The organism is Rhodoferax sp. LS1R11, from assembly GCF_056521395.1.
Genome location: NZ_JBWMAW010000005.1, coordinates 1 through 115,343 on the forward strand (window position 1 = coordinate 1; position 115,343 = coordinate 115,343).

Here is a 115,343-nt window from a genome sequence, read left to right on the forward strand (position 1 = left end):
GGCTGTGCTCCTGTTGTGAACGAGGCCAATTGCCTCAATTCACAACATAGGCACGCACATCCCCCTGTGCAAAACACACACGCCGGCTCGGAGACTACCGCGACAGCGGTTTCGTCCAATGTCCCGAAGCTGCCGGTCTGGCTTGAATAATGCAGACCTTCGTAGACTTCGGTGTGCAGCCAGTTCCAGATAGTTGATCCGTTTTTTCGAAACCGGTCGTGCTTCTGAAAGGGCCGTGTGAATGGCGGTCAAGAAACGCTCTTTTCTGGCGGTGAGGTGGCGGTCGAGGGTAACTCCGGATGGCGAGCTATGAGGACGCACAGCGGCGTGGCAAGTCAGCGCGCGTGAGTGCAAGTCCGAGCGAGATTAGGTTGTATTTCCTCCTTGAAGACCTGTATTCATAACTTTCCGAGCGCGCTCCCACAGCCAGAAAAGTGTGGCTTTACACAGCCGCCAACAGGGTGGCCTATTCGAGCGCGTATGGGTGTCCGCCACGCTGGCATCTATTCCACGATTGCAGCAACCGTTCACGGTGTTCTGTGATCCATGCCTTCATTTCAGCATCCCAAACCGGCGGTCCCTTGGGCCGCTCAAACTGGTCTATTCGATACTTCGCTAACGTTCGATGGGACACTCGGCTTTCCAATAGATGTACATGAGGTGGGCCGTGTTCAAGGGGACCGGGGAACATCACGACAGGATGTCCGTTGATTACCGCTAGCTCGCATGAAGGCGCTATCGTGGCCCCCCAATCCAAGATTTCAGCTTGCCAATGCTGTACATGGTCCGAGCTGGAAAGATGGCCGACAACGCACTCAGTAGGACCGTTCAAGTTTCCCTGATCGTTGAGCACAAAGCGCTGCGCCGCAACTGTGTGCTGCAACCAGGGAGAATTGGGGAGCGACAAGCTCACCGCCCAACCGTGATTCCATTCGTCGGCGGCCATATCTGCCAGCATCAGCCCAACAGCCGCGCGCCCAGAAAAATGAACCTCACGTTCCAGCGCGTTTTTGTCATCGGATAAATGTCTGACCCGTGCCAGTAAACGTCGATAGTTATCCCTAGGCAGTTGCTGCTGGAATCGCACATGAAGCGGGAACCCTCCACAATCGGCATGAAAGCTGCTCGAGGGAAAAGCGACAGTGCCGTCAGACCTGATCGCCAAGAGACCATCAATCGCCTGAGCTAGGCCCGCCACACCTGAAGTCCATCGGTGATCCTGGTCAATTTCTGTGGGTTCGCTGTCAAGACACAATTCATTGAAGTAAAGAACTATTGCATCCATCGGGCTTACCTCAACAATTCTTCAAGGCTCTTTTCCCACTCGTCAAAAAATCCCTCGGGCCATGCGGTCAACTCACCATTCGCCAGCACGACGGGGGTTTCAATAAAGCTGTCTCCCGTCACAGGGTCACGCGTAAAGTTGCACAGCTGTACTTTCTCGGCTGCAATCTCGCCGTGTTTGACAGCCAAACGGATGCCGTTGAGCACATGGTCACTGTGCGTCTCGACGATGATCTGCACACCATCCGCAGCGCACTTCGCAAGCAACGTACCCAGCGCGGCCTGTCCTCGGGGATGCAGGTGAGCCTCTGGATTCTCAAGCAACAGAACTGCCCCTTGAGGCGCCGCCAAACAAGCGGTCACGATGGGCAGGCAATATGTAAGGCCAAACCCCACGTTGGATGGGCGCCGTCGCCCCGAACCCTGCGCAATCTCCGTTGACGCATACGAGAAACGCAGTGACACCAGATCCGTTTGCGATAAGCGACCCGCTTCCAATCGGACGCCGGGGCTCAGGTGCTGCATCCATCCACTAATCTGATCGTAGAGCTTCGGGGTCGCGACAATGCGGTCCATGAGGCCATTGGGCAAACCGCTGGCTGTTTTAGGACATCGTCTTGCAAGGCTGACCTCGAGCCTATCACCATGCTCGGCCAGATAGTCGGGCGTAAACTGGCCGTGAGCACCCAGGAATCCAATATCACGGCTGAAAGAATCACTTCGTTCGTAGTGAGTCTGGGGGGTCAATCGATCTGCTTGGAGAAACTGAAAATGGCAGTTGCGTAGATAGGACTCTCCCGGGTCAGGGAGAAGCGCATCGAGCTGGATCTGCAAAATATCGCTATCGACCGTCGCGTTCGATATCCAATGGGTTTGGAGGCCATCAACTCTGAGCCCGATTTGGATGGTGTTGTCGGCAGCACGATCGCTGATCACGTCGTCGGCAACACCCAATTGAACCAGAGGTCCCCTTAAATGGAGGCTGGGCAATCGAACACTTTGGGAAAGCAACAGGCTTTGCCGTACCAGACTGATCGCTTGCAACACACTGCTCTTGCCCGAGCCATTGAGACCGCTCAGCACCGTCAGGTTGCTGAGCGGCACCTCAAGGTCACGGGCTGACTTGAAGTTGTGCAGTGTGAGGCATTCAAGCATCGAGTACCTCACGAAACAACTTGGTTAACTCGTCGATGCGAGCATTTGATGATTCGGCGTGACCTGTGCCTGATCGAAGGCCTGTGCTAAATCTATTTGCCCCGGTGATCAGCGCGCCAAATTTTTCGGACACAACCCCTTTGCGCTGTGTGAGGGTTTCGATCTCCGATGCGGACAAGCAGGCCAAAGTCACTAATTGCGATTCGAACAACCCCTTATTGATCGGTGTTCGACCTTGCGTCCCATAACTCTTGCGAAAAGCATGCTTTCCAAAGATGGCCTTCGTGGCGTGCAACCCCTTAACGAACGCGCTATGAATGGAGTCCCATTTCATCGAATCCCAACCGGAGAGTCGACCTTCGACGGAATCGTTGAGAAACTTATCCAACACTTGGTTCGACTGTCGCTGGAAAGGTGCCCCCAAGGCCCAAAGAGCAACAAAGCGCAGCACCATCTCCATGTCCTGCTGACGGTCTGTGGGCACGCGTCTCTCGGTCGCCTTCAAGAACTCTTCACCTTGTGCCATGTCCCGAACATGCCCTCGCCACGCGCCTGGATAGATCGCATTGCGAATCTCTTGCGCTGCCAAAGGTAAGCCGCCTTGGTTCAATCGCGCAAACACGTTGAACATCACCGCCTTTGGTGTCGTAGCACGGATGACGTTGACGTTGATTTCCAGTTCATTAATCCGCCGCTGAAATGGACGTTCCAGCTCGGCAAAGCTCGTCCCTTCTTTCTCGGTCAGGTACTGAAGCCCCTCAAGGCGCAGCGGGTTGAGCTTGGCTCCCGTTGCCTTATTCAACACTGCATGGTCAACAAAATGAAAGATCGCGCATAGGCGTTGTAAGCCATCGACTACTTCAAAGTTACCCGCTGAATCTTCGCTGAAGTAAAACGACGGCAGCGGAATGCGAAGCAAAACCGATTCGATCAAGCGGCTCTTTCTGGGGATGTCCCACAGATTGGCTCGCCGTTGGAAATCGGGAGTTAACTTGAGCTCCCCATGCTTTAACCGTTCGAGCAGCGCGCTGATAGTGAACTTCTTGTCGTAGATATCGACGTTCGCGGGATCAAACGGCGTCTTAATCATGTCACCCTCGACATCACGCTCCTCTTCGAGGTCCAACTCCTCTTTGTCTGCAGTGGGATTCATTTGATAGTCCTTGGAAATTGAGAGCAGGTGAATTGCCAAGTCACAACACGCCCCCAACCATTTCCGGCAGAAGGTCGCATATGTTGACCCGATACAGAACGCAAAAGCGCGGTAATCGCGGTGCTCGTTGACCATTTGATTCTATTGCAAGGCGAAGTTGACGAACGTCCGCTCGGCTTGCGGTAGACCGTCAACAACGTGTCGATGGCGCCGTTGAGCGTGCGTTTTACGTAGTCATCGGACCGGCTGCTGATAGCCATTGAGCAACTCCCTGCGCCACCCAGGTTGGTCGTCAGTCAGTCCTTGCCCTGAGCATCCGGCGAGTCTGCACTGGCATGGACTTTGGCAAAGGCCAGAATCACCTCGCGGATGATCTTGCGCTGTGGCACCGGCAGTTTGAGAAACGCCTCAAAAATATCCCGGTCTTGGTAGCCAATGCCGCTGTCCCATCGGGCTCGGCGCTCCTGAACCTTGCGCTGTACTTCGTCGCCGTAGTTCAGTTGCTGCGGTGAAACCGTCAGCCACTCAGCAAGCACCAATAATTTTTCGTGGGTCGGCAAGGTCTCACCGCGTAACCAGCGACGCACGCCGTGCAGCGTCATCGGCTTTCCCCAGTAACGAGTGTTGAACTCGCGCTCCAACACAGCCGGCTTGGCCTCGTAGCCAGCAGCTGTCATCGCATCGCGTAACCGATCCGCAAACAATTTCTTTGCGTTTTCCATAAGGTTACGCTATCCGGCAACCAATGCACAAACGGAACAGACATGTATAGTCACGTTTTTTACGTAACTAATGATTACATTGACTGTTTCTGCTTGCTCAGAAGGCGGTCAACACACCCCTCATGCCCAAATCCCTGCTCGAACAACTGCCCGAGATCGTCAAACGTGGACGCGAAGAGGCAGAAAAAATCCTTGAAAACCTCGAAAGCCGCCACCGCGTGTCGCTGCAAACCCGTGAGGTCGTGCTGCCGGCCAAAGACAGCGCGGTGCAAGACTGGGTAACGGCACAAAAGCGCACGGTCCAGCGAGAAGTGTTCGCCCCCGGCCAAACCAGCCTGATGGAGAACCCGCAGCCGATGCTGGGGGATGCCACCGTCGACGGGCAACCTTGGGCCAACCGCTTGATCTACGGCGACAATCTGCTGGCCATGGCGGCGCTACTGGCAGGCGACGACACCACACCCAGCCTGCGCGGCAAGGTGGATTTGATCTACATTGACCCGCCGTTTGACAGCAAGGCCGACTACCGTACCAAGGTCACCCTCCCCGGTGTGGAGCTGGAACAAAAGCCCACCGTCATCGAGCAATTCGCCTACTCAGATACTTGGAGCGACGGCACCGCCTCCTATCTGGCCATGATCACACTCCGGCTGATCCTGATGCGCGAGCTGCTGGCAGATACCGGCTCAATCTATGTGCATCTGGACTGGCATGTGGGGCATTACGTGAAGCTGGTTTTGGATGAGGTTTTCGGGAAAGACCAGTTCATCAATCAATTGATCTGGAAGCGCGGCCATGCACACAGCGACTCAAAGCAAGGTTCTGCGCACTTTGGACGCCTTCACGACACGATATTTTTCTACTCCAAATCATCACAATATTTTTTCGCACAACAGTTCACTCCGTACACACAGGCATACAAAGACACCTACTACAAGAACATTGAGCCAGGGACAGGTCGACGGTACTGGCTCGACAACCTGCAAGGTCCTGGCGGTGCGACAAAAGGAAATCCCTATTACGAGGTAATGGGTGTAAGCCGTTACTGGCGCTACAGCAAAGAGAAAATGAGCCAGCTCATCAAAGATGGTCGAGTGATTCAGACTAAACCGGGGACTGTGCCAAAGTACAAGCGCTATTTGGATGAGATGCTTGGCAAGCCTACGCAAGACATTTGGGACGACCTGAAAAGCCTCGGCGGATTGGGAGCAATCGTCGCGGAGAGAATTGATTACGACACGCAAAAGCCCGAAAGCCTATTGGAACGCATCGTTCGTTCCTCGTGCCCGGAGAACGGCATCGTGGCAGATTTCTGTGGCGGCTCCGGCACCACAGCCGCCGTCGCCGAAAAACTCGGTCGCCGCTGGATCACCACCGACCTCGGCAAACCCGCCTGCATGATCATGCGCAAACGCTTGATCGACCAGGACGCGAAGCCCTTTCTGTACCAGGCCATCGGCGACTACCAGGTGGAGGCGGCCAAGGCCATGCTGGGGCGGGACTTTCGCATTGGTGACCTGTCGCAAATCGTGCTGTCACTCTACGGCGCACTGCCGCTGCCGCCGGACGTCAACCCGCAGCGCAACTTGGGCCACATCGCGGGCATGGCGTTTGGTGCAGGCAAAAGTAGCAAAACGCTGGTGCTGGCGGATTCGCCCAACAAGCTCACCGGCGCGGCCACGCTCAAGAAAGCAATTGCGCAGCGCGACAACCTGATGGGCGGCTGGGACCGGGTCGTGGTGCTGGGCTGGAACTTTGAGCCCTCGATAGGCGAAACCATCACCGCGCTGAACGACTCGCGGCTCGAAGTGCTGGTGATTCCGCCCGACCTGATGGACCGGCTGAAGAAGAAAGGCGGCATCGACAAGCTGCGCGGTCAGGTGCGATTCTCAAGCCTGCAATATCTGACGATTCACCCGATTGAACGCAAGACGGCTGGCGAACTCGACACGCTCACCGTCAAGCTCAAAAACTATGTGCTGCTGTCGCCCGAAGCCATCAACCTTGACGACGCCAACCGCATCAAGCTGCAGGCTGTCATCAACCAGGAGCCGCTGGCGCTGATCGAGTATTGGGCGGTAGACCCGGATTTTGATGGCAAGGTGTTCCGCTCGGTCTGGCAAGACTATCGGGGTAACACCGCCAACGATGAAGACGCACTGCGCGTGGTGACACAGGCTGTAGTGAGCGCCCCAGCCAAGCCTGGCCCGCGCAGGGTGTGCGTGCGGGTGGTGGATGTGTTTGGGTTTGAGGCGGAGGTGGTTGCTACGGTGGAGGCCGCGTGAACCATGCCGGGAAGAGTGAATTTTTAGAGATGACAGGTTTACGCTGCAGCCAGTTCACGCACCGCCAGCAAGCTGTCTTTCAGTTCAAGCTGCGCCAGCTTCAAGTCGTAAGTGGTCTGCAGGTTCAGCCAGTATTGCGGCGTTTGCCCCAGAGCGCGGCCCAAGCGCAACGCCAGTTCAGCAGTGACAGGACGATCGCCCCGGAGCAGGTGCGACACGCGCATGGGGGAAACGCCGATAGCGTCGGCAAAAGCAGACTGCGTCATCGCCATATCTTCCAGCGTTTCGCGCAAAAATTCGCCGGGGTGGATGGCGGGGAGCCCGTTCACGGGTGTTTTGGTCTTCATCTGTATCACTCCTCAGTGGTAGTCCACGATTTCAACGTCTTGTGCATTACCGCGCTCAAACCGGAAGCACACGCGCCAGCGGTCATTGATGCGGATGCTCCATTTGCCACTCATGTCGCCCGACAAAGCCTCCAGCCGGTTGGATGGCGGTTGCCGCAAGTCTTCAACCTCCGTCGCGGCATCAAGCTGGGTCAGCCGCATCACGGCACGTCGCAGGATGTCGGGCGGCAAGCGCCTCGACTTGCCAGTGGCAAATAAACGTTCGGTCTCGGTATTGGCAAAGTTTTCAATCACCACCGAATTATAAACAATCTGTTTACAGAACAGCAAACCCAGGGGTTACCACATGCTTGATAAAGAAAACCAACTCGCCCTATCCGTCGGCCTGACCGCCAAAACCAACCAGCTCTGTCTCGGCCTCGAATCGGGCGCCGCCGACATTCTGGAGCTGGTGACACCCACCACCGCAGAGCTGTTGATGTGGTGGTTTGGCGAAGACATGGTGTTGGCACGCAGTGGGCTGAACTTTCATGCCGGGCAGAAACAGGCGATTCTGAACGCCATCGTGGCGCATGAGGTACTGGGCCAGGGACATGCGCACTGGACCTTGCTGGACCTGTACAAGGCTTGCGCGCCCGACGCGCTGCTGACCGGCACACGGTTGAACGAGGTAGCGCAGGCCAAACACGCGCACCCCAAATACTGCTTCAAGATGGCCACCGGCACCGGCAAGACCTGGGTGCTGCAGGCGCTGATGATCTGGCAACTGCTCAACAAAACGGCGGCGCTGGCAGAAGGCATCGACGACGCCCGTTTTACGCGCCAGTTCATGGTTGTGGCGCCGGGGCTGATTGTTTACGAGCGGCTGCTGGACGCGTTTTGCGGCAAGCTGATCGAGGGCGGCAATGGTTCGCGCGACTTCGCCAAGTCGGATATCGCGCAATTTGCCGACCTGTTCATGCCCGATGCGCATCGTGATGCCGTGTTTACCTTTGTCCGCGGCAACGTGTGCAGCAAGACCGAGATTGGCCTGAAAGCCACCGGCAACGGGATGATCGCCATCACCAACTGGCATCTGTTGAATGAAGGCGATATCACCGAGGACGTAGAGGAAATCGAAGCCCTGGGCGCGCCGCTGGAGCCACAGCAGGTCATCAATGCCGTGCTACCTCTCACGCCCGGCCGTGCCACCGGCAACAGCCTGGACGTGCTGGACCGGCGCTACGCACGCGGCAATGTGCTGGAGTTTCTGGCCGGTTTGCCGGAGCTGATGGTGTTCAACGACGAGGCACACCACATTCACGAGTTCAAACGCGAGGGCGAAAGCACCGAGGTGGAGTGGCAAAAAAGCCTCTCCAAAATTGCCGAAACCAAGGGGCGGCGATTCGTGCAGGTGGACTTTTCTGCAACCCCTTACAACGATGTGGGCGCGGGCAAAAACAAGCGCAAGGTGTATTTTCCGCACATCATCACCGACTTTGACCTGAAAAGCGCCATGCGCACCGGGCTGGTCAAGTCGCTGGTGCTGGATCGGCGCAAGGAGATTGGCGCACTCCCTTTGGAGTTCAAGGCCGAGCGTGATGAACAGGGCAACCCGGCCTTGAGCGAAGGCCAGCGCGTGATGCTGCGCGCCGGGCTGAAGAAGCTGCGCAAGCTGGAAGCGGACTTTGCCCGGATCGACATGGAGCGCCACCCCAAGATGCTGGTGGTGTGCGAAGACACCAGCGTGTCACCCCTGGTGGCCGCCTTTTTGCAAGATCAGGAAGGGCTGGGCTTGGACGAGGTGATGACCATCGACTCGGGCAAGAAAGCCGAGCTGGGCGAGAAGGACTGGGCACCGGTGCGCCAGCGCCTGTTCAGTGTCGATCACCACGCCACGCCGCGCGTGATCGTCAGCGTGCTGATGCTGCGCGAGGGTTTTGACGTGAACAACATCTGCGTGATCGTGCCGCTGCGCTCATCACAAGCGCAGATTCTGCTGGAGCAAACCATTGGCCGGGGCCTGCGCCTGATGTGGCGTGACGACGAATACACCGACCTCAAACGCGAAAACCGCGAACGCATCAATGCGGGGCAAGAGCCCGGCAGCTTGCTGGATGTGCTGTCGATCGTGGAGCACCCAGCCTTTCAGTCGTTTTATGACGATCTGATCAAGGAAGGTCTGGCAGGCACCACCGGCGACGACATGGACGACACGTCGAGCACCGGCGACGTCATGGCGGCAGAACTGCGTGAGGGTTTTGAGGCATTTGATTTCGGTATTCCGTTCATCCTGCAAGAGGCAGACGAAGTGCGGGACCACCATGCGCTGGACCTCACTGCCCTACCCGCTTTCACCGCCATGACGGTGGCGCAACTCACCGGGTTGCTGGGCAAGGGCGACACCTTTATCTCACAAGACCTGCAAAGCGCCACGCTGTTCGGTGACTACCGGGTGGATGGCGCGGTGATGAACGTTGGCGGCTACAACGAATATTTGTCGCGCCTGACGCGGCGCATCAGCCAGGCGCTGAGTGAACCGGTGCCCAAAGGCAACAAGGTGGCGACGCATCTGGCCAAGCCTTATTTGCAGGTCAACACCGCCGAGTTGACCGGCTGGCTGGACGACTACATCTGGACCCAGTTGTTTGACGCTGCCTTCAACCCGCTCGATGGTGAAAACTGGCGTGTGCTATTGCTGCAACCGGTGGTCGATCACATCACCAAGGTGTTTGCCGTGGCGCTGCTGGAGTCGGAGCAAAAGCACATTACCGGCCAGACCGAGGTGCATTTGCGCCGTTTGAGCGAAGTGCCACGCCTGATGATGCGCGAGAGCCATTCGGTGGAAGTATCCAAGTGCATTTACACCCGGCTGGCCTGGCCTGCACGCAACGGCGGACTGGAGCGCGCTTTCATTCACTGGGCTCAAGCCGACTCACAAATTGAAGCGTTTTGCAAAATCAGTGAAAACCGCCACACTTTTGCCCGGCTGCGCTATGTCAAAGACGACGGTTTGCCCGCGTTTTATTCACCCGACTTTCTGGTGCGAACAGCGGGCGCCGTTTATCTGGTGGAAACCAAGGCCCAGCAGCAAACCATTCACCCCAACGTCCAGCGCAAGCTGAAAGCCGCGCTGGCCTGGTGCGAGCGCATCAATGGATTGAGTGCTGAGCAACGTGGGGGACCGCCCTGGCATTACGTCCTGCTGGCAGAAAATGTGGTTTATGAATGGCAGAGCAAAGGCGCTCGCCTGGCTGAACTTCTGGACTACGCCCGACTGCGGCCGCTGGCCGACGCATCATTGCAGTCCCAACTAGAGTTTAGATAAAACCAGGCTGTAGCCCAGGTAGTACCTGCGGTAGTAGCTATAAATTAGATAGCGACTAGCGCACCGCATCCCACACCAGCTTGATGCCGGTCAGCAGCATGCCCAGGTACAGCAGCCGGTAAAACAGCACCTGGCTGATGCGCCGGGCCAGCTTCACACCCACCCACACGCCAATCGGCGCAATCGGCAACAGCACCAGGGAGGTGGCCATGTTGCGCGTGTCCAGCAGGCCCAGCCAGGCATAGGGAATCCACTTGGCCAGGTTGATGACGAAGAAAAAGAAGGCCATGGTGGCGGTGAACTTCACGGGCGTCATGCGCAGCGGAATCACGTAGGCGTTGATCGGCGGGCCACCTGCATGGGCAATGAAGCTGGTGAACCCGGACGTGGCGGTCAGCAAGGCGCCCAGCCAACGGGGCGGCGGCGCACTGTCCGGCTTGGGCGGAAACAGCACGCGCTGCGCCAAGAACAACAGGGTAAACACGCCCACAATGCCGGCCACGGTGTGGGCGTCCAGCGCCCTGAATAGCAGCGCGCCAATCACAATGCCCACCAGGCCACAGGGAATCAAAAACTTCAGCAGTTTCAGGTCAAAGTCCTTGCGGAATGCCGCCATGCCCAGAATATCCATCACCAGCAACACCGGCATCAAAATGGCCGCCGCCTGCGGCACCGTGACCGCCAGCGCCATCATGGGCACGGCCAGCGAGCCAAAACCCGCACCAAAGCCGCTCTTGCTCACCCCCAGCAGCAGCACGGCGGGAATGGTGACGGCGTAGAAATAGGGGTCGGTAATCAGGGGAAAGATCATCAGATGGAATCGGTATTTGAGAGATGGAAGCTATTTTCGCCGTTGAAGGGCACGACAATACGGTCCATCATGTTTTCACCCTCCCAAGCCGACGTTCGCCGTTTCTTCTGCTCTGTTTACGCCAAGACCCTTGCCGGTCAACCGATGGAAGCTATTGAAACCATAGCAAGCCTGTGGATCGACGAACATCCTGAGTACCACGCCGAACTGGCCGACGTGGACACCGCCCTGGCCTCCATGCTGCAGGCCGAGGAAGGCAAGAGCAACCCCTTCCTGCACCTGTCCATGCACCTCTCTATCAGCGAGCAGTGCAGCATCGACCAGCCCCGCGGCATTCGCCAGGCGGTCGAGCTGCTGACGCACCGCCGCAATTCGCTGCACGCGGCGCACCATGAAGCCATGGACTGCCTGGGCCAGATGATCTGGGAAAGCCAGCGCGCCGGGCGCCCGCCCGATGGCGATGCCTACATCGGCTGCGTGCAGCAGCATGCAACGCGGGACTGAGACGCAAAGTTCATCCGGCGCTCTTCAGACGCAAAAAAGCCGCTCAATGAGCGGCTTTTTTTTGGAGACCGGGCTTGCTTACTTGAACTTGCTTTGGGGCACAGTCTTCAGTTCACCCGGCAAAGAGGCCAGGTAGCTCGACAGTTCTTTCAGTTCTGCGTTCGAGAACTGTTTGGCGACACCACCCATGATGCCGTTGGAGCGGCCCACCTGGGGGTTCTTCTCAGCCTTGTAAGACTTGAGGGCGACGAACAGGTAGTCGGCGTGCTGACCGGCAATCTTGGGGTAGCTGGGGTCGATGGGCTTGCTGAAGCTGTCGCCATGGCAGGAGATACAGGCGCCCTTGGCCAGCAATGCGGTAACTTTGGCATTGCCGTCCGCGGCCTTGGCCAACTCGGGCGCACCTTCAACCTTGCCGTGGGCTTCGTAATAAGCACCCAGATCGGCCATGTCCTGCTCGCTCAGGTTGTCAGCCACGCCACGCATGGTGGGGTGCTTGCGCTCGCCCTTTTTGTAGGCGGTGAGTGCTGACACGATGTACTTGGCGCCTTGACCCGAAATCATGGGGACCTTGTGGATTTCAGGAAAACTGGCCTGATAGCCCACAATGCCGTGGCAGCCAATGCACATGGCGATTTTTTTCTCGCCGGCTTTGACATCACCCTTGACCTCTTGGGCGTGAGCGGATAAGACCGTCGCACAAGCGACAAGCAGAGCGGACAGTGATGGCAAAAATTTGTTCATTTTGAGAGGACAATCAACCAGTGTTTGAGATAGATCAACCGTTCATTATATCGGCCCAAAATCCTACACCTTCGCTACGTGCTGTTTCCCACCAACAAGCCAGAACCATGAAATTCCAAGGTACCAAAAACTACGTCGCCACCCAGGATTTGATGCTGTCCGTGAACGCGGCCATCACCCTCAAGCGCCCTTTGCTGGTCAAGGGCGAGCCCGGCACTGGCAAAACCATGCTGGCCGAGGAGGTGGCCCAGGCGCTGGACATGCCGCTTCTGCAGTGGCACATCAAGTCCACCACCAAGGCGCAGCAGGGCCTGTATGAATACGACGCGGTGAGCCGCCTGCGCGATTCACAACTTTCTACCGTGGACGGGGGCGAACGCGTCAAGGACATCAACAACTACATCATCAAGGGCGTGTTGTGGCAGGCCTTCACGGCCGAGCAGCCGGTCGCGCTGCTGATTGACGAGATCGACAAGGCGGACATCGAGTTTCCCAACGACTTGCTGCGCGAAATCGACCGCATGGAGTTTTATTGCTACGAAACGCGCCAGTTGATCAAGGCCAAAAACCGCCCGTTGGTGTTCATCACCTCGAACAACGAAAAAGAACTGCCGGACGCCTTTTTGCGCCGCTGCTTCTTTCACTACATCAAGTTCCCCGACGCAGTCACCATGCAAAGCATCGTGGATGTGCACTTTCCGGGCCTCAAAAAAGAGCTGCTCACCGCGGCCATGAAAACGTTTTACGACGTGCGCAACCTGCCCGGCCTGAAAAAGAAGCCGTCCACCAGCGAACTGCTGGACTGGCTCAAGCTGCTGGTGGCCGAAGACATCCCGCTGGACGCCCTGCAGAGCAAGGACGATAAAGTGGCCGTGCCGCCGCTGGTCGGCGCCCTGCTCAAGAACGAGCAGGATGTCACCTTGTTTGAAAAGCTGGTGTTCATGCAAAAGCACAACCGCTGACCTGAGAGCTGCGTACCATGGATAAAAATTTGTTGATTGAAGGCCTGTCCGATGCCGTCGGCTTTGTCGGTGGCGCCCTGCTGGGTTTCTGGATCGGCCGCCTGCTGGGTCTGGACATCTTTGCGCAAGGCTACAGCAATGCCAGCGTGGGCGGCATTGTGATGGTGGGCATCGGCGGGGGTCTGGGCCTGCAGCTGGCCCGGCGCTGGCGCAAGGCCAGTAAAACCAAAAAGTAAAGAGAACTGAACATGGCTTTCGTCGATCCCGTAACGCTGACAGCCCGTGGCATTGAACTCGTGCCCCTGGCGCTGGCCCATGAAAGTGGCCTGTGTGCTGCGGCGCAAGACGGCGAACTCTGGAAAATTCGCGTCACGTCCGTGCCCGAGCCCGAGCAAACCCGCCAATACATCGAGGACGCCCTGGCCATGCGCGAGGCGGGCAACCGCTTTGCCTTCGCCGTTACCGACGCCGCGACCGGTACGGTGCTGGGCTGCACCAGTTACCACGACATCGTGCCTGCCGTCCAACGCGTGGAGATTGGCTGGACCTGGTACGCCAAACGCTGCCAGCGCACGCACGTCAACACGACCGCGAAGCTGCTCTTGCTGACCCATGCGTTTGAAATCCTGGGCTGCCACGTGGTGGGCTGGCGTACTGACAACTTCAACTTTGCGTCGCAAAATGCAATTGAGCGCCTGGGCGCCAAAAAAGACGGCGTGCTGCGTGGTCACGGCCTGCGCCGCGACGGCACCATCCGCGACACCGTGATGTACAGCCTGCGCAGCGGCGAATGGCCCGAGGTGAAAGCGCAATTGCTGTACCTGCTGGACAAACCGCGTGCCTGAGGTTTGTTCAAAACTTGTTGAACCTGCACCTGGAGAGACACCGTGCTGATTGACTTCTTCTACAGCCTGCGCTCGGCCAAGCTGCCGATATCGGTCAAGGAATACCTCACGCTGCTCGAAGCCCTGAAGGCGGGTGTGGTGGGGCCCAACGCGCCCGAACCCGAAAGCGAAGATGACGTCAGCGGTTACAAGATCGAGGACTTTTACTACCTGAGCCGCACCACGCTGGTCAAGGACGAAAAGCACTACGACAAGTTCGACCGCGCCTTTGCCGCTTATTTCAAGGGTGTGGAGATGGTGGCCGACTTCACCAAGGACATCCCGCTGGAGTGGCTGCGCAAGAACCTGGAGCTTGAGCTCAGCCCCGAAGAACGCGCCAAGATCGAAAAAATGGGCTGGGACGAGCTCATGGAAACGCTCAAAAAGCGTTTTGAAGAGCAAAAGGAACGCCACGAAGGCGGCAGCAAGTGGATTGGCACAGGCGGCACCAGCCCGTTTGGCGCCTACGGCCAAAACCCGCAAGGCATTCGCATCGGCCAGGACAAAAGCCGCAACCGCAGCGCCGTCAAAGTGTGGGACCAGCGCGCCTACAAAGACTATGACGACACGCAGGAGCTGGGCACGCGCAACATCAAGGTGGCGCTGCGCCGCCTGCGCAAGTTTGCGCGCGAGGGCCATGAAGAAGAACTGGACCTGGACGACACCATCCAGTCTACGGCGGCCAATGCCGGGTATCTGGACATCAAGATGCGGCCCGAGCGCCACAACAACGTGAAAGTGCTGTTGCTGATGGACGTGGGCGGCACCATGGATGACCACATCCAGCGGGTGGAGGAACTGTTCAGCGCCACCAAGTCGGAGTTCAAGCACCTGGAGTTTTATTACTTCCACAACTGCGTATATGACTTCATGTGGAAGAACAACCGCCGCCGCTTTGCCGAGAAGTTTGCCACCTGGGACATCATCCGCAAGTACAACAAGGACTACAAGCTCATCTTCATTGGCGACGCCACCATGAGCCCCTACGAGATCTTGCAGCCCGGCGGCAGCGTGGAATACAACAACGAAGAAGCCGGTGTCGAGTGGCTGCAGCGACTCACCAGCGCCTTCCCCAAATTTGCCTGGATCAACCCCGAGCCGCAAGGCGTATGGCAATACCGCCAGAGCATCGCCGTGGTCCAGCAGCTCATGAACCAGCGCATGTTCCCGCTCACGCTCAAAGGGCTGGAAGACACGATGCGTCTGCTGACTAAATGAAATGGCTGCTGGCCGCCACCCTGCTCGCGGGCGCGCCCGGACTGCTGCTTGCCCAGGCTCCGCCAGCGATACCAGCCACACCTGCCAGCGCCAGCACGGGTGCCGCCGCGGCACCTGCGCTGGCGGCCTTCACCCTCACGATTGACGCACCCGATGAAATCAAGGCAGTGCTGGAGCGCCATCTGGAGTTGCTGCGCTACCGAGAGCTGACCGACCTCAATGACAGCGAACTCGCGCGCCTGATCACAGCCGCCGACGACAACGTGCGGGAGCTGGTGGCCACGCTGGGCTACTTTTCACCTGACATTCGCATCGAACAACAGCCTGCCGTTAACAACAGTACCCCGCGCGTGGTGAAGCTGAGCGTCGTCCCGGGCGAACCCACCCGCGTGAGCGAGGTGCGCGTCGACTTCAGCGGCCCGATCACCAACGACCCCCTGCCGCTCACCCAGCGCCAGCAGATCCAGGACAACTGGCTGCTGCAACCGGGCGCCCGATTTACCCAACCCAACTGGGCCGCCGCGAAACAGCAGGCGCTGCGACAGCTCACCCGCCAGCGCTTTCCAGCCGGGCAGATCGCCAGCAGCCTGGCCGACATTGACCCGCTCACCCACAACGCGCAGTTGTCCGTCACGCTGGAATCCGGACCGGCCTACCGGCTGGGGGACCTGGTCATCACCGGCCTGCAGCGCCAGGACACTGAACTCGTCAGCCGTCTGGCTCGGTTAACCCCAGGCGAAGACTACGACCAGGCCCAATTGGTGGAAGCCCAGCAGCGCCTGACCGACAGCGGCTTTTTTGACTCGGTCTTTGTGTCGCTGGACACCGCTGGCGACCCTCAGGCCGCCCCGGTACTGGTGCAACTGCGTGAGGCCATGCTACAAAAACTGGTGCTCGGTGTGGGTGCCAGCACCGACAGTGGTGCCCGCCTGTCTGCCGAACACACCCACCTGAAGGTGCCCGGCATTGGCTGGCGTTCGGTCAGCAAAGTGTTGCTGGACCGCGAGACGCGCTCCATCGGCACCGAATGGACCGCCCCGCCCAACGAGAGCAACTGGCGCTGGGTCACCTCGGGCCTGCTGCAAAGCCAGCAGATTGGCAGCTTTGACATCACCAGCCAGCGCCTGCGCCTGGGCCGCAGCCAGAGCGGACAGCAGATTGACCGCAACTACTACCTGCAATACGACCGCGCAGGCACTGCCTCCAACGATGCCAGCCAGCCCGTGGTGAGCGATTCGCTGAGTGCCAACTTTGCGATCACACGGCGCAACTTTGACAGCCTGCCCTTCCCCTCCAGCGGCTGGGGCGCCGGGGGCGAAATCGGCGGAGGTACCACCTTGGGCAGCCAGCGGGCACCCTACGGCCGCATTCTGGCGCGCGGCCAATACTACTGGCCGCTCGGTGGCAGCGACGTCGTTCAAACCAACGCACGCGCGGGACGCATCGTGGTGCGGGGCGAAGTGGGCGCGGTGCTGGCCCGCGACGACGTGGCCCTGCCCAGCACCCAGCTGTTTCTGACCGGCGGCGACAACAGCGTGCGCGGTTATGGTTACCACGACATTGGCTTGGTCCTGCCCGATGGCCTGACCACGGCTGGTCGCTACCTGGGCGTGGGCAGTGTCGAGTGGCAGCGCCCCATCACGGTCAATGGCCGCCTGACCGACTGGGAAAGCACCGTGTTTGTGGACGCCGGCTCGGTGGCCGACAAACCTGCTGACCTGCGCGCCAAAGTGGGCGTAGGCATCGGCGCGCGCTGGAAGAGCCCGGTCGGCCCGCTGCAAATGGACCTGGCCTACGGCCTGGACGCCAAACGTCTGCGCCTGCACCTGAATGTGGGCTTTACCTTCTGATGAAAACCCTGCGCGTCACCCTGATCACCTTTGCGGCCACCTTGGTGGTCGTGCTGGCGTTGGGCAGCGCACTCTGGGTATGGGGCGGCACCAGCACCTCGCTGGCGACCTCACTCAATCAACTGATGCGTTACTTGCCCGCCGACCAGTCGCTGGAAGTGAAAGATGTCCATGGCTCCCTGCGCGGCGGCGGCACCATTGGCTGGCTGCGCTGGCAACGCGGCGAGCTCAGCGTGGAGGCCCGTGAGGTGAGCGTACCCTGGGCTTTGCGCACGTTGCTGGACCGCGAGCTGCGCCTGGGCCAGGTGACCGTGCGACACCTGCGCATTGATGACCGGCGCCCGGCCTCCGCACCTGAAACGCCGACGGACCTGCGTCTGCCCATCAAAGTGGATGCGCCTTTTTTGGTGGACACCATCGAGTGGGTCGGGCCACCCGCGCTGCAAGTGACTGGCGTCACAGGCCACTACATATTTGATAGCAAAGAACATAGACTGACTGAGGGCAAGCTGCGTATTTCATCTGGAAACTACCAGTTCACTGCCCGCCTGCAGGCACAAGCGCCCATGGCGCTGACCGCGCAACTCGACGGCAGCCTTGAAACCACGGTGCCCTCCAGCCAGCAAAAGGTCACCATCAAGGCGCATGCCGGGGTGCAAGGCGCCCTCGCCACACCAGACGCAACGCTGGACGTGAAAGCACAGCTCGCACCCGAACTGCTGGACGCGAGCGGCAACAAGCTGTCAGCCAAACAGGCGATGCAAGCCGACATCACGGCACGCCTTCAGCCCTGGCAAAAGCAGCCTGTAACCCACGCCAACGCCAACTGGAAAGCGCTGGACCTGGCAGCGCTGTGGCCGCAGGCACCGCAGACGCTGCTGGCCGGAGAAGCCGTCATCACGCCCGAGGGCACGGGATGGCGTGCGGGCGTCACGCTCACCAACGCGCAAAGCGGGCCGTGGGACCAGCAGCGCCTGCCGGTGGACAGCCTCAACGCCAAGGTTTTTTTTACCGGAGGTCAGTGGACTATCGAATCGCTGCAGGCCCACGGTGCTGGCGGGCGCATCGAAGCGCAGGGCAAGCTCTCCGGCACCGACAGCCCGCGCCAATGGCAGGGCAGCGCCACCGTGCGCAGCATCAACCCGGCCGCGCTGGACTCACGCCTGGCCGCCACCGCGCTGAACGGTCAGCTGGCCGCGCAGCAAACAGCGGCAGGCATTGGTTTTGATGCGCACCTGCAAGCCGCCGCCGGCAAGCCAGCAGCCCAAAAAACCGATTCCGCAAGCACCCGCACCCTCGCAGGCCTGCGGATTAAAGCCATGGATGCCAAAGGCCTGTGGCAAGCCCCCAAACTCACGCTGGACACGCTGACCGTGCAGACCGATGACGCCCAGCTGCAAGGCAAGTTGGCCTACGACACCGTCAGCCAGGCAGCGCAAGGCAAGCTGGACCTGACCCTGCCGGGCGCCAAAGCCGGTGTGGACGGGCAGATGGCCAGCACCCAGGGCAAGGGTGAGCTGAGCCTGCAGGTGGCCGATGCCGCGCTCGCCAGCCGCTGGCTGGAGCGCTTGCCCGGCATGGCCGGCACCCTGGGTCAAAACACCCTGCAAGGCACGGCCGACCTCACCGGCCACTGGCAAGGCGGCTGGCACAAACAAGGACAGGAACTCCAGATTCAGGCCAGCCTGCGCGCCCCCAGGCTTGACTTGATCAACCCCGGCCAGCCCGCCGATGCAGGGTGGCGCCTGCGGGACCTGCAGGCCGACCTGGCTGGTACGCTGCGCGCCCTGACCCTGAGCACCCGCGGCCAAGCCGAAACCGGCACCCGCCGCTTCAACCTGCAGGCACAGGCCCGTGGTGGCCGGGTCAACGAGGGCATCTGGCAGGCCAGAGTCGACACGGCGCAGCTCACGGCCCAGGACAGCCTGCGGCCCGGCCTGTGGACCCTGCAGCTGAACAACAGCGTCAGCCTCGACTGGAAACAAAGTGCGCTGAGCCACACGCTGGATGTGTCTGCCGCCACCGCCCGACTGGTGGGGCCCGTTCCCGGCGCCACCACCTTGAGCTGGCAGCCCGCACGCTGGTCGCAGCAAGGCACGCGCAGCGACTGGCGCACCCAGGGCAGCATTCAGGGCCTGCCGCTGGCCTGGCTGGACCTGGTGGGGCAAACCCAAATGGCCAACCTGGGCCTGCGCGGCGACCTGCTGTTTGGTGGCCAGTGGGACGCAACAGGTGGAGACGCCCTGCGCCTGCGCGCCACCCTGGAGCGCACCAGCGGCGACCTGCAGGTACAAACCGAAGGCACCAACGTCGGCCCCATCGTGGCGGGTGTACGCGAAGCCCGCGTGACCCTCACCGCCGACGGCGACCAACTGGCCGCCAACCTGCGCTGGGACAGCGAACGCGCCGGGCAGGCGCAAGCGTCCGTCAGCACCCGCCTGCAGCGCCAGGCGGGCGCCTGGACCTGGCCCGCAAGCGCCTCACTGAGCGGCACATTGAGCGCCAAACTGCCGCCCGTCGGCGTCTGGTCGCTGCTGGCGCCCCCCGGCTGGCGGTTGCGCGGCACGCTGGACACCAACGCCACGCTGTCAGGCACCCGCGCAGCGCCGCAATGGCGCGGCAAGCTGCAGGCGCAAGACCTGGCGGTGCGCTCGGTCGCGGACGGCATCGACTTCAGCAACGGCACACTGAATGCCAGCCTAGAGGGCGAGCGCCTGGAAATTCAACAGTTCACCTTGCAGGGCGCAGGTGGCAGCAGTGGCGGTGGTCTGCTCTCAGTCAAAGGCTCGGTGGTGTGGCTGCCTGCCACGGCCACGGCAAGCACCCTCGCCTCGCGCCTGCGCATGGAACTGGACGCCACCCTGCAGGCCTTGCGCCTGAGCGCGCGTGCCGACCGGCGCCTGGTGATGTCGGGCAAGTTGACTGCACAACTCAACGACGCCCGTCTGAACATTCGCGGCTCGCTCAAGGCGGACGAAGCCCTGTTCGTCCTGCCCGACGACACCGCACCGCAGCTGGGTGACGACGTCGTTGTGCGCAAGGCCAAAACAACCGCTACTCCGACGACAACACCCGTGGCTACTGGCGTGCGCGTCACACCGGACGTGGCCGTCACACTGGATTTGGGTCAGAATTTTCAGGTACGCGGACGGGGGCTTATCAGCCGGCTGGCGGGCAGCCTGGAGCTGCGCACCACACCGGGCCGCGACTTGACGCCGCGCCTCACCGGCCAGCTGCAGACCATCGGCGGCACCTACAAAGCCTACGGCCAGCAGCTCGATATTGAAGAAGGCGTGTTGCGCTTCAACGGGCCATTTGACAACCCGGCACTCGACATCCTGGCCATCCGCCCCAACCTGCAACAACGCGTGGGCGTGCAGATCAGCGGCACCGCGCTGTCGCCCGTCGTGCGGCTCTACGCCGAGCCCGACCTGCCCGATGCGGACAAGCTGGCGTGGCTGGTGCTGGGCCGCTCATCGGCCAATGGCGGCGCCGAGTCTGCCTTGTTGCAACAAGCCGCACTGGCGCTGCTGGGCGGCAACGGCAAGAGTCTGTCGGGCAGCCTGGCCGAAGCGCTGGGGCTGGATGAACTGTCGGTGCGAGGCGCCGACAACAGCACCACCACGGGCGCCACCGTCACCCTGGGCAAACGGGTGTCACGCAACTTCTACGTGGCCTACGAACGCAGCCTGGCGGGCACGCTGGGTACCTTCTACATCTTCTACGACCTGTCGCGCCGCTTCACCCTGCGCGCCCAGACCGGCGAACAAAGCGCCGTGGACCTGATTTTCACCCTGCGCTACGACACCCTTGGCAAGTAGCGCGGCCCCGTACAATGCAGGACCTTGATTTCTCGCCATAGCACAATGGATAGTGCGCATGCCTCCTAAGCGTGAAATGTAGGTTCGATTCCTACTGGCGGGACCACATGCAAGGCCGCACCAAGACGCTCAGGGCAGTTGGGCCTCAAACTGCTCAATACTCACCGGCTTGCCAAACAGGTAGCCCTGATAGAGGATGCAGCCCTTGTTCATCAGCAGCCGTTTTTGCTCCTCGGTCTCCACGCCTTCTGCAATCACATCCAGGCTCAGGCTGTGAGCCAGTGTGATGATGGTGCGAACGATCGTCCTGTCGTCCTGGTCAAACACCAGATCGTGCACAAATGATTTGTCAATCTTGAGTTGATCCAGCGGAAGCCGCTTCAGGTATTGCAGTGATGAATAGCCGGTCCCGAAGTCATCCAGCGAAAACTGGATACCCAGCCTGTTCAAGGCATTCATCTTTGCAATGGTGTCCTCGATGTCGTCCAGCAGCATGCTTTCGGTGATCTCCAGTTTGAGCAATTTCGGAGAAATGTCAAAACGCGCGATGAGCACCCTAACCTGACCCACGAAATCGGGCTGCCGAATTTGTTTGGCACTGATGTTGACCGCGAGCACCAGCCCACTGGTTTTACTTTTTGTTTCCCAGGCCTTGATTTGTGCGCAGGCGGTCTCCATGACCCAGGCGCCTATCGGCAGGATCAGACCGGTCTCTTCTGCCAATGGAATGAACTCCACCGGGGAGACCAAGCCCCGCTGGGGATGAACCCAACGAATCAAGGCTTCGGCCCCGACCGGAAACCCTGCCGGATTCACCTGAATCTGGTAATACAACTGAAACTGTTCAAGCTCAATGGCTTTGTGCAACTCGGCTTCCAGCAGGGCCCGCTTGTTGACCGTCTGCTGCATCGTCGGGTCAAAGAAACTCAGGGTGTTGCGTCCGTTTTTCTTGGACTGGTACATGGCGATATCCGCCTGCTTGATCAACTCGTCAATCCGCTGCTGATTTCCGACAAAAAGCGTGGCGCCAATACTGGGGGTACAGCGGTAATCGTGCGTTCCCAGCTGATAGCTGTGGTTGAGCAAGGCGATGATTTTTTTGCCAATCATCTCGGTATACACGGCTGCGTCAATCAATTGAGGGCTCAGCTTCTCCAGCATCACCATGAACTCATCGCCACCAAGACGGGCAACCGTGTCCACCTCCCGAATACAGGACTGCAGGCGTTGGGCCACGTTTTCCAGCAGCAGGTCACCCATGTCGTGGCCCAGGGTGTCATTCAGGGTCTTAAAGTCGTCCAGATCGATAAACAGCAGGGCAGCGGCCTGGCCGCTGCGTTCGCTGCTGGCCATCGCCTGTTGCAGCCGGTCCATGAGCAACCGGCGGTTGGGCAGTTTGGTCAGGGGATCGTGGTAGGCCAAATGAACCAGTTGACGCTCGGTGGAGCGAATGGCGGTTAAATCAGAGATGGTGTGCACAAAGTGCACCGGATTGCCCGACTCATCGCGCACCACGCAAACCTGCTGCAGTGCGCTGAACATCGTGCCGTCCTTGCCCTGGCAGACCACCTCACTGGACCAGAACCCCGTTTCGTTGTTGGCAATGTCGTCATAGCGGGGATCGTTGTCTGAGGGCATCAACAAAAACTCAATCGGGGAAAGCCCTTTCACCTCGGCTTCCTGATACCCGGTGAGCTTTGAAAACGCAGGGTTGGCAGAAATCATGCACCCCGACTCGTCAAGAATCATGATGCCTTCCGCGATGGTGGTGAACACGGCACTGGCCTGGCGCAGGCGCTCCTCCATCTCTTTGCGTGCAGTGATATCGCGCAAGGCCCCCACCACGACCTGCTGATCGGGTGCTTTTTTCCTCAAATTGCCATACATCTCCAGCCAGGCGTAGGCACCAGACTCCCGTTTTGCCCGAAATACACAGTTGAAGAAGCCCTCTTTTTGCAATTGCCCTTCCACCAGCGGTCTGTCCGCGGCGTGCACCAACTCCAGCATGGCGTTCAGACCGGCCAAAAAAGGATACAGGGCGCTGCCCCACATCTGGCCAAACCGGGCATCTCCCTTGACCTGGTCCAGCCGGGACTCCCATTCCCAGATGCCCAGCTCGGCCGCGTCAATGGCCAGGGCCAGCCGTTCCTCAGACCGCACCAGGGACATTTCGACATCATGGCGAGACCGTGCCACCTGCAAAACCGCTGAAAGCTCTTTGGCGAGATACGGTTTCATCAAATAGCCAAACGGCTTGCACGCGGCCGCGCGAGCGACTGTTTTCTCATCGGCATAGGCCGTCAAAAAGATGACGGGCAGCTGCCACTTCTGGTAAATCAAATTGCAGGCATCAATGCCATCGCCTGTGCCCTGCAAATGAATGTCCATCAGCACCAGGCTCGGGCTGAATTGCTCTACCGCTTCAATCGCAGAGGTGAAACTTGTCCGGATCGAACAAACGTCATGCCCCATCTCCTGTAGCGTTTGCTGCAAGTCAAGCGCCACCACCGGCTCATCTTCAACCACGAGAATTCGCTCAATCTTCATAGCTGACTTTCTGCCCGCCAGGGCGTAGTTCCAAGGTGAAGCAGGCACCTGCATCAGAGGACTCCGTCGTCAAATGACCATTCAATTGGTTGACGAACAAAGGAATCAGTTGCGTGCCCAACCCACCGCGTGCGCCCCAGGCAAAGCCCGCTGGCAAACCACAACCGTCATCGCTGACCGAGAGCTGAAGCAGCCCCTCAGGCGTCAGCACCATCTTCACCTCAATGCAGCCTGGTTGCCCCTGCACGAAAGCGTGCTTCATCGCGTTCAACACCAATTCATTCACCACCAGCCCACAAGGTATGGCCCGTTGAATGTCCAGCGATATTTTTTCTATAGAGCCAAAAAACAGCAACTTGACGCCCGACGTGGTGGCATCGTAAGTCGCCCTCGTCAAGGCGATCAAGCGGCTGATGTAGTCGGACAGGTCCACCTCCGACATGCTGCTGGACTCGTACAAAAGCTGATGCACGAGTGACATCGCCCGAATACGCCCCTGGCACTCTCCCAAGGCCAACGCGGCATCGGCCGACACTTTTCGCGCCTGCAGGTTCAGCAGGCTGGAGACGATCTGCAAGTTGTTTTTGACGCGGTGATGCACTTCGTGCAGCAAAGCGGTTTTTTCTTCCAATGCATGCTCCAGCAAGGCAAGCTGTTGTTTTTGAACGGACACATCGCGCGCCAGTTTGCAGGCCCCGACCACGGCGCCGCGACGATCCCGCAATGGCGAAATGGTGACCGCCACACTGACCGGCCGACCGCTTTTGTGAATTCGCTCGGTCTCAAAAGAAGGCACCTGTTCCCCGGCAGAAATTTTCTGCATGATTTGGGACTCTTCCGTTACCCGGTCCTCGGGAAACAACATCCCGACCGGTTGCCCCAGGGCCTGCGCTTCCGTATAGCCCAGCAGCCGCTCGGCGGCGGGGTTCCAGCCGGTGATGATCCCTCCGAGGGTTTTGGTGATGATGGCATCGTCGGATGACTCCACGATCGACCGAAAGCGTTCTTCGGACTGCTGCAGCAACACCTCGCCGGCATGTCGCTGCGAAATATCCATGGCGGACGGAATCAGGTGCGTGACTTGCCCATGCTTGTCTTTGAGCGGCGCAAGCATGAAGTCAATCCACATCAGCTTGCCGTCCATCATGCGAACCTGAACGTCATAACGGACCACTTCACCCAAACAGCACCGCTCGGTATCCCGTCTGAGTCGTTGCTGCACGTCCGGGTTGTAGGAAAACCAGTAGCTGTCCCACACCTTCTTGCCGCGAACATCGTCCAGGGACAAACCTGCGGCCTCCAGCGGGGCCCGGTTGGCATGTGTGATCGTGCCGTCCAACTCCAACACGCCGACAAACGCATACAGGTTGTCGAGCACCTTGAGCAGCCTGTGCTGACTGTCTTCAATCAACTGCTGGGCCACATCGTCAAGCGTCGAGTCCTGGATGAGGGCGAGCACCCCTTTCATTTGTCCGTTGGAAGCACGCCAGGGCAGGTAAGAGGCAATGCGGTGCAGAAAGTGTCCATCCTGCGAGGGTTGGCTGGCGCGGATTTCCTGCTTGAGCAAAGGAATCCCCGTCTGGATCACAAATCTTATTTTGGATTCCACCACCTCTGCCGCTTGCGGCAGAAAATCAGCAATCTTCTTGCCAATGTGGTCCGAGACGCTCAGGTGGTTGGTTTGGGCGTGTCTTTGGTTGATGTACTGCAAGCGCATTTCGCAGTCGATGACTGCAATGCCAACCGGCAAACTGTCGATCAGCAAGGAAAAGAGCTGTTTCACATCGTCCGTGGGGTGGTCTTGCATTTTGAAAACCTTTTGAGCGCTGCGAATCGTCGTGGCACATCGTAGGCTATTTCGCCATTTGCCCTCCGAATTTAAGTTTATTCGTCAAACAAGCTTTTTCAACCCCGGCAACCCAGGTCAACCCGGCGCGGGATGTTTTACCCTGCCGGACATGACAACGCCACCAAAGGGCAGACCCCTCTGGTGGCGTGGTTCCCCAGCCTCGCGGCTGACGGCACGGGTCAGCGTGCGATGACTTTGCCGGTGTCGTCGGACAGGACGATTTCAACGCGGCGGTTCATCTGGCGATTGGCGTTGGTGTCGTTGGCCGCCACGGGGTAGGCCTCGCCATAACCACGAATGGCGACGCGCTCGCGCGCCACGCCCATGTCTTGCAAGGCCGTGCGCACGGCGGTGGCGCGGCGCTCCGACAAGTCCTGGTTATGGGCGGCGGTGCCGGTGCTGTCGGCAAAGCCTTCCACCAGAACAGTGCGCTGCGGATTTTGCTGCAGCACGTTGGCCAGCTTTTGTGCGGTGCGCATGCCTTCCGGGTTCAGGCGCGCCAGGTCGGTGCCAAACAGCACGTCACCCAGGGTGATGACCATGCCGCGGTCTGTTTTTTTGGCGGCCAGATCGGCCAGTTGGGCTTCGAGCTGGGTAGACCGGGCCTGGGCTTCCTGGGTCTTGCGCTGAGCGGCGGCCGCGTCGGTTTGGGCCAGCAGGGTTTGGCGCTGGGCTTCGGCGGCATCGCCCTGTGCGACCTGCGCGGCGAGTTTGGATTTTTCAGCGTTGTTGTTGGCGATGTTGGCTTCGTTGGTGCGTTGGTCGATGCGAATCTGGTCACGCTCCTTGCCGGCATTGGCGACTTCGGCTTCGGCCGATTTTTGCTTCGCCACTTCTTGCGTCAACGCAATACGCTGGCGTGCCAGGTAAGCCAGCTTGTCGATTTTTTCAGCGCTGTCGTTGTCATTGGCGGCTGCTTCAGCTTGGGCCAGGGCGTCACCGGCCACACGCATTTCATTGGCCGCGTAAGTGGCTACTTTCGGGTTGCTTTGGGCCATGCGGTATTCGCTGCGCGTCTGGTCCAGCAAGCTGGTGGTTCGGGGTGCTGAACTGCAGGCGCCCACCACAATGGCAACAGCGAGCAGAACGGGGGTGAGGTAGAGGTTTTTCATTTTGAAATCCTGTGTAGGTAGGTGTTGGTTTTTATTTGCTGTTGCGGTCAAGCTCTTCGCGCAGCACGCGGATGTCGTCTTGCAACGCATCGGCGGCGGCCTGGGCTTTGGCGGAGTTGGCTTTGCCTTGCGCCAGTTTGGCGTCGGCCTGGGCTTGTGCCGCGAGGTCAACCGCCAGTTTGTAGTCTTTGGCAGCCATGGCCTGGTTGGCCCGGGCCATCTTCTCGCGTGCAGAACTCATCTCCGCAGGGGCAAATTGCGCACCGCCAGCACCGGCGGCGTTGTCAACTGCGGCCTTGGAGACGGCCACATCGGCGGTGGCCGGTGTCTTCAGGCTGCTACAGCCCACCGTCAAAACCAGCGCGGTGCCGCACAAAACGGCGGACCAGGTTGTTGCATTTTTTGTCATCATTTTTCTCCAGTGAACAGTTCATCAAATGTGGGATCACCTTGATGAAGCTGGTTATAGGCTGGAGGCTTCGCGGGGTCTGTGCGCTGTCGTACGCAGCGTGGGACCCGTGACATCGCGATTTATAGAAAACAGGGCGCTAGCCCAATAGATACGTGCGGGAGCAGCTATCCATTTATAGCATACAAAACCACCCTCTCAGGTAGCCAACACCTCGTGCAACGCCACCAAGGCCAGGGTCAGCTTGTGGTTGGGGTCCAGGTAAATCATGGGCAACGACTGCTCGTGCGATTCACGAATGCGCACGGACGACGGCAGGTAAGGCTGCAGCACCGGCAGGCCTTCGGCAATCAACTCGGCCACCATGCGCTGGGGCAGGTTGGCGCGCGGCTGGAACTGGTTGACCACAATGCCCTTGACCACCAGATCGGGGTTGTGGTCGGCGCGAATTTCCTGCACGTTGTCCATCAGGGTGTAGAGCGCCTTGCGGGCAAACTCGTCGCAGTCAAACGGAATCAGGCAGCCGCTGGCACCAATCAACGCCGAGCGCGTGAAAAAGTTGAGGGCGGGCGGCGTGTCAATGTAGATGCGGTCGTAGTCCTTGGCCAGTTGCTGCAGGGCCTCACGCAGCTTGTAGATCTTTTGGCGGGATTCGAGCTTGCCTTGCAGCTCGTTCAAGTCCGGGTGGGAGGCCATCAAGTCCAGCCCCTCATGCGGTGTGTTGACGATGAACTCGCCGGGTGACACCGTGCGAAAGCTGTAGCTCAGCGCGTGCTCGAAAAAGCCAGCCACATGGGGCTGGTCTTCGGCGGGCTCCCCGCCCATCAGGTAGCTGCTGGAGTTGCCCTGCGGATCAAGGTCGATCACCAGCGTACGCAGGCCCTGGCTGGCGCTGATGGCGGCCAGGTTGCAGGTGATGGTGGACTTGCCCACCCCACCTTTTTGATTGAAAACGACAAGTGGCATGAAGTGGCTCCTGAGGCGGGGATGAATTTAACTTTTGCGACGGCGTGCCGCCACGCCCAGCAGACCCAGACCCAGACCAGCCAGCAGCATGGCGTAGGACTCGGGTTCGGGCACGGCAGTCAAGATGACGGTGCCTTGATCGCGCACGGTAAACGCGCCTGCAGCCGGGGCCACGCAGGTGCCGGACTGTTTGCAGACAATATCGGTGAGCTCGGCCTCATTGGGGGCGAAGTTGATGGCGCTGGCGACATTCAGCGTCAAGATCAATGAGTTGCCAAGCGCGAGGTCGTCTTGGTTGGCAGAAAAAAAGTACCCTGAGGCGATTGATCCGGCCACAGCTTGGGCTGACACGCTGCCTGCAAAGGTCGTTGGGGAGGTGGGAAAGAACATGCCGGAGGCGACATTGAAAGAGGCAATCAGCGTGCCGTTGTTGGCGCCGAACACCACGCTGGAACCAAGGCCTGCGGTGCCGAAATCAAAATTTGAATCGGCGTAAAGGTCAATCTGGCCGCCCGACACACCGACGGGAGAGGTTGCATCACTCGATCGACCGAACAGCGAGTAGACCGCCGTGATGTCCCGGGCCCCGAAAGGGGAGGCACCGTCAGCAGCGACCAGGCGGTACGCGCCATGTTCAACAAACGTGCTGCCCGCACCGGAAGGCGCTGTCTCGATATAACCAGAACCATACGTGAGCACCGAAGGACTCGTGGTGAGCGCCGCAGACTTGCCGGTGCCGGCGGTATTGATTGAAACGGTATTGGAAGCAGCGTGTGCATTGAACGAGAGTGCGCAGGCTGCGAGCAGACCGGCCGAGGCGACGAGCCGTGAGACTATTTTCATTTTTTATTCCCTTGTGTAGATGAAGCACAACCCCATGAAGCCATGGGGCCGGTTGTCATCTTAGGGTACTTCGTCGCATCATTGATGACACCAGGGGCTCGCGAAATGTGAAGACCCGCCGGGCGGATCACGAGACGGCCTGTCAGGCCGTCTCGTACTTGCCTTCGATCGCCATCTGGGAGCACACCGCCCGGCACAGCGTGGCGACCCGGTCATCGACAATGCGGTAAAAAATCTGCACGCCTTCGCGGCGTTTGCCCAGAATGCCGGCCTGGTAAAGCGTGGTCAGGTGCTGCGACATATTGGGCTGGGTGGTGTCGATTCTGCTGAGCAGGTAGCTCACATTTTGTTCCCCATGGCACAGGCAACTGATGATTTTGAGGCGCATGGGCGCAGACAGAACCCGAAAGAGTTCTGCCGCCAAGTCAAACACCTCGTCGGGCTTGTCAAGTTCGGATGGAGTTGCTTCAGCGGAACGCTTGGCCATGGGACGCTCTCTGCCAGCATGAAGTCTGGCTCATAATTTCGTTGCTTCGAATATACGCGTTTTGGGAACAATCCAGTCCAAAACGAAACCCTGGCCCACTCAGCGGGCGGGCGCGCGCAAGGTGCGGCTGAGCAAAATGACCGGCAACAGCCCCACCAGCACCAGCGCCAGTGAGGGCAAGGCGGCCTCCCCCAGACGCTCGTCCCGCGCCAGCTGGTAAGCCACCACGGCCAGTGTGTCACTGTTGAAGGGGCGCAGCACCAGGGTGGCGGGCAGTTCCTTCATGACGTCCACAAACACCAGCAGGGCTGCCGCCGCTGTGGAGCGTTTCAGCAAGGGCCAGTGCACCCGCCGCATGAGGGCCAGGTCCCGCGTGCCCAGCATGCGGGCCGAATCGTCAAAACTCAGGGGAATGCGGGCATAGCCACTCTGGACCGACTGCAGGGCCACGGCACAAAACCGCACCAGGTAGGCCCAAATCAGTCCCAGCGAGGTGGCCGTCATCAGGTAGCCCACGCCGCTTTGCGGTGCCACGGTCTGCAACCATCCCACCGGCAGCAGCAGCCCCACCACGATCACCGCGCCCGGCACGGCGTAGCCCAAGCCCACCAGTTGCACTGCCAGTCGCGTGGGCAGATCCGGTCTGCGACGCATGCTGAAAGCCAGCAGCAACGCCAGCGAGACGGCGAGGACGGCACTGATGCCGCCCAACCGCAGGCTGTTGAGCGACCAGCCGAGAAACTTTTCCCACGACAACACCGACCAGTCCGCCATCAGCGGGCGCAACATGAACAGCACCGGCAGCACAAAACCTACCAGCACCGGCGTGCCGCACAGCAGCCAGGCCAGCCACTTAGCGCGACCCTGCAACACCACGGGCCGCGCATCGGCAGACCCGGCACGCGCGCCTTTGGTGGAAGAAAAACGCATGCGCTTTTGCGCGCGGTGCTCCAGAAACATCAGCAGCCCCACCAGCAGCAGCAGCAGCGTGGCGAGTTGGGCGGCCGCGATGCGGTTGTCCATCGACAGCCAGGCCTTGTAAATGCCGGCCGTGAAAGTTTGAATGCCAAAGTAGCTTGACACGCCAAAATCGGCCAGCGTTTCCATCAGCGCCAGCGCCGTGCCAGCGGCCACGGCCGGACGGGCCAGCGGCAAGGCCACCTCCAGAATGCGTCGGCGCAGCGGCGCCCCCAGCAGGCGCGCGGCCTCCATCAACTGCGAGGCCCGCTCCCCCAAAGCCGTGCGGGCCAACAGGTACACATACGGATACAGCGCAAAGGTGAACACCCAGGCCGCCCCACCCAGGCTGCGGATTTCGGGGAACACCCGCCCCTCTACCCCCAGCGTGGCGCGAACCAGGGTTTGCAGAGGCCCGCTGAACTGCAAAAAATCGGTGTAAGCGTAGGCCACCACATAGGCCGGCATGGCCAGTGGCAGCAGCAAGGCCCATTCAAAGAAACGGCGCCCCGGAAAGTCAAACATGGTCACGGCCGCTGCGGCCGACAGCCCCACCAGCACCACGCCCACAGCGACCATCAGGCACAGGCGCACGGTGGTCCAGACGTAGTCTGGCAAGACCGTGCTGCTCATCTCGCCCAGAATTTGGGCCGCTGCCGCGCCCGACTCGCCCCACGGCAACCAGGACGCAAACACGGCCAGCACCGGCAGCATGAACGCCAGGGTCAGGGCCAGCAACAGAAACTGGCGAAACCAGTGAAGCGTCTTGAAAAAGCCGGGGCGGAAAAAGGGCATGAAAAGCAGGACTCAGCGGTTTGCAAATGAGAATTGTAAGCATCTACAATGATTTTCATGTTTCTTGAAGTCTCCCAACTCCGTGTGGCCTATGCGGGCCGCAGCCAGCCCGCTGTGCGGGATGTGTCGTTTGGCCTACATGCGGGCGACATTGGTGTGCTGATTGGCCCCTCAGGTTGTGGCAAAACAACTTTATTACGCGCGGTGGCCGGACTGGAGCCGGTGTCAGCCGGCACCATCAAACTGGCTGGCGAGGTGGTGAGCAGCGCGAGCCTCAACCTGGCGCCGGAGGCCCGGCAGATTGGCATGGTGTTTCAGGACTACGCCTTGTTCCCGCATTTGAATGTGGGGCGCAACGTGGCGTTTGGCATCCATCATCTGCCTCGAACCGAACGCTCAACCCGCGTGGCCGAGGTGCTGGACCTGGTGGGTCTGGCGGGCCAGGAAGAGCGCTTTCCCCATGAACTGTCCGGTGGTCAGCAGCAGCGCGTGGCACTGGCCCGTGCGCTGGCGCCCAAACCGCGCCTGCTTTTGCTGGACGAACCCTTCTCCAATCTGGATGTGGATTTGCGCGAGCGCCTGGCGCATGAAGTGCGCAGCATCCTCAAGGCGGCCCAAACCACGGCCCTGTTTGTCACCCACGACCAGCTGGAGGCCTTTGCCATTGGCGACACCATCGGCGTCATGCACGAAGGGCATTTGCACCAGTGGGACGATGCCTACACGCTCTACCACCGTCCGACCACCCGTTTTGTCGCCGAATTCATCGGCCATGGTGTGTTCACGCCCGCGGTGATCGTGGCCGAGAACGGTCAGGTGGTGGTGCAAACGCCCCTGGGCAATCTGACGGATGTGGCCGAATGCCCGCTGCCCAACGCCTTTGCCAACGGGGCGTGTGATGTGCTGCTGCGCGCCGACGACATCGTGCATGACGACGAGGCACCCGTGAAGGCCGAAATTATTCGCAAGGCGTTTCGCGGTTCCGAGTTTTTATACACGTTGCGACTGGCCAGTGGCGAGACGGTGATGGCCCATGTGCCCAGCCACCATGACCACAAGATTGGTGAATGGATCGGCATTCGTGCACAGGTGGACCATGTGGTCACATTTGAGAAGAATCAGGCTGGAGCCCTCTATTTACCTAGGGATATAGCTATAAAATAAATAGCAATAATCAGATCAACTGGTTCAGGGTCCGCATGTCTGCGATGGTGTTGCGCACATCGGCCGCCCAGGTGCGGCGGTCACGGCCTTGCGCGGCTTGCGGCACACCAAAAGTCACCACCACGGCAATGCCGGGGGTACACAGCGTGCGCCACATGGAACCCAACAGCGTGTCGTCGCCGATATAGCACGGTGCCAGGCTGAGCTCGCCGCTGGCGTGGTCGACAAACTGCAAGGCTACGGGCAGCACCTGGGCGTTGGCGGCGATGGCGGCCTGGAACAGGTTGGCGTGAAACGGCAGCAAGCTGATGCCGTCGCTGGTGGTGCCTTCCGGGAAGATGGCCAGCACGTCACCGGCACTCAGGCGCTCGGCCATGTGGTGCACGACGCGCATCGCATCGCGGCGGGACTCGCGCTCGATATAGAGCGTACCGGCGCCCGTGGCCAGGGTGCCAATCAGGGGCCAGTGCCGCAACTCGGATTTGGAGACAAAGCGGCAGTGACGCGCGGCGTGCATCACCACGATGTCCAGCCAGGAGATGTGGTTCGCCGCCATCAGCACCGGGCCCTGTTCGGGCGGTGTGCCGTTCACCACCATCTTGATGTCCAGCCGCGCCAGCATGGCCAGCGCCCAGGCCTCGACGCGTGTTTCCTTTTGCGAGGCCGACAGTTTGGGGAACACCACGACCACGATCCACATGCCGGTGACGATGTGCATCAGCGCCCGCGTGAAGCGCCAGCCCGCGCGAACCTGGATACCGATGCGCTTCATCAGGCCTGGAACGCCACCTGCCCGCCAATGACGGTGTAGCGCACGCGTCCGGGCAACTCATAGCCGGAGAACGGCGTGTGCTTGCCCTGGCTGCGCAGCGCACGGGGTTCCACGGTCCAGGCCGCTTGCGGGTCAAAGACACAGAGGTCGGCCTTGCCGCCGACCACCAGACGCCCGGCACTGGCCTGGCGCGGACCCAACGCGGCGCCCAGGACACCCGCCGGGCCGGTGGTCACCGTCGCCAGGGCACGCGTCAGGCTGACGCCGCTGTCCAGGCTCCACTTGAGCGCCAGGCTCAGCAACAACTCAACACCGGTGGCACCCGGCTCGCTCTCGGCAAACGGCAGCGCCTTGGCATCTTCGTCCACCGGCGTGTGGTCTGACACGAGGGCATCAATGGTGCCGTCGGCTAGCGCCGCGCGCAGGGCATCGCGGTCGCGCTGTTGGCGCAACGGGGGGTTGAGACGGGCACGGCTGTCAAAGTAGGCGATGTCGGCGTCCGTCAAATGCAGCGAGTTGATGCTGATGTCACACGTCACCGGAAGGCCGTCAAGCTTGGCCTGGCGCACCAGGGCCACGCCAGCGGCGCTGCTGAGGCGACACAGGTGAACACGGGCACCGGTGGACTTCATCAGCTCAAAAATGGTGTGCAGCGCAATCGTCTCCGCCGCCACGGGCACGCCGGAGAGGCCCATGCGGGTGGCCAGCGCGCCACTGGCCGCCACGCCCTTGCCCAGGAAAAATTCCTGTGGACGCAGCCACACCGAGTAGCCAAAGGTGCTGGCGTACTGCAGGGCGCGCTGCATGACCTGCGTGTTGGCCAGCGGCACTTCGGCCTGACTGAAGCCCACACAACCGGCCTCGGTCAACTCCACCATCTCGGTGAGCGCCTCACCCGCCAGATTGCGGGTCAGCGCACCCAGCGGGTAGACGCGGGCCTGGTTGAGTTTTTCGGCCCGAAAACGCAGCATTTCCACCAGACCGGGTTCATCCAGCACGGGGTCGGTGTCGGGCGGGCACACCAGGCTGGTCACGCCACCGGCCACAGCCGCAGCCATCTCGGAGTCCAGCATGCGGGCGTGCTCGTAGCCGGGCTCGCGCAAACGCACGGCCAGGTCCATCAAACCCGGCATCACGATGCAGCCGGTGGCATCAATCGTCTGTGCTGGCTGAAAATCAGGCGCTATGTTTTTTATAGCTACTACCGCACCATGGGCGAGGGCTACATCGGTAATTTCATCAAAACCGCTGGCGGGGTCGATAACCCGGCCGCCCTTGATCAAGAGGTGTGTCTGCATGTTGGTGAGTGTCTTCATATCAGGCCTCGTTCCCTGCCACGATACTCATCACCGCCATGCGCACCGCGATGCCAAAAGTCACCTGCGGCAGGATCACGCTCTGGACGCCATCGACCACGGCCGAGTCAATTTCAACGCCGCGGTTGATCGGGCCCGGGTGCATCACGATGCAGTCCGGCTTGGCCAGCGTCAGCTTCTCGGGGGTCAGGCCATAGCTCTTGAAAAACTCCTGGCTCGACGGCAGCAGCGCGCCATTCATGCGTTCACTTTGCAGGCGCAACATGATGATGACGTCGCAGTCCTTGATGCCTTCTTCGAGCGTGTGGCAGACACGCACGCCCATTTGCGCCATGTCGGAGGGCACCAGGGTCTTGGGCCCGACCACACGCACCTCGGCACAGCCCAGCGTGGTGAGGGCATGGATGTCCGAGCGCGCCACACGCGAGTGCAACACGTCGCCCACGATGGCCACGGTCAGGTTGGAAAAGTCTTTCTTGAAATGCCGGATGGTGTACATGTCCAGCAGGCCCTGCGTCGGGTGGGCATGGCGCCCGTCCCCGGCATTGATGACGTGCACATGCGGCGCCACATGCTGGGCAATCAGAAACGGCGCACCCGACTCGCCGTGACGCACCACAAAGAGGTCGGCCGCCATGGCGCTCAGGTTGGCAATGGTGTCAAGCAGCGATTCACCTTTGGAAGCACTGGAGCGCGCAATGTCGAGGTTGATGACATCCGCGCTCAGGCGGGTGGCGGCAATCTCGAAGGTGGTGCGGGTGCGGGTCGAGTTTTCAAAGAAGAGATTGAAAACACTTTTGCCACGCAAGAGCGGCACTTTCTTGACTTCACGGTCACTCACACTCACAAAGTTGGCCGCGGTGTCCAGCACCTGGGTCAGGATGCTTTTGGGCAGGCCCTCGATCGAGAGCAGGTGAATCAGCTCGCCATGTTTGTTGAGCTGGGGGTTGCGCTTGTAAAGCATGGCTTAGCGGGACTCCACGTTGAAACTGAACACCCCGGCGTCGCTGCGCGCCAAGGCCAAAGACTGGGTGACAGGCAGAGCCACACGGGTGGCATAAACATCGGCCTGGATGGGCAACTCGCGGCCGCCCCGGTCCACCAGCACGGCCAGTTTGACGCTGGCAGGCCGCCCGAAATCAAACAGCTCGTTGATCACGGCGCGGATGGTGCGCCCGGTAAACAGCACGTCATCCAGCAGCAGGATGTGCGCCTCGTTCACGTCAAAATCAATCTGCGTCTGCGCCCCGGCGGTCATGCCACGGTGGGCAAAGTCGTCCCGGTGCATGCTGGACGAGATCACGCCGGATTTGCCCGGTAAATTCAGGTCGCGCTGCAGGCGCTCGCCCAGCCAGGTGCCGCCCGAGGTCACCCCGACCAACTTCATGTCGGGACGAAACATGGCGCGTACACCCGCCAGTAACTCAAGGTACAACGCCTCGGCGTCCAACTCCAGTGAGCTCATGGAATACTCCTCAAAAACTGTTCCAGAATAATGCAGGCCGCCGCAGCGTCCGCGTCTTTGGCGCCCATCTCCAGCGCTTCGGTCGTGGTGTAGCGTTCGTCCACCTCGAACACGGGCAGCTTGAAGCGGCCGTGCAGTTGGCGGGCAAACTTGCGTGCCCGCAAGGTGTTTTCATGTTCCGCGCCATCGGGGTGAAAAGGCACACCCACCACCAGCGCATCGGGTTGCCATTCCTTCAATTGCTGCGCAATTTTGACGAAGCGCGCATCGCCCTCGGCTGCAATGGTGCCTTGTGGCTGGGCCGTGCGCATCAGGCGGTTGCCCACGGCAAAACCGGTGCGCTTGATACCGAAATCAAGCGCCAGAAAAGTTTGCAGGCCGGCAGGGACAACAAGCGGCGCGGGTTGGGCCTGGTCGCTCATGCATGCCCCGCGTCAGGCGACAGCATCCAGGACTCAAAACCCAGCAACTGCAAGGCCTGCTCGTAACGTTGTTCCACGGGGGTGTCAAAGATGACGCTGTTGTCAGCGGCCACCGTCAGCCAGCTGTTGTCCGACAGCTCAGACTCCAGCTGGCCCTCGCCCCAGGCCGAGTAACCGAGCGACACCAGCACCTTGCGGGGTCCGGCGCCGGAGGACAAGGCTTCCAGAACGTCTTTGGACGTGGTCATCTCCAGACCGCCCGGAATGATCATGGTGGAGGCGTAAACCGACTCGGCCGGTTTGTCCGCCCCCACAAAAATGGGCTCATGCAGCACAAAACCCCGTTCAGTTTGGATCGGCCCGCCCTGGAACACGGGAGCACCGATCAGGTCGGCGCGCCCCAGTGGCAACTCCACCTTTTCAAACAGGCTGGTCATTTTCATGTCGCCCGGCTTGTTGATCACCAGCCCCAAAGCCCCACGCGCGCTGTGTTCACACACATACACCACGCTGCGGGAGAAAACCTCGTCCTTGAGCCCGGGCATGGCAATCAAAAAATGATTGGTGAGGTTGGTAAGGGCAAAATCTCCAGACATACAACGATTTTAAACGGTGATCATGAGCAAGCAATTCGAGACAGGTTTGATGTGGTTCCGCCGCGATTTGCGGGTGCAAGACAATGCGGCGCTGTCCATGGCACTCCATGCTTGCCGGCAGGTGCACTGTGTTTTTGTCTTTGACCGGGACATTCTGGACACCCTGCCCCGCGCCGACCGCCGCGTGGAGTTCATCCGGGAGTCGTTGTGTGACCTGGATGACGCCTTGCGGGCCCTGAGCGGCCAACCGGGCGCAGGCCTGATCGTGCGCCATGCGCAAGCCAGTGAGGACATTCCCGCGCTGGCGAAAGCCTTGAACGTGCAAGCCGTCTTTGCGGCGCACGACTACGAGCCGCAGGCCATTTCACGCGACGCACAGGTCCTGGCTGCGCTGACGGACGCCGGGATTGCCATGCGCACCTGCAAAGACCATGTGGTTTTTGAGGGGCGCGAGATACTGACCAAGTCAGGAACGCCCTATGGCGTTTTTACCCCCTACAAGAACAACTGGCTGGCTACTGTCGCCCCCCAACATCTGCGTACCCATGACAGTTCACCGCATGGCACCGCCCTGGCAACACGGCCCCCAGGCATGCAGCTGCCTGTGCCAACACTGGCCGAGATCGGGTTCGAAAAAACCAACCTGGGCGCGCTGAAGATTCCCACTGGCGCCTCCGGCGCACGCGCTTTGTTTGAAGACTTCTTCGAGCGCATGGACGATTACCATGAGACGAGAGATTTTCCTGCGGTCAAAGGCCCCAGCTACCTCAGCGTGCACCTGCGGTTTGGCACCGTGTCCATCCGCCAGCTGGCCGCCACCGCCCTGCAGCGGCAGATTCAAGGCAGCCGCGGGGCAGCCACCTGGCTGGGCGAGTTGATCTGGCGCGATTTTTACGTCCAGATTCTGGCTAATTTTCCGCACGTGGTTCAAGGCGCCTACAAGCCCGAATACGACGCCATAGCCTGGGAACAAGGGGAACACGCCGAAACTCTTTTCCAGGCGTGGTGCGAAGGACGCACCGGTTATCCCCTGGTGGATGCGGCCATGGCCCAAATCAACCAGACTGGCTATATGCACAACCGCCTGCGCATGGTGGTCGGCAGCTTTTTGGTGAAAGACCTGGGGATTGACTGGCGCTGGGGTGAAAAATACTTTGCCCAGCACCTCAATGATTTTGACTTGTCCGCCAACAACGGCGGCTGGCAATGGGTCAGTTCCAGCGGCTGCGACGCGCAGCCCTATTTCAGGATTTTCAACCCGGTGAGCCAGAGTGAAAAGTTTGACAGTGAAGGCAAATTCATCCGGCGTTACCTGCCCCAACTCGGCAAGCTGCCCAACAAGCTCCTCCACGCCCCCTGGACCGCGAAGCCGCTGGAGTTACAGATGGCAGACGTGATCCTGGGCAAAAACTACCCCGCACCCATCGTGGCACACGATGAAGCACGGGCCTTGACGCTGCAAAGGTATGCCGTCGTCAAGAAGTCGCTGCAAACACCTTGAGGCCATAGTTTGCTATTGATTAAATAGCAAGCTATGAAGGATCTGCGTGGGCTAGACCTGTATTCAGGCCTCAACCCGCGCCGCACAGTATTGCCGCACCAAGCCAATCAGTTCGTCTTCGGAGTACGGCTTGCCCAGGTAATGATCCACCCCCAACGCCCGCGCATGCTCGCGGTGTTTCTCTGCAATCCGCGAGGTGATCATGATGATGGGGAGGTCACGCAGTTGCTCATCCGCCCGAATGTTGCGCGCAAGATCAAAGCCATCCATGCGCGGCATTTCGATGTCGGACAACACCACCGCAGGAATTTCTTCTTTCAAACGCTCCAGCGCCTGCAAGCCGTCCGAGGCCAGCGCCACGCGGAACCCTTCGCGTTTCAAGAGACGCTGCGTGACACGCCGAACCGTGATGGAGTCATCCACCACCAGCACCAGTGGCACCCGGCCCGCTGCAGTGTTGGCGGCGGGCACCAGCTGAGCCGACAGATCTTCGGCCTGATCGGCCAGGCGCCGGATGTCGCGCGCCTGCTCCCCGTACACCGTGGCCAACGCCACCGGGTTGTAGATCAGGACCACGGCACCCGATGCCAGCACGGACATACCGGCCAGGGCGGGCAAGCGTGACAACTGGGGACCCAGGTTTTTAACCACCACCTCCTGGTTGCCCAGGACCTCATCCACGTGCATGGCCACGCGTTGGCCCGCACTCCGGAAAACCGCGATCGCCAGTGTTTTGGCCGTGGTCTCATTGCTCCTGGCCGACGCCTGCAACAAGGCACCCGCCCAGAAAAATGGCACCTTCTCACCATTGAACTCGAAGACACTCGCCTCATAAGAGCGCGCCAACTCGGCAGCCGACACCCGGCGCACCATCTCAACCAGGTTGGACGGAACGCCCACGACCAACTCGCCCATGCGCAGCATCACGACCTGGGTGACGGCGGTGGTCAGCGGCAGGACGAGCTTGAATTGGGTTCCTTCGCCCTTGGTGCTGGACGTTTCAATTCGGCCGCCCAGCGCATTGATCTCGGAACGCACAACATCCAGTCCGATGCCACGTCCGGCAAGCTCCGTCACTTGTGATGCCGTTGAAAAACCAGGTGTGAAAATCAGGTTGACCACCTCGGCATCGGACAACACCTGGTCTGCTGCGATCAGTCCTTGAGCCAGTGCTTTTTCCCGCACCCGCTTGGGGTCAAGACCTGCACCATCGTCGCTAAATTCGACCGTCACATCGTTGCTTTGCTGGTGAAGATTGATGGTGATGGTGCCCACGGCGGGCTTGCCCCCGTCAACCCGCACGGCAGGATCTTCGATACCGTGGGCCACCGCATTGCGCAAAAGGTGTTCAAACGCGGGCGACATACGCTCCAGCACACCCCGGTCCATGTCCAGGGAGCCGCCCACGATGTCCAGCCTGACCTGCTTGCCAGCGTCCTTGGCGGCCTGACGAACGACACCATAAAGGCGCTCGGCAATACCTTCAAACTCGACCATGCGGGTGCGTAGCAAATCGCGCTGCAACTCGCGGGCCAGTCGGGCCTGGGCAATCAGGTCATCCTCGGTCCCTTCAACGGTGCGCTGCAGGTTGCGCTGCACCGTGGCCACGTCGTGCACCGATTCAGCCATCATCCGGGTGAGTTCCTGCACCCGTGTGAAACGGTCAAATTCAAGAGGGTCAAACCCCTGTACAGAGTCCTTGGTCTGGGCCAGCCTTGATTGCATCTGGGACTCGGACTGCAGCTCAATGTCACGCAACTGGTTGCGCAAGCGGTCCAGATTGCCCGTCAAATCATCCAGAGACCCGCGCAACTGCCCAAGTCGCGCCGCCAGCCGTGACCGGGTGATCATGACCTCACCCGCCTGGTTCACCATGCGGTCCAGCAACTGGGAACGAACCCGCACGGTCTGGCTGGAAACAGGACGGGACAAGCCCACCAGTTGTGCGGGCGCAGGAATAGCCAACGCTGGCGTGACGATAGCTGGCACCGCTTTGACAGCAGGCGCTGCAGCGGGCACCTCCTGCACATCATGACCCGCTTCTGGCAAGCTCAAGGCCTGCTCAGGTGTCGCGCGCAAATGGTCAAAATGGGCTTGAATGGCATCAAAACGGGAAAGCAAAGGCTCCAACTGCGCGGCAGTCAGGGATTCAATGCCCATGTCCTCGATCGAGGACTCCATCCGGTGGGTCATCTCTCCCAGGCGCATGGCTCCGGCCAGCCGTGCGCTGCCTTTGAGCGTGTGCAGCAGCCGCAACACCTCGCTGCGGGCCCCCAGGTTGTCGGGCCGCGCCGACCATTGACGCAGCGCACCACCCAACTGGGGCAACAATTCCAGTGCCTCTTCCTCAAATATGGGGAAAAGATCGACGTCCAGTGCATCCAGCACATCGAAATCATCGTCCTCGTTGTCCACCAGCGAAGCCGCGGGACTCGACTCAAAGAGTGGCGCCTTATAGCTGAGGTCAAACGCCGGTGATTCCGTGACCGCTTCGCTGGCCGCACCCAAATCAAAATCCAGGCTTTGTGCGAAATCAGTCTCCGCAGGCACATCCAGATCGGCGGCTTCCAGCCACTGCTCCAGGCTTCGTGGCATCGTCACAGCGCCAGACATGGAGGGGAATTCAATCTCCAGGATCGCTTTGAGGGCGTCCAGCAGCTTCTGGTCCGGGTGCTTGAGAAAACCGGCCGCGAATTGGTGCAACAGGCGCCGAATGTCTTCTGCCGCAGCAATAAAAATATGGGCATGTTCGGGCATACCCTGCGCGTGCAACTGCACATGCAGCAGAGCCTGCTCCAAGGCACGCGATATGTCCGACAAGGCACTGAACCCGACCGTCGCGGAACTGCCCGACAAGGAATGCGCCAGTCCTACCGCCGTGTCCGAAACAGGCTCGTGCAACTCCAGCGCCCATTCATTGAGCTCCGTGAGCAGGCGGCGCGACCATTCATCGGCCTCATTCAGGTAAACGTTGTAAAGCGGAATGTCAATGTGCAAGCTGCCAATGACCTTGACAGACTCTTGCGCCTCGGTGTCCATCGCGATATCACGCATCGCCGGGATATCAAGCTCAGCCAGAACGGACATTGGCTCCCCCTGATCAAGGTCAAGGTCAAGGTCAAGGTCAAAATCAGTCTCCGGTCCGGTCACACGTTCGGGCTGTATTTCAGCGGCTACGCTGACGACTTCTGCAATCTCGGATGGCAGGGTTACAAGCTCTTCTGGTGCGAGCGCCGCCCTGACGGAGATCTGGGGTGCTTCAGGCAAATCGCCAAAATTGAAGTCATCCAGATCCAGTGATTGCGTGTGCGATGACTCTTCAAACGGCAGGATGACCTCGTCATTGATCATCCAGCGGGAGTCGTCAATCGTCTGGGTCTCGCCAAAGTCCACCATTTGGGTGGCGACAAATTCAGGCATCAGCGTCGCAACAAAATCGAGATGTTTTGAATCCTCCGCAGACGGGATATGCGGCTCTTCACCAGGAAAAACGATGTCCACCAATTCGTCGTACAGGCGCAGTGCATCGGCCGCCTGACGGAACGCCGGTGCGTGCCACTGGTCGTCCACGCCTGCGGCGATGTCCTCAACCCAACGGCCGAACCCATGCATGGCCTTGCCTGACAGCGCAATCATTTCATCGCTGGCCGACTTTTGCTCGGCCAAACGGGCATTGAGCAGTTGCTCCATCGACCAGGCGGCTTCGCCAAACTCGTTGAGGCCCACCATGCGCGCGCTGCCTTTGAGCGTGTGAAAGGACCGTCGCAAAGTCGTCTGGTGACCTAAATCCGTTGGATCCTGGGCCAAATCGCGAATGGCGACGATGCCAGTCTGCACGACTTCTCGCGCCTCTTCCAGGAAAATATCCTTCAATTCAATCTCATCATCGTCTGGAGCGTCTACGAGCGCAACAGGCTCCGGCACGACCTCTGCCTCGGGCTCAACCACCGACTCATGAGCCGGTTCGATGACGGCCTCAACATGCGCGACAGTCTGAGGTTCTGGCTCGGACAAGGCCGCCACCGGAATCACGGACTCCACCATGACCTCAGCCGCCTTCTCGCGGCCCATGACGGGTTTGAACTCCCCCCGTTCTTCGTCATAGACAAACAGTTTTTTCGCCAACTCGCGCTGGTAACTCAACATGTCGATCAAAAACCCGAGCGCTCCCAGGCTATTCCCCAGCTTCTCGAAAACAACGCTGCCAACGGCATCCACATCAGCCCGGTCCACCAGGAAATTCTCAACGCTGCTGCGCATGCGCAACGACGCCAACGCAGCCTGATCAAGGCCTAATACTGAAAAAACCCCTCGCATTTGAGCCAATTGGCTGGGCACTTCGTGCAAAGGAAGTTTGTCCTGGGGATTGCGAAAGAACGTGTCAAGCGACTTCTCAATCCCACCCAGTGTCGTGCGCAGTTCGTCAACGACGCTGCCCATGGTCTGGCGGTCACTGACCCTGCGGTAGAGCTCCTCCATCCAGCCCTCCAATGGCTCAGGCTGCTCGCCAGCATTGACATGCGCAAGCCGCCGGGCCAGGTTGGCACTGCGTTCGGCCATCTGGGAATTGGTGGGGTCAAGGTCTTCATAGGCCGCCTCCAGGTACAGCACGGCGGTAGCCACCTCCATGGCCAGCGCAGGTGCTGGCGCCGCGCCAGAGCGTGCGGTGGCCTCAATCGCCTGGGTCAAGGCTTGCGCCAAAGCAGCACTTTCGGGATGCAGCTTCGTCACCAGATCGGTCACCTGCGCAAACTGGTCCGTAGCCACTTTCAACCGGTTGGTATCTCCACCGGCCAGGGCGGACCAGGTTTCGGTCGCCGCGGCAATGCGCTTGCGGGCCTGTACCAGCAAGGCCGGGTCGAACCGTCCGAACTGGGGTGTCTCGTAGTCAAACGGTTTGTTCTGGGTCAGGCCGTAGGCCGCCCGCACCGCAGCCAACACGGGCGCATCACTGGCGCGCGCGGGTACAGCCTGCGCGCAAAAAAACAGCAAGTCTTGCACCAAACGATCGGAGATTTCCGGTTCACCGCGAGCCAATGTTCTGTACTGCAGAAGAATGCGGGAAGCAGCCCGTTTGCCGTACACATCGCTAGGACAAAGGCCTTGTGATGCGGCTTCAAAATAAGCGGCGCATATTTTCCAGAAAACCCGGGGTTCGAGCGTGCTTTGCGCCGCCGCAAAACCCAGGCTGATGCCGCACATCGCCTTCGCAGCATCCACATCACCCGATTTGACGACCTTTAGAACCAGCCCATCGAGTCGCGCCCGGACGGCTGAATCGTAGGTGTGCGCCGCCTCTTCACGGGGCAGCGGCATATCAATCCAGCGCCAATTCAAGGGCCACAGATCGGCCGGGTGTACACGGTCATCACCCACCAGCTCCAAGACGTCACGGTATTGAGGAAACAGGGCAACGGACGACGCCTTCTTTCCTTTCAGGACGCCCTCCAGATATTCCGTCAATGCAAAGCTGGCCCGCTCGACCTTGTTGGCGGCGTCGTCACTGCACAGCTCAGGACGCTGCACAAATTTTTGTGCCAAAGCCTCCATTGCACGCAGGACCTTGGCGGGCGCAGGCATACCCACCATCTCAAGTGCGCCCACGGCCTGGTGCAATTGCTGACGGGCAATACGCAAATGACTGGCATCCAGTTCGGCAAGGTCAGAACCACGTGCCAACTCCGCATCACGCACGAAGCGGCGCAGGGTTTTGGTCGAGCCTTCCAACGATTTTCGCAACTCATCAAGCACCCATGCCAAGGGGCCAAGGTCATTGCTCTGTGTTTCAAGGTCGCCAGTCAGGGCAGCGTTCGATTGCATGGGTTCGTGCACTCCTGGGGGTAGCAAATACAGACGGACCGGGATCAGACAATCTTGAACCGGGCAACAGACTGACGCAATTCCTCAGCCATTTTCGAGAGCTCACGAACCTGTGCAGCGGTGGAACGAGTGCCTTCACCGGTCTGCTCGGTCACCGCAAAAATGTGCTGAATATTGTCAGCCACCACATTGGCCAAACCGGCCTCCCTGGAGGTCGAACTCGAAATCTGCTCAATCAGATCGGCCAGTCGTCGCGACACCTGGTCAATCTCGGTCAGGGCTGTGCCCGCATTGTCAGACAGCTTGGCCCCCTCGACAACCCCTTGGGTTGAACGCTCCATAGCGCCTACGGCATCCTGCGTATCGGTTTGAATCGCCTTGACCAGTGCAGAAATCTGGCGAGTCGCATCGGCGGAGCGCTCAGCCAGACGCTGCACCTCTTCCGCCACCACAGAGAAGCCTCGTCCAGCGTCCCCTGCCGACGCAGCCTGAATGGCGGCGTTCAAAGCCAGCACGTTGGTTTGTTCGGTAATGTCGGAGATCAACTCGGTGATTTCACCAATTTCCTGGGACGACTCGCCCAAACGCTTGATTCGCTTGGAGGTTTCCTGAATCTGATCCCGAATCGAATTCATGCCGCCAATCGCGTTTTGCACGGCGTCCAGCCCCACCTTCGCCACTTCCAGTGACTTGCGGGCAACCGTTGCCGACTCCTGCGCCTGCACCGATACCTCATTGATGCGTGATGCCATTTCCACGACAGAGCGGCCCGTTTCACGAATTTCATGCAACTGCTCATTGGAGGCGGCCAACAATTCGGTCGATGTGGCGTCCACTTCTGATGTGGTTTGCGCCACGCGGGCGGCTGTGCTTTGCACGCTGCCCACCAGGGAGCGCAACTCTTCAACCGTATAGTTCACCGAATCAGCAATGGCGCCCGTGATGTCTTCCGTCACGGTTGCTTCCTGTGTCAAATCGCCCTCGGCGACGGTCTGCAACTCATTCATCAACCGCAAAATGGCCGCCTGGTTGGCGTCGTTCACCCGTTTGGCGTCCTGCTCAAGTCGTTTGGCATCCATCCGCTGGGTCTCGGCCGAAACCTGACGCTTGCGACTGTCCAGAAGCTGCACGTAGGACAGCCCGCCCGCACAAACCAGCGCAAACAGGGCGGCACCCAGCAGTGTCAACAAGGTGGGGACGCCCAGTCCGCTGCTGGAGGACAGCTGCCCCTGCAACTCCTCCAGGTTTTTCCGCAGCGGGTCGCTGTCAGCCAGGATGGAGACTTGTGCCTCACGTGCTGAAACCAGCCCCTGCAAGTTACCCAAAATTGCACCGGCCTGCGTGCGCGTTTCCTCAAACACCTTGATCAAGGCAGCCAACTGCTCGCGTGTCTGCGGGTCTTTGGATGCGTTCAGACGCAACTCGGCGCTGCCGTCCAGCAAGCCTTGTGAAATCTCCTTGAAGGAATTCAGGTCTTTTCCAAGCAGAAAAATGGCCTCGGGGCTGACGCCTTCGATGGTCAAAAACTCGTTGGACGACTTGCCAATACGCTGCGTCAACATCACCAACTGGCCGGAAGCCGATATCTCCGTGGCGGGCGCGTTTTGCTGCAGTTTGAGAGACGTCACGGTCTCGGCAATGGCCAGCAGGTCTGACGACTGCCGGTTGATCAAACGAAGCGCGGCACCCACCTGGGTCAAGATCTTTTGCTGCGACATCACCGTCGCAGCATTCTTTTCAGCGCGTTCAACCAAAGGCATGATCTTGTCCAGCTGCGGCTGGTAGTCAGCCTTCAAGGGGGACAGTGCCATTTTTTCGTCGCCGACTTGCAATCCGTGGACCGACTTGGTCATCACGCCCGCGCTTTCAGACACATCCGGAAATGCCTGCGCATTGCCCACCAAGGCTTGAGAGACCGTTTTTGCCAGGCGTTGCGACTGCATCAGCGCATTGCCGGTTGCCTCAATCTGCTGTGCCGCTTTGTCCCCCTGACTCAAGGCGAACAAGGTGACGCCAGCCAGCAAGACCAGCGACAGGCCCAACAGAACGGACAGGATTCGTTGATGCTGAACCACCGTCTTCTTGCCCAGCACGGGCAAGGCGATCATGTCAACATGGCCGCCGTCGGTCTTTTGCCGCAAGGCCGCCTCGGAATCCAGCAGCATTTGCTGGGTTGCGCTCATGTCCAGCGATGCGTCAGGCATCCCGAGACTCAAACGCGACTCCGGCTCGGCATCAGGCGCTTTTTTTGCAAACAGATTTTTCAGTTGATCGACGACGGACATGACGAAACCTTAGATAGAAACTTACGCGCTAATGCCGAGAAATTCGGGGAGTTGGGACAAGGACTGCAGGTTGACTTCCTGCCAGAACTTTCCGCTGAGATCGGTGAACCGGAGTCCAAAATAACTCGGCGACCCGGCGGGGGGGGCAACAGCTTCAGAAAACGCCTCACGTTTGCGCAGACCGGCCAGGCCATCCACCATCAAAGCGCAGTTCAATTCCAGAGCGCCATTGAAAGTAATGAGGTTGGACTCGGACAAGGACTGCTCGGTCCGCACGCGTGACAGGCGATCGCTGGCGAAACTCGCCAGATCAACCACGCCATACAGACCACCACGAAGGTTGACCACGCCCATGAACCAGGGATGGCAGTAGGGCACTGCCTGAATCGGCGCGAGCGAGAATATCTCACCCGATTGCGCCAGCGGAAAAAGGTAACTGGCCTCGCCCGCCCTGACCGCCAGCCATGAGGGCGACACCCCCTCGGAGTGCGCCACCTTCAGTCGGCTGGCCAGTCGGGTCTGGAGTTCTCGAAGAGCTTCGCGATTTGCCATGCGATCGTGCGGATGTCAGCCCAAGGCCTTGATCTTGAGCATCAGCTCGGACGCATCGACCGGCTTGGTGATGTAGTCGCGGGCGCCTTGGCGCATGCCCCACACCCGGTCGGTCTCCAGATTTTTGCTGGTGCACATGATGATCGGAATGCCCGCATACTCTGGCGAGCGGCTGATGGAGCGGGTCAACTGAAAACCGTTCTGACCGGGCATGACCACATCCATGAGGATCAAATCCGGCTTTTCTTCGGACAACCGGCGAAAAGCCTCATCAGCCCCTTCGGCAGTTCGCACCGTCATGCCATTTTTTTGCAACAGATTCGTCATGAACATCAACTCGGTCTTCGAGTCGTCCACGATCAACACATTATGAATAGCCATCAAATTACCTCTTGCGACGCTGTGCCAAACTGCCGAACAGCCTGCAACAACTGGTCTTTTGTGAACGGTTTTGTTAAATAATCCTGCGCGCCGACCATCCGGCCACGCGCTTTGTCGAAAACGCCGTCTTTGGACGACAACATGACGACGGGCACGCCAGAGAACCTGGCGTTGCGCTTGATGATGGCGCAAGTCTGGTAGCCATCCAGGCGGGGCATCAGGATGTCGCAAAAAATGAGATGCGGCTGGCAATCGTTGACCTTGGCCAGCGCGTCAAAGCCGTCCTCGGCAAGGACGACTTCATGACCGCCTTGCTTGAGGAAAATCTCGGCACTGCGACGAATGGTGTTGCTGTCATCAATCACCATGATTTTGAGAGTCGATCCAGTCGTATTCACAAGGCAATGCTCCTGAACTGACGATTAAAAAAAGGAATGGCCAACATCCGGGGCGTCAGAACTTAAATCTGCACCATTTCAAAATCTTCTTTGCGGGCACCGCATTCTGGACAGGTCCAGTTGATTGGCACTGCGCTCCAGGGTGTTCCTGGGGCTACATCGTGCTCGGGATCCCCCGCCTCTTCGTCATATATCCAGCCACAGATCAGACACATCCACGTTTTAGATTCGATCACAGCTTGCGGGGCCTTCAAATAGAATGCAATCATTGAACAATGACAACAGGCGCGATTTACACGCTGCTCGTCACAACCTGCGATATTCTGCCTGAATAAGAACACAGGCCCGCCCATGCAAGCACCCACACCCCCCCCAAAAGACGAAGAAGAACTACAAACATCACAACCCGCCTGTGTCCTGGTGTTCAACGCCAACGACCCCAGCGGCGCGGGGGGACTTTCGGCAGATGTCACCGCCATCGCCTCGGTAGGCGCGCATGCCCTGCCCATTCTGACCGGCACTTACGCCCGCGACACAGCCCAGATCTTTGAGCACTTCTGTCTTGATGACGAGGCCGTCACAGAGCAGGCCCGCGCCGTACTGGAGGATGTGCAGGTTCAGGTGATCAAGGTCGGGTTTGTCGGCTCTCCGGAAAACCTGAGTGCCGTGGCCGGCATTGCCACCGACTACGCCGACGTCCCCCTGGTGGCCTACATGCCCGACCTGTCCTGGTGGGATGAAGTACAGATTGACCTGTACCTGGATGCTTTCAAGGAATTGATACTGCCCCAAACCACGGTGTTGATAGGAAACCACAGTACCTTGTGGCGCTGGCTGCTGCCGGACTGGAGCACCGAGCGCAGCCCCGGCGCCCGGGACATTGCGCGGGCGGCGCAGGAATATGGCGTCCCCTACACACTGGTCACAGGCATGCCCTTGCCGGACCAATTCATCGACAACGTCCTGGCCAGCGCGCAAACCGTGTTGGCAAGCGAGAAGTTCGAGCGCTTCGAGGCCGTATTTTCAGGCGCTGGCGACACGCTGTCCGCGGCCCTGGCGGCCTTGCTGGCCAGTGGCACCGACCTGACCGAATCGTTCACGGAAGGCCTGAGCTATCTGGACCGTTGCCTGGAAGGTGGTTTCCGGCCCGGCATGGGCAACATCGTGCCCGACCGCTTGTTTTGGGCGCAGCCTGAAGACGATGTCGAAACCGGCGACGCCGCTGACCCCCTGTCCCCTATTGACCTTTTGGAATTCCACCCCAATGACACAAAACACTGACAACAACCAGACCTTGTTTGAACGCGCCAAGCGGGTGATCCCCGGCGGCGTCAACTCCCCGGTTCGGGCTTTCAAGGCCGTTGGCGGCACGCCGCGCTTCATCCAGCGCGCCGAGGGCGCCTATTTCTGGGATGCCAATGGCCAGCGCTACACCGACTACATCGGCTCCTGGGGCCCGATGATTCTGGGCCATGGCCACCCTGCCGTGGTCAAAGCCGTTCAGGACGCCGTGCTGGAAGGCTTTTCATTCGGCGCCCCCACCGAGCGCGAAGTGGAACTGGCGGAGGAAATCCTGCGCCTCGTGCCTTCCATGGACATGGTTCGACTGGTCAGCTCCGGCACCGAGGCGGCCATGAGCGCCATCCGGCTGGCGCGCGGTGCCACCGGGCGCAGCAAGCTGATCAAGTTTGAAGGCTGCTACCACGGCCACGCCGATGCGCTGCTGGTCAAGGCGGGCTCAGGGCTGGCGACCTTTGGCAATGCCACCAGTGCAGGTGTCCCGCCCGAGGTGGTGCAACACACGCTGGTACTCGAATACAACAACCTGGAACAGCTCGAAGAGGCGTTTGTCCTGCATGGACGCGAGTTGGCCTGTCTGATGATCGAGCCCATTGCCGGCAACATGAACTTTGTGCGCACCTCCGTGCCCTTCATGAAACGCTGCCGCGAGTTGTGCACGGAATACGGCGCCCTGCTCATATTTGACGAAGTCATGACCGGATTCCGGGTGGCCCTGGGCGGGGCACAAAGCGTTTACGCCCGTGACATTCCCGGCTTTGAGCCGGACATGACCGTGATGGGCAAGGTCATTGGCGGCGGCATGCCGCTGGCGGCCTTTGGGGCCAAACGGGCCGTGATGGAACTCATGGCGCCCATGGGCCCGGTGTACCAGGCAGGTACGCTCAGCGGCAACCCGGTGGCCACGGCCTGCGGACTGGCGACTCTGCGTGAAATACAAAAGCCCGGTTTTTATGAAGCCCTGTCGCACAAGACCCGCACGCTGGCTGACGGCCTGAAAGCGGCTGCCGTGGCCGAGGGCGTGTCCTTCAGCAGTGACAGTGAGGGCGGCATGTTCGGGTTTTTCCTGTTCGACGCCCTGCCGCAAAACTACGCCCAGGTCATGAAAACCGACAGCACCCGCTTCAACCAGCTGTTCCACGGCCTGCTTGACGGCGGCGTGTACATTGCCCCTGCCCTGTACGAGGCCGGTTTTGTCAGCGCCGCCCATACCGATGCTGACATTGCGACCACCATTGATGTGGCCCGCAACGTCTTTAAAAAGCTCTGATCCGGTTGTAACGGGGACGTTACGCTTTCTTTACCCCATGGACACGGGGAAATGACAGCCGCGTCTTACACTGTTTTCATGAAAACACCTCGCCCTGCCCACCTCTTGAAGACTGTTGTTTTGCCTATCCTGCTGGCATGGGGTGCGGGCGCCTGTGTCGCCCAGGAGATGGGGCGGGTCATCTCGTCCACGCCCGTGGTTCAGCAGGTCGGCGTGCCACGCCAGGTCTGCACGACGCAGCAGGTGCTCAGCCAAACACCCAGGTCAGGCGCCGGTGCGGTGATGGGGGCGGTGGCCGGTGGCGCCCTGGGCAACGCGGTGGGTCAAGGCGGTGGCCGCGCCGTGGCAACCATGTTAGGTATGTTCGGTGGTGCCATCCTGGGTGACCGGGTGGAAGGCAATGGACCGACCCAGATGCAAAACGTGCAGAACTGCGCGACCCAGAACTTCTATGAAAACCGCAACGCGGGCTACAACGTGGTGTACGAGTACGCTGGCAAGCAGTATGCGGTGCAAATGCCCAACGACCCCGGTCCCTACGTCCAGCTGCAGATCACGCCCGTCGGCGTGAACCAGCCCCAAGCCACGGCGCCAGCCTATGCGCAGCCCACGGCAGGGGTGCAAGAGATCTATACCGAGCAGGTCTATGTGGCACAGCCACCGCGTTACGCCACCCGCCCTTATTACCCACCGGTAGGTATCAACCTGGATTTCGGCTATTACGGCGGTGGCCATCGCGGACACTGGCGCTGAATGGACTGACAGGAAGTTGCTATAAAAATAATAGCTACTTGCGCAAGTAGGACGAGGGCTACAGCCTAATTTGATGTAAAAAAAGCGGCCATGAGCCGCTTTTTTTACGACCGTGCGGTCAACTCAATGACGGAAATGACGCACACCGGTGTACACCATGACCACGCCACGCTCGTCGGCCGCGTCAATCACCTCCTGATCGCGCATGGAGCCGCCCGGCTGGATGACACAGGTCGCGCCTGCGTCGACCACCACGTCCAGACCGTCACGGAACGGGAAGAAGGCGTCACTCGCCACCGCCGTGCCTGCCAGTGACAGGTTGGCGTGCTGCGCCTTGATGCTGGCAATACGGGCGGAATCCAAACGGCTCATTTGACCGGCACCAACGCCCATGGTCATGCCGTCTTTGCAAAACACAATGGCATTGCTCTTGACGTACTTGGCCACGTTCCAGGCGAACATCAAGTCCTGCAACTGCTCCGCGGTAGGCTGCTTTTTGGTGACCACTTTCAGGTCAGCCAGCGTCAGCTCATGGTTGTCTGCCGTTTGCATCAGCAAGCCAGAGCTGATGCGCTTGATGTCCATGGCGTTGCGACCCTGGCTGCCATCCGCGGGCAGGCTGATTTTCAGGATGCGCACGTTGACCTTGGTCTTGAACACTTCCAGCGCCTCAGGCGTGAAATCAGGGGCCATCAGCACCTCGACAAACTGCTTTGCAATTTGTAGCGCGGCGCGCTCGTCCAGCGTGCAGTTGAGGGCAATGATGCCGCCAAACGCGGAGGTGGGGTCGGTCTGGAACGCCTTGCTGTAGGCCGCCAGCGCATCAGCACCCACGGCCACACCGCACGGGTTGGCGTGCTTGACGATGACACAGGCAGCCTCCTTGCTGGCGTCAAAGCTCTTGACGCATTCCCACGCTGCGTCGGCATCGGCAATGTTGTTGAAGCTCAGTTCCTTGCCCTGGAGTTGCTGCGCGGTGACGAGCGAGCCCGCGGCGGGGTTCACGTCGCGGTAGAAAGCCGCTTGCTGGTGCGGGTTTTCGCCATAACGCAAGTCTTGCAGCTTGATGAATTGACCATTCGATTGCGCCGGGAACAACTGGCGCGACGGTGTACTGGCCCCTTCTTCAAAATTGATGGACGACAAATAGTCGCTGATGGCGCCGTCGTACTGGCTGATGCGGTTGAACGCGGCCACGGACAGGGCAAATTTGGTCTTGAGACTGATCTGGCCATCGGCCTTGAGCTCGGCCAGCACCTGCGGGTACTGTGAGGCGTCGGTCAACACGCCCACGTCTTTCCAGTTCTTGGCGGCGCTGCGCACCATGGCGGGGCCGCCAATGTCGATGTTTTCAATCGCGTCTTCCAGCGTGCAACCGGGTTTGGCGACCGTGGCCTCAAACGGGTACAGGTTGACCACCAGCAGGTCGATGGTGTCGATGTGGTGCATTCTGAGCGCGGCCATGTGCTCGGGCACATCGCGACGGGCCAGCAGGCCGCCATGCACCAGCGGGTGCAGGGTTTTGACGCGCCCGTCCAGCATTTCGGGAAAGCCGGTGACTTCAGCCACTTCCGTGACGGGCAGGCCCTGTTCGGCCAGCAGCTTGGCGGTGCCGCCAGTCGAGATGAGCTTGATGCCCATGGCATGCAGGGCCTGTGCAAATTCAACAATGCCGGTTTTGTCAGAGACGGATAAGAGTGCGTTCATGGAGTTTTAAAAGAATCAATCAGTAATAAAAAAGGGGGGCCAACACCTCCGGCGCGGGCCAGGGAGCGGCGAAAGAAGGGCTAGGTGATCAGCTTGTGTTCAAGCAATTTCTTGCGCAGTGTGTTGCGGTTCAAACCCAGCCATTGGGCAGCTTTGGACTGGTTGTTGTCCGCGTGCTGCATGACCACTTCAAGCAGGGGTTTTTCCACGACATGGACCAGCATGTTGTACATGCCATCAGGATCCGAATCGCCCAGGTCCTGGAGGTAGCCCTCCAGACTGCTGCGTACACATTCCTGGATGTGTTTTTTGCTCATTGCACTGTCTCCATCTGCTTTTCTTCTTCGCCCGTGTAGTCACTGGAGACGACGTCCGGAATCCGGTCCATGCGCTCGTTCAGTTCATCAAAAAAATTAGCCACGGCCAGGGCCTGCTCGCCGCAGTCTTCTATCAAATTCATGCGCGCCCGAAAGTCTTCGCCGCCCGGCAAGGTCTTGACGTACCAGCCAATGTGTTTACGCGCTGTGCGCACACCGCTGAACTCGCCATACAGCGTGTAGTGATCCTGCAGATGGTCCAACAGCAACTGCTTGACCTCGGCCACCAGCGGCGCCGCCAGATGGGTGCCTGTGGCCATGAAATGCGCCATCTCCCGAAAAATCCAGGGCCGCCCCTGGGCCGCGCGGCCGATCATCACGGCATCCGCGCCGGTGGCTGCGAGCACCTGCAGAGCCTTCTCGGGCGACACGATATCGCCATTGGCCACCACCGGCACGCGCACCGCAGCCTTGACCGCGGCAATGGTGTCGTACTCGGCGTGACCCGTGTAAGCCTGCTCCCGGGTACGGCCATGCACGGTGATCATCTGCACGCCCGCGCTCTCGGCGGCCCGGGCCAGCACCACGGCATTTTTTTGCGACTGGCACCAGCCGGTGCGCATCTTGAGCGTGACCGGCACCCCCCGCGGTGCGCAGGCCGCGACCACGGCTTGCACGATCGACATCGCCAGCGCTTCGTCCTGCATCAGGGCGGAGCCGGCCCACTTGTTGCACACCTTCTTGGCCGGGCAACCCATGTTGATGTCAATGATCTGCGCGCCCCGGTCGATGTTGTAGGCCGCGGCGTCACTCATCATTTGCGGCTCGGTGCCGGCTATCTGCACGGCAATCGGGCCCGGCTCGCCTTCATGGTTGGCGCGGCGCGAGGTCTTGAGCGTCTTCCACAAATCAGGCCGGGACGTCACCATCTCGCTCACCGCGTAGCCCGCGCCCAGCTTCTTGCAAAGCTGGCGAAACGGCCGATCAGTCACCCCCGCCATGGGGGCGACAAAGAAAGGATTGGCGAGCGTAAAGGGACCAATGTTCATGCGAACAAATCAACAAGGCGGCGTTCAACCAGGGTTCGAGAGACAGGGGGGTGGCGGGAAATCGCCAAGGATGGATTCTAACTGCCTAATATTTCAGCAATTGAAACGCCAGCCCCTGCCTATACTCACGCACCCATGGACGCCTGGATAGATCACCTGCTCGTACTGCTCGCTTTGCCCAAGTTCGGCCTGAGCACGGTCTTCGTGGTGTCGTTTATTTCTGCCACCTTGCTGCCCCTGGGCTCGGAGCCGGTGGTTTTCGGGCTGGTCAAGCTGAGTCCGGAGCTTCTGTGGCCAAGCATCCTGATCGCCACCATCGGCAACACCCTGGGCGGCGCGGTGACGTGGGCCATGGGCTTGGCCTCCCACAAGGTGGTCAATCGTTATCAGCACTCCAAACATCACCTCCGGGCGCTGGACTGGTTGGAGCGCATCGGTCCCAAGGCCTGCCTGCTGGCCTGGCTCCCCATCATCGGTGACCCGTTGTGTGGCGTTGCAGGCTGGCTCAAGTTGCCGTTTTGGCCCTGCCTGTGGTACATGGCCATTGGCAAACTGGCCCGCTATACCCTGATGACAACCGCCCTCATGGGCATGTTTGGCACCTGACTCCAGACAAATTTGCTATTAAATTAATAGCTACCTTCGCACACTACACGTGCGCTACAGGCACTTTTCTTATAAATCAGGAGCTGAACAAGAAGTTCATCACGTCGCCATCCTTGACGACGTATTCCTTGCCTTCGGCGCGCATCTTGCCCGCATCCTTGGCGCCCTGCTCACCCTTGTAGGCAATGAAGTCGTCAAAAGCGATGGTCTGGGCACGGATGTAGCCCTTCTCGAAATCGGTGTGAATCACGCCCGCGGCCTGTGGCCCGGTGTCGCCCACATGGATGGTCCAGGCGCGCACTTCCTTGACACCGGCGGTAAAGTAAGTCTGCAGGCCCAGCAGCTTGTAGGCGGCGATGATCAGGCGGTTCAGGCCCGGCTCGTCCTGGCCCAGTTCAGCCAGGAACATTTTCTTGTCCTCGTCGTCCATGTCGGCCATTTCGGCTTCCATCTTGGCGCAAATCGCCACGACCGGCGCGTTTTGGCTGGCCGCGTACGCTTTCAGGCGATCCAGGAACGGGTTGTTCTCAAAGCCGTCTTCCGACACATTGGCCACAAACATGGCGGGCTTGGCGGTGATGAAGAAAAACTGCGTGAGCAGCGGCAACTCTTCCTTGCTGAACTCCAAGGTGCGCACCGGCTTGGCTTCGTTCAGCGCGGTCTGGCATTTCTCCAGAATCGCCACCAGCTTGATGGATTCCTTGTCGCCCGAGCGGGCGATCTTGGTGACGCGGTGCAGGGCTTTTTCAACCGCGGTCAAGTCGGCCAGACACAGTTCGGTCTGGATCACTTCGATGTCAGAAATCGGGTCCACCTTGCCAGCGACGTGAATCACGTTGTCGTCTTCAAAGCAGCGCACCACGTTGATGATGGCGTCGGTTTCACGAATGTGGGCCAAAAACTTGTTGCCCAGGCCTTCGCCCGTGCTGGCACCCGCCACCAGACCGGCAATGTCCACAAACTCCACAATCGCACGCTGCACTTTTTGAGGATTGACGATGCTTGATAGCGCATCCAGGCGCGCGTCAGGCACTTCGACGATGCCCACATTGGGCTCGATGGTGCAGAAGGGGTAGTTTTCGGCCGCAATGCCAGCCTTGGTCAGGGCGTTGAACAAAGTCGATTTACCGACGTTGGGCAAGCCCACGATGCCACATTTCATAAAAATCCTTAGTTATCAATACCCAACCTGCACCTTCGAACCCCATGTGGGCATCGTCGAAGTGCCGGACCCGCGCCACATGACGGGGTAAAAAAGATCAACACCAAACCGGCAAAACACCGCATTCCTGCAAAGTTTTGTCCTCGTTTAGCCCTGGAAGATGGATGTCAATTGTAATGATCAGCGAATCCCTGCTGAAAAGAGCTGCGGCCGCAGACTGGCGCATCCTGCGTGATCGAATGCTGAGCGGGTTTGGCGTTCGCCTGAATGCACGAAGACGCAAAAAAGCCCGGCGGGTCACCGCCGGGCTTTCAGAACAAAAATCAGCAGTTAGGCTTTGCGGCGACGGCTAATCCCGAGGGCAGCCAAGCCCAAGCCCAACAACGCCAGTGAACCAGGCTCAGGCACGTTACCCGTAATAGCAAGGTCGTCCACATTCCAGCCACCAATGGTGTAGACACCACCGCTCGTCACGTCGTATGAAAAACGAACCTGAAAGTTGGCATTGTTGTCGGCGGCAGACGACACATTGAAAGAGTTCAAATTCCAGCTCGAATCATTTACATAACCTGAACCGCCGATACAGCAGTTGGTGTAAACCACCTGCCACGCACTGCTATTGAAGACTTCAACTTGGCTCGTCATGTAGGGGTCATAGTCAGAATTCAACCAGCGGTAAAACGACAGATTGACATCCGTCACGCCAGACAAGTTGTACACCTTGCTGGTGGCATAGTAAAAGCCATGCAGCCCATCTGGCGCACCAATGTTGCCACCCAAGTTTGCGCCCAGAACACCATTGTCACTGGTGGCGGTGTGATCCAGTGCAGGGTCACCGCTACCAACCGCTGATGGGCTGACACTGGTTGAACCGATTTGCCAGTTCGTGCCCAAGGTCCAGCCCTGGTTGCTGCTGAAATCATCAGAAAAGACAGTCACCGGTGCCGCCAAGGCGGCAGTGGAACCTGCACACAAGGCACTGAAAACTGCCCACGTACCAACTAATTTGCTCAATTTCATCGCGCAAGTCCTTATAAATTTAATTAATTTGCCGCGGCTCTTTTACCTGGATAGAGGCAACACGGGTTTAAATTGTAACTAGTATGAATCATTTTGTTACATATACTTCAACAAAGGGGCATCCGATCGCTCTTCGGCGGTTTTTTTACCCGAAATTCACCCAAAATCAAAGTCCGCCGAGAGCGCCTGCCCCACGCGCAAAACAGCCCCCACGCCACTCAGCACAATGACATTCATGCCAAAGGTCACGGCACCGCCCACCCGGGCATCCTGCCGGTAAGTCTGCAGGGTGTCACCCACATCCGGGCTGCTCAAGGCAGTTTGTGGATCGATATTGGGAATAGGACAACGCGGGCACGGCTTGACAGGCTTCAGCACCACCGGCGTGCCGCCCGTGTCCACGTGCATCAAGTCCAGCCGGTCTTCATCGTGCGACAGTAACCCCGACAAAACCACATTGGGGCGAAAACGCTCCATCCCCACCGCCCCGTGCCCGGCGGCCCGCAGCTTGTCATTCAGGCCGTCCATCGACGCTTCGCTGGCAACCAGCAGCGGGAAGCCATCGCTGAACTGGTTGAGCGCCTCGACGCCGTGGGTCCACTTCAGACTGGACAAACGCCGGTGACCGGGATCAAACTGCACCAGCCGGTAAAGCAGCAAGTTCGCTCCAGAGACACCGCCATCACTCGACCCCAGGAAGTCCGTGAACCATGTCGCAGCCACATCCCCTACATCGAACGCAGACGCCATGTCGCCCCAGACCTTGACGATCGCGGGCTGACGGGCCCCCTCCAAAGCGAGGTGCAGGGCTGACATGCCGGGGGCGTGCAGAACCAGCTCGCGTGCGTTGAGTTGCGGCTGCACCAGCGCCAGACGGGGCAACTCCCGTTGTGTCACAAATTCGCCATGGGCGTCCACTAGCATCCACGCACGGTCCCATTCCAGCCCGGTTTCCGTGAGAACTGCTTCCTGCACTTCAACGCCCGCGCAGGATTTGACCGGGTACACAAACAGCCGGGCGATCCGGGCGCTGACATCACCGGCAGGTATAAGAGTTGTTTCGTTCACAGAATGGTCTCCAGACAATGGCATGGTCCCGGATTTTGCCCTGCCTCCTACAATCTCAGGCATGACTCAACCCTTAGATATTTGCATCCGCGGCAGCGGCATTGTGGGTCGCACCTTGGCTTTGTTGCTGGCCCGCGAGCGTCTGCGTGTGGGTTTGGTGTCGCCCACCGCGTTGGCCCCCAAGGGCCAGTTGCCAGCCACCACCGACGTGCGGGCCTACGCCTTGAACGCCAAATCCCGCAGCCTGCTCGAATCCCTGCGTTGCTGGCCCGATGCCGAACATGCCACCGAGGTGCTGGCCATGCAGGTCAAGGGCGATGACGGGGGCGAGGTGAACTTCAAGGCCTCCGACCTTCACGTCCCCGGTTTGACCTGGATTGTGGACGTGCCGGTGCTCGAAGCCCAACTGGCCGAGGCGGTGCGCTTTCAGCCCCAGATCGAACTGTTGGAGACCCCCCGGGCCGCCACCCTGACCGTCATTTGCGAGGGCAAGACCAGCAGCACCCGTGCGGAATTTGGCATTGACTTTGATGTCACGCCCTACCACCAGCACGCAATTGCTGTGCGTCTGGACTGTGAGTTGCCCCATGGCCAAGTCGCCCGCCAATGGTTTCATCAGGGCGAAATCCTGGCTTTTTTGCCGATGGGGGGCGCCCAGGGGAACTCCGTGGCCGTTGTGTGGTCAGTAGAAGAGGGCCGTGCGCAAGCGCTGCTGGACGACAGCCCCGAGGCGTTTTGCCAGAAGCTGCAGGCGGCAAGCGAGGGTTGCCTTGGACAACTCACGCTGAGCAGTAAACGTCGCGCCTGGCCGCTGCAGATGGCGCAGGCTGCCCGCTGGGCCGGTCTGCATGAAGGCAAGGCATGGGCGCTGGCCGGTGATGCGGCGCACAACGTGCATCCCCTGGCGGGTCAAGGCCTGAACTTGGGGCTGGCGGACGTGGCCACCCTGGCAACCGCGCTGCACGAACGGGCGTATTGGCGAGGCGTGAACGATGAGAAGCTGCTACGGCGTTACGAGCGCTCGCGCAAGGCAGAAACATTGACGATGGGGGCCGCGATGGACGGCCTGCAGCAGTTGTTTTCGCAGCACGGCGGCCTGTGGCAGTCGGCTCGGAACTGGGGCATGAATGGGTTTGAGCGCAGCGGCCTGATCAAGCAATGGGTCGCCCGGCAAGCCATGGGTTTTAAATAATTGACTGGATGACAATGAAACGACTTCAACTCGCGCTGATCACGGCCACGCTGGCCTTCTCCCTGGGCGCATCAGCGCAGGAAGCCACCATCCGCAAAAACCTGAGTGAACGGATTACCCAGCTTCAGCAAATTGACGAAATTTCCAAAAGCCCCATGCCCGGCCTGTTTGAGGTGCGTGTCAACGGCAGCGAAATTTACTACACCGATGTCGAAGGCAACTTCCTGATCCATGGCAATTTGTTTGACACCAAACAACGCCGCAATCTGACCGAAGAGCGCGTGGACAAATTGACGGCCATCAGCTTCGACGCGCTGCCGCTCAAAGACGCGTTCACGATCGTGCGGGGCAACGGCAAGCGCAAGCTCGCCGTTTTTGAAGACCCCAATTGCGGCTACTGCAAAAAGTTTGAGCGGGATCTGCAAAAAGTCGACAACGTGACGATTCACATGTTTTTGTACCCCATCCTCAGCGCAGACTCCAATGAAAAGTCCAAAAACATCTGGTGCGCCAAGGACAAAGCCAAGGCCTGGCAAGATTGGATGGTGCGCGAACAGTCCCCCGCCAATGCGACCTGCAACACGGCGTCACTGGAGCGCAACATCGAATTTGGGCGCAAGTACAAGATCACCGGCACACCGACGCTGGTGTTCATGGACGGATCGCGGGTGCCCGGCGCCATTGGTGCAGCCGAAGTCGAAAAACACCTGACTGCGGCTAAAAACTGATGTCGGCCGCAGCGGTTGGCTACCTCGTGCGGGTGGGGGATCTGCATGCCCACTTGTTTCATGTCACCCTGACCATCGCGCAGCCCACGACATTGCAGGGTGTGAGCCTGCCGGTGTGGATTCCGGGCAGCTACCTGGTGCGCGAGTTTTCCAAAAACCTGCAGGGCCTGCAGGCGCGCCAGGGCAACAAAGCCGTGCCCCTGACGCAACTGGACAAATGCAGCTGGCAAATTGCCTGCGCCACGGGCAAGCCCCTGGTGCTGAGCTATGAGGTGTACGCTTTTGACAACTCGGTGCGCACCGCCTGGCTGGACGCCGACCGCGGCTTCTTCAATGGCACCAGCCTGTGCCTGCGCGTTGAAGGCCAAGAGGCGGCACCGCACGAACTGACACTGATCCAGGACAAATCACTGCCCCACTGGCAAGTCGCCACCGGACTGACGGCCCAAAAGGTGACAAAAAACGGCTTCGGCACCTACCTCGCCGCCAACTACGATGAACTGGTGGATTGCCCGGTGGAAATGGGTACCTTCTGGCGCGGCGAATTCACGGCGGGCGGCATACCGCATCGCTTTGTGGTGGCTGGCGCTCCGCCCAGTTTTGATGGCGCGCGACTGCTCACCGACACCCAGGCCATTTGCGAAGCCGAAATGCAGTTCTGGCATGGCGAAAAAACGGGCGCCCGGTCCAAAAACAAGCCCCCGCATGCCAACTACCTCTTCATGCTCAACGCGGTGGACGACGGTTATGGCGGGCTGGAGCATCGCAACTCCACCGCCCTCATCTGTACCCGCCGGGACTTGCCCCGCATTGACAATCCGGCACTCAAGCCTCCAGCCAATGCGGCGCCGACCGCGAAGCCCAAACAATCCGACGGTTACACCACCCTGCTGGGGCTGATCAGCCATGAGTACTTCCACACCTGGAATGTCAAACGCCTGCGGCCTGCCGAATTTGCCAACTACAGCTACGGTGGCGAAAATTACACACAGCTGCTCTGGTTTTTTGAGGGATTCACCAGCTATTACGACGACCTGCTGTTGCGCCGTGCCGGTCTGATCGATGACGCCACCTACCTGAAACTGCTCACCAAAACCATCAACCAGGTCCTGCAAACGCCGGGGCGTGAAGTGCAAAGCGTGGCGCAGGCCAGCTTTGATGCGTGGGTGAAGTACTACCGCCAGGACGAAAACACACCCAATGCCACGGTGAGCTACTACACCAAAGGTGCCCTGGTGGCCCTGTGCCTGGACCTGACCTTGCGCCGGGAAGGCAAAACGACGCTGGACGCCGTGATGCGCGCCCTGTGGCTGCGTTGCCAGGGCGGCCCCATGCTGGAAGGCGACCTGCTCAGTGTAGTGACCGAACTCTCCGGGCGTTCCTTCGCGAAAGAAATCGCACGCTGGGTGCATGGCACGACCGACCTGCCCCTCAAACCCCTGCTGGAGGCGCATGGCATTGTGGTACTGGAAGAACCGGCCCAGATCGCACAGCGGCTGGGTCTGCGGGTCAGCGAAAGCGCCGGGCTTCAGATCAAGGTCGTCCTGCGGGGCGGTGCGGCGGAGCGTGCCGGATTTGCGTCAGGCGACGAGTGGCTGGGCATCGACACCGGCAACGGCAAGTTAGCCACCCGCTGGCGCATCAACAAGCTCGATGACCTGCTGCTCTACGCGGGCACCGTCACAAAGATCGGCGCCCTGGTGGCCCGTGACAAACGCTTGCTGACACTCAGCCTGACCCTGCCCAAGGCCGTGACGACCTGGCGACTGGTGGGGCGCGACCACAAGTTGCTGGGGCAGTGGCTCGGCACCAGCGGACTGTCAGGTCCCTGACTTCACTTGGCCCTATAGTGCATGTTTTGCAAAAACCCGGAAAGCCCCATGAACTACGAAATGATCAGTGTTCGCACCGAAGCCGACAAAGTGGGCATCGTGACCCTGAACCGCCCCAAACAGCTCAACGCGCTGAACGACCAGCTGATGGACGAACTGGGCGCCGCCCTCAAAGCCTTTGATGCCGACCCGGCCATTGGCTGCATGGTCGTCACGGGCAGCGAAAAGGCGTTTGCCGCCGGGGCCGACATTGGCGCCATGGCCACCTACACCTTTGCCGACGTCTACAAGGGCGACTACATTACCCGCAACTGGGAACAAATCCGCAGCATCCGCAAGCCCGTCATTGCAGCCGTCAGCGGCTTTGCGCTGGGCGGTGGGTGCGAGCTGGCGATGATGTGCGACTTCATCATCGCCGCGGACAACGCCCGCTTTGGCCAGCCCGAGATCAAGCTGGGCGTGATTCCCGGCGCAGGCGGCACACAGCGCCTGCCGCGCGCCGTCGGCAAAGCCAAGGCCATGGACATGGCCCTGACCGGCCGCATGATGGACGCGGTGGAGGCCGAACGCGCCGGGCTGGTCAGCCGGGTGGTGCCGCTGGACAAGCTGATGGAAGAAACATTGGCAGCCGCCTTGATGATCAGCGAGTTCTCCCAAATTGCCACCATGGCGGCCAAAGAGTCCGTCAACCGGGCGTTTGAAGGTTCATTGAGCGATGGCGTGGCTTTCGAGCGCCGCATGTTCCACGCCCTGTTCGCCACGGCAGACCAAAAGGAAGGCATGGACGCTTTTGTGAACAAGCGAAAAGCAAATTTCGGCAACCACTGAAGCGCGCCCGTTTAAGCCGCTATAATTCTGGCCTGTTGGTGATATAGCTCAGTTGGTTAGAGCGCAGCATTCATAATGCTGATGTCGGTGGTTCAAATCCACCTATCACCACCAAGTTTTTTGAAAACCCGCACAAGCCCCGGCTTCTGCGGGTTTTTTGTTGCCTGTGCAAATGGCCTGCACGGCGCACCTCCGGCTGGGCTTGCACCGGGGGCGGGGTCAGTCGGGGGCAAACTCGGCTCTGAACGCCTCGCAAAACTGCGGGCTGCCGCTCAGGGACAAGGTAACCGTATGCCGTGGCGGCCCGGTCGGGTCAAGGTGGCTGGTGATTCGCCCCGAGTGTTCGTCAAAATCAAAGGACTCGTGGGCCGACCACTCCTGCTGGCCCTGCAGGTTGAAATCCCACTCACCGCCCTCGTCCAACGGCGCCCGCATGTCAGGGAAGGACGCATGCGCCCATGCCAGCACCTGCGCGATTTCAGTGCGCACCACGGCGACCTGCTGGGGCCCGGTGGAAGCCATTGCGTCGAAGGTGCCCCAGCCCTGCTCGTCCTCACTGAACTCAAAGTCCAGAAAGATCAGGGGCGGGTTCTCACTCATCATCAAGCCGCTATGTCTTGAGCTGGTCGTGATCCGGACTTATTCGTCCTGGTCCAAGTCGACCGCATCGGCCGGTTTGGCGGTGCGATGACCTGTTTTGGCCAGCAACTCAAGGTAAAACTGCTCACCGCCCTCTTGGGCCACCCCGTCGATCAAACCGGTGATGGTGGCGAAGTGCACAACGACCGCGACATCTTCGCTGACACCAAATTTGCAGTCAAAGTCCCAATAGTCCACGCCTTCGGGCAAGGGCACGCGGCGCTGGCGCTTGACGTATTTCCGGATCTCGTGTTTGACGGCTTCCAGCACGCGATCACGGTTTTTACCTTCGATGTTTAATTTGAATGTTTTTTTCACAATGGCCTTTGTATCTGTCTGATCTCCCCCTGCTGGGTTCGATTCGCAAGGGGCTGATTATCCCCCCTGGCCTTCCCAGAAGGCCAGACAGCTTAAAATGCAGGGTTACCGCGCACCTCTTTCAGGCCCGCCCTCTGCCGAAACGGGCCGCGCATTGAGCCCTGTCGGCCCCACCTCTCTCCAAAAAGCGCCCGTCCATGCCATTTTCCTCACTGGGTTTGTCCCCTGCCCTCCTGCGCGCTGTCAGTGCCAAGGCCTACCTGGCGCCCACGCCCATCCAGGCAGCGGCAATTCCGGCCGCCCTGCTGGGCCGCGATGTTCTGGGCTCGGCGCAAACGGGCTCCGGCAAGACGGCGGCTTTTGCGCTGCCCCTGCTGCAACAACTTGAAAACGCGTCGCTGGAAAGCCCCCGGCGGGTCCGCGCGCTGATCCTGGTGCCCACGCGCGAGTTGTGCGCCCAGGTGGGTGAGGAGATTCGCGAACTGGCGCAGCATCTGCCCCGGGCCGTGAAGGTGTCCATCGTGTTTGGTGGCGTGTCCATCAACCCGCAGATGATGCGGCTGCGCGGCGGCACCGACATTGTGGTGGCCACGCCCGGGCGTTTGCTGGACCTGGTGGACCACAACGCGCTCCATCTGGGCAGCGTGTCCACCCTGGTGCTGGACGAGGCGGACCGCCTGCTGGACCTCGGGTTTGCCGAAGAACTCAACCGCGTGCTGCGCCTGGTGCCAGAAAAGCACCAAAATCTGTTTTTCTCTGCCACCTTTCCGCCCGCGGTGCAGGCCCTGGCGCAAACCCTGCTGCGCGATCCGGTTCGCGTTGAAGTGGCGCCTGCACCTGAAACCACGCCGGACATCACCCAACGGGCCATCGCAGTGGATACCGGACGACGCACCCAATTGCTGCGCCACCTGATTCAGCAAAACCGCTGGACCCGCGTGCTGGTGTTTGTGGCGACCAAACACGCCGCCGAGATGGTGGCCGACAAGCTGCGCAAGGCCCGCATCTACGCCGAGCCGTTTCATGGCGAGCTGAGCCAGGGCAAGCGCACGCAGGTGCTAGCGGACTTCAAGGCCTCTCGCCTGAAGGTGGTGATTGCCACCGATGTCGCCGCCCGCGGCCTGGACATTGCCCAGCTGCCGGTGGTGGTGAACTACGACCTGCCCCGCTCGGCGGTGGACTACACCCACCGCATCGGGCGCACCGGGCGGGCCGGGGAAAGCGGCTTGGCGGTGAGCTTTGTCAGCGCCGACACCGAAGCGCATTTCCGCCTGATTGAAAAGCGCCAGGACTTGAGCCTGCCGCTCGAAAGCGTCGAAGGTTTCGAGGCGGTTGAAACGGCGGTCGCCACGGTGCCGAGCGACGGTGAGCCCAGCGCGCCCTCCAACGGCGGCATCAAGGGCAAACGACCGAGCAAAAAAGACAAGCTGCGCGCCGTGGCGGCCCGGGGTCAATAGGTCTGCGCACCAGCCCTTCACGCAAGTGATTGATTTACAATGAGTTTTAGCCAGGGTGAGCACCGCGCACCCTGAACGACTCCCAACCCTCAGCCTCTGGATGTACACCATGAACCGCTGCTTCAAAACACCACTCGCCGGGCTTCTGGCGATGCTCGTCATCACGGGCACTGCCGCGCTGAGCCCCGCACCGGCCTTCGCCCAAGCGCTGGTGCGTGAGTTTCCAGCCGCCGCCAAACGCGGCATGCTGGAGGTTACCGCGCCACCTGCTGTGCTGATCAACGGCACGGCCACCCGCCTCTCGCCGGGCGCGCGCATCAAAGGCGTCACCAATGCCCTGGTGATGTCTGGCACCCTGGTGGGCAGCCGCGTGTTGGTCAACTACGTGACCGACCCGCAAGGCATGGTTCACGAGGCGTGGATCCTGAGCCCGGAAGAAGCGCAGGTGAAGCGCGCCGGCATGGAGTCGGTGCGCAACTATGTCTTCAGCTCCGACGCCAACAAACCCAAGGTCGATGACGGCAAAACCCCGTTCGACCAGCTGCCCAAGTTTCCCCAGCAGTAGCCGGGCAGGGCCTGGCAGGCGCTCCAAAATTTATAAGAAATCGGCCTCTAGCCCACGTCCTACGTGCGCATATAGCTATTAATTTAATAGCATTTAATAAAGTATTCCCATGAGCAAAAAAGTCTTTATAAAAACCTTCGGCTGCCAGATGAACGAGTACGACTCGGGCAAGATGGCCGATGTACTGAACGCCGCCCAGGGCTATGAGCCCACCGACAACGTGGACGAGGCCGACCTGATTTTGTTCAACACCTGCTCGGTGCGCGAGAAGGCCCAGGAAAAGGTGTTTTCTGACCTGGGACGCGTCAAGCACCTGAAGAAAAAAGGCGTGCTGATTGGCGTGGGTGGCTGCGTCGCCAGCCAGGAAGGCGCGGCCATCATCGAGCGCGCGCCTTATGTGGACGTGGTCTTTGGCCCGCAAACCCTGCACCGCCTGCCGCAGATGCTGGCCGCGCGGGATGCGCAAAACCGCCCGCAAGTGGACATCAGCTTCCCCGAAATTGAAAAGTTCGACCACCTGCCACCCGCCAAGGTGGAGGGTGCCTCCGCTTTTGTGAGCATCATGGAAGGCTGCTCCAAATACTGCAGCTACTGCGTGGTGCCCTACACCCGTGGTGAAGAAGTCTCGCGCCCGTTTGAAGACGTGCTGGTCGAGGTGGCCGGTCTGGCCGACCAAGGCGTGAAAGAAGTCACGCTCTTGGGCCAGAACGTGAACGCCTACCGCTCCACCATGGGCGATACGGCCGAACTGGCCGACTTTGCCACGCTGCTGGAATACGTGTCCGACATCCCCGGCATCGAGCGCATCCGCTACACCACCAGCCACCCCAACGAGTTCACGCCGTCACTGATTGCGGCCTACGACAAGCTGCCCAAGCTGGTGAGCCACCTGCACCTGCCGGTGCAGCACGGCTCGGACCGCATCCTGATGGCCATGAAGCGCGGCTACACGGCCATGGAATACAAATCCACCGTGCGCAAGCTGCGCGCCATTCGCCCCGACATGGCGATGAGCAGCGACTTCATCGTCGGCTTCCCCGGTGAGACCGAGGACGACTTCAACAAGATGATGAAGCTGATTGACGACGTGGGTTTTGACAACTCCTTCAGTTTCATCTTCAGCCCCCGCCCCGGCACGCCCGCGGCCAATCTGCATGACGACACGCCGCACGAGGTGAAGCTGCGCCGCCTGCACCACCTGCAAGGCGTCATCAACGACAGCATCAAGCGCATCTCCGAGAGCCGCCTGGGCACGGTGCAACGCATTCTGGTGGAAGGGCCGTCCAAGCGCGACGGCTCTGAGCTGATGGGTCGCACCGAGTGCAACCGGGTGGTGAACTTTGTTGGCCAGCCCCGGCTGATCGGCCAATTGGTGGACGTCAACATCACCGAAACCCGCACCTTCACGCTGCGCGGCGAGGTGCTGACCCAGGATGTGCCGCTGGCGGTTTGAGCGCTAGTTGCGGATCTTGTAGCCGGTCTTGAACACCCACCACACGAAGGTCATGCAGATGACCAGGAACGCCAGTGTCATGCCGACGCTCACGGCCATGTTCACGTCGGCCACGCCGTAAAAGCTCCAGCGAAAGCCGCTGATCAGGTACACCACCGGATTGAAGAGGCTGATTTTTTGCCACAGCGGGGGCAGCATGTTGATGGAGTAGAACGCCCCGCCCAGAAAGGTGAGCGGCGTGACGATCAGCATCGGGACCACCTGCAGCTTCTGGAAACTGTCGGCCCACAGCCCGATGATGAAACCGAACAGGCTGAACGTGACCGCCGTCAGCAACAGGAAACCGATCATCCACACCGGGTGCGCAATCTCGTAGGGCACAAACAAACGGGCCGTACCCAGGATCAGCAGGCCCAGCATGACCGACTTGGTGGCCGCCGCGCCCACGTAACCCAGCAAGACCTCGATCCAGTTGACCGGGGCCGAGAGCAACTCGTAAATGGTGCCCGACCACTTGGGCATGTAGATGCCGAACGAGGCGTTCGAGATGCTCTCGTTGAGCAGGGACAGCATCACCAGTCCGGGAATGATGAAGCCGCCGTAGCTCACGCCATCGATGTCCCCCATGCGCGAGCCGATGGCCGTGCCAAACACGATGAAATACAAGGATGTTGAGAGCACCGGCGCGGCGATGCTTTGCATCACGGTGCGAAAGGTGCGCGCCATCTCAAAACGGTAAATGGCGCGTATGCCGTGCAGGTTCATGCGAGGGCCTCCTTGGGCTGGTGCACCAGACTGACAAAAATATCTTCGAGCGAACTCTCGCTGGAGCGCAGGTCCTTGAAGTCGATGCCGTGCTCGCCCAGCGTGCGCAGCAGCGCCGCGATGCCGGTTTCTTCCTTCTGGGTGTCAAAGGTATAGACGAGGGTGTGGCCGTCGGCCGAGAGCTCCAGCGACCAGGCCGCCAGGCCCGCGGGAAGCTGGGTCATGGGGTGCTGCAGGGTGAGCGTGAGCTGCTTTTTGCCGAGCTTGCGCATCAGCACCAGCTTGTCTTCCACGATGACCAGTTCGCCCTTGTTGATGACACCGATGCGGTCGGCCATGTCCTCGGCCTCCTCGATGTAGTGCGTGGTCAGGATGATGGTGGTGCCGCGGTCGCGCAGTTCCCGCACCATGCGCCACATGTCGTGCCGCAACTCGACATCCACGCCCGCACTGGGCTCGTCCAAAAACAAAATCTTGGGTTCATGCGACAGTGCCTTGGCAATCAGCACGCGGCGCTTCATGCCACCCGACAGGGTCATGATCTTGGCGTCGCGCTTGTCCCACAGCGACAAATCCCGCAGCACCTTTTCCAGGTAAGCGGGGTTGGGCGCCTTGCCGAACAGGCCGCGGCTGAAGTTGACCGTGGCCCAGACCGACTCAAAGGCATCAGTGTGCAGCTCCTGCGGCACCAGCCCGATGGCGGCCCGGGCCGCGCGGTAGTCGCGCCGGATGTCGTGCCCGTCGGCGATGACCGTGCCGGTTGTGGCGTTGACGATGCCGCAGATGATGCTGATCAGCGTCGTCTTGCCCGCCCCATTGGGCCCGAGCAGGGCAAAGATCTCGCCCCGCCGGATGTCCAGGTCAATGTGCTTGAGTGACTGGAAGCCACTGGCGTAGGTCTTGCCAATGCCGCGCACGCTGACGATGGGGTCGCCAACGCCGGTGGACAAGGATGCGGTTGCAGGTGAAGTGGTCATGCTCGGATCAAGTGCAGCCCAAGGCTGTGAACGGGTACAAAAGCGCAGGGCGCTGACCACGCGAACATGGACCCAGCGCCCCAAAATTTACTATCAATTTAATAGCGACATGTGCACGTCTGACGTGGGCTACAGGCCGATTTCATCAAAAAAACTCTGGCTGGCTTAAAACGGCATCTTGGGCATGCCTTTCATGCCCCCCATGCGCTTCATCATCTTCATCATGCCGCTGCCCTTCATCTTCTTCATCATGTCCTGCATTTGCTCAAACTCCTTGAGCATGCGGTTCACTTCCTGAACATGCACGCCAGCGCCCGAGGCAATGCGGCGCTTGCGCGTGGCCTTGATGAGATCGGGCTTGCGGCGCTCCAGCGGCGTCATGCTGTGGATGATGCCTTCCTTGCGCTTGATGTCTTTCTCGGCGCGGTCCATGTCCATCTGACCGGCCTTGGCCGCCATGCCCGCGGGCAGTTTGTCCATCAGGCTGGACAGGCCGCCCATCTGTTTCATCTGCTGGATCTGGGCCAGGAAGTCATTGAGGTCAAACCCGGCGCCGCTCTTGATCTTGGCAGCCAGCTTTTGCGCCGCCGCCACGTCCACGCCCGCCGTGACCTGCTCCACCAGCGCCAGGATGTCGCCCATGCCCAGGATGCGCCCGGCATGGCGCTCGGCATCGAACACCTCCAGACCGTCAATTTTTTCGCTGGTGCCGGCAAACTTGATCGGCGCCCCGGTGACCTGACGCACCGACAGTGCCGCGCCACCGCGTGAGTCACCATCGAGCTTGGTCAGGATGATGCCGGTGAGCGGCAGCGCTTCCTTGAAGGCCTTGGCGGTGTTGACCGCGTCCTGGCCCTGCATGGCATCGACCACAAACAGGGTCTCCACCGGGTTCAGAACCGCGTGCAAATCCTTGATCTCGCGCATCAGCGCTTCATCAATCGCCAGACGACCGGCCGTGTCAACCAGCAGCACGTCAAAGAAGTGCTTTTTGGCGTAGTCCAGCGCCGCCAGCGCAATGTCGACGGGCTTTTGGTCCGGCGAGCTGGGGAACCACTCGGCGCCAGCCTGGGCGGTGACGGTTTTGAGCTGCTCAATAGCGGCCGGGCGGTACACGTCGCCGGACACCGTCAGCACTTTTTTGCGGCGCTTCTCAATCAAGTGCTTGGCAAGCTTGGCCGTGGTGGTGGTTTTACCGGCGCCCTGCAGACCCGCCATCAGGATCACGGCCGGGGGTTGCGCCGCCAGGTTGATGTCGCTGATGCCCTCGCCCATGGTGATGGCGAGTTCCTTGTTGACGATGCCCACCAGGGCCTGGCCCGGCGAGAGCGACCCCAGCACGTCATGGCCCAGCGCCTTGTCCTTGACGCGGGCAATAAAGTCGCGCACGACGGGCAAGGCCACGTCGGCCTCCAGCAGGGCCATGCGCACTTCGCGCAGCATGTCGGCCACATTGGCCTCGGTGATGCGCGCCTGGCCACGAATTTCCTTGACGAGGCGGGAGAGTTTGTCGGTAAGGGCGGAAGCCATAGGGAGTATTCCGGTCAACGGAACCTTGGTTGGGTGCCAACAGAGATTGGCAATATGCAAAACGCTAAACTGTACCCATGATTTTAGCCAGTGCTTCCCCCCTCAGCCTGACCCTCGCGCTGGGTGCGGCCATTGCCTACGGTGTGTCGGCGGTGGGCGCCTCGCGGCTGGGGGCCTGGGTGGCTCGCTCAGCCGTGTGGGTGGCGTGGCTGTTGCATGGGTTGGTGTTGGCATGGAGCCTGTTTGGGGATGAACCCCGCTTTGGCTTTGCACCGGCCTTGTCAGTCACCACATGGCTGGTGGCGGCCGTGTACGCGATCGAGAGCCATGTGTTTCCCCAGTTGCAGACGCGCTGGACGCTGGCGGTGCTGGGCGCGCTTGCGGTCTTGCTGGCCGCCCTGTTTCCCGGCACGCCTTTGCGCGCATCCACCTCGACCTGGCTGCCCATGCACTGGGCCCTGGGGATCGCCTCCTACGGCTTGTTTGGTGTGGCCGTGGTTCACGCCTGGTTCATGACCCGGGCCGAAGCGCGCATCCGCCAGGGCAGTGACCCTCACAGCGGTCTGCCCTTGCTGACCATGGAGCGCCTGACCTTCCGGTTTGTGGGCGCCGGCTTCCTGTTGCTGACAGCAACCCTGTTGATGGGCGTTCTGTTTGAAAAGCAGCTCTACGGTTCGTCCACCCCGTTGAAGTGGGACCACAAAACCGTGTTCTCCGTGTTGTCCTGGCTTACCTTTGCCATTCTGTTGCTGGGCCGGGCGCGTTTTGGGTGGCGTGGCAAGCGGGCGGTACGGGTTCTGTATATCGGGTCCGGGCTGCTGTTGCTGGGGTATATCGGGTCACGCTTTGTCATGGAGATCATTCTCGGGCGGTCTCTATGAAGTTCTATCTGATCATTGGGGTGGTGCTGGCCTGCATCTGGCTCTGGCGCTCCAACCGCCAATCAGACCCCAAACTGCGTCGGCAAAACACCAAGCCCCCCCCGGAGCCGCTGGACATGGTGCGTTGTGCCTTGTGCGCCGTGCATGTACCGGCATCCGATGTCGTCCAGGGCAAAAAGGGCGTTTACTGCAGCGCCGAGCACCGTCAACGCGCGGAGCCCTGAATGAGCGTGCCGCTGGATGCGCCGTCGGGCTTCGGCCACTCGATGCTGGAGTCCGGCATCGACCAGGCGGACAAGCCCCGCGAATTTGTGAGGTTGTGGCGCGGGTTCATGACCGCACGCGTCACGCTGGGGCTGATGCTGGTGGTCTTGCAAGGCACCCTGTACACCTTCTCGACGACCAACAACGCCACCCTGCTCCTGATCTGCTCGGCTTATTTTGCGGCCGCACTGGCCGTGAGGCTGCGTGCCCAGGCACGCCAGCTGGGCAAAACGTTCGATGCCCACTGGATCAGCACGGTCGGGGTCGACATCCTGACCTTCTCGGCCCTGCAGGTGGTCCAGGGCAACAACATCAATTACGCGCCCATGCTGGCCTTGCCGGTGCTGATGGCGTCGGTTCTGGGGTCGATGCTGCTGTCTCTGGGCACCGCGGCGGGCGTGACGCTGCTGTTGTTCGCCTATGCGACGCTGATTTCGGTTCAAGTGCCCGGCGATACGCCCACGCATTTTTTGCAGGCCGCCCTGGCGGGTTCCGGCTTCTTTGCCATTTCATTTCTGGCCAGCCAGATTGCAAGCCGACTGGTCAATGTGGAATTGCGGGCACAACGCAACCAGCTGGCGGTGCGGGTCCAACGCCAGGTCAACGAACTGGTGATTGAGTCACTGGCCGACGGCATTCTGGTCGTTGACCCCCGCGGCACGGTGCGCTTGGCCAACCCGGCGGCCCGACAATTATTGGGAGCGACCCATGAGGCGCAGCGCCGGTCGTTCGATCTGGCGGCCCTGAGCGAGTGGCACGGACTGGTCGAACTGATGCAACTCAGCTTTTTGCGAGATGAACCCCAACAGACGGACATCACCATCCAGCCTGCCGGGCAGGGCCCCCGGCGCGTGCAGGTGCGCACGCAATTGACCGCCACCCAAGGCGGCATTGACAGCTTGTGTGTCATGTTCCTGAAAGATCAGCGCGAGATGGAAGCCCGTTTGCGCACCGAGAAACTGGCCAGCATGGGGCGCATGTCGGCCGCCGTGGCCCACGAGATACGCAACCCGCTGGCCGCCATCGCGCAAGCCAATGCCTTGCTGGATGAAGACCTCTCAGACCCCCGGCTCAAACAACTGACCCGCATGGTTGCGCAAAATGCCAAGCGGCTTGAAAAGATCGTGGAAGATATTTTGAACCTCTCCCGGGTGCAGCAGGACGACAATCCCGCCCCCGCAAACGGATTGCTGTTGAACGCGGCCATCAACATCATTTGCAACGACTGGCGCGACCAGACCGGCAGTGGACAGGTGCTCTCCGTCACACTGCCCGGCAAAGGCATCGAGGTGAGCTTTGAGCCGGAGCATTTGCGACGGATTCTGATCAACCTGCTTGACAATGCGCGCCGCTACGCGACTCAGCAGCCGGGAGCCATTCAAGTGCACGTGGGAACCACCCTGACCGGGCAAGGAACACTGAGCGTCTGGAGCGACGGCCAGCCGATGGATCAGTCGGTAGAGCGCCATTTGTTTGAACCCTTTTTCTCCTCCGAGAGCCGATCCAGCGGCTTGGGGCTCTATATCTGCCGTGAACTGTGCGAGGGGCACGGTGCCTCGGTCAACTATTTTCGGAAATGGCGGACCATGCGGGGTGATCCGGTCGAAGGCAATGAGTTTCAGGTGACCTTCCGCCTCAACCCCCTACCCAACAGCATGAACGTGAACAGCGACAGCACAACAGCAACATCATGGCCTCAAATTCAGCGTTGAACTCAACCCGCATCCTGGTGGTCGACGACGAGCCCGACTTGCGCACCCTGTACGAGTTGACGCTCCTGCGCGAGGGTTACCAGGTCGAAGCCGCCGAAAACCTGGCCGATGCGCTGCATCTGCTGGACGAGCACAGCTTTGACGTGGTCATCACCGACATGCGGCTGCCGGATGGCTTGGGCATTGAACTGCTCCGGCACGTCAAGACGGCGCAACGCCGCGAGCGTTGTGTGGTCATCACGGCTTACGGCTCGGCCGAAAACGCCGTGGAGTCCCTCAAGGCGGGCGCCTTTGACTACCTGACCAAACCGGTGGACCTCAAGCAGTTCCGAACCGTCATTGCCTCCGCCGTGCAGAACCCGACGCCACAGGGCGCACCTGCTACGCGCGTCGCATTCCGGCCGGGGGAATTGCACTCACCGGCCAGAGCGCCCTCTGACGGCGAGGCAACGCTGCGCAAGCTGGTGGGCGAATCGCCCAGCATGCGGCTGGTCAAGGAACGCATCGTCAAAGTGGCCCGCAGCATGGCACCTGTTCTGGTCCATGGCGAATCCGGTACCGGCAAGGAACTGGTGGCCAGCGCCATCCACGCCAACAGCCACCGCCATGCCAGTGCCTGGGTGGCGGTCAATTGCAGCGCCATCCCGGAAACCCTGCTGGAGACCGAGTTTTTCGGGGCCAAAAAAGGATCGTATACCGGCTCCACCCAGGACCGTGTCGGGTTTTTCCAGGCTGCCAGCGGTGGCACCCTGTTTTTGGATGAAATTGGCGACCTGCCTTTGGCCATGCAGTCCAAACTGTTGCGCGCCATTCAGGAAAGGCGCATTCGCCCGATCGGGGCAACGCAGGAGGAGCCGGTCGATGTCCGGATCATCAGCGCCACCCACAAGAACCTCGCCGCCGAAGTGGCTGCCGGCCGCTTTCGCCAGGACTTGTATTACCGGTTGAACGTGATTGAAGTGCTCATCCCGCCGCTGCGTGAGCGACGCGAAGACCTGCCAGCCTTGTGCAAGGCGCTGCTGCGCCGGATCGCCCAGGAATCAGGCATACCGATTCCCACCTTGTCGTCATCGGCACTTGAGCGCATCCTGAGTGACCCGCTGACCGGCAATGTGCGTGAACTGGAGAATCTGTTGCACCGGGCGGTCGCCCTGTGTGACGACGATGAGCTCCAGATTGAGCCTGCCGCACCTCAGCCCGAAGTGCCCCCACCCGCTGTCGTGATCACTCAAGTCGCCTCGGTCACAGAACCGCCCCCCCTCCATGACGAGCCAGTCACCATACCGAGCGATTTGCAGAGCCATCTGGACAGCCAGGAGCGCGAAATACTGATTCAGGCGCTGCGGGAAAGCGGCTTCAACCGCACGGCGGCGGCCACCCGGCTGGGCATCAGCCTGCGCCAGATACGCTACCGGATTGCCAGACTCAATATTGACGGCCCCCAAACCAGCGAGTCGTCCGATGAACCCGCCTGACCAGACCCTGCCCCTACCGCTTTGGATCGACGGCTGGTACCAGTTTTCGGGACGCATTGTCTCCCCGAACTTCGGCCCGCGACCGCCGCAGACGAAGGTTGACCTGCTTGTTCTTCACTCCATCAGCCTGCCACCCGGTCGATACGGTGGTGACGAAGTTCAGCGCCTCTTCACCAACCAACTCGTCTGGGACGGACACCCTTACTTTCAGAGCATTCGCGGCATGGAGGTGTCGGCCCACTTTTATATCCGGCGCAATGGCGATCTCCTGCAGTTCGTCAGTTGCAATGAGCGCGCCTGGCACGCCGGGCAATCCAGCTACCGCGGGCGCAGCAACTGCAATGACCATTCCATTGGCATTGAACTTGAAGGACTGGAAGGCGACCTGTTTGAGGCAGCGCAGTATGAAACACTGGCAAGCTTGTGTGCGGCCATCGTCGCGCAGTACCCCATTGCCCACATCGCAGGCCATGAACACCTGGCACCAGGCCGCAAAGCCGACCCCGGCTGCGGTTTTGACTGGCCATTGATGCAACAAAGTCTGGGTCTGGCGTCTCGGTACTTTCCCGATGGTGTTTTGTCAAAAAACGTCATCTGAAAATAATTTCTCACGCCAGCCAGGCAGCAACCTGGGAGTTTTTCCTGCCGGAAAAATCACTGAAACTCAGGCAACATGCGGCTCTCAACGGGAAAAGCCTTGGAAAGCCTTGTATTTGCTGGGTGCCGGAAATTTTTCCTTGATTTTTCAGGGGTTCCAGACCGATTCGAACGGTCCCCGCGCAGCCCCAGGTGAACAGCGTCTTTCAATCGCTTGGGATTGCTTGCAGCGCTTTCCAGATAGAATTCCAAGATCCAAACGAAACACTACCTGTAGTGGCTTGTAATCACTCAAGACCCCATATATAGTGTGTTCTGCCTGTGAGGCTGGGTCACCATCCAGCGGCTCCCCAAGGAGCCGCGGAGCCCCCCAAATCAACACCACATTCAGCTAAAGACGAGGAATCTAATGCAAACCGCCTTGAACACACAAGAAGCCGTACCGACCGGTGTTCTCACTCAATTCAGCCCCGATGGCGCCACCATCACCGCGCCTCAATCACTGAGCCACTACCAAATCCTTCGCCGCAACGGTGCGGTGGTGCCCTTTGAGCCCAACAAGATAGCCGTGGCGATGATGAAGGCATTTCTCGCGGTGCATGGCACACAGGGCGCGGCCTCTGCCAGTGTTCGTGAAACCGTTGATGTGTTGACGCAGGGTGTGATCCGGGCCTTGATGCGTTCGCGTCCCGGTGGCGGCACATTCCACATCGAAGACGTACAGGATCAGGTTGAACTCGGCCTGATGCGTGGCGGCCATCATGAAGTGGCACGCGCCTACGTGTTGTACCGTGAAAAACACAATCAGGAACGCGCCAAAAAGATCGTGCAGGAGACGCCCAAGGCGCCAGCGCTGCATGCCTTGGACAACGGTCAGCGTGTTGTTCTGGATCTGGACCGCCTGAACGGGCTGATTCGGTCCGCCTGCGCCGGTCTGGGCGCCGATGTGAAGCCTGAGCCCATCATGGCTGAGACGATGCGTAACCTGTACGACGGCGTCCCCATGGACGAGGTCTACAAAGCCTCCGTTTTGGCAGCACGCACGCTGATTGAAAAAGACCCTGACTACACCTACGCCACCGCACGCCTGCTGTTTCACACCATTGCCAAGGAAGCCCTGGGCAAGGATGTGGTGCAGGCCGACATGGCGCAAGCCTATGTGGACTACTTCCCCGGCTTCATCCAGAAGGGCGTCGACAACGAACTGCTGGATGCCAAACTGCTTAAATTTGACTTGCCACGTCTAAGCGCAGCGCTCAAGGCAGACCGGGACCTGAAGTTTGACTACCTCGGCCTGCAAACCCTGTATGACCGCTATTTCCTGCACATTGGCAAAACCCGTATTGAATTGCCCCAGGCATTTTTCATGCGCGTGGCGATGGGCCTGTCCCTCGAAGAGGCTGACCGCGAAGCCCGCGCCATCGAGTTCTACGAGGTGCTGTCCTCATTCGACTTCATGTCCAGCACACCGACGCTGTTCAACAGCGGAACGTTGCGCTCGCAGCTCTCCAGCTGCTACCTCACTACCGTTCCAGACGATCTGGATGGCATTTATGAGTCCATCAAGGAGAACGCACTGCTTTCCAAATTTGCGGGCGGACTGGGCAATGACTGGACGCGTGTGCGGGCCTTGGGCTCCCATATCAAGGGCACCAATGGCGAGTCGCAAGGCGTGGTTCCCTTCCTGAAGGTGGTCAACGACACGGCTGTAGCAGTCAACCAGGGCGGCAAGCGCAAAGGAGCAGTCTGCACCTACCTCGAAACCTGGCACCTCGACATTGAAGAGTTCCTGGAGCTGCGTAAAAATACCGGTGATGACCGCCGCCGCACCCATGACATGAACACCGCGAACTGGATTCCTGACCTTTTCATGCGTCGCGTCATGGAAAAAGGCCAGTGGACCCTGTTCTCCCCCAACAACGTGCCCGACCTGCACGACAAGTTTGGTGCCGATTTCGAAAAAGCCTATGTGGCTTACGAAGAAAAGGCAGCCCGCGGCGAGATCAGGCCAGCACGCACCCTGCAGGCGGCTGATCTGTGGCGAAAAATGCTCACCATGCTGTTTGAAACCGGTCACCCCTGGATCACATTCAAAGACGCCTGCAATGTTCGCTCCCCCCAACAACATGCCGGTGTGGTGCATTCCAGCAACCTGTGTACTGAAATCACGCTGAACACCAGCGACACGGAAACTGCGGTGTGCAACCTGGGTTCGGTCAATCTGCTGCAACACATCAAGAACGGCGTGCTCGATCACACCAAGCTGCAAAAGACCATCACGACCGCAATGCGCATGCTCGACAACGTGATCGACATCAACTACTACGCTGTCAAAAAAGCGCGTGAGTCCAATATGCGTCATCGTCCGGTGGGACTGGGCGTGATGGCGTTCCAGGACAGCTTGTATGAGTTGCGCATTCCCTATGCGAGCGACGCTGCCATCGAGTTTGCCGACAAATCGATGGAAGCCATTTGCTACTACGCGTATTGGGCATCCACCGAACTGGCACGTGAACGCGGCCAGTACTCCAGCTTCAAGGGATCCCTGTGGGACCAGGGCATTTTGCCCATTGACACATTGGACATGCTGGCCCGTGAGCGCGGTGGCTATGTCGAAGTCGACCGCTCGTCCACGATGGATTGGGAGGCCTTGCGCACCAAAATTGCCAAGGACGGCATGCGCAACTCCAATTGCACCGCCATTGCTCCGACCGCCACCATTTCCAACATCATTGGTGTGGATGCGTCCATCGAACCCTGCTTTGGCAATCTCTCCGTCAAATCCAACCTGTCGGGTGAATTCACCATCATCAATGGCTATCTGGTGCAAGACCTCAAGCGTCTGGGTCTGTGGGATGACGTCATGGTCATGGATCTCAAACACTTTGACGGCTCCTTGAGCCCGATTGACCGGGTTCCTGCCGATATCAAGGCCTTGTACGCCACGGCCTTTGAGGTCGAAACACGCTGGCTGGTCGAGGCAGCAGCCCGTCGCCAAAAATGGATTGATCAGGCCCAGTCCCTCAACATCTACATGGCAGGCGCTTCCGGCAAAAAACTGGATGAGACCTACAAACTGGCCTGGGTTCGCGGCTTGAAAACAACCTACTACCTGCGCACCATGTCGGCCACCCATGCCGAGAAATCAACGGTCACTGCAGGCCGCATGAATGCGGTGTCCTCTGGGGGCGAACCAACTCACGCCAGCGGTGCTGGCATGAGTGCGCTGGATGCGGCTGCGGCTGCGGCACAAATCCAGATGGCAGCGATGGGTCCTGCAACTGACATCAAGTTTTGCGGTGTTGACGATCCGACCTGCGAGTCTTGTCAATAAGCTTTGAACCATCGTCAAAAGTGCTGTGATGCGATGCTGCGGAACAACACTCGACACCTCTTTTTTAAAGCAGCGAACATGAAGACTTTTCATTTCATTTCGCTGCTCTCATAATCCGCTGATTGGAATTATTTATGTTGTCCTGGGACGAAGAAGTCAAGCCCATTCCGCCATTGCCTCAAGCACGCGGCTTATCCAGCAGCCTCACTGAAGAGACGTCTCTGCCAACCGCGCAAAACCCAACTTTTGACGAGCTGGGAACTGCACCCATTGCCCCGCGGCGCGTCAATGCGGCAGACAAACGCATCATCAATGGCAAGACTGACGTCAACCAGTTGGTGCCTTTCAAGTACAAATGGGCTTGGGAAAAATACCTCTCCAGCTGCGCCAATCACTGGATGCCGCAGGAAGTCAACATGACCCGCGACATTGCACTCTGGAAAGACCCTAACGGGCTCACCGAAGATGAGCGTCGCATCATCAAGCGCAACCTGGGATTCTTCGTAACCGCTGACTCGTTGGCGGCCAACAACATTGTGCTGGGTACCTATCGCCACATCACGGCGCCTGAGTGCCGACAGTTCCTTTTGCGCCAGGCGTTTGAAGAAGCGATTCACACGCATGCCTATCAGTACATCGTTGAGTCTCTGGGGCTCGACGAAAGCGAGATCTTCAACGCGTACAACGAAGTGAAGTCGATCCGCGACAAGGACCAGTTTTTGATCCCGTTCATTGAGGCCATCATGAATCCGGAATTCAAAACCGGCACGCATGAGACTGACCAAACGTTGCTGAAATCACTGATCGTGTTCGCCTGCCTGATGGAAGGCTTGTTCTTCTATGTCGGCTTCACTCAAATTCTCGCTTTGGGTCGCCAGAATAAGATGACTGGCGCTGCCGAACAGTACCAATACATCCTGCGTGATGAATCCATGCACTGCAACTTTGGCATTGATTTGATCAACCAGCTCAAGCTGGAGAATCCACAACTGTGGACTGCCGAGTTCAAAGCTGAGATCAAAACCCTGTTTGAAACTGCCGTAGAACTGGAATACCGGTACGCAGAAGACACCATGCCCCGCGGCGTGTTGGGCATGAATGCATCCATGTTCAAGGGCTACCTTCGTTACATCGCCAATCGCCGCGCCACTCAGATTGGTCTTGAAGCGCTTTACCCGAACGAAGAAAATCCGTTCCCATGGATGAGCGAAATGATCGACTTGAAGAAGGAAAGAAACTTCTTCGAAACCCGAGTTATTGAATATCAGTCCGGCGGCGCTCTGTCCTGGGATTGATGCCGACTATGGCGATAAGAATTACACAAACTGCTGCAGCCTGCCCCGAAGAGGGCCATGGCAGTTTGTGCACCCGAGTTCATGGTGTTGGGGTTGATCCCAGCGCCATGAATCGCTTCATGCACACCAACGCGCACGAAGTGCTCTTTGTAAATTGATCAAGGAGAAAATGATGGCAACTGCAAAAAAAATGGTCGCAAAAAAGACCGCCCCAGCAAAGAAAGCGGCAACAGCCAAGAAGGCTGCACCAGCGAAAAAAGTCGTAGCCCAAAAAGCGGCTCCGGCAAAAAAGGCTGTACCAGCCAAGAAAGTAACCGCTAAAAAAGCTGTCCCAGCCAAAAAAGCCGCGCCAGTCAAGAAGGTTGCTGCCAAAGCCGCACCCGCCAAAAAAGCGGCTGTAACGAAGAAAGCTGCACCGGTCAAAAAAGCAGCACCCACCAAGAAGGCCGTCGTCAAAGCCGCGCCTGCCAAAAAGGCTGCCGTAGCGAAGAAAGCTGCACCGGCCAAGAAGGCCGTCGTCAAAGCCGCACCCGCCAAAAAAGCGGCTGTAGCGAAGAAAGCTGTATCAGCCAAAAAAGTAGCACCAGCAAAGAAAGTTGCTGCTGTAAAAAAACCAGTAGCGAAAAAACAAGTCGCAAAAAAAGGGGCGAAACCAGCCTCTTCGCCAGCAACGACTGCTGCACAGACGACCTTGAATCCACAGGCCGCGTGGCCGTTTCCAACGGCTACCAAGCCCTGAGGCCTCCTTGCAGGTCTAATCAAAGCCCGGCGTCGAAAGACCCCGGGCTTTTTGCTGGTTACTTACAAAGCGTGTCGCGATAAGCATCACGACATCCAGTTGGATCCTATATTTTCCCTGTGAAAGAGTCAGGGATAGAAAGCAAGCAAGCGATAGCCAACCACCTTGTCAGCTGCCGCATTGGCTTTGACCGTCATCCCAAATTGCGCCGACCACTCGGCACCCGCAGCCAACGGTCCCGATTTGGTCGTGAGTTCAGAAGGCGGGAAGACTCGCCGCAAAACGGCCTGATCAGCAGAGTCCGTGAGCGTCAACTCCATTGCGGGAACCGCCAGCGGAGTTGTGGCTGAGTTTTTGAGCGTGAAACTCAAGGTATAGGCGTCACCTCGGATTTTGGTAAACGAGGAACTCTCAATGGCAATCGACCCAATATGCCGAAGCGGCGACAGACTGCAATTGAATGGCTGGCAAAATGCCTCCAGCCATGGCGCCAGGCCGGGCACCGCTGCTGCAAGGCGGTCACGCTCCTGAAAAACGACCTGCCCCGTCAATCCAATGAAAAGCAATGTGCTCAAGACAAGCAAGATCACTTGCATGAACGTGTGTTGCCAGAAACCTCTCTTGTCTTCCCCCTGCAAGAAAGAAACGACCTCGGATTCCTGTAGCTTATTTGCCTCAACCGGTGCAACGATCTCAACGTCAGTTTCAGTTTCAACGTCAGCATCCACCACAACGTCGGGATATTGAACTTGGGAGACGGGTGCAACGATTTCCGAGACAGATGCGACCGGCGCTTCCTGCACAACAAACTCGGCCGATGTAGGGCTTTCTTCTGGGTACTCAAACGCCTCTGTCAAACCTTCATCAGAGACAGGCGACCGAAACTGCAGGATATAGGGGTCAACCGCGGCGACATCGATCTCATCAGACGGGATAATGTTGGAGAGATCCACTGCGCCAGCGTCGTGCTTGGGCTCAATTGCAGGCACCCATGGCGTTGATTCTTCAGGTACTGCCTGCACAAGATGAATCGACGCGTCGAAAATCTCGTCGCACTGACCGCAACGAACCCAACCTTCCGAAATTCGGAGTTGGTCGGGCACAACCCTGAACATGGTCTGGCAGGCCGGGCAACGTGTAATCAGGCTCATTTTCAGCGAATTGTAGAGCCCGAAAATCCGGAAAGTTTCAGCGGGTAGCGGTCATCAAAATCCAGCCATCTTCCTGATCAGAGACGGTCAGCTGGCAATAGGGCGCATACGCTTCCTTGAGCTCATCGGCCTGGCGTTCAAGAATGCCGGCCAATACCAATGAACCACCAGGCGCTATCCGGGACCAAAGAAGTGGCGCCAAGACCTTCAGCGGCGAGGCCAAAATGTTGGCCAGTACGGTTTGATAGACACCGGAGACCACGTCTGGCAAGCCGGCATTGAGCTTGACCTCATTCGCCTGCGCATTGAGCACCGTCGATTCAACCGCTGCATCGTCAATGTCGACGGCATCGATGTCAAGTGCACCGTGTTTGGCGGCCCCGATGGCGAGAATACCGGACCCACATCCATAGTCAAGCACCCGTCCCAGTGGCTGGGCAGCCATGGCATCACCCAAGGAGGCATGACGCGCAATCCAGCGCAAACACATCCTTGTGGTGGGATGAGTTCCGGTGCCAAACGCGAGACCAGGATCGAGACGAATGATGATACGGGCCTGCGCTGGCGGCTCATGCCAAGTTGGCACAATCCAGAACTCAGGTGTGATGTCCACCGGTGTGAACTGGGACTGCGTCAAACGCACCCAGTCCTGCTCAGGAACCTCCTGTACACCCAGGACCTGGCAATCGGCAAAAAAGTCCTGAAGCACCAGGAGCGCCAATGCATCGCGTGCCAAGGGCTCCGTCTCATACAACGCGACGACCCGTGAACGCTGCCAGCCGTCTTTGGGCGGCGGCATGCCAGGCTCCCCGAACAGTGCGACTTCCGCATCGGTCTGCGCGTCTGCGTCTTCCACGCTGACACTCAGGGCATCCAATGCATCCAGCGCATCACTCAAGGTCTCGACCCGACTCTCCGGGCACATCAGGCTTAGTTCAAACATGCAATATCAGTCTCAACGCTTGTGCTGGCTAAGCCATTCTTCGAGGTAGTGGATATTGGTCGCGCCGGACATGAACTTGGCATCGACCATCAACTCGCGATGAAGCGGAATATTGGTATTGATGCCTTCAACGACCGTCTCGCCCAAGGCGGTACGCATACGGGCCAGGGCCTGTTCACGTGTATCGCCATGAACGATGATTTTTCCGATCATGGAATCATAGTTGGGTGGTACAAAGTAGTTGGTGTAGATATGGGAATCCACCCGCACACCCGGACCACCCGGTGCGTGCCACATCGTGACGCGTCCCGGCGACGGGATGAACTTGTAAGGATCTTCCGCATTCACACGGCATTCAATCGCGTGACCTCGAATTTCGATTTGCCGCTGTGTGAATGGCAATTTTTCACCTGCCGCCACCATGATCTGGGTCTTGACAATGTCAATTCCGGTAATCATTTCCGTTACAGGATGTTCCACCTGAACGCGGGTATTCATCTCAATAAAGTAGAACTCGCCATCCTCATACAAAAACTCGAACGTACCGGCACCACGGTAACCAATTTTCTTGCAGGCGGCCACACAGCGTTCACCCACACGCTCGATGAGCTTGCGGGGAATACCGGGTGCAGGCGCTTCTTCCAGAATTTTTTGGTGACGTCGCTGCATGGAGCAATCACGCTCCCCCAGATAAACCGCATTTTTGTACTTGTCAGCCAGAATCTGGATCTCGATGTGCCTGGGGTTCTGCAGGAACTTCTCAAGATACACCGCGGGGTTGCCGAAAGCCGCCCCGGCCTCGGCCTTGGTCATGGCCACCGCATTGATCAACGCGGCTTCCGTGTGCACCACACGCATGCCACGTCCGCCACCACCGCCCGCCGCCTTGATGATGACGGGATAACCCACCGCCTTGGCAATGCGGCGAATCTGAACCGGGTCGTCAGGCAATTCACCCTCGGAACCCGGCACACAAGGTACACCCGCCTTGATCATGGCCTGCTTGGCAGACACCTTGTCACCCATGATGCGAATGGACTCAGGCGTTGGGCCAATAAACTGGAACCCGCTTTTTTCCACCCGCTCGGCAAAGTCGGCGTTTTCACTCAAAAACCCGTAACCGGGATGAATGGCCTCAGCATCGGTCACTTCGGCGGCCGAAATGATCGCCGGCATGTTGAGGTAACTCAGGGACGACGGCGCTGGCCCGATACACACCGACTCCTCGGCCAGCTTGACGTACTTGGCCTCGCGATCAGCTTCGGAATAGACCATCACAGCCTTGACACCGAGTTCGCGACAGGCACGTTGAATTCTTAGGGCGATTTCGCCCCGATTGGCAACCAGGATTTTCTTGAACATGGGTAGTACAGCGTTACATCACTCAATGATGAAGAGAGGCTGCCCGTACTCAACAGCCTGACCGTTCTCACAAAAAATCTGCGTCACGACGCCGGATTTGTCGGCCTCAATTTCATTGAGAATCTTCATGGCTTCGATGATGCAGACGGTTTCGCCTTCCTTGATGGAGTCGCCGATCTCCACAAAAGACTTGGCGCCAGGAGATGCCGAACGATAAAAAGTGCCCACCATGGGCGATTTGACGGTATGTCCAGGGGCAACCACAATGGGTGCCGCCACGGGGACTGCCGACTCCGCGACCAGCCCCTGCACGGGAGCTGGCGTCATCATGGCCACCGGCGCATACTGTTGAACCATTGCACCGCCGCCTTTGACGATGCGGACTTTGCCTTCTGCTTCAGTGATTTCCAATTCAGAGACATTTGATTCCGACACGAGGTCAATCAGCGTTTTCAGTTTTCTTAGGTCCATGGGATCTCCAACGATTATCAATAAATGACTGGCGAATTTACCTTAAATTCCAACAAACACAGCCATCTTCTTGTATTTTACAGATACTCAATCAACCCTCCGTGCCGATTGAGGCTACTTCAGGGCCATCCACGCGAGCAGATCGGCGGGTGTTACCTTGCCCATTTTACGGTGAGCGACCCGACCATCCGATCCCAGCACCACCGTGAACGGCAAACCACCGCTCAGGTTGCCAAGAGATTTACTGATCTCAATGCCGGGCATGCCAGCCATCGCCACCGGAAAAGTGACCGGCGTCTTGGCCAGAAAACGCTTGACGGGATCAACCTGATCAACGGCCAAGCCGACAACTTGCCAGCCTTTGGCCGAATTTTCCTTAAAAAAGGTACTCAGCAGAGGCAATTCCTCAACACACGGTGGGCACCAGGTTGCCCAAAAATTTAACAACATAGGCTTGCCCTGCAAAGACGTCATGTGCAGGGGTATGCCCTCCGGGGTTGAAAACGTCAGGGGCCACAACAATGATTCAGCGCCAGGCGCCATGGCCTGCGGTTGATACCGTTGCCAGGCCACGCCAGCCCCCCCCAGGGCAGCCGCACCCGCCACGACACTCATCAACCAACGTCGGCGGTTGTTGGCCCGTTTTTCAGAAACTTCATTCGGTACAGATGCTTGCGTCATGCGGCCTGATCATGCAACAAACGCCGAACCGCCGCCACATCCCCACGCGGTGTGCGCCCTTTGGCGTCAGGCCGCATGGCGCCACGCACGTCGTCATGGTCATAGACCAACAGATGGACCCCCACCTCTTCGTTGAGATCCGGACAAAAAGCATGCACACTCAACGCTTCGACGGATTCCCCATTGAATCCGGTCACGGTTCGCGGCACGTAATCCACTCGGTGGTCAATCAAGGAGATTTCAGCGGATTTGCTGTCATCACAAAACAATTGAATGTAAATATCTGACAAGCGCGTGGCCGTTCCGTGCCACACGGCCCCGCCCAGACAGGGCCGAAACTCGGCCATGCGCTCCATCCAGACCACGGCCAGACGGCGCAAAGCCTGCAATTCGCCAGGTTGTGTTTCGGCGCAGAAGAGCGCGATGTACGCCACCACCGCATCCTCCACCTCGTCGTTACCCGGCAAGGCGGTGCGCAGCGGCAGCCCCATTTGTTTGACCGCGCGGCGTTTGGCCGGACCAAACTCGAGCCCCTCCTCCACCACCATGCGGGCCGCCACAGCGGAGATTTCTGATTTCAGCGTGTCCATAGCGCGCTATTTTGCCCCGCATTTTTCCGCCATGCTGCCAGCCTAAAATCTGGCCATGCACATTCATATTCTGGGTATTTGCGGAACTTTCATGGGCGGCCTCGCCGCGTTGGCACGGGAAGCGGGTCACAAGGTGACGGGTTGCGACACGGGCGTCTATCCGCCCATGAGCGACCAACTGCGCGCGCTCGGCATTGAGCTGATCGAAGGCTTTGGCGCCGAGCAGCTGACCTTGCAGCCCGACATGTTCGTGGTGGGCAATGTAGTGAGCCGCGCCCACCTGGCCGATGGCACACCCAAATTCCCCTTGATGGAAGCCATTCTGGACGCCGGACGGCCCTACACCAGCGGTCCGCAATGGCTGGCGGAGCATGTCTTGCAGGGCAAACATGTGATCGCGATTGCGGGTACCCATGGCAAAACGACCACAACCGCCATGACGACCTGGATTCTCGAGAGCGCTGGCCTGAACCCCGGCTTTCTGGTCGGTGGCGTGCCCATGAACTTTGAGGTGTCGGCCCGATTGGGCGGTGGCAAATTCTTCGTCATTGAAGCGGACGAATACGACACCGCGTTCTTCGACAAACGCAGCAAGTTTGTGCACTACCGCCCCCGCACCGCCGTGCTCAACAACCTCGAATTCGACCACGCCGACATTTTTGATGATCTGGCGGCGATTGAGCGGCAATTTCATCACCTGGTGCGAACCGTACCGGGCAAAGGTCCGCATGGATCGGGCCGCGTGGTGGTCAATGGCCTGGAAGAGAGCCTCGCACGGGTCTTGCACACCGGCTGCTGGAGTGAAGTCCGCAGCTTTGGCGCGGCGGTGAGCGACTTCACAGCCGCTGGCGAGCCCCATGAATTTGAGGTGCTGTACCAAGGCCGGCCGGCCGGCCACGTGAAGTGGGCACTAACCGGCATGCACAACCAGCTCAACGCGCTGGCCGCCATCGCTGCGGCAGAGCACGTGGGCGTATCACCCGCCATCGCGGCCCATGCACTAGGTGCTTTTGAAAACGTCAAGCGCCGCATGGAGATACGCGGCACCGTGACACGCGCGGGCGGCACCATCACCGTGTACGACGACTTTGCCCACCACCCGACCGCGATCCGCACGACCGTGGACGGGTTGAAGCGCCGCCTGGGCGCTGATGAACGCATTCTGGCGGTCTTTGAGCCGCGCTCCAACACCATGAAGCTAGGCGCCATGAAGGCCCAGTTGCCTTGGAGCCTGGAACAGGCTGACCTGGCGTTTTGCCACAGCGGCGGTTTGGGCTGGGATGCCTCTGAGGCGCTGGCCTCCATGGGCGAGCGGGCTCAGGTGGCCGACAACATCGACACGCTGGTGGCCCAGGTGGTTGCCAGCGCCCGCGCCGGTGACCATATTGTCTGCATGAGCAATGGTGGCTTTGGTGGCGTGCACCTCAAGCTGCTGCAGGCGCTACAAAAATAATAGCTACCTGCGCACGTAGTACGGGGGCTAGAGGCCTGAAAGACCACTAACCCTAGTTCATCAACGCGCGCGGCGCGCCTTGACCGCTTCCGACAGCACGTCGAGCGACTTGAGCGAGTCGTCCCAGCCCAGGCAAGCGTCGGTGATGCTCTTGCCGTATTCCAGCTGGGAGGCATCGTCTTTGCCGGGGGTGAACTTTTGGGCGCCTGCGTTCAGGTGGCTTTCCACCATCACGCCGAACACACTGGTCGATCCACCGGCAATCTGGGCTGCGATGTCGCGCGCGACTTCCAGCTGCTTCTCGTGCTGCTTGCTGCTGTTGGCGTGGCTGCAGTCCACCATCAAGGTGTCGGGCAATTTGGCGGCAATCAGGTCTTTGCAGGCAGCGGCGACGCTGGCGGCGTCGTAATTGGGGGCCTTGCCGCCGCGCAGGATGACGTGGCAATCCGGGTTGCCATTGGTTTGCACAATCGCCACCTGGCCATTTTTGTGCACGGACAAAAAGTGGTGCCCACCGGCGGCGGCCTGAATCGCATCGGTGGCAATTTTGATGTTGCCGTCGGTGCCGTTCTTGAAACCAATCGGCGCCGACAGGCCGGAGGCCAGCTCGCGGTGCACCTGGCTTTCGGTGGTGCGCGCGCCAATGGCGCCCCAGGAGATCAAGTCGCCCAGGTACTGGGGCGAAATCACATCCAGAAACTCGCTGCCTGCGGGCAAGCCCATCCGGTTGATTTCAATCAGCAACTGGCGCGCCATGCGCAGGCCTTCGTCAATGCGGAAGGTTTCGTCCAGGTACGGATCGTTGATCAGCCCTTTCCAGCCCACGGTCGTGCGCGGTTTTTCGAAGTACACACGCATGACGATTTCCAGCGTGTCGGCGTACTTCTCGCGCTGTACCTTGAGCTGACGCGCATAGTCCAGCGCTGCGGCTGGATCGTGAATGGAGCAGGGGCCAATGACGACCAGCAGGCGGTCGTCCTTGCCGCTCATGATCTCGTGGATCTGGCGGCGGGTGGAGCTGATCAGCGTCTCTGTGGGCGTGCCTGCAATGGGGAAGAAACGGATCAGATGCTCAGGAGGAGGTAACACAGTGATGTCCTTGATGCGTTCGTCGTCGGTTTGACCGGTGCGGTCGGTGGGGCGGGCGGTCGAGTTCGCATACCAGGCATCAGAGCCGGCGACAGTAGCTTTGGCATTCATGGTGAGTCTCCTAAGTCAAACAAGTAAAAACTGAAAAGGCATAAAAAAACCGCCGGGGGTGCCGGCGGTTTTTGTGAGATCAGGACGTTTTCTTCAGGTACGTTCAGAACTCTCTACCGCCGCAGGCGCTTGAGAACCAAAAATAGCTAAAGAAAAAACGGGCCGAATTCATGAAGCCGAATGTAGCACAGTCATGCTTGGCGCTGGCTTACGCCGTGCCGCCCACGGTCAGGCCGTCAATCCGCAGGGTGGGCTGACCCACGCCCACCGGCACGCTCTGACCTTCTTTGCCGCAGGTGCCCACACCGCTGTCGAGTTTCATGTCGTTGCCGATCATGCTGACACGCTTCAAACACTCCGGCCCACTGCCCACGATGGTGGCGCCCTTGACAGGGTACAGAATCTTGCCGTTTTCGACCCAATACGCTTCGCTGGCCGAGAACACAAACTTGCCGGAGGTGATGTCCACCTGCCCACCGCCGAAGTTGGTGGCGTACAGGCCCTTTTTGATACTGGCCACGATTTCTTCAGGTGATTTGTCACCCGCCAGCATGTAGGTGTTGGTCATGCGCGGCATGGGAATGTGGGCGTAGCTCTCGCGCCGGCCATTGCCCGTGGGTGCCACGCCCATCAGGCGCGCGTTCATGGCGTCCTGGATGTAGCCCTTCAGAATGCCGTCCTCGATCAACACGTTGCGCTGGCTGGTGTTGCCTTCGTCGTCCACATTCAGCGAGCCACGGCGGTCGGCGATGGTGCCGTCATCCAGCACCGTGACGCCTTTGGCCGCCACGCGCTGGCCAATGCGGCCACTGAAGGCACTGGAGCCTTTGCGGTTGAAGTCGCCCTCCAGCCCGTGGCCGATGGCTTCGTGCAGCAGGATGCCGGGCCAGCCGGGGCCAAGCACCACGGTCATCTCACCGGCCGGCGCGGGACGCGCCTCCAGGTTGGTGAGCGCGGCTTTGACAGCTTCATCGACGTACTGCGTGATGATGGCGTCGTCAAAATACGCCAGCCCGAAACGCCCGCCACCGCCGGCCGAGCCCATTTCGCGGCGGCCTTTTTGCTCGGCAATGACGGTCACGCTCAAGCGCACCAGCGGGCGCACATCGGCGGCCAGCGTGCCATCGGCGCGCGCCACCATCACCACGTCGTATTCAGCAGCCAGGCCCGCCATGACTTGTGCGACGCGCGGGTCTTTGGCGCGGGCGGCTTTTTCCACCTTTTCCAGCAGCTTGACCTTGGCCGTGCTGTCCAGCGTGGCAATCGGGTCCAGCCCCTGGTACAAAGAGCGCGCAGATGCTATCTTTTTAGTAGCTGTCTTCACACGTCCTGTCTGGGCTGCACTCGATATGGTTCTTACAGTGCGTGCCGCGTCCAGCAGGGAGGCTTCGGAGATGTCATCCGAGTAGGCAAACGCGGTTTTCTCGCCGCTGACCGCCCGCACACCGACGCCCTGGTCAATGCTGAAGGAGCCGGTTTTGACAATGCCCTCCTCCAGGCTCCAGCCCTCGCTGCGGGTGTACTGGAAATACAGGTCAGCTTCGTCCACCTTGTTGGCCTTGATTTCGGCCAGGGCGCGGGACAAGTGGGTCTCATCCAGCCCAAACGGGGTGAGCAGCAGGGACTTGGCGATGGCCAAGCGTTCAATGGTGGGTTCGCGAGAGATCATGCAGCCATTTTAGGCCGCGGCGCAATGCCCACACTGGCAGAGGCCTCCACCCAGCCACCTGCAGGGCAGTCAGTAACACCGGGCGGCGTCAACAGCCCGCCTGGAGACATTTTTTGTCAGGACTGCACCAGCCGCTTGGACTTGGCAATCGACATCAGAATGCCCAGACCCAAGCCCAGCGTCACCATGGCGGTACCGCCGTAGCTGATGAAAGGCAATGGCACACCCACCACCGGCAAGATGCCGCTGACCATGCCCATATTCACAAACGAGAAGGTGAAAAACATCAGGGCGATGCTGCCCGCCAGCAGGCGCGAAAACAGCGTGGGGGCTTCGATCGCAATCACCATGCCGCGCAAAATGAGGAAGAGAAAGCCAGCAATTAACAACAGGTTGCCCATCAGCCCGAATTCCTCAGAGAACGCGGCAAAAACGAAGTCGGTGGTGCGCTCGGGAATGAACTCCAGGTGCGTCTGGGTACCTTGCATGAAGCCCTTGCCCCAAAACCCACCGGAGCCAATGGCAATCATGCCCTGGATGATGTGAAAGCCCTTGCCCAGCGGATCACGCGACGGGTCCAGCAGCGTGCAGATGCGTTGCTGCTGGTAGTCGTGCAACACCGGCCAGCGCACGCCGTCGGCACACAACTGCTCAGAAAAACTGACCACCAGAGCCACCGCCACCAGCCCGATCAACACGGGCGGCGCAAACCATTTCCAGGACAGTCCGGCAAAGAAAATGATGGACATGCCTGCGGACAACACCAGAATGGCCGTGCCCAGGTCAGGCTGACGCGCAATCAAGCCAAAGGGCACCGCCAGCAGCAACAGCCCCACCCCAAAATCCAGCGGACGCAAATGCCCTTCGCGCTTCTGGAACCACCAGGCCAGCATCAACGGCATGGCAATCTTGAGGACCTCACTGGGCTGGATAATCACGCCGACATTGAGCCAGCGCCGGGCACCTTTTTTGGTAACCCCAAAAACCGCCACCGCAATCAACAACGTCACGCCGATCACGTAGAGCGGCACGGCCAGCGTCATCAGCCGCTGGGGGGGAATCTGGGCCACCGCAAACATGATGAATCCGGCAATCAGCATGTTGCGGCCATGGTCCTCAAACCGGGTGCCGTGGTCAAAACCCACGGAATACATGGTCAGCAAGCCCGCACAGACGAGCAAAAACACCGCAAATGCCAGCGGGCCGTCAAAACCGCGAAACCAGGGCGCGATGCGCTGCCAGGGATGAATTTTTCCAAAATGATGCGCCATCCCGGGATTATCCCGCGACTAATCAAGCCAGCACGATCTCCACGGTGGTTTTGCCCGGCGCGCTGGTAATGCACAAGGCCGCGTCGATGACCGTCGCCCTCTCGCGCAGGGAGCCCAGGCCCCGGCGGGTCACATCGGTGGGCTCGAACCCACAGCCGTTGTCAATCACCCGCAACTGGGCTCCACCGTGCTCCGTGCTGCGCAACTCAACACGAAGTTCGCTGGCGTGGGCGTGCTGCAGCACATTGGAGATGGCTTCGAATACCATGAATTGCAGGTGGCGCATGGCCTTGTCATCCAGCCGAATCAGGGGGGGCAGGAGGTCTACATCCCACTGCAACTCAATGTCGGAGACCTTCAAGCGGGGCTCGAGCCGGTAACGCAGGTTGGCCAGCAGGGCCGTGATATCGCCCGGCGGCAGGTTCATGGCGTCAATGGACAGCTTGAGCTGATCCAGCGAATCGCGCAGGGTGTGCAACACCTCATCCTGACTGGCGCGACCGGACTCCAGTTGCCGGATGGCCGTGCTGATGTGCGAACCCACGCCGTCGTGCATGTCGCGCAGGATGCGTGTGCGCTCGGTCGCTCGCTCCTGCTCGCGAGCCAGCTGCTCCATGCGCTGATAGGTCTGTGCAAGTTCTTGCTCTTTTTGTGTCACACGGGCTGCCAGGTTGGCGGTCAGGTCGCGCGCCTGGGCGCTGGCCGCCCGGAACCGCGTGATCACGATGTAGGCCAGCGTCAGCCCGAACAGCAACGAGCTGAAACGCAGGTACGTATTGCCGCCGTAGGCCTCACTCAACCGGAACACATACAGATCCCGCAAGCCCACCAGCGTATTCAGCAGCAATATAAAGGCCACGATCTTGTGCAGCAGCGACGCGCCACGCACTGCGCGCCAGAGAAACAAGGAGACAAAAATCAGGGACGTGAGGCCTGAGGCCGCGTACAAAAGCGTCATGGCGAGCGGATGGCCGTAAGCCAACGCGCCCGCGCCGGCGGCGACACTTGCCACGACCAGCACCATCAGCCAGCGACGCAACCAGATGGCTGCGGGGAATCGACTCCAATTCGCGACTTCAACACAAAACAGGGTCATGCTGGCAATCCACACCGACGAGGACACCAGCGCGATAGTGCCCCACCAAGGCCAGGACAGGGGTGGTGTCTCGATGATGGCGTTGCCAATGCTTACTGTCCAGGACAGTTCAGCCATGCCTGCATACAAGTACAGCGGATCGCGCCGTAGCCACCCCGGAACGTTCGTGTTGACCTGGGTCGCCCATAACGCCAGGGCCAGTAAGCCAACCAGCAGACTCACGATAACCACAATCAGCGAACCTGTGACACGCAACCCATAGTCATGCAAATACAAGGCATGCACCTCGGCTGCTGGTCCCAGAATCATCGGAGCCAGACCGCCACGGCGCCCCACATCAGCACGGATGTGTACGCGAAACAGGTTATGCATGCCCAGCAGGCCAGGCGTCACCACAATATGACGCGGCGCCTTGGCAAAATCCGGGCCGTTGTAACGCTGCAAATCACCGTTGCTCTGCAGCAGAGTGCCGTTAAGCCAGATTTCATAAGCATTACCCATCCGGGATACGTAGACGCCCATAGGCTCCGTGGGCACTGCACTCAGTTCAAACGGCACATCGAAGGTCGCCACGCCTGACAGCCCTTGGTGGCGTCGGTCCCAGTGATAAGGCAGACTCACGGCAGTTTGGGTCGTTTGCCCCTGCACCGTCACAACCGTGTTGGCCTCACGCAATTCCAGCGTCAGGGCCTGCGACTGCAAGGTCAGGCATGCCAATAACAACCCAAGACCGGGCAGCACCCCACGCCGCAAAACTGACCACAATCGATTCATGAGGGCATCTTAGCCGCCGCCCGCTTCGGCCCGGGCAACAGTGATCAGGCATCCGGGTCAGCCGGGCACGTCAGTCATGGCCGGACAGCAAGCCCATGCGCGTCGCCTCGAACACCGCCTCACTTTTGGAGTGCACCGACAGTTTTCCATACAGGCGTTTGATATGGGTCTGCACGGTGTGAACACTCAAGCCCTGCAAGCGCGCTATTTCTGCATAAGAAAACCCACGGGCAATCAAGGCCAGAACTTCCTGCTCCCGCTGCGACAGCAATGCCCGCGGCAACACGACATCCCGAACCTCAATAGCTACACTTTTGATAGCATATTGCGCTTGCTCAACCAGGGCTACAGCCTTAAAAACCTGATCAGACCGGTATTTGGACAAGACCCGCCGGGCAATCATGGGAGAAATGGGTGACGCCCCGGCGCGCATGTCCAGAATCGTCTGGGCAATGTCGTCGGGGGTCGAGTCCTTGTGGATGTAACCCAAGGCGCCCGCCTCAATGCTGGCCAACACGTTGTCTTCATCCCCAAACATGGAAATCACCAGAGGCTCACACGCCGGATTGAGCCGTGTGGCGTGGCGGATAACCTCCAGCCCGCTGCCATCAGGCAAGCCCAGATCGGTCAGCAGCACATCAAGGGCACCCGCGTGCGCATCCAGCCAGGCTTTTGCATCGGTCACCGTACCGACGCTGGCCATCAATTGCAACCCGGCACAACGCGAGACACTGCCCGCGAAAAAATCGCGCATCTGCGGATCGTCCTCAACAACCAGTACGCGCCACACTTGTTTGCACCTCTCCCATGTTTTGAATTTGATCCGAGCATAGCCCGCAAAGGCGGCAATCGACATAACGCAACATCCCATGTTTATGGGATGGCGCGAAGTCATGGGTGCGAGGAAACTTGTGACGCAGGTCAAGATTGCGAGAAATTTGCACCCCCCAATTGGGGGATATACAAATCCATTTCAGCATCTTGTAATCAACCGCGCTTATTTATCTATAACCAGGGACTCATCTTGAAAATTACGTTGAAACGACTTTCTCTCTGTATTGCCAGCGCAGGCATGCTGACGATTTATGGCTGCGGCGGCGGTGGAGGCGGCGCAGCGGTGGCCACCACCACGAGCACCACGGTGACACCTTCGCTGGGCAAATTCAGCTCGGGCACCGTGGTCAACCTCGCCAAACCGGACGGAACCCTGCTGACAACAGGCTCGATCGGCAGCAATGGCGCCGTAACGCTTTCGTATTCAGCAGCCTACACCGGCCCCGTGGTGATTACCGTGGTGGGCGCTGCAGGCGTCATGTATTTTGATGAAGGCACGGGAGCAGACGCCCTATTTGGCGCTGGCTCGACACTTCAGGCCGTGGTACCCGCCCCGCAAACACAAGTGGGGGTGACAGCACTGACCAATGCCGCGGTAGCCAATTTGGTCGCCGCAGGTGGCATCGCCAACGCTACGGCGCTCACAGTCAGCGACGCGAATGCCAAAGTAGCGGCGGTCTTTGGCTTGACGGATATTTTGGTCGCACCCAACCCCGTGAGCGCCACGACAGGCAATACCCTCGACCTGGCGTTGCCTGCGGACAAATACGCGCTGGTGCTGGCGGCCTTCGCAAAATCAGCCCCTACCGGCACCTCAGCCGCGACCCTGGCCGCCAATTTGGCGATTGACCTGAAAGACGGCACCCTGAATGGTCAGAATGGCAGCGTCGCCATCCTGAATTACAGCCTGACCCCCACCATGCTGGCGGCCGCCTACCAAAGCGCGGCGACCACCCTGGCAACACCAGGCAGCCAGACCCTTGCGGCCAACACGCCGCTGGTCGTGACACCGGATGTCACCAAAGTGGTTGCCGTGACGAATCAATCGGACGTGACCCTCGCCAAAGCGATGTTCGCCGAACTGCGCACCACATTGAAGTCCTTTGCCAATGGCAACAAGACCGGCTTCCTGGACAGCCAGGCCACACGCATCAACGCCGACCTGAACGCCAATGTTGCGCCTGAAATGTCCAAGGTGGCCAACCGCATCGGTGCGCTCAGCGGAACGATGACAGCCTATGAGGATCTGACCACTGCGGGTAATCCCGGCTTCAGTTCAGGCAAGGTGTTGACGTCTGGAACGACTGCGCTCGTCACTGATCATGGCTCCATTCAAGACGTCTGGAATGGCGTTGGTTCATACATCAATTGCTGGCAAGGCGATATCAATGGCGTGCAGACTGCAGGCAAAGTAACTTGCGCCCGTGCGGGCTCCGACAACGCCGATTACGCAAACAACAGAATCAAAATGATGGTTTTTGAGCTGACGGCTGGTTCGACAGCAAATCAGTACACCTACACAGCTACCAGATACAACATGAAGCATGTTTCTGGTCAAACTGCGCCTTCGGTGATTTCCATCGCTACGGGTTCAACCCCTGGCAACGGCTCAGTTGGAAAAACAGTCGTCAGCGGAAAAGTAACCGGCATCGCGCTCAACGGCACGCTGCCAGCTTCGACCGACTTCACCGGGATCGACACGATTGCTATTTCGGCGGCGCGTACGGCACTGACTGCAGCTAACAACTTCCATTACGCCCTGTCTGGATCGGTGTCGACAGCCAATTTATTGGACGCAGCCAAGGTTGTCGCTTTGTCCTTTGACAGCGGCAGTTTCTTTGACGCGGACGAAACCAATGAAGCCACAACAGGCTCCAAGGTTCTCGCCGCCAAACTGATCGGCACAGCCAAGACTGCAGCCAGCCAATTCACGGGAACGCTGGACGTTAGCTCGTTTGTGACCGATGCAAGTGGCAGCGACTACATGCCCACCAACATTGTGTTCACTGGCAGCATCAGCGACACATCGACCAGCGGTGCTGGCGAATTTTTGACGGGCAAGCTGGAAGCAACCGTCGCGAACTACAGCCAGTTCGACACGACTAAGCCTGATTCATCCAGCAACTACGTCCACGCCACCCTGACCTTCACGGGCACCATCCAGGCACCTAGTCGGCCACTGATGAAACTGGTTCTGGCCGTCGCCAAGACCGGTTCGAGCACCAGCGACGTGACGCTGAACTACACCTATGGCACAGTCAAAATCACAGGCAGTGGCAAGGTAGACGGCGATAACCCGGCCAACGAGACCTTGACCCTGAGCAACCAGGACGGTGTTCAGGTCGTGACCAAAACGGGAGCCGTGACCAAGGCCGGCGCCCCCGTGGCAACCCTCGCCAATGGAGCCATCAATTACGTTGACGGCGTGACCGAATCGTTGATTTAATACCGTTGCTTTCTGTCTAGTCGAATCCGGCGGTGTGTCACCGCCGGATTTTTTTTGAGTGATCGATCATGGTGAAGCTAAAAAAAAGAACACTGACATTTTTATGGTGTCTTGCGTCTCCTCTGCTGGGGCACACCGAGGGTCTGCTGGCCGTGGACAACCCGGCCAGGAATGGCAAGGGCAACCAGATTTACACCTCACTCGAAGCCTTTGAAGGCAATGACCAGGTCGCCATGCGCCAATATGGCGGCGACTGGCAAGGCAACTACGCACCTCGCTCGGGCACCAACATTGGCCTGCTGTCTGCCCGCGCGGAAACCGGGGTGCAATGGCAAGGTTATCGACTGGGTGTCCTGTACCGTGCCGAGGCCCTGGTAGAAGCTAACCGGGACACGTCCGATCTGGTGCAGCAATACAGCACCAGCGGCGGCTACGACGTGGGCCGCACCTACCAGCTCGACTATCACATCCGGGGTTTCGAAGCCCACGGTGCGCGCCTGAGCAAAAGCTTTCAGCTCGGCTTGGGCGGTCCATGGCACATAGACTGGGGCTTGGGCTTGTCGTACCTGCGTGGCAAGCGAGTCAAATTGGAAACTGCCACCGGCCAGGTCGTCACACTGAACGCCAAAGACATCAACGCCGGGGCCCAACTGAACGACACAGACAGCCGCACGAATGTGGCCGATCTCAGCAGTTTTAACGCACCGTTTGGGCATTTGGCGGCCCCCTCGGGGCAAGGCTACGCCGTGGACATCGGCATGGTGCTGCACCACCGGAACAGTGGCGTCAGCATCGAACTGGCGGTGGCTGACCTGATGGGACGCATCCATTGGAAAGACTTGCCCAATAACACCACCGACTACAGCACCGCCACCAAATATTACGACGCCAATGGCTTTGTGCAGTTCAACCCCTCCGCCACACGCATCAGCAGCTACCGTGACGTGGGTCAGCGACTTGATCCCAAGGTGTGGCTGGCAGCCAATTTCCCGTTGGGAGACTTTGTGCTGCAAGGCGCCACCAGTTACACCTCAAACTATTGGTTCCCGCAAGCGGCTGTCACATACCGCATCAACCCGCAATGGCGTGTGAGCGCAGATTACGACTTGCGTTTCAATACGTTGGGGCTGGCATTGCAACATCAATGGTTCCACCTCGCCTTGCGAATGGACCACACGAATATGGACACGGCCAAGGCGTACGGCGTGAGTGGCGGGTTGAATATTCCGTTTTAGAGCCACCCTCCAAAGGTCACTGACAAACGCACCGACATTGCGGCGCCATCCCATATTCATGGGATGGCGCGTTTCTATTGACGCGATGAAACTTGCAGCGCAGGTCAGTTCGCCTTCAACCGGAGTTTTGAACCGACTGCGTCCCAAACAACTCACAGGGGGTTTTATGAAGATCGCACTCAAACGACTGTCGCTTGGCATTGCCAGCGCGGGGCTTCTGACTATTTACGGCTGCGGGGGTGGCGGAGGCAGCAGTCCTGCGGCGGCCACAACAAGCAGTGTCCCCGTGACTGTGGTGGATGGGGCGATTCAAAATGCCACCGTTTGCCTGGACAAGAACAGCAACGGGACGTGCGACACCGGCGAGCCCTCTGCGAAGACAGATGCCACAGGCAAGGTCAATCTCACAATCGACGCCGCCGACGTTGGAAAATACCCCGTTATTGCGATAGTTGGCACCGACGCCATTGATGCCGACACGGGCGCCGTGCCTGTGCCCTTCACCATGTCGGCTCCGGCAGACAGTGTCGGTGTGGTGAGCCCGCTGACCACGATGGTTCAACAAACGATTGCCAGCACCGGCGCCAGTACCGCCGACGCGGCCGCGGCAGTGCAAGCCGCCACCGGTATAACCACCTCGCTATTTCAGGACTTTACGAAAGTGGCGGCGCCGACCGATGGCAGCATCAGCGCAGCCACCGTGGCGCGCATGGTGGTGGTGACCACCCAGCAGCAGTCCACGGCTATCGGAAGTACTGTGGTGGGGACGACGGCCGCAGATGGCACCACCATCACACAAGCCGATATCAACAAGGCAATCCAGAAAAAACTTCTGGAATTGTTGCCCGCGTTGGTGACAGCCCTGAATGATCCCACTGTGCAGGCTGCAACGACGCCTGCAGCGAAGGAGACTGCACTTTTGGCTGCGGCGAACACCCTCGTGACCAGTTCGGGTTTGACACCTACTGCAATGGCCACAGTGGTGGCGATTAACACACAGTCCTCCTCCACTGCGGCGGTCGCAACGGCAGCCCCAAGTGCTGGCTTCACGCTGGTCAATCTCTATTTCACGAACGCTGCAAACTACTTCTCACGGACTTTTGGCAGTTCACTTGCCCAAAACACGCCGGACGCCAGCAACAACACAAAATATGTAGAGCGGCGCACACGCAGCACAGCAGGCTCTGTTGCCAAGTGGGGTGCAGGTAGTGATCCATGGCGCGAGGCAGACCTGCACTGGAGCGGCAGTGCCTGGGTGAATTGCCCGATCAATTTTGAGAACACCTCGACGGTGCGTGATGCGCAAGGAAGAGCCAGCTACAACTACTGCGACAGCGCCGAAACAGGCAAGTCCACTCGCGCCACGTTTGACATCAAAGACAAGACGATGGCAGAGGTCTATGCCCAGGTTCGCACAGCGGGCTACACCAATCTGACGATTGCGGACACCGCTGCGCTGGGAACCGCGACGTTCCCGGCCGGTTCATCGCTGATCTATCAAACTTCGACCCCGCTGACCATGGCGATCAGCTATTACCCCGGTGGCAGCAACCCGGTGGGTGAGAGCAATGCAATCACGCAATACACCACAGCCGTCTCATCCGGCGGCGAGGCTACTGCACAGGCAGCGGGTGTCGGCTGCAATTCGGCTGAATTTGCCAACACCAATGGCACCAACAGCACGACACTGGAAGGCATGATGGCCGCCATGACGGGCACCCCGTGCCGCTTCAGCGGGGGCAGCTTTGTGTACAACGGAAGCACATATATAAATCCTGACTCCATCAATGAGGCTTGGGGCCAAAGCACGGTCAGCATTGGCACAATCGGCTCAGCACCGGTCGGCTCAGGCATAGCACCCGGATTCTTCACCGGCAACACCAAACTGCGGGTGGCTTTTAAGGGAACGGGCACCAACCCTGTGACGTACTACGCTTGCAAAGAGCGGTTTAACAATGGTTCAACCCGCAATTGCACGCCAGTCGGGACAGGCACCTATACGATTGCAAGCCTCGGCAATGCCCGCGTCATGACGCTGAACAACCTGCCCACACAGGCATCGGCACTGAACTTCACCCGTGTTTTTGTAGAGCGGGGCGGTCTGGTTTATATGGGTTATCAGAACAAGCCCAATGTGAGCAACAGCGCCCGCCTGAATACCGTCGGCGGTACGGCACTGCTCACGCAATTGGGTCTGCCGCCTGATGATGCTTCGGTGCCTTTGGCCCTGACCGCCGCTTCTTACCAAGGAACGTGGGACCTCCATGACCCAACGCAAACGAATGACGGAATCACGGTAGTCATTCAAGCCAATGGAAACGTGGCGTGCCGGGACTACCAGGGAGTTGCATTCCCAACGTGCTCGCTAACGATCACGAATGCTGCCACCGGTGCGTTTTCTTACGCTGACAGTTTCAGCACCGGGAGCGGCAACATGAACTTCATGGCGGGCACGGCCAGCGGCATCTATAACGACCCGACTTCCACCCCAAGCAGCGGCAGTGTCGTGGGCGTGCGCCGCTGAAATCAACTTGGCAGGCAACGTGCCTGCTCTTACTTCAAAGCCTCGCAAGCTGCCCAGCAGCCTGCGGGGCTTTCTTTCACCTCTATCATTCGGCTCATGCCTACCACCCAGCCCATCACCCACATCCTCTACCTGCATGGCTTCCGGTCCTCACCGCAATCGGCAAAGGCCCAGACGATGGCCAGGCACATGGCCACACATCACCCGGAAATTCAATGGTGGTGCCCGCAACTTCCGCCCTCACCACGCGAGGCATTTACCTTGATAGAACAAGGTACGACCCACTGGCCGCGCGCATCCATGGCGGTGATGGGCTCCTCGTTGGGCGGTTTTTATGCCACAGCCCTGGCCGAACAAACCGGCTGCAGGGCAGTGCTACTCAACCCGGCAGTTGACCCCGCACGCGACCTGGAGAAGTACATTGGCGAGCAAACCCGCTGGCACAACCCGGAGGAGCATTTCTTCTTCAAACCTGAGTTTGTGCAGGAATTACGCGACCTCGCATGCGCCCCTCTCAAACAGCCCGACCACTACCTCGCCATCATCGCCAAAGGCGACGAAGTCCTGAGTTGGCGCGAAATGCATGCCCGCTACGCAGCTGCCCACATTCGCCTGCTGGAGGGCGGGGACCACGCCCTCAGCCACTTTGATGAACACTTGCCGGAAATCATGGCGTTTTTGGGCCTGACCTGAACCCCGCTCCGGGTCGGCGGCCACGTCCCCCTTTTTGCTGGGACAATGCCGCCTATGTTTTTATTGTTTGAAGAAGCCGGAAAATTCATGGCCGGTCGGGTGCTGTCAGAGGCGGAGTCCTCTGCACAGGTGGAGTTGGACAGCGGCAAGCGGGTCAAGGTCAAGGCGGCCAACATCCTGCTGCGATTTGAAAAGCCGGCGCCAGCCGCGCTGATGGCGTCGGCGCAGGCCATCAGCCAGACCATCGAGCTGGAGATGGCGTGGGAGTTCTCGCCCGAGGAAGAGTTCGGCTTTGCCGACCTGGCGCGCGACTATTTCAGCGACAAGGCCACGCTGGAACAGCAGGCAGGCATGCTGGTGCGCCTGTTTGAAGCGCCGCACTACTTTCGCCGGGCCGGCAAAGGGCGTTTTCGCAAGGCCCCGGCCGACATCATCGCGTTGGCCCTGGCGGCCATTGAGAAGAAAAAGCAGATCGCCCTGCAAACCGAGCAGTGGGTCAAGGACCTGAGCGAAGGCAGCTGCCCGGCCCCCATTCGCGACCAGTTGTACAAAATTCTGTTCAAGCCGGACAAAAATGCACCTGAGTACAAGGCCGTGGTCGAAGCCTCACGCGCCACCCGGCTGGGGCCGCTTGAATTGCTGCAAAAAGCCGGTGCGATTGACTCGCCCTACCAGTTTCACTGGCGCCGGTTCTTGCTGGAGAACTTTCCCAAGGGCACGGGCTTCGCCAAGCTCGAGGCGCCCGCCATCAAGGACGAGTTGCCGCTCTCCACCGCCCGCGCATTCTCCATCGACGACTCGGCCACCACCGAGATTGACGATGCCTTGTCCGTGCAAGGACTGGGAACCGGCACTGTGGTGGTGGGTATCCACATCGCGGCGCCCGGCCTGGCCATCCAGCCCGGCAGCCCCATTGATCAACTCGGCCGCAACCGCCTGTCCACCGTGTACATGCCGGGCTACAAAGTCACCATGCTGCCTGACGATGTGGTGCAGGCCTACACCCTGCAAGAGGGACGCGACTGTCCGGCCGTTTCGTTGTACGTGACGCTGGACGAAGCCACGCTGGACATCCAAAGCAGTGAAACAAAACTGGAGCGCGTGCACATTGGTGCCAACCTGCGACACGACCAGCTCGATGCCATCGTCACCACCGAGTGGCTTGAAAACCCCGCGTTTTTGCATGAAATCGACCCGCAGCCCTTGCTGAACAAGCGGGAGTCGCTATCATTTTTGCACCGCCTGGCCAAAGACCTCAAAGCCAAACGCGAGGTGGTGCGCGGCAAACCCGAGAGCTTCAACCGGCCGGACTACAACTTCAAGCTGGTCGGCAACGAGGGCCGCGAACCGCAAGGCGACGAGACCGTGCAGATCAGCACCCGCCAGCGCGGCGCGCCACTGGACCTGATCGTGTCTGAAGCCATGATTCTGGCCAACAGCACCTGGGGTAGCTGGATGGCCGAGCTGGGCGTGCCCGGCATTTACCGCAGCCAGGCCTCGATGCTGCCCGGCGTCAAGGTGCGCATGGGCACCAAGGCCCTGCCGCACGCCGGTCTGGGTGTCAAAAGTTACGCCTGGAGCAGCTCACCGTTGCGCCGCTACACCGACCTGGTCAACCAGTGGCAAATCATTGCCTGCGCGCGTCACGGCAAAACGGCGGCGCTGGTGGCCCCCTTCAAGCCCAAGGATGCGGAGCTGTTTTCGATCATCTCCAGCTTCGATTCGGCCTACTTTGCGTACAACGGCTTCCAGGGTGGCATGGAGCGCTTCTGGACGCTCAAATACGTGCAGCAACACAGCGTGACCGAGATCACGGCCACCGTGTTCAAGGAAAACATGGTGCGGGCCGACGACCTGCCCTTGGTGTTGCCCGTGATGGGCGCCAGCGGTTTGCCGCGCGGCGCGCGCGTGCGGGTCAAGCTGGGCGACATTGACGAAATCACACTCGACATCAGCGGCACCGTGGTGGAGCGTCTGGACGCGCTGCCCGAGGCCGCGGACGCGCCCGAGAGTGATGCCGCAGAGGACGATGACGACACCTCCGCCGGGCCGATCGCCATCGCCGTGGACATGACCGAAACCGACACCGAAACGGCCCCTGCGGCCAGCGATAATCCTGCCCCGTGAACCTGCGGTCTTTCAGCACCCTTCAAATAGCGCTTGGCGTCTCGCTTGCCGTGCACGCCGTCTTGCTGACGGTGCGCCTGGTGAACCCCGAGGCTTTCAACCGCGTGTTTGAAGACTCTCCGCTGGAAGTCATTCTGGTCAATGCGAGCACATCCGAACGGCCTGAAAAGGCGAAGGCGATTGCGCAAAAGTCGATGGCCGGCGGTGGCGACGCAGCCAAAGGACGCGCCACCAGTCCCTTGCCTCCGGCACTGGTCTCCGAGGTCGGGGACGACACCGAGGTGGCCGCCCAGCGCAAGTTGCACAACATGCAGGAGCAGCAAAACCTGCTGCTGGCCCAGGTCAAGAACATGCTGGCGGCCATGCCCCCGCCAGACCCCAAGCAGCTCAGCCCCTCGCAGGAGCAGCTCGACCGGGAAGAAAAACGCCGCCGTTTGATCAAGATCCTGGCCGAGATCGAGAAGCGCATCAATGAAGAAAATGAACGCCCGAAAAGGCGTTACATCAGCCCGGCCACGCGTGAGGCGGTCTACGCCGTGTACTACGACAGCCTGCGCCGCGGCATCGAAGGCAAGGGCACGGAGAACTTTCCCGAGGCGGGCGGCAAAAAGCTGTACGGCGAATTGACCATGGTGGTGACCATCAACTTTGACGGGCGCGTGCTGCAAACCGAGATTGTCAAAAGCTCGGGCAACCGCACGCTGGACCTGCGGGCCGAGGCCATTGTGCGCAGTGCCGCGCCGTTTGGCCGCTTCAGTGAGGCCATGCGCCGCCAGGCCGACCAGATTGTGTTTCCCTCTCGCTTCAAGTTCACCCGCGACGAGACGCTGGAAACCCGCGCCACGGGCAACTGACCCATGAAACCTTTTCTGCGCTGGTTGGGTTTGCTGGTGGCCGCTTTTCTGGCGCTGCAACTCTTCTTCGTCGCCCGCATTGCAACCATGGCGGTCATCGACCCGCAATCCACCGCCTTTGAACGCTCGGAGGCCTGGCGCGTGCTCACCGACAGCCCAACCCTCCACTGGCGCCAGCAATGGATGCCCTACGCCCAGATCTCCGAAAAACTCAAGCTGGCCGTGATTGCCAGCGAGGACGATGGCTTTGTCAACCACGATGGTGTGGACTGGGACGCGCTGGAAAAAGCCTGGCAAAAAAATGCCAAGGCCGAGGCCCAAGCCGCCAAAACCCAGGCCATCAAGCCTGCTGCCACGATCAGCGCCAAACCCAAACCGGCGGCGCGCCCGCCCAAGATCATTGGTGGCTCCACCATCACACAGCAGCTGGCCAAAAACCTGTTTCTCTCCGGCGAGCGCACCTTCGTGCGCAAGGGCCAGGAGTTTGTCCTGACCCTGCTGCTTGAGGCGCTGCTGAACAAGGAGCGCATTCTGGAAATTTACCTCAACAGCGTGGAGTGGGGTGACGGTGTGTTTGGCGCCGAGGCGGCGGCCCAGCACTACTTTCACAAACCCGCCGCCAAACTCAGCAGCATCGAGGCGGCCCGGCTGGCCGTGATGTTGCCGCGCCCCAAGTTTTTTGAGAAATTGCCCAACTCCAGCTACATCGCCGGGCGCGCCAACGTGATTGCCCGGCGCATGGCCGATGCCGAACTGCCCTGAGAACCCTCATGCTTGCCAAGATGATGAGTTACTTTCTGCTGGGCCTGGTCCGTTTTCTGACCGGCTCGCAGGCGCGCTGGTGGGGCTGCCCGCCCAAGGCGGAGCAACGCATTTACTTCGCCAACCACCAAAGCCATGCTGATCTGGTGATGATCTGGGCCGCGCTGCCCCAAGAGTTGCGCGCCCGCACCCGGGCCATTGCCGCCAAAGACTACTGGACCAAAACGCCCTTCAAACGCTGGCTCACCACGGCCGTGTTCAACGTCATCTACGTGGCACGTGACCGCAGCGCCGACGAAGACCCGCTGGAGCCGCTGTTCGAGGCCTTGAGCCACGGCGACTCCATCATTCTGTTCCCTGAAGGCACACGCGGCCACGCCGAAGAGCCGCAAGCGTTCAAGGCCGGGCTGTACAACCTCGCGTTCAAGTTCCCCACCATAGAGCTGATTCCGGCGTGGATCAACAACGTGCAACGCGTCATGCCCAAGGGCGAAGTGGTGCCTGTTCCGGTGTTGTGCTCGGTCACCTTCGGCGCGCCAATCCACTTGCAGGAAGGCGAAGAACGCCGCGCTTTTCTGGACCGGGCACGCAACGCCGTCATCGCGCTGCGGGACGTCTGAGCCGCCCACACCCACGCCATGTACCAGACGCTGAAAAACCTCACCGCCACGCAACAGGTCGGCGCCCTGTTCCTGATCGTTTTTGGACTCCTGCTGCTGGCCAGCGTGGGCACCGTGCTGCTGTCGCTGCGCGAGCAGGACGATAGCGACGCCTCGGCGCAGTGGCATGGTGAACTGCGCAATTTCAAAGGCGTGCTCAAGACCAGCTGGCTGATGGTGCTGGTGTTCTGGATTGGCTGGCTGGCGGGGGACTGGGTGGCGCTGCTGCTGTTTGGCATGGTGTCATTTTTTGCGCTGCGGGAGTTCATGACCCTCTCGCCCACCCGCCGGGGTGACCACCGCAGCCTGGTGCTGGCCTTCTTTGTGGTGTTGCCGCTGCAGTACTGGCTGGTGGGCACGCAACACGTTGAACTGTTCACCGTGTTCATCCCGGTCTATGTGTTTCTGGCGATTCCCGTCACCAGCGCACTGGCCAATGACCCACAGCGTTTTCTGGAACGCAACGCCAAGCTGCAATGGGGCATCATGGTGTGCATCTATGGCATGAGCCACGTGCCCGCCTTGCTGCTGCTGGATTTCAAAGGCCACGACAACAAAAGCGCCTTTCTGGTTTTCTTCCTGGTGCTGGTGGTGCAAACCAGCATGATCAGCCAGCATCTGGCCTCCCGGCGCTGGCGCCGGACACCGACCGCGCCCAACATCAGCCAAAGCTTCAATTGGCCCAGCTGGGGGGTGGGCATGACGGTGGGCAGCCTTCTGGGCGCCCTGCTGGCGGGCATCACGCCCTTTGTGCCGGGCCAGGCTTTTGGCATGGCCTTCATTGCCTGCGCTGCCGGGTCGATGGGGCATCTGGTGATGAAGGCGCTCAAACGTGATCGTGGCATTCCCATCTGGCGCGGCCAGGGCACGGCGGTCACGGGTGCGGGCGGACTGCTGGACCGGGTCGATGCCCTGTGTTTTGCAGCGCCGGTGTTCTTCCACTCGGTTAAGTGGTATTTTGGCCTCTAGCCTCCGTAAATAGTGCGCAAGCAGCTATCAATTTAATAGCACATGAGAATTCTCGGCATTGACCCCGGTCTGCGCACCACCGGCTTTGGCGTGATTGATGTCGACGGTCAGGCGCTGACCTATGTCGCCAGCGGCACCATTAACACCACCAAAAACATTGAACGGGGGCAACTGCCCGCGCGGCTGAAAATTTTGTTTGATGGCATTCGCGAGGTGGTCGCCCGGTACGAACCCGACGCGGCCTCGGTCGAGATCGTGTTCGTCAACGTCAACCCGCAATCCACGTTGCTGCTCGGCCAGGCCCGTGGCGCCTGTATCACGGCGCTGGTGTCAAACGATTTGCCGGTGGCCGAATACACCGCGCTGCAGATGAAGCAAGCCGTAGTGGGTTATGGCCGGGCCGACAAAACCCAGATTCAGGAAATGGTGCGCCGCCTGCTGGCCTTGCCTGGACTGCCCGGCCCGGACGCTGCCGATGCCCTGGGTCTGGCCATCACCCATGCCCATGCCGGCACGGCCATGGCGCGCATGGCCCAGGCCGACGGGTTGGGTGGTTTAAGCAGTGGCAAGTACAAGGCCGGACGAAGCCGGTAAGCGATAGCCTCAGAACTGGCCTCAGGCCACCCGCTCCAGAATCAGCACGGCGAAAAACCCGAAGCCGGCAATCAGCGCCCACTTCAGGGTGCGCAGGCCGTACTGCTTGAACCGGGGTTGCCCGGTGGCCACATAAAAGGTGAACGACACCACGGCGCCCAGCAGCAGCAACAGAATGAGCCAGCGAAAAAGCAGCACGGTAAGACTCCTGAGTGAAGCGCAGGCTGGTGTGGCTAGCCGCGGTCGGCCGTACCAGTTACCAGGCTCTGGCGAGTTGCGCAAAGCCTTTGGGGGCCAGTTTTTCGTCTTCAAAGGTCACCACGTCCCAGGCATCGGGGCGCTTGAGCAACTCGCGCAGCAGCAGGTTGTTCATGGCGTGGCCGGAGCGGCGAGCGCTGTAGCTGGCCAGGAAAGGCTTGCCGATCAAATACAGATCGCCCATGGCATCGAGGATTTTGTGTTTGACGAACTCGTCGTCATAACGCAGCCCCTCTGAATTCAACACCTTGTAGTCGTCCATGACGATGGCGTTGTCCAGGCCGCCGCCCAAAGCGAGGCCGTTGGCGCGCATCATCTCCACGTCTTTGGTGAAACCAAAAGTGCGGGCACGGGCGATGTCTTTGGAATAAGAATCGGCGCTCATGTCGAACACCACGCGTTGACCGGTGGCGTCCACCGCGGGGTGGTCAAAGTCAATCTCGAAACTCAGCTTGTAACCGTGGTACGGCTCCAGACGCGCCCACTTCTCGGCCGCGCCCTCCCCCTCACGCACCTCCACCATTTTGGTCAGGCGGATGAAGCGGCGCGGCGCGTTTTGAAGCTCAATCCCGGCGCTTTGCAGCAAAAACACAAACGACGCTGCCGAGCCATCCAGAATGGGCACTTCTTCGGCGGTGATGTCCACATACATGTTGTCCACGCCCAGTCCGGCGCAGGCTGACATCAGATGCTCGACCGTGTGCACCTTGGCGCCCCCGGCGGAAATCGTGGAGGCCAGCCGCGTATCGGTCACGGCCAGCGCCGAGATCGGAATGTCCACCGGCTCGGGCAAATCCACCCGACGGAAAACGATGCCAGTGTCGGGCTGCGCAGGCCGCAGGGTGAGTTCCACCCGTTGGCCGCTGTGCAGCCCGACGCCGACGGCGCGGGTCAGGGATTTGAGAGTACGTTGTTGCAGCACGCGTCGATTGTAAAAGGCCATTGATCTCGGTTCAATCGGCCTGTTTGCGCAGGAAGGCCGGGATTTCGAAGTCATCCATGCCGCCGGAGGCCAGCGCGTCCACCTTGGCAGCCGCTTGGGTGCGGTCACGGGTGCGCCAGACGCTGGGGGTTGACATCGACTGGTAATCAGGCTGGGTCAGGCCGTTGGGGGCCATGCCGCCGGAGATGCTGCCCGACACGCCAGAGTTCATCGTCGGCACATGGAAAGGCACGTTGTCGGTGCCGGTGCGCAGCACTTGCAGCGGAGGCGCTGTGCGACGCGCACCCATGCGGCTCAGACCGGTAGCGACCACGGTCACGCGGATTTCATCGCCGAGATTGTCGTCGTAGGCTGTACCGTAAATCACGTGGGCATCAGGCGAAGCGTAGGCACGAATGGTGTTCATGGCCAGCTTGGACTCTGACAGCTTCAGGGAGCCCTTGGCAGCGGTGATCAACACCAGCACTCCCTTGGCACCCGAGAGGTCGATGCCTTCGAGCAACGGGCAAGCCACAGCCTGTTCCGCCGCAATGCGCGCACGGTCAGGACCGGCCGCCACGGCGGTACCCATCATGGCTTTGCCGGGCTCGCCCATGACGGTGCGTACGTCTTCAAAGTCGACGTTCACGTGGCCGGGCACATTGATGATTTCTGCAATGCCGCCGACTGCATTTTTCAACACGTCATTGGCATGGGCAAAGGCTTCGTCCTGCGTGACGTCATCACCGAGCACATCGAGCAGCTTCTCGTTGAGCACCACGATGAGCGAGTCCACATTGGATTCGAGCTCGGCCAGGCCGCTGTCGGCGTTGGTCATGCGGCGACCGCCTTCAAATTCAAACGGCTTGGTGACCACACCCACCGTCAAGATCCCCATTTCGCGGGCCACGCGGGCGATGACCGGCGCGGCGCCAGTGCCCGTGCCACCGCCCATGCCGGCGGTGATGAAGAGCATGTGGGCGCCTTCAATCGCGGCGCGGATGTCGTCCACCGCCAGCTCTGCTGCTTCGCGGCCTTTGTCGGGCTTGCTGCCCGCGCCCAGGCCACTGGTGCCCAGCTGGATGGTGCGGTGCGCATCGCTGCTGCTCAATGCCTGGGCATCGGTGTTGGCGCAGATGAATTCCACGCCCTGCACGCCGCAGCCGATCATGTGGCCCACGGCATTGCCACCGCCACCGCCGACGCCGATGACCTTGATCTGGGTGCCTTGGTTAAAAGCTTCTTCTTCAATCATTTCGATAGACATTTTGGTTACTCCTGAGGTTTCAATTGTTTGACAGTTTTTTAAATTGGGTGGGGTCATGTGTGCGTTGCCTTTCACCCCGGGGGATCCGTACATCGCCATCGCCAGTGGGGGCTGCCGCGGGCCAGCCAGAGTTTTGTTTGCATGGTTAAAAATTCCCCACAAACCAGTCTTTGACCTGACCAAAAGCGGTTTTCATCGACCCATTTTTTTGTGCCACCTTGAAGCCGCGCAGGCGTGCCATGCGGGCTTCTTCCAGCAGGCCCATTACCGTGGCAGCGCGGGGCTGCGCCACCATGTCGGCCAGGGCGCTGGAGTATTTGGGAATGCCGCGGCGCACGGGCTTGAGGAAGATGTCCTCGCCCAACTCAACCATGCCCGGCATGATGCAACTGCCGCCCGTGAGCACAATGCCGCTGGACAGCATTTCTTCAAAACCGGACTCACGCAGGATCTGGTGCACGAGTGAAAAAATTTCTTCCACACGTGGCTCAATGACACCCGCCAGCGCCTGGCGGCTGAGCATGCGGGGGCCACGGTCGCCCAGCCCCGGCACCTCCACCTGCGCGTCCGGGTCGGCCAGCATCTGTTTGGCGTAACCGCTTTCAACCTTGATGTCTTCGGCGTCCTTGGTGGGCGTGCGCAAGGCCATGGCAATGTCGCTGGTGATGAGGTCACCCGCAATCGGAATCACGGCCGTGTGACGAATGGCCCCATTGGTGAAGATTGCCACGTCGGTGGTACCCGCGCCAATGTCCACCAGCGCCACGCCCAGTTCGCGCTCGTCTTCTGTCAGCACCGACAGGCTGCTGGCCAGCGGGTTGAGCATGAGCTGCTCGACTTCCAGACCGCAGCGACGCACGCATTTGATGATGTTTTCGGCCGCGCTTTGTGCACCGGTCACGATGTGCACCTTGGCCTCCAGGCGAATGCCGCTCATGCCAATGGGCTCTTTCACGTCCTGCCCGTCAATGATGAATTCCTGCGGCTCCACCAGCAGCAGGCGCTGGTCGGTCGAGATGTTGATGGCCTTGGCGGTCTCCACCACGCGGGCCACGTCGGCGGCCGTGACTTCGCGGTCCTTGATAGCCACCATGCCGCTGGAATTAATGCCGCGAATGTGGCTCCCGGTGATGCCGGTGTACACCCGCGTGATCTTGCAGTCCGCCATCAACTCGGCCTCCTTGAGGGCCTGCTGGATGCTTTGCACGGTGGCGTCAATGTTCACCACCACGCCGCGTTTGAGTCCATTGCTGGGCGCGATGCCCAGCCCGGCGAGCTTGAGTTCACCATTGGGCATGACCTCGGCCACCACCGCCATCACCTTGGCGGTGCCAATGTCCAGCCCTACGACCAGATCTTTGTATTCTTTCGCCATATGTTCACCTGTTGATTCTGTTAACGCGACTGCCGCTATTTCTGTCGTTCTGTCTGCTACTTTTTCTTCTCTTCCGCCACCAGCGTCGTGACGCCACGCAACCGGATGGCATAACCGTTCTCATGCCGCAAATCTGCCGTCTCCAGGGCATCGAGCTTGCGCGCATAGCGGGCGGTGACCTGGGTCAGCGTGCGCAAAAATCTTTCCGTGCGGGCCTGTACGTCAGCCACCGAGCCGCCGCCGAGTTCGAGCACCGCGCCGGTGTCAAGACGCACACGCCATCCACCATGGTTCGTCAGTTCCAGCTGCTCCAGCCCGAAGTCCACCGCCTCAAACTGGGACTGCAAGGTCTGGTACATCGCCAGCACCTGCTCGGCCTGACCTTCGGGGCCACTCAGGCGCGGCAGGTCTTCGCGGTCGACTTCGCCCACATTGGCTTCAAACACTTCACCAAAGCTGTTGACCATGCGGGACTCCCCCTCAACACCCCAGTAGGCGGCCGCCTTGTGCTCCTGCAGCAGCACCTTGAGCCGGTTCGGGAATTCGCGGCGTACAACAGCCTTGCGCACCCAGGGCAAGGACTCAAACGCGACCCGGGCATTGCCCAGGTCCATGGTGAAAAACGTACCGCTGAGCTTGGGCGCCACGTTGGCCCGCAAGGTCATGGCGTTGTTGTGCGTCACCTCGCCGGTCACGGCAATGCCGTGAATGGCAAACAGGGGGTGACGCCAGACCCAACCGGCCACTGCGCCCACGACCAACAACGCAAACGCCAGAAACAGGACGGACGCCGTCATGTTCATCAGCTTCACGTCAAAGGGCAGGGGCAGATTTTTTGTCATGCAACAGCCTTGGCATAGTCCAGCGTCGCCTGCGCCAGCACCTGCACACACAGGTCCGGGTAACTGATGCCGGCCGCCTTCGCCGACATGGGCACCAGCGAATGACCCGTCATGCCGGGGGAGGTGTTGATCTCCAGCAGGTAGGGCTTGCGGGTGCGTGCATCAATCATCACATCGGCACGGGCCCAACCACGGCAACACGACACCTGATAGGCCTTGAGCACCAGTTGCTGAATATGGGCCTCTTCGCCCTCGGGCAGACCGCAGGGCACCAGGTACTGCGTGGTGTCGGTGAAATACTTGTTCTGGTAGTCGTAGTTGCCGTCGGGGGCCACGATGCGAATCACAGGCAGTGCGCGGGCCGCGGTGCCGGTACCCAACACCGGAATGGTCACCTCGTCACCGCTGATGAACTGCTCACACAGCACCTCGGCGTCATGCTGGGCCGACAGCGCATAGGCCGCCGCACACTGGTCCAGTGTCGTCACCTTGGTCAGCCCGATGGTGGAGCCTTCGCGTGCGGGCTTCACAATCATGGGGCTGCCCAGTTCGGCAAAAGCCTGCTCGGTCGCTGCCGCGCTGTCCACACGCAACCAGGCGGGGGTGGGCAGACCTTCCGCGCGCCAGATGCGTTTGGTCATGACTTTGTCAATCGCCATGCTGGAGGCCATCACACCGGAGCCGGTGTACGGAATGCCCAGCAACTCCAGCGCCCCTTGCACGGTGCCGTCTTCGCCAAAGCGGCCATGCAAGGCAATAAAACAACGCGAAAAGCCCTCGGCCTTCAGATCGGTCAGGTTGCGCTGTGCGGGATCAAAGGCGTGCGCATCCACCCCTTGCGAGGTCAAAGCTTGCAGCACGCCCTGCCCGGACATCAGCGACACTTCGCGCTCGGCCGACGCCCCACCCATGAGGACTGCCACCTTGCCAAGATTTGTATTCAATTGACTCATAGCCCTCATATTTCCTGTATTTTATGCTCTGAATTTTGTAGCAAATCAACGACTTTTGCGGCTACAGCACCAATGGAGCCGGCGCCCATGCACAGCACCACATCGCCCGCACGGGCGTTGTCGGCAATCGTTTGCGGCATGTCAGCGATGTCGCCGACAAACACCGGCTCAATCCGCCCGGCCACCCGCAAGGCCCGCGCCAGGCTGCGGCCGTCGGCCGCCACAATCGACGCCTCGCCTGCGGCATACACCTCGGCCAGCAAGACCGCATCGGCCTGACCGATGATCTTCACGAAGTCTTCGAAGCAGTCACGGGTGCGGGTGTAACGATGTGGCTGGAACGCGAGCACCAGCCGACGACCTGGAAACGCCCCGCGCGCCGCCGACAGGGTGGCCGCCATTTCAACCGGGTGGTGACCGTAGTCGTCCACCAGCGTGAAGGTGCCGCCATCGCGTGCCACGACTTCGCCATAACGCTGGAAGCGACGGCCCACGCCCTTGAAGCTGGCCAACGCACGCTGCACGGCAGCGTCATCCACATTCAACTCCACCGCCACGGCAATGGCCGCCAGCGCATTGAGCACGTTGTGATGACCTGGCAGGTTCAGCACGATCGGCAGGTCCGGCAGCACGACGCCGTTGCGGCGCTGCACCGTGAACTTCATCTGGCCGTCCATGGCCACCACGTCCACCGCGCGCACCTCGGCACCTTCATTGAAGCCGTAGCTGGTGATCGGGCACGTGACTTGCGGCACGATGTCGAGCACCGCAGGATCGTCCGTGCACAAAATGGCAGTGCCGTAAAAAGGCATGCGGTGCAGAAAATCAACGAACGCACCTTTGAGACGGCCAAAGTCGTGCCCGTAGGTTTCCATGTGGTCGGCATCAATGTTGGTCACCACGGCCATCACAGGCAGCAGGTTCAGGAAGGAGGCGTCCGACTCGTCGGCCTCGACCACGATGTAGTCCCCCTGCCCCAACCGCGCGTTGGCACCGGCGCTGTTCAGACGGCCGCCGATCACAAAGGTGGGGTCCAGACCGGCCTCAGCCAGCACGCTGGCCACCAGGCTGGTGGTGGTGGTCTTGCCGTGGGTCCCGGCAATGGCGATGCCTTGCTTAAGGCGCATCAACTCAGCCAGCATCAGCGCGCGTGGCACCACGGGGATGTGCCTCTCGCGGGCAATGAGGACTTCAGGGTTGTCGGACTGCACGGCGGTGGAGGTGACCACGGCGTCGGCCCCGTCCACATTGGCCGCGGCGTGCCCCACATAGGTCTTGATGCCCAGGTTGGCCAGGCGCTTCAAGGTGGCGCTCTCGCTCAGGTCCGAGCCTGAAATGGTGTAACCCAGGTTGAGCAACACTTCAGCGATGCCGGACATGCCAACGCCACCGACGCCGACGAAATGAATATGACGAACAGCATGTTTCATGCAGCTAACTCCTCGCAAGCGGCCACGATTTTTGTGGTCGCATCAGTTTTTTCAAGTGTTTTGGCCCGTAGCGCGCATGCAAGCAGCGCGGGACGCTCTGTTTTTTGTAGCATTTCGGCCAACCACTGGGGACTCATGTCTTTTTGGTCAACCAGCCAGCCAGCCCCCTGCGCCACCAGGAACCGGGCGTTGGTGGTCTGGTGATCGTCCACCGCAAAGGGGAAGGGCACAAACAGGGCTGCGGCACCTATTGCCGCCAGTTCGGTCACGGTGCTGGCACCAGCACGGCAGATCACCAGGTCAGCGTCGGCAAAGGCTTGTGCGGTGTCGTCAATAAACGGTGTGAGTTGCGCCTGTACACCGGCGGCGGCGTAGTTGGCACGCAACTCGTCAATCTGCTTGGCACCGCTTTGGTGAATCACCACCGGCCGCTCATTCATGGGGATGCGCGCCAGGGCCTGGGGCACGATGTCATTCAGGGCCCGGGCACCCAGGCTGCCACCCACCACCAACAAACGCAAGGGGCCTGTTCGGCCGGCAAACCGGGTCGCCGGATCAGCGCCGCCGATGAAGACCGGACGCAAGGGGTTCCCCACCCAGACGCCTTTTTTGATCACCGACGGGAAGGCGGTGAACACGCGTTTTGCCACGCTGGACAACACCTTGTTGGCCATGCCGGCGACTGAGTTCTGTTCATGCAACACCAGCGGCGTGCCGGTCAGGGCACTCATCATCCCGGCCGGGAACGTGATGTAGCCGCCCAACCCGACCACCACGTCAGGCTTGACGCGGCGCAGCACCTGAAGGCTTTGCCAGCAGGCGCGCAACAGGCGCAAGGGCAGTTTGACCACGGTCGCCAAGCCCTTGCCGCGCACGCCTGAAAAATCAAGCGCCTCAAAGACAAAACCCTGGGGTGGCACCAGACGGCTTTCCATGCTCGGCTGCTCTGAGGTGCCCGTGCCGCCCAGCCAGTGCACACGCCAACCGGCCTCACGCAAAGCCTGCGCCACGGCCAAGCCCGGGAAAATATGGCCGCCCGTGCCACCGGCCATGACCAGCGCGCAGCGTTGCCGTGCGTGGGCGCTCATACGCGGCCTCCATGCATGAGTTGCCGGTTCTCGGAATCGATGCGCAGCACCACGGCAATCGCCACCAAATTGACAATAATGGCCGAGCCGCCATAACTCATCAGCGGCAAAGTCAGGCCTTTGGTGGGCAAGGCACCCAGATTCACGCCCATGTTGATGAAGGCCTGAAAACCCATCCAGATGCCCACCCCTTGCGACACCAGACCGGCAAACACCCGGTCCAGCGCGATGGCCTGGCGGCCGATGTGCATCATGCGGCGGGTCAGCCAGAGGAACAGGCCGATGACGCACAGAACGCCGATCAGACCGAACTCCTCGCCAATCACGGCCAACA

The 115,343-nt window shown here is 59.9% G+C and carries 99 protein-coding genes, 2 tRNA genes and 1 pseudogene (1 of these 102 running past the window's edge); 43 read left to right on the forward strand and 59 right to left on the reverse strand.

Annotated features, from left to right (window positions below):
* Positions 1–466 precede the first annotated feature (466 nt).
* From AC097N_RS08050 to AC097N_RS08065, 4 genes are all read right to left on the reverse strand, one after another.
* Positions 467–1,285, reverse strand: coding sequence for a DUF4160 domain-containing protein (locus tag AC097N_RS08050; RefSeq protein ID WP_479580385.1), 819 nt, complete (start codon positions 1,283–1,285; stop codon positions 467–469).
* 5 nt (positions 1,286–1,290) lie between these two features.
* Entirely contained in the window at positions 1,291–2,439 is a 1,149-nt protein-coding gene (locus AC097N_RS08055) for an AAA family ATPase (protein WP_479580386.1), read from the reverse strand.
* Complete coding sequence (locus tag AC097N_RS08060; protein WP_479580387.1) at positions 2,432–3,592, reverse strand: GmrSD restriction endonuclease domain-containing protein; 1,161 nt, start codon at positions 3,590–3,592, stop codon at positions 2,432–2,434. Before AC097N_RS08060 ends, AC097N_RS08055 begins: the two co-directional genes overlap by 8 nt.
* A 296-nt stretch (positions 3,593–3,888) precedes the next feature.
* Entirely contained in the window at positions 3,889–4,314 is a 426-nt protein-coding gene (locus AC097N_RS08065; protein WP_479580388.1) for an XRE family transcriptional regulator, read from the reverse strand.
* A 122-nt stretch (positions 4,315–4,436) separates the two neighbouring features.
* Between AC097N_RS08065 and AC097N_RS08070 the strand changes: the two genes are divergently transcribed.
* A complete protein-coding gene (locus tag AC097N_RS08070) occupies positions 4,437–6,599 on the forward strand; it encodes a site-specific DNA-methyltransferase (protein ID WP_479580389.1) in 2,163 nt (720 codons plus the stop codon).
* Positions 6,600–6,637: 38 nt separating this feature from the next.
* Here the strand turns inward: AC097N_RS08070 and AC097N_RS08075 are convergent, their stop codons facing one another.
* A complete protein-coding gene (locus AC097N_RS08075) occupies positions 6,638–6,946 on the reverse strand; it encodes a HigA family addiction module antitoxin (RefSeq protein WP_479580390.1) in 309 nt (102 codons plus the stop codon).
* 12 nt (positions 6,947–6,958) lie between these two features.
* Entirely contained in the window at positions 6,959–7,240 is a 282-nt protein-coding gene (locus AC097N_RS08080; protein ID WP_479580391.1) for a type II toxin-antitoxin system RelE/ParE family toxin, read from the reverse strand.
* Positions 7,241–7,292: 52 nt separating this feature from the next.
* Between AC097N_RS08080 and AC097N_RS08085 the strand changes: the two genes are divergently transcribed.
* Positions 7,293–10,253: a DEAD/DEAH box helicase family protein gene (locus AC097N_RS08085; RefSeq protein WP_479580392.1), complete on the forward strand. Its 2,961-nt coding sequence runs from the start codon at positions 7,293–7,295 to the stop codon at positions 10,251–10,253.
* 55 nt (positions 10,254–10,308) lie between these two features.
* Here AC097N_RS08085 and AC097N_RS08090 read toward each other — a convergent pair whose 3' ends face one another.
* The gene (locus AC097N_RS08090; protein ID WP_479580393.1) at positions 10,309–11,064 is read right to left on the reverse strand and encodes a sulfite exporter TauE/SafE family protein; all 756 of its coding nucleotides are present in this window, start codon (positions 11,062–11,064) and stop codon (positions 10,309–10,311) included.
* Between the two features lie 69 nt (positions 11,065–11,133).
* Between AC097N_RS08090 and AC097N_RS08095 the strand changes: the two genes are divergently transcribed.
* The gene (locus tag AC097N_RS08095; protein WP_479580394.1) at positions 11,134–11,568 is read left to right on the forward strand and encodes a DUF1841 family protein; all 435 of its coding nucleotides are present in this window, start codon (positions 11,134–11,136) and stop codon (positions 11,566–11,568) included.
* Between the two features lie 78 nt (positions 11,569–11,646).
* Here the strand turns inward: AC097N_RS08095 and AC097N_RS08100 are convergent, their stop codons facing one another.
* The gene (locus AC097N_RS08100; RefSeq protein WP_479580395.1) at positions 11,647–12,312 is read right to left on the reverse strand and encodes a c-type cytochrome; all 666 of its coding nucleotides are present in this window, start codon (positions 12,310–12,312) and stop codon (positions 11,647–11,649) included.
* 107 nt (positions 12,313–12,419) lie between these two features.
* Between AC097N_RS08100 and AC097N_RS08105 the strand changes: the two genes are divergently transcribed.
* The 7 genes from AC097N_RS08105 (at position 12,420) to AC097N_RS08135 (ending at position 21,153) form a co-directional block, all read left to right on the forward strand.
* Entirely contained in the window at positions 12,420–13,274 is an 855-nt protein-coding gene (locus tag AC097N_RS08105) for an AAA family ATPase (RefSeq protein WP_479580396.1), read from the forward strand.
* Between the two features lie 17 nt (positions 13,275–13,291).
* Positions 13,292–13,510, forward strand: coding sequence for a hypothetical protein (locus AC097N_RS08110; protein ID WP_479580397.1), 219 nt, complete (start codon positions 13,292–13,294; stop codon positions 13,508–13,510).
* 12 nt (positions 13,511–13,522) lie between these two features.
* The gene (locus AC097N_RS08115) at positions 13,523–14,119 is read left to right on the forward strand and encodes a GNAT family N-acetyltransferase (RefSeq protein WP_479580398.1); all 597 of its coding nucleotides are present in this window, start codon (positions 13,523–13,525) and stop codon (positions 14,117–14,119) included.
* Positions 14,120–14,161: 42 nt separating this feature from the next.
* Complete coding sequence (locus AC097N_RS08120) at positions 14,162–15,376, forward strand: vWA domain-containing protein (protein ID WP_479580399.1); 1,215 nt, start codon at positions 14,162–14,164, stop codon at positions 15,374–15,376.
* The gene (locus tag AC097N_RS08125; RefSeq protein WP_479580400.1) at positions 15,373–17,226 is read left to right on the forward strand and encodes an autotransporter assembly complex protein TamA; all 1,854 of its coding nucleotides are present in this window, start codon (positions 15,373–15,375) and stop codon (positions 17,224–17,226) included. The genes AC097N_RS08120 and AC097N_RS08125 overlap by 4 nt, the downstream gene beginning before the upstream one ends.
* The gene (locus tag AC097N_RS08130; protein WP_479580401.1) at positions 17,226–21,047 is read left to right on the forward strand and encodes a translocation/assembly module TamB domain-containing protein; all 3,822 of its coding nucleotides are present in this window, start codon (positions 17,226–17,228) and stop codon (positions 21,045–21,047) included. Before AC097N_RS08125 ends, AC097N_RS08130 begins: the two co-directional genes overlap by 1 nt.
* A 31-nt stretch (positions 21,048–21,078) precedes the next feature.
* Positions 21,079–21,153 (forward strand) — tRNA-Arg (locus tag AC097N_RS08135).
* Between the two features lie 23 nt (positions 21,154–21,176).
* Here the strand turns inward: AC097N_RS08135 and AC097N_RS08140 are convergent.
* From AC097N_RS08140 to AC097N_RS08175, 8 genes are all read right to left on the reverse strand, one after another.
* The gene (locus AC097N_RS08140) at positions 21,177–23,594 is read right to left on the reverse strand and encodes a two-component system response regulator (RefSeq protein WP_479580402.1); all 2,418 of its coding nucleotides are present in this window, start codon (positions 23,592–23,594) and stop codon (positions 21,177–21,179) included.
* Complete coding sequence (locus AC097N_RS08145) at positions 23,584–25,401, reverse strand: sensor histidine kinase (RefSeq protein WP_479580403.1); 1,818 nt, start codon at positions 25,399–25,401, stop codon at positions 23,584–23,586. The genes AC097N_RS08140 and AC097N_RS08145 overlap by 11 nt, the downstream gene beginning before the upstream one ends.
* Positions 25,402–25,622: 221 nt before the next feature.
* The gene (locus AC097N_RS08150; protein WP_479580404.1) at positions 25,623–26,555 is read right to left on the reverse strand and encodes an OmpA family protein; all 933 of its coding nucleotides are present in this window, start codon (positions 26,553–26,555) and stop codon (positions 25,623–25,625) included.
* A 31-nt stretch (positions 26,556–26,586) separates the two neighbouring features.
* On the reverse strand, positions 26,587–26,964 hold the full coding sequence (locus AC097N_RS08155; RefSeq protein WP_479580405.1) for a DUF4398 domain-containing protein: 378 nt from the start codon (positions 26,962–26,964) through the stop codon (positions 26,587–26,589).
* 198 nt (positions 26,965–27,162) lie between these two features.
* A complete protein-coding gene (locus AC097N_RS08160) occupies positions 27,163–27,930 on the reverse strand; it encodes a ParA family protein (RefSeq protein ID WP_479580406.1) in 768 nt (255 codons plus the stop codon).
* A gap of 27 nt (positions 27,931–27,957) precedes the next feature.
* Entirely contained in the window at positions 27,958–28,773 is an 816-nt protein-coding gene (locus AC097N_RS08165) for a PEP-CTERM sorting domain-containing protein (RefSeq protein ID WP_479580407.1), read from the reverse strand.
* A gap of 142 nt (positions 28,774–28,915) precedes the next feature.
* Positions 28,916–29,260, reverse strand: coding sequence for an ArsR/SmtB family transcription factor (locus tag AC097N_RS08170; RefSeq protein ID WP_479580408.1), 345 nt, complete (start codon positions 29,258–29,260; stop codon positions 28,916–28,918).
* Positions 29,261–29,359: 99 nt separating this feature from the next.
* Positions 29,360–31,012: an ABC transporter permease gene (locus tag AC097N_RS08175; protein ID WP_479580409.1), complete on the reverse strand. Its 1,653-nt coding sequence runs from the start codon at positions 31,010–31,012 to the stop codon at positions 29,360–29,362.
* 57 nt (positions 31,013–31,069) lie between these two features.
* Here AC097N_RS08175 and AC097N_RS08180 point away from each other — a divergent pair, with 57 nt between their 5' ends.
* Positions 31,070–32,176, forward strand: a complete 1,107-nt coding sequence (locus AC097N_RS08180) for an ABC transporter ATP-binding protein (RefSeq protein WP_479580410.1) — start codon at positions 31,070–31,072, stop codon at positions 32,174–32,176.
* A gap of 10 nt (positions 32,177–32,186) precedes the next feature.
* Here AC097N_RS08180 and AC097N_RS08185 read toward each other — a convergent pair whose 3' ends face one another.
* The 6 genes from AC097N_RS08185 to AC097N_RS08210 are packed head-to-tail and all read right to left on the reverse strand — an operon-like array spanning position 32,187 to position 36,747.
* Positions 32,187–32,948 carry a lysophospholipid acyltransferase family protein gene (locus AC097N_RS08185; RefSeq protein WP_479580411.1) on the reverse strand — a complete coding sequence of 254 codons (762 nt, stop codon included), beginning with the start codon at positions 32,946–32,948 and terminating at the stop codon, positions 32,187–32,189.
* Positions 32,948–34,264: a dihydroorotase gene (locus AC097N_RS08190; RefSeq protein ID WP_479580412.1), complete on the reverse strand. Its 1,317-nt coding sequence runs from the start codon at positions 34,262–34,264 to the stop codon at positions 32,948–32,950. Before AC097N_RS08190 ends, AC097N_RS08185 begins: the two co-directional genes overlap by 1 nt.
* 1 nt (position 34,265) lies before the next feature.
* On the reverse strand, positions 34,266–35,228 hold the full coding sequence (locus AC097N_RS08195; protein ID WP_479580413.1) for an aspartate carbamoyltransferase catalytic subunit: 963 nt from the start codon (positions 35,226–35,228) through the stop codon (positions 34,266–34,268).
* 3 nt (positions 35,229–35,231) lie between these two features.
* Complete coding sequence (gene pyrR, locus AC097N_RS08200) at positions 35,232–35,729, reverse strand: bifunctional pyr operon transcriptional regulator/uracil phosphoribosyltransferase PyrR (RefSeq protein WP_479580414.1); 498 nt, start codon at positions 35,727–35,729, stop codon at positions 35,232–35,234.
* The gene (gene ruvX, locus AC097N_RS08205) at positions 35,726–36,151 is read right to left on the reverse strand and encodes a Holliday junction resolvase RuvX (protein ID WP_479580415.1); all 426 of its coding nucleotides are present in this window, start codon (positions 36,149–36,151) and stop codon (positions 35,726–35,728) included. The genes pyrR and ruvX overlap by 4 nt, the downstream gene beginning before the upstream one ends.
* Positions 36,148–36,747, reverse strand: a complete 600-nt coding sequence (locus AC097N_RS08210; RefSeq protein ID WP_479580416.1) for a YqgE/AlgH family protein — start codon at positions 36,745–36,747, stop codon at positions 36,148–36,150. Before AC097N_RS08210 ends, ruvX begins: the two co-directional genes overlap by 4 nt.
* Positions 36,748–36,769: 22 nt before the next feature.
* On the opposite strand from AC097N_RS08210, the gene AC097N_RS08215 reads away from it, so the two are divergent.
* On the forward strand, positions 36,770–38,248 hold the full coding sequence (locus AC097N_RS08215; protein WP_479580417.1) for a cryptochrome/photolyase family protein: 1,479 nt from the start codon (positions 36,770–36,772) through the stop codon (positions 38,246–38,248).
* A gap of 63 nt (positions 38,249–38,311) precedes the next feature.
* Here AC097N_RS08215 and AC097N_RS08220 read toward each other — a convergent pair whose 3' ends face one another.
* The 6 genes from AC097N_RS08220 to AC097N_RS08245 all read right to left on the reverse strand — a co-directional run bounded on the left by AC097N_RS08220 (position 38,312) and on the right by AC097N_RS08245 (position 47,953).
* The gene (locus AC097N_RS08220) at positions 38,312–44,068 is read right to left on the reverse strand and encodes a hybrid sensor histidine kinase/response regulator (RefSeq protein ID WP_479580418.1); all 5,757 of its coding nucleotides are present in this window, start codon (positions 44,066–44,068) and stop codon (positions 38,312–38,314) included.
* Positions 44,069–44,112: 44 nt separating this feature from the next.
* Positions 44,113–46,353 (reverse strand): methyl-accepting chemotaxis protein, encoded by a 2,241-nt coding sequence (locus AC097N_RS08225; RefSeq protein ID WP_479580419.1) that lies wholly within the window; start codon positions 46,351–46,353, stop codon positions 44,113–44,115.
* A 21-nt stretch (positions 46,354–46,374) separates the two neighbouring features.
* Positions 46,375–46,905: a chemotaxis protein CheW gene (locus AC097N_RS08230; RefSeq protein ID WP_479580420.1), complete on the reverse strand. Its 531-nt coding sequence runs from the start codon at positions 46,903–46,905 to the stop codon at positions 46,375–46,377.
* A 15-nt stretch (positions 46,906–46,920) separates the two neighbouring features.
* Complete coding sequence (locus tag AC097N_RS08235; RefSeq protein WP_479580421.1) at positions 46,921–47,286, reverse strand: response regulator; 366 nt, start codon at positions 47,284–47,286, stop codon at positions 46,921–46,923.
* A complete protein-coding gene (locus AC097N_RS08240; protein ID WP_479580632.1) occupies positions 47,286–47,654 on the reverse strand; it encodes a response regulator in 369 nt (122 codons plus the stop codon). Before AC097N_RS08240 ends, AC097N_RS08235 begins: the two co-directional genes overlap by 1 nt.
* Before the next feature lie 92 nt (positions 47,655–47,746).
* The gene (locus AC097N_RS08245; RefSeq protein ID WP_479580422.1) at positions 47,747–47,953 is read right to left on the reverse strand and encodes a rubredoxin; all 207 of its coding nucleotides are present in this window, start codon (positions 47,951–47,953) and stop codon (positions 47,747–47,749) included.
* Positions 47,954–48,035: 82 nt separating this feature from the next.
* Between AC097N_RS08245 and thiD the strand changes: the two genes are divergently transcribed.
* From thiD to AC097N_RS08260, 3 genes are all read left to right on the forward strand, one after another.
* The gene (gene thiD / locus AC097N_RS08250) at positions 48,036–48,965 is read left to right on the forward strand and encodes a bifunctional hydroxymethylpyrimidine kinase/phosphomethylpyrimidine kinase (protein ID WP_479580423.1); all 930 of its coding nucleotides are present in this window, start codon (positions 48,036–48,038) and stop codon (positions 48,963–48,965) included.
* Complete coding sequence (gene hemL, locus AC097N_RS08255) at positions 48,949–50,253, forward strand: glutamate-1-semialdehyde 2,1-aminomutase (RefSeq protein ID WP_479580424.1); 1,305 nt, start codon at positions 48,949–48,951, stop codon at positions 50,251–50,253. The genes thiD and hemL overlap by 17 nt, the downstream gene beginning before the upstream one ends.
* Positions 50,254–50,331: 78 nt before the next feature.
* Positions 50,332–51,006: a glycine zipper 2TM domain-containing protein gene (locus AC097N_RS08260; RefSeq protein WP_479580425.1), complete on the forward strand. Its 675-nt coding sequence runs from the start codon at positions 50,332–50,334 to the stop codon at positions 51,004–51,006.
* A gap of 123 nt (positions 51,007–51,129) precedes the next feature.
* Here AC097N_RS08260 and purH read toward each other — a convergent pair whose 3' ends face one another.
* The 3 genes from purH to dusB form a co-directional block, all read right to left on the reverse strand.
* Positions 51,130–52,713, reverse strand: coding sequence for a bifunctional phosphoribosylaminoimidazolecarboxamide formyltransferase/IMP cyclohydrolase (purH, locus tag AC097N_RS08265; protein WP_479580426.1), 1,584 nt, complete (start codon positions 52,711–52,713; stop codon positions 51,130–51,132).
* Between the two features lie 80 nt (positions 52,714–52,793).
* Positions 52,794–53,030 carry a helix-turn-helix domain-containing protein gene (locus AC097N_RS08270; RefSeq protein ID WP_479580427.1) on the reverse strand — a complete coding sequence of 79 codons (237 nt, stop codon included), beginning with the start codon at positions 53,028–53,030 and terminating at the stop codon, positions 52,794–52,796.
* Complete coding sequence (dusB, locus tag AC097N_RS08275) at positions 53,027–54,079, reverse strand: tRNA dihydrouridine synthase DusB (RefSeq protein WP_479580428.1); 1,053 nt, start codon at positions 54,077–54,079, stop codon at positions 53,027–53,029. Before dusB ends, AC097N_RS08270 begins: the two co-directional genes overlap by 4 nt.
* Positions 54,080–54,214: 135 nt before the next feature.
* On the opposite strand from dusB, the gene AC097N_RS08280 reads away from it, so the two are divergent.
* On the forward strand, positions 54,215–54,685 hold the full coding sequence (locus tag AC097N_RS08280) for a YqaA family protein (RefSeq protein WP_479580429.1): 471 nt from the start codon (positions 54,215–54,217) through the stop codon (positions 54,683–54,685).
* 76 nt (positions 54,686–54,761) lie between these two features.
* On the opposite strand, the gene ychF is transcribed toward AC097N_RS08280, so the two are convergent.
* The 3 genes and pseudogenes from ychF to AC097N_RS08295 all read right to left on the reverse strand — a co-directional run bounded on the left by ychF (position 54,762) and on the right by AC097N_RS08295 (position 57,935).
* Complete coding sequence (gene ychF / locus AC097N_RS08285) at positions 54,762–55,853, reverse strand: redox-regulated ATPase YchF (protein WP_479580633.1); 1,092 nt, start codon at positions 55,851–55,853, stop codon at positions 54,762–54,764.
* A gap of 324 nt (positions 55,854–56,177) precedes the next feature.
* Positions 56,178–56,264 (reverse strand): annotated as a pseudogene (locus AC097N_RS08290) (PEP-CTERM sorting domain-containing protein); the annotation flags it as partial.
* Positions 56,265–57,023: 759 nt separating this feature from the next.
* Positions 57,024–57,935, reverse strand: coding sequence for an MOSC domain-containing protein (locus AC097N_RS08295; protein ID WP_479580430.1), 912 nt, complete (start codon positions 57,933–57,935; stop codon positions 57,024–57,026).
* Positions 57,936–57,996: 61 nt separating this feature from the next.
* Between AC097N_RS08295 and AC097N_RS08300 the strand changes: the two genes are divergently transcribed.
* From AC097N_RS08300 to AC097N_RS08320, 5 genes are all read left to right on the forward strand, one after another.
* Positions 57,997–59,127 (forward strand): FAD-dependent monooxygenase, encoded by a 1,131-nt coding sequence (locus AC097N_RS08300; RefSeq protein ID WP_479580431.1) that lies wholly within the window; start codon positions 57,997–57,999, stop codon positions 59,125–59,127.
* A 14-nt stretch (positions 59,128–59,141) separates the two neighbouring features.
* Positions 59,142–59,855 carry a DsbC family protein gene (locus tag AC097N_RS08305; RefSeq protein ID WP_479580432.1) on the forward strand — a complete coding sequence of 238 codons (714 nt, stop codon included), beginning with the start codon at positions 59,142–59,144 and terminating at the stop codon, positions 59,853–59,855.
* Entirely contained in the window at positions 59,855–61,687 is a 1,833-nt protein-coding gene (locus AC097N_RS08310) for a M61 family metallopeptidase (protein ID WP_479580433.1), read from the forward strand. Before AC097N_RS08305 ends, AC097N_RS08310 begins: the two co-directional genes overlap by 1 nt.
* Positions 61,688–61,735: 48 nt before the next feature.
* Entirely contained in the window at positions 61,736–62,515 is a 780-nt protein-coding gene (locus AC097N_RS08315) for an enoyl-CoA hydratase (RefSeq protein WP_479580434.1), read from the forward strand.
* Positions 62,516–62,552: 37 nt separating this feature from the next.
* A tRNA-Met gene (locus tag AC097N_RS08320) sits at positions 62,553–62,629 on the forward strand.
* 105 nt (positions 62,630–62,734) lie between these two features.
* Here AC097N_RS08320 and AC097N_RS08325 read toward each other — a convergent pair.
* Together AC097N_RS08325 and AC097N_RS08330 are read right to left on the reverse strand one after the other, a co-directional pair.
* Positions 62,735–63,115 (reverse strand): hypothetical protein, encoded by a 381-nt coding sequence (locus AC097N_RS08325; protein WP_479580435.1) that lies wholly within the window; start codon positions 63,113–63,115, stop codon positions 62,735–62,737.
* Positions 63,116–63,154: 39 nt separating this feature from the next.
* Positions 63,155–63,472 carry a DUF6172 family protein gene (locus AC097N_RS08330; RefSeq protein WP_479580436.1) on the reverse strand — a complete coding sequence of 106 codons (318 nt, stop codon included), beginning with the start codon at positions 63,470–63,472 and terminating at the stop codon, positions 63,155–63,157.
* A gap of 197 nt (positions 63,473–63,669) precedes the next feature.
* Here AC097N_RS08330 and AC097N_RS08335 point away from each other — a divergent pair, with 197 nt between their 5' ends.
* The 3 genes from AC097N_RS08335 to miaB all read left to right on the forward strand — a co-directional run bounded on the left by AC097N_RS08335 (position 63,670) and on the right by miaB (position 66,947).
* On the forward strand, positions 63,670–64,929 hold the full coding sequence (locus AC097N_RS08335; protein ID WP_479580437.1) for a DEAD/DEAH box helicase: 1,260 nt from the start codon (positions 63,670–63,672) through the stop codon (positions 64,927–64,929).
* 109 nt (positions 64,930–65,038) lie between these two features.
* Positions 65,039–65,494 carry a hypothetical protein gene (locus tag AC097N_RS08340; protein WP_479580438.1) on the forward strand — a complete coding sequence of 152 codons (456 nt, stop codon included), beginning with the start codon at positions 65,039–65,041 and terminating at the stop codon, positions 65,492–65,494.
* A gap of 109 nt (positions 65,495–65,603) precedes the next feature.
* Entirely contained in the window at positions 65,604–66,947 is a 1,344-nt protein-coding gene (gene miaB, locus AC097N_RS08345) for a tRNA (N6-isopentenyl adenosine(37)-C2)-methylthiotransferase MiaB (RefSeq protein ID WP_479580439.1), read from the forward strand.
* Positions 66,948–66,950: 3 nt separating this feature from the next.
* Here miaB and AC097N_RS08350 read toward each other — a convergent pair whose 3' ends face one another.
* From AC097N_RS08350 to ffh, 3 genes are all read right to left on the reverse strand, one after another.
* Positions 66,951–67,712 carry an ABC transporter permease gene (locus AC097N_RS08350; protein WP_479580440.1) on the reverse strand — a complete coding sequence of 254 codons (762 nt, stop codon included), beginning with the start codon at positions 67,710–67,712 and terminating at the stop codon, positions 66,951–66,953.
* Positions 67,709–68,689, reverse strand: a complete 981-nt coding sequence (locus tag AC097N_RS08355; RefSeq protein ID WP_479580441.1) for an ABC transporter ATP-binding protein — start codon at positions 68,687–68,689, stop codon at positions 67,709–67,711. Before AC097N_RS08355 ends, AC097N_RS08350 begins: the two co-directional genes overlap by 4 nt.
* 165 nt (positions 68,690–68,854) lie before the next feature.
* The gene (ffh, locus tag AC097N_RS08360) at positions 68,855–70,219 is read right to left on the reverse strand and encodes a signal recognition particle protein (RefSeq protein WP_479580442.1); all 1,365 of its coding nucleotides are present in this window, start codon (positions 70,217–70,219) and stop codon (positions 68,855–68,857) included.
* Between the two features lie 77 nt (positions 70,220–70,296).
* Between ffh and AC097N_RS08365 the strand changes: the two genes are divergently transcribed.
* The 8 genes from AC097N_RS08365 to AC097N_RS08400 all read left to right on the forward strand — a co-directional run bounded on the left by AC097N_RS08365 (position 70,297) and on the right by AC097N_RS08400 (position 80,516).
* Entirely contained in the window at positions 70,297–71,100 is an 804-nt protein-coding gene (locus AC097N_RS08365) for a cytochrome C assembly family protein (protein ID WP_479580443.1), read from the forward strand.
* Positions 71,097–71,324 (forward strand): PP0621 family protein, encoded by a 228-nt coding sequence (locus AC097N_RS08370; RefSeq protein ID WP_479580444.1) that lies wholly within the window; start codon positions 71,097–71,099, stop codon positions 71,322–71,324. Before AC097N_RS08365 ends, AC097N_RS08370 begins: the two co-directional genes overlap by 4 nt.
* On the forward strand, positions 71,325–73,076 hold the full coding sequence (locus tag AC097N_RS08375) for a sensor histidine kinase (RefSeq protein WP_479580445.1): 1,752 nt from the start codon (positions 71,325–71,327) through the stop codon (positions 73,074–73,076).
* On the forward strand, positions 73,055–74,551 hold the full coding sequence (locus AC097N_RS08380) for a sigma-54-dependent transcriptional regulator (protein WP_479580446.1): 1,497 nt from the start codon (positions 73,055–73,057) through the stop codon (positions 74,549–74,551). The genes AC097N_RS08375 and AC097N_RS08380 overlap by 22 nt, the downstream gene beginning before the upstream one ends.
* A complete protein-coding gene (ampD, locus tag AC097N_RS08385) occupies positions 74,538–75,149 on the forward strand; it encodes a 1,6-anhydro-N-acetylmuramyl-L-alanine amidase AmpD (RefSeq protein WP_479580447.1) in 612 nt (203 codons plus the stop codon). Before AC097N_RS08380 ends, ampD begins: the two co-directional genes overlap by 14 nt.
* Positions 75,150–75,557: 408 nt before the next feature.
* Complete coding sequence (locus tag AC097N_RS08390) at positions 75,558–78,482, forward strand: ribonucleoside-diphosphate reductase subunit alpha (protein WP_479580448.1); 2,925 nt, start codon at positions 75,558–75,560, stop codon at positions 78,480–78,482.
* 134 nt (positions 78,483–78,616) lie between these two features.
* Positions 78,617–79,777: a ribonucleotide-diphosphate reductase subunit beta gene (locus AC097N_RS08395; protein ID WP_479580449.1), complete on the forward strand. Its 1,161-nt coding sequence runs from the start codon at positions 78,617–78,619 to the stop codon at positions 79,775–79,777.
* A 172-nt stretch (positions 79,778–79,949) separates the two neighbouring features.
* The gene (locus tag AC097N_RS08400; RefSeq protein ID WP_479580450.1) at positions 79,950–80,516 is read left to right on the forward strand and encodes a histone; all 567 of its coding nucleotides are present in this window, start codon (positions 79,950–79,952) and stop codon (positions 80,514–80,516) included.
* A gap of 128 nt (positions 80,517–80,644) precedes the next feature.
* Here the strand turns inward: AC097N_RS08400 and AC097N_RS08405 are convergent, their stop codons facing one another.
* The 6 genes from AC097N_RS08405 to AC097N_RS08430 all read right to left on the reverse strand — a co-directional run bounded on the left by AC097N_RS08405 (position 80,645) and on the right by AC097N_RS08430 (position 85,714).
* The gene (locus AC097N_RS08405) at positions 80,645–81,667 is read right to left on the reverse strand and encodes a zinc-ribbon and DUF3426 domain-containing protein (protein WP_479580451.1); all 1,023 of its coding nucleotides are present in this window, start codon (positions 81,665–81,667) and stop codon (positions 80,645–80,647) included.
* Between the two features lie 37 nt (positions 81,668–81,704).
* Positions 81,705–82,610, reverse strand: a complete 906-nt coding sequence (gene prmA, locus AC097N_RS08410; RefSeq protein ID WP_479580452.1) for a 50S ribosomal protein L11 methyltransferase — start codon at positions 82,608–82,610, stop codon at positions 81,705–81,707.
* A gap of 12 nt (positions 82,611–82,622) precedes the next feature.
* Entirely contained in the window at positions 82,623–83,972 is a 1,350-nt protein-coding gene (accC, locus tag AC097N_RS08415; protein WP_479580453.1) for an acetyl-CoA carboxylase biotin carboxylase subunit, read from the reverse strand.
* 18 nt (positions 83,973–83,990) lie between these two features.
* Positions 83,991–84,443 (reverse strand): acetyl-CoA carboxylase biotin carboxyl carrier protein, encoded by a 453-nt coding sequence (gene accB, locus AC097N_RS08420; RefSeq protein ID WP_479580454.1) that lies wholly within the window; start codon positions 84,441–84,443, stop codon positions 83,991–83,993.
* Positions 84,444–84,557: 114 nt separating this feature from the next.
* Positions 84,558–85,124: a TlpA disulfide reductase family protein gene (locus AC097N_RS08425; protein ID WP_479580455.1), complete on the reverse strand. Its 567-nt coding sequence runs from the start codon at positions 85,122–85,124 to the stop codon at positions 84,558–84,560.
* On the reverse strand, positions 85,121–85,714 hold the full coding sequence (locus AC097N_RS08430) for a hypothetical protein (RefSeq protein ID WP_479580456.1): 594 nt from the start codon (positions 85,712–85,714) through the stop codon (positions 85,121–85,123). The genes AC097N_RS08425 and AC097N_RS08430 overlap by 4 nt, the downstream gene beginning before the upstream one ends.
* A 55-nt stretch (positions 85,715–85,769) precedes the next feature.
* Between AC097N_RS08430 and mpl the strand changes: the two genes are divergently transcribed.
* Entirely contained in the window at positions 85,770–87,167 is a 1,398-nt protein-coding gene (mpl, locus tag AC097N_RS08435) for a UDP-N-acetylmuramate:L-alanyl-gamma-D-glutamyl-meso-diaminopimelate ligase (protein ID WP_479580457.1), read from the forward strand.
* Between the two features lie 60 nt (positions 87,168–87,227).
* Here the strand turns inward: mpl and AC097N_RS08440 are convergent, their stop codons facing one another.
* The 5 genes from AC097N_RS08440 to AC097N_RS08460 form a co-directional block, all read right to left on the reverse strand.
* Entirely contained in the window at positions 87,228–88,367 is a 1,140-nt protein-coding gene (locus AC097N_RS08440; RefSeq protein ID WP_479580458.1) for a 3-deoxy-7-phosphoheptulonate synthase, read from the reverse strand.
* A gap of 208 nt (positions 88,368–88,575) precedes the next feature.
* Entirely contained in the window at positions 88,576–90,036 is a 1,461-nt protein-coding gene (tldD, locus tag AC097N_RS08445; RefSeq protein ID WP_479580459.1) for a metalloprotease TldD, read from the reverse strand.
* A 116-nt stretch (positions 90,037–90,152) separates the two neighbouring features.
* Entirely contained in the window at positions 90,153–91,307 is a 1,155-nt protein-coding gene (rodA, locus tag AC097N_RS08450) for a rod shape-determining protein RodA (RefSeq protein WP_479580460.1), read from the reverse strand.
* Between the two features lie 22 nt (positions 91,308–91,329).
* Positions 91,330–93,177 carry a sensor histidine kinase gene (locus tag AC097N_RS08455; protein WP_479580461.1) on the reverse strand — a complete coding sequence of 616 codons (1,848 nt, stop codon included), beginning with the start codon at positions 93,175–93,177 and terminating at the stop codon, positions 91,330–91,332.
* A gap of 70 nt (positions 93,178–93,247) precedes the next feature.
* The gene (locus AC097N_RS08460; RefSeq protein WP_479580462.1) at positions 93,248–93,931 is read right to left on the reverse strand and encodes a LuxR C-terminal-related transcriptional regulator; all 684 of its coding nucleotides are present in this window, start codon (positions 93,929–93,931) and stop codon (positions 93,248–93,250) included.
* A gap of 270 nt (positions 93,932–94,201) precedes the next feature.
* Between AC097N_RS08460 and AC097N_RS08465 the strand changes: the two genes are divergently transcribed.
* The 10 genes from AC097N_RS08465 (at position 94,202) to ruvC (ending at position 106,874) form a co-directional block, all read left to right on the forward strand.
* Positions 94,202–96,457, forward strand: a complete 2,256-nt coding sequence (locus tag AC097N_RS08465; RefSeq protein ID WP_479580463.1) for a hypothetical protein — start codon at positions 94,202–94,204, stop codon at positions 96,455–96,457.
* A gap of 71 nt (positions 96,458–96,528) precedes the next feature.
* Entirely contained in the window at positions 96,529–97,692 is a 1,164-nt protein-coding gene (locus AC097N_RS08470; protein ID WP_479580464.1) for a hypothetical protein, read from the forward strand.
* Between the two features lie 166 nt (positions 97,693–97,858).
* Positions 97,859–100,216: a hypothetical protein gene (locus AC097N_RS08475; protein ID WP_479580465.1), complete on the forward strand. Its 2,358-nt coding sequence runs from the start codon at positions 97,859–97,861 to the stop codon at positions 100,214–100,216.
* Positions 100,217–100,312: 96 nt separating this feature from the next.
* Positions 100,313–100,909: a YqiA/YcfP family alpha/beta fold hydrolase gene (locus AC097N_RS08480; RefSeq protein WP_479580466.1), complete on the forward strand. Its 597-nt coding sequence runs from the start codon at positions 100,313–100,315 to the stop codon at positions 100,907–100,909.
* Between the two features lie 54 nt (positions 100,910–100,963).
* Positions 100,964–103,036 carry a ribonuclease catalytic domain-containing protein gene (locus AC097N_RS08485; protein ID WP_479580467.1) on the forward strand — a complete coding sequence of 691 codons (2,073 nt, stop codon included), beginning with the start codon at positions 100,964–100,966 and terminating at the stop codon, positions 103,034–103,036.
* 2 nt (positions 103,037–103,038) lie between these two features.
* Positions 103,039–103,890: an energy transducer TonB gene (locus AC097N_RS08490; protein ID WP_479580634.1), complete on the forward strand. Its 852-nt coding sequence runs from the start codon at positions 103,039–103,041 to the stop codon at positions 103,888–103,890.
* Positions 103,891–103,893: 3 nt separating this feature from the next.
* The gene (locus AC097N_RS08495; protein ID WP_479580468.1) at positions 103,894–104,652 is read left to right on the forward strand and encodes a transglycosylase domain-containing protein; all 759 of its coding nucleotides are present in this window, start codon (positions 103,894–103,896) and stop codon (positions 104,650–104,652) included.
* 8 nt (positions 104,653–104,660) lie between these two features.
* A complete protein-coding gene (locus AC097N_RS08500; protein ID WP_479580469.1) occupies positions 104,661–105,272 on the forward strand; it encodes a lysophospholipid acyltransferase family protein in 612 nt (203 codons plus the stop codon).
* 18 nt (positions 105,273–105,290) lie between these two features.
* Positions 105,291–106,280 carry a phosphatidate cytidylyltransferase gene (locus AC097N_RS08505; RefSeq protein ID WP_479580470.1) on the forward strand — a complete coding sequence of 330 codons (990 nt, stop codon included), beginning with the start codon at positions 105,291–105,293 and terminating at the stop codon, positions 106,278–106,280.
* Between the two features lie 42 nt (positions 106,281–106,322).
* Positions 106,323–106,874 carry a crossover junction endodeoxyribonuclease RuvC gene (gene ruvC, locus AC097N_RS08510; RefSeq protein WP_479580472.1) on the forward strand — a complete coding sequence of 184 codons (552 nt, stop codon included), beginning with the start codon at positions 106,323–106,325 and terminating at the stop codon, positions 106,872–106,874.
* Between the two features lie 21 nt (positions 106,875–106,895).
* Here ruvC and AC097N_RS08515 read toward each other — a convergent pair whose 3' ends face one another.
* The 9 genes from AC097N_RS08515 to ftsW form a co-directional block, all read right to left on the reverse strand.
* Positions 106,896–107,072, reverse strand: coding sequence for a hypothetical protein (locus tag AC097N_RS08515; RefSeq protein ID WP_479580473.1), 177 nt, complete (start codon positions 107,070–107,072; stop codon positions 106,896–106,898).
* Between the two features lie 58 nt (positions 107,073–107,130).
* On the reverse strand, positions 107,131–108,054 hold the full coding sequence (gene lpxC / locus AC097N_RS08520) for a UDP-3-O-acyl-N-acetylglucosamine deacetylase (RefSeq protein ID WP_479580635.1): 924 nt from the start codon (positions 108,052–108,054) through the stop codon (positions 107,131–107,133).
* 31 nt (positions 108,055–108,085) lie between these two features.
* Positions 108,086–109,321 carry a cell division protein FtsZ gene (gene ftsZ / locus AC097N_RS08525; protein WP_479580474.1) on the reverse strand — a complete coding sequence of 412 codons (1,236 nt, stop codon included), beginning with the start codon at positions 109,319–109,321 and terminating at the stop codon, positions 108,086–108,088.
* Positions 109,322–109,466: 145 nt separating this feature from the next.
* Entirely contained in the window at positions 109,467–110,696 is a 1,230-nt protein-coding gene (gene ftsA, locus AC097N_RS08530) for a cell division protein FtsA (RefSeq protein ID WP_479580475.1), read from the reverse strand.
* Between the two features lie 56 nt (positions 110,697–110,752).
* Positions 110,753–111,538: a cell division protein FtsQ/DivIB gene (locus AC097N_RS08535; RefSeq protein ID WP_479580477.1), complete on the reverse strand. Its 786-nt coding sequence runs from the start codon at positions 111,536–111,538 to the stop codon at positions 110,753–110,755.
* Positions 111,535–112,491 (reverse strand): D-alanine--D-alanine ligase, encoded by a 957-nt coding sequence (locus tag AC097N_RS08540; protein WP_479580478.1) that lies wholly within the window; start codon positions 112,489–112,491, stop codon positions 111,535–111,537. Before AC097N_RS08540 ends, AC097N_RS08535 begins: the two co-directional genes overlap by 4 nt.
* 5 nt (positions 112,492–112,496) lie before the next feature.
* Entirely contained in the window at positions 112,497–113,921 is a 1,425-nt protein-coding gene (gene murC, locus AC097N_RS08545; RefSeq protein ID WP_479580479.1) for a UDP-N-acetylmuramate--L-alanine ligase, read from the reverse strand.
* Positions 113,918–115,009: an undecaprenyldiphospho-muramoylpentapeptide beta-N-acetylglucosaminyltransferase gene (murG, locus tag AC097N_RS08550; RefSeq protein WP_479580481.1), complete on the reverse strand. Its 1,092-nt coding sequence runs from the start codon at positions 115,007–115,009 to the stop codon at positions 113,918–113,920. The genes murC and murG overlap by 4 nt, the downstream gene beginning before the upstream one ends.
* On the reverse strand, positions 115,006–115,343 hold the final stretch of the coding sequence (gene ftsW / locus AC097N_RS08555; RefSeq protein WP_479580482.1) for a putative lipid II flippase FtsW. It continues 919 nt past the right edge of the window; the window shows 338 of its 1,257 coding nt (coding positions 920–1,257); its start codon lies beyond the right edge, outside the window; it ends in the stop codon at positions 115,006–115,008. The genes murG and ftsW overlap by 4 nt, the downstream gene beginning before the upstream one ends.

Coding starts and splice junctions, on each gene's coding strand:
- AC097N_RS08050 (WP_479580385.1), bottom strand. CDS start 1,285: ATGGATGCAATAGTTCTTTACTTCAATGAATTGTGTCTTGACAGCGAA.
- AC097N_RS08055 (WP_479580386.1), bottom strand. CDS start 2,439: ATGCTTGAATGCCTCACACTGCACAACTTCAAGTCAGCCCGTGACCTT.
- AC097N_RS08060 (WP_479580387.1), bottom strand. CDS start 3,592: ATGAATCCCACTGCAGACAAAGAGGAGTTGGACCTCGAAGAGGAGCGT.
- AC097N_RS08065 (WP_479580388.1), bottom strand. CDS start 4,314: ATGGAAAACGCAAAGAAATTGTTTGCGGATCGGTTACGCGATGCGATG.
- AC097N_RS08070 (WP_479580389.1), top strand. CDS start 4,437: ATGCCCAAATCCCTGCTCGAACAACTGCCCGAGATCGTCAAACGTGGA.
- AC097N_RS08075 (WP_479580390.1), bottom strand. CDS start 6,946: ATGAAGACCAAAACACCCGTGAACGGGCTCCCCGCCATCCACCCCGGC.
- AC097N_RS08085 (WP_479580392.1), top strand. CDS start 7,293: ATGCTTGATAAAGAAAACCAACTCGCCCTATCCGTCGGCCTGACCGCC.
- AC097N_RS08090 (WP_479580393.1), bottom strand. CDS start 11,064: ATGATCTTTCCCCTGATTACCGACCCCTATTTCTACGCCGTCACCATT.
- AC097N_RS08095 (WP_479580394.1), top strand. CDS start 11,134: ATGTTTTCACCCTCCCAAGCCGACGTTCGCCGTTTCTTCTGCTCTGTT.
- AC097N_RS08100 (WP_479580395.1), bottom strand. CDS start 12,312: ATGAACAAATTTTTGCCATCACTGTCCGCTCTGCTTGTCGCTTGTGCG.
- AC097N_RS08105 (WP_479580396.1), top strand. CDS start 12,420: ATGAAATTCCAAGGTACCAAAAACTACGTCGCCACCCAGGATTTGATG.
- AC097N_RS08110 (WP_479580397.1), top strand. CDS start 13,292: ATGGATAAAAATTTGTTGATTGAAGGCCTGTCCGATGCCGTCGGCTTT.
- AC097N_RS08115 (WP_479580398.1), top strand. CDS start 13,523: ATGGCTTTCGTCGATCCCGTAACGCTGACAGCCCGTGGCATTGAACTC.
- AC097N_RS08125 (WP_479580400.1), top strand. CDS start 15,373: ATGAAATGGCTGCTGGCCGCCACCCTGCTCGCGGGCGCGCCCGGACTG.
- AC097N_RS08130 (WP_479580401.1), top strand. CDS start 17,226: ATGAAAACCCTGCGCGTCACCCTGATCACCTTTGCGGCCACCTTGGTG.
- AC097N_RS08140 (WP_479580402.1), bottom strand. CDS start 23,594: ATGAAGATTGAGCGAATTCTCGTGGTTGAAGATGAGCCGGTGGTGGCG.
- AC097N_RS08145 (WP_479580403.1), bottom strand. CDS start 25,401: ATGCAAGACCACCCCACGGACGATGTGAAACAGCTCTTTTCCTTGCTG.
- AC097N_RS08150 (WP_479580404.1), bottom strand. CDS start 26,555: ATGAAAAACCTCTACCTCACCCCCGTTCTGCTCGCTGTTGCCATTGTG.
- AC097N_RS08155 (WP_479580405.1), bottom strand. CDS start 26,964: ATGACAAAAAATGCAACAACCTGGTCCGCCGTTTTGTGCGGCACCGCG.
- AC097N_RS08160 (WP_479580406.1), bottom strand. CDS start 27,930: ATGCCACTTGTCGTTTTCAATCAAAAAGGTGGGGTGGGCAAGTCCACC.
- AC097N_RS08165 (WP_479580407.1), bottom strand. CDS start 28,773: ATGAAAATAGTCTCACGGCTCGTCGCCTCGGCCGGTCTGCTCGCAGCC.
- AC097N_RS08170 (WP_479580408.1), bottom strand. CDS start 29,260: ATGGCCAAGCGTTCCGCTGAAGCAACTCCATCCGAACTTGACAAGCCC.
- AC097N_RS08175 (WP_479580409.1), bottom strand. CDS start 31,012: ATGCCCTTTTTCCGCCCCGGCTTTTTCAAGACGCTTCACTGGTTTCGC.
- AC097N_RS08180 (WP_479580410.1), top strand. CDS start 31,070: ATGTTTCTTGAAGTCTCCCAACTCCGTGTGGCCTATGCGGGCCGCAGC.
- AC097N_RS08185 (WP_479580411.1), bottom strand. CDS start 32,948: ATGAAGCGCATCGGTATCCAGGTTCGCGCGGGCTGGCGCTTCACGCGG.
- AC097N_RS08190 (WP_479580412.1), bottom strand. CDS start 34,264: ATGAAGACACTCACCAACATGCAGACACACCTCTTGATCAAGGGCGGC.
- AC097N_RS08195 (WP_479580413.1), bottom strand. CDS start 35,228: ATGCTTTACAAGCGCAACCCCCAGCTCAACAAACATGGCGAGCTGATT.
- pyrR (WP_479580414.1), bottom strand. CDS start 35,729: ATGAGCTCACTGGAGTTGGACGCCGAGGCGTTGTACCTTGAGTTACTG.
- ruvX (WP_479580415.1), bottom strand. CDS start 36,151: ATGAGCGACCAGGCCCAACCCGCGCCGCTTGTTGTCCCTGCCGGCCTG.
- AC097N_RS08210 (WP_479580416.1), bottom strand. CDS start 36,747: ATGTCTGGAGATTTTGCCCTTACCAACCTCACCAATCATTTTTTGATT.
- AC097N_RS08215 (WP_479580417.1), top strand. CDS start 36,770: ATGAGCAAGCAATTCGAGACAGGTTTGATGTGGTTCCGCCGCGATTTG.
- AC097N_RS08220 (WP_479580418.1), bottom strand. CDS start 44,068: ATGCAATCGAACGCTGCCCTGACTGGCGACCTTGAAACACAGAGCAAT.
- AC097N_RS08225 (WP_479580419.1), bottom strand. CDS start 46,353: ATGTCCGTCGTCGATCAACTGAAAAATCTGTTTGCAAAAAAAGCGCCT.
- AC097N_RS08230 (WP_479580420.1), bottom strand. CDS start 46,905: ATGGCAAATCGCGAAGCTCTTCGAGAACTCCAGACCCGACTGGCCAGC.
- AC097N_RS08235 (WP_479580421.1), bottom strand. CDS start 47,286: ATGGCTATTCATAATGTGTTGATCGTGGACGACTCGAAGACCGAGTTG.
- AC097N_RS08240 (WP_479580632.1), bottom strand. CDS start 47,654: ATGGTGATTGATGACAGCAACACCATTCGTCGCAGTGCCGAGATTTTC.
- AC097N_RS08245 (WP_479580422.1), bottom strand. CDS start 47,953: ATGATTGCATTCTATTTGAAGGCCCCGCAAGCTGTGATCGAATCTAAA.
- thiD (WP_479580423.1), top strand. CDS start 48,036: ATGCAAGCACCCACACCCCCCCCAAAAGACGAAGAAGAACTACAAACA.
- hemL (WP_479580424.1), top strand. CDS start 48,949: ATGACACAAAACACTGACAACAACCAGACCTTGTTTGAACGCGCCAAG.
- AC097N_RS08260 (WP_479580425.1), top strand. CDS start 50,332: ATGAAAACACCTCGCCCTGCCCACCTCTTGAAGACTGTTGTTTTGCCT.
- purH (WP_479580426.1), bottom strand. CDS start 52,713: ATGAACGCACTCTTATCCGTCTCTGACAAAACCGGCATTGTTGAATTT.
- AC097N_RS08270 (WP_479580427.1), bottom strand. CDS start 53,030: ATGAGCAAAAAACACATCCAGGAATGTGTACGCAGCAGTCTGGAGGGC.
- dusB (WP_479580428.1), bottom strand. CDS start 54,079: ATGAACATTGGTCCCTTTACGCTCGCCAATCCTTTCTTTGTCGCCCCC.
- AC097N_RS08280 (WP_479580429.1), top strand. CDS start 54,215: ATGGACGCCTGGATAGATCACCTGCTCGTACTGCTCGCTTTGCCCAAG.
- AC097N_RS08300 (WP_479580431.1), top strand. CDS start 57,997: ATGACTCAACCCTTAGATATTTGCATCCGCGGCAGCGGCATTGTGGGT.
- AC097N_RS08305 (WP_479580432.1), top strand. CDS start 59,142: ATGAAACGACTTCAACTCGCGCTGATCACGGCCACGCTGGCCTTCTCC.
- AC097N_RS08310 (WP_479580433.1), top strand. CDS start 59,855: ATGTCGGCCGCAGCGGTTGGCTACCTCGTGCGGGTGGGGGATCTGCAT.
- AC097N_RS08315 (WP_479580434.1), top strand. CDS start 61,736: ATGAACTACGAAATGATCAGTGTTCGCACCGAAGCCGACAAAGTGGGC.
- AC097N_RS08325 (WP_479580435.1), bottom strand. CDS start 63,115: ATGAGTGAGAACCCGCCCCTGATCTTTCTGGACTTTGAGTTCAGTGAG.
- AC097N_RS08335 (WP_479580437.1), top strand. CDS start 63,670: ATGCCATTTTCCTCACTGGGTTTGTCCCCTGCCCTCCTGCGCGCTGTC.
- AC097N_RS08340 (WP_479580438.1), top strand. CDS start 65,039: ATGAACCGCTGCTTCAAAACACCACTCGCCGGGCTTCTGGCGATGCTC.
- miaB (WP_479580439.1), top strand. CDS start 65,604: ATGAGCAAAAAAGTCTTTATAAAAACCTTCGGCTGCCAGATGAACGAG.
- AC097N_RS08350 (WP_479580440.1), bottom strand. CDS start 67,712: ATGAACCTGCACGGCATACGCGCCATTTACCGTTTTGAGATGGCGCGC.
- AC097N_RS08355 (WP_479580441.1), bottom strand. CDS start 68,689: ATGACCACTTCACCTGCAACCGCATCCTTGTCCACCGGCGTTGGCGAC.
- ffh (WP_479580442.1), bottom strand. CDS start 70,219: ATGGCTTCCGCCCTTACCGACAAACTCTCCCGCCTCGTCAAGGAAATT.
- AC097N_RS08365 (WP_479580443.1), top strand. CDS start 70,297: ATGATTTTAGCCAGTGCTTCCCCCCTCAGCCTGACCCTCGCGCTGGGT.
- AC097N_RS08370 (WP_479580444.1), top strand. CDS start 71,097: ATGAAGTTCTATCTGATCATTGGGGTGGTGCTGGCCTGCATCTGGCTC.
- AC097N_RS08375 (WP_479580445.1), top strand. CDS start 71,325: ATGAGCGTGCCGCTGGATGCGCCGTCGGGCTTCGGCCACTCGATGCTG.
- AC097N_RS08380 (WP_479580446.1), top strand. CDS start 73,055: ATGGCCTCAAATTCAGCGTTGAACTCAACCCGCATCCTGGTGGTCGAC.
- ampD (WP_479580447.1), top strand. CDS start 74,538: ATGAACCCGCCTGACCAGACCCTGCCCCTACCGCTTTGGATCGACGGC.
- AC097N_RS08390 (WP_479580448.1), top strand. CDS start 75,558: ATGCAAACCGCCTTGAACACACAAGAAGCCGTACCGACCGGTGTTCTC.
- AC097N_RS08395 (WP_479580449.1), top strand. CDS start 78,617: ATGTTGTCCTGGGACGAAGAAGTCAAGCCCATTCCGCCATTGCCTCAA.
- AC097N_RS08400 (WP_479580450.1), top strand. CDS start 79,950: ATGGCAACTGCAAAAAAAATGGTCGCAAAAAAGACCGCCCCAGCAAAG.
- AC097N_RS08405 (WP_479580451.1), bottom strand. CDS start 81,667: ATGAGCCTGATTACACGTTGCCCGGCCTGCCAGACCATGTTCAGGGTT.
- prmA (WP_479580452.1), bottom strand. CDS start 82,610: ATGTTTGAACTAAGCCTGATGTGCCCGGAGAGTCGGGTCGAGACCTTG.
- accC (WP_479580453.1), bottom strand. CDS start 83,972: ATGTTCAAGAAAATCCTGGTTGCCAATCGGGGCGAAATCGCCCTAAGA.
- accB (WP_479580454.1), bottom strand. CDS start 84,443: ATGGACCTAAGAAAACTGAAAACGCTGATTGACCTCGTGTCGGAATCA.
- AC097N_RS08425 (WP_479580455.1), bottom strand. CDS start 85,124: ATGACGCAAGCATCTGTACCGAATGAAGTTTCTGAAAAACGGGCCAAC.
- AC097N_RS08430 (WP_479580456.1), bottom strand. CDS start 85,714: ATGGACACGCTGAAATCAGAAATCTCCGCTGTGGCGGCCCGCATGGTG.
- mpl (WP_479580457.1), top strand. CDS start 85,770: ATGCACATTCATATTCTGGGTATTTGCGGAACTTTCATGGGCGGCCTC.
- AC097N_RS08440 (WP_479580458.1), bottom strand. CDS start 88,367: ATGAATGCCAAAGCTACTGTCGCCGGCTCTGATGCCTGGTATGCGAAC.
- tldD (WP_479580459.1), bottom strand. CDS start 90,036: ATGATCTCTCGCGAACCCACCATTGAACGCTTGGCCATCGCCAAGTCC.
- rodA (WP_479580460.1), bottom strand. CDS start 91,307: ATGGCGCATCATTTTGGAAAAATTCATCCCTGGCAGCGCATCGCGCCC.
- AC097N_RS08455 (WP_479580461.1), bottom strand. CDS start 93,177: ATGAATCGATTGTGGTCAGTTTTGCGGCGTGGGGTGCTGCCCGGTCTT.
- AC097N_RS08460 (WP_479580462.1), bottom strand. CDS start 93,931: ATGCGCGATTTTTTCGCGGGCAGTGTCTCGCGTTGTGCCGGGTTGCAA.
- AC097N_RS08475 (WP_479580465.1), top strand. CDS start 97,859: ATGAAGATCGCACTCAAACGACTGTCGCTTGGCATTGCCAGCGCGGGG.
- AC097N_RS08480 (WP_479580466.1), top strand. CDS start 100,313: ATGCCTACCACCCAGCCCATCACCCACATCCTCTACCTGCATGGCTTC.
- AC097N_RS08485 (WP_479580467.1), top strand. CDS start 100,964: ATGTTTTTATTGTTTGAAGAAGCCGGAAAATTCATGGCCGGTCGGGTG.
- AC097N_RS08495 (WP_479580468.1), top strand. CDS start 103,894: ATGAAACCTTTTCTGCGCTGGTTGGGTTTGCTGGTGGCCGCTTTTCTG.
- AC097N_RS08500 (WP_479580469.1), top strand. CDS start 104,661: ATGCTTGCCAAGATGATGAGTTACTTTCTGCTGGGCCTGGTCCGTTTT.
- AC097N_RS08505 (WP_479580470.1), top strand. CDS start 105,291: ATGTACCAGACGCTGAAAAACCTCACCGCCACGCAACAGGTCGGCGCC.
- ruvC (WP_479580472.1), top strand. CDS start 106,323: ATGAGAATTCTCGGCATTGACCCCGGTCTGCGCACCACCGGCTTTGGC.
- ftsZ (WP_479580474.1), bottom strand. CDS start 109,321: ATGTCTATCGAAATGATTGAAGAAGAAGCTTTTAACCAAGGCACCCAG.
- ftsA (WP_479580475.1), bottom strand. CDS start 110,696: ATGGCGAAAGAATACAAAGATCTGGTCGTAGGGCTGGACATTGGCACC.
- AC097N_RS08535 (WP_479580477.1), bottom strand. CDS start 111,538: ATGACAAAAAATCTGCCCCTGCCCTTTGACGTGAAGCTGATGAACATG.
- AC097N_RS08540 (WP_479580478.1), bottom strand. CDS start 112,491: ATGAGTCAATTGAATACAAATCTTGGCAAGGTGGCAGTCCTCATGGGT.
- murC (WP_479580479.1), bottom strand. CDS start 113,921: ATGAAACATGCTGTTCGTCATATTCATTTCGTCGGCGTCGGTGGCGTT.
- murG (WP_479580481.1), bottom strand. CDS start 115,009: ATGAGCGCCCACGCACGGCAACGCTGCGCGCTGGTCATGGCCGGTGGC.